The sequence below is a fragment of the Bartonella sp. TT121SHDZB genome, from assembly GCF_042193415.1.
Lineage (GTDB): Bacteria > Pseudomonadota > Alphaproteobacteria > Rhizobiales > Rhizobiaceae > Bartonella.
This window is the reverse complement of the sequence record NZ_JBHILR010000003.1, coordinates 57,672-173,014: the sequence shown is the minus strand read 5'-3', so window position 1 is coordinate 173,014 and position 115,343 is coordinate 57,672. Positions and strand designations below refer to the sequence as shown.

Below are 115,343 nucleotides of genomic sequence, written 5' to 3'. Positions count from 1 at the left end.
ACGGTGCCCAAAGCCCATGAGGCGGAAAGGATCATTTTTATCTTTTGCACGTGCAATAAATTCAGGAATTCTTTTAATAGAACCTATTTCTTGGAGCATTTTTAGACATGCTTCATTGGCACCACCATGTGCTGGTCCCCAAAGGCATGCAACACCTGCTGCAATACAGGCAAACGGATTAGCACCCGAGGATCCAGCAAGACGCACTGTAGATGTAGAAGCATTTTGTTCATGATCTGCATGAAGGATAAAGATTTGATCCATCGCCCGGGCAAGCACTGGGTTTATTTTATATTCTTCACAAGGAATAGCAAAGCACATATGGAGGAAATTTGCAGCATAACTAAGATCATTGCGTGGATAAACAAAGGCTTGTCCGATACTGTATTTATAGGCCATAGCAGCAAGCGTTGGAACTTTTGAGATAAGACGTACAGAAGCAATCATTCTCTGGTGAGGATCCGTAATATCAATAGAGTCGTGATAGAACGCAGACATAGCGCCAAGGCAGGCAACCATAACAGCCATAGGATGAGAGTCACGACGGAAGCCGTGAAAAAAACGTGAAAACTGTTCGTGGACCATGGTATGCTGCATAATACATCGATCAAAGTCATTTTTTTCTTGCTGTGTTGGGAGTTCACCATAAAGGAGAAGATAACAACTTTCGAGAAAATCTCCTTTTTCAGCCAATTGGTCGATAGGATAACCACGATAAAGCAATATACCTTTATCACCATCAATATAAGTAATTTTTGATTCACAAGAAGCTGTTGAAGTAAACCCCGGATCATAAGTAAAAATACCAGTTTTTTTGTAGAGAGAAGCAATTTCGATGACTTCGGGTCCACTTGTGCCTTTACGCAGGGGAAGTTCTACTTTTTTATCATTCACAATAATATGTGCGCTATTCTCAGACATTCGGTATTCCTTTCAGATCCTTCGCTTCTAAAAATTAAGACTCTGCTTCATCAGAGTAGGAGATATACAATAACTGAAGCTTTTCTTACTTATATTAAGGGTAGATTGCCTCTAAAAGTGAGTGCATGCAATCTAAAATATTTCCTTATTGATCATTATTACTCAATAGGAAATGTATTTCAATGATGTAACATAAAAAACTCTTTTAGATCGTGTTGAGATATCTGTATAGAGGCTCATTTGAGGAGATATACTCAGTACCCATTATGAGCATATTGTTGTGATAAGTTGGTCCTTGATGCGATAAAGGGATTCATCGCGTCCTAATAAAACAAGAATATCCAAAACACCTGGCGATGTTGCACATCCTGTAAGAGCTGCGCGAAGTGGTTGGGCGATAGATCCAAATTTGAGATTCTGTGTTTGTACATAAGAGCGAAGAATTTCATCTAGAACGTTCGTATCCCAAGAAGAGCAATCTTTCAGGGCAAGATAAAGATCGTTTAAAATGGTTCGTCCATTTTTATCTAAGAGCATTTTTGCTTTTTCATCAAGCTGTAAGGGTCGTTGCGTAAAAATGAAGGCGGCATTGTCAATTAGTTCACACAGTGTTTTTGAACGTTCTTTTAAATGTGGAATTGCTTTTAAAAATTGAACACGGCGTTTTTCATCAAGTCTTTCAATGATTTGTGTCCCCCTATCGGTTTCTGGTAGGATATCGAGAGCGTTATCAAAAAGTTCTTGATCATTGCTCATGCGTATATAGTGTCCGTTGATGGAATCGAGCTTTTTGAGATCAAAACGAGCAGCACCTTTGTTAATATCCTCAATATCAAACCAAGAAATCATATCTTCGAGTGACATAAGTTCATCATCACCATGACTCCAACCTAAACGGACAAGGTAATTGCGCAGAGCACCAGGCAGATATCCCATAGTTCGGTAGGCATCCACACCCAGCGCACCATGCCGCTTTGATAATTTTGCGCCGTTTTCACCATGGATAAGAGGGATATGTGCCATAACAGGAATGTCCCATCCCATTGCTTTAAAGATAATCGTTTGTCGGGCTGCGTTGGTAAGATGATCGTCACCACGTATGATATGTGTGATCCCCATATCATGATCATCAACGACAACGGCATGCATATAAGTAGGTGAACCATCAGAACGCAAAATAATAAAGTCATCTAAATCTTTATTAGGAAAACGAACATCACCTTGAACACGGTCATGTATGATCGTTTCTCCATCTTGAGGGGCTTTGATGCGAATAACAGGCTTAACACCTTTAGGAGCTTCAGAACGATCACGGTCGCGCCAGCGTCCATCATAACGTGGTGGGCGCCTTTCTGCACGGGCTTTTTCACGCATTTCAGCTAACTCCTCAGGTGAAGCATAACAATAATATGCTTTGCCATTCTTGACCAACTGTTCAGCGATTTGGCGGTGACGTTCTGCACGTTCGAATTGCGAAATAGGGGGGCCATCATAACTAAGACCCATCCAGTGCAAGCCATCTATAATGGCTTTTACAGCTGCTTCTGTTGAGCGCTCTCGGTCTGTATCTTCAATTCGTAGAAGCATTTTCCCACCGGTATGTTTTGCATAAAGCCAATTAAAAAGAGCTGTACGAGCACCACCAATATGAAGGAAACCAGTGGGTGAGGGGGCAAAACGAGTAATAACAGACACGAATATTTTCCTTTAAATTGAGATATTCCTTATGGAACTTTATAGAAAAGTCATGTTAGCATAAGTGATGGGGCGTGCAATAGCCGTATTGCAAGTTAAAGTGGGGGACTGATGTTTTATAAAAGTAAAGTTAAAGCGAGTTTATCCGAAAAATCTGTTACAGAAGAAAAAAAGCCATGTCAGATAGGGCAGAGTGTTTTTTCTAGATATGATGATGCAAAGAATGGTGGCTATAACCAACAAAAACTTTTTTTATGGACACTCTTAAAAGAAGTAATCATTTTTTTTCGCAAATGGTTAGAAGATTGTATCAATAAAGAAGTTTCTTTTGGTATCCTTTTTTCGCTGATTTTAGTCTTTTTTGCCCTAGGAATCATTTTCTATTTTCATTTAGAGTGGGAACCAACTTGGGGACAATTGGGGGCGTTGGTCAGTATTTTTCTCGCAATATTCTATGGTGCACGTTTTTATCGAAAAATATGGATTCCCGTGGGGTTTCTGTTTTGTATTATATTGGGTGCTTTAGCGGCAAAAATAGAAACGTGGCGTATTGCAACACCCATGCTAAGCAGTGACATTGTCACTACATTGACGGGAAGAATTGTTTCTATTGAGTCAGGTGCCAAAGGAGGATTTCGTTTAGTTTTGGATATTTTGAGTACAGAAAAGCCCGTATTACGCCATAGTCTTCTTCGTGTTCGTTTATCGGCAAGATATTTGCCATCTGGCTTAGCGATTGGTGATGGACTGCATGGAAAAGTGAGGATGCGTGCATTCTCTGGGCCGGTGCGTCCAGGAGGCTACGATTTTAGTTTTCATAATTATTTTAAAAGAATTGGAGCACAAGGCGTTTATTTAGGAAAACCAAGAAAAATATCCGTTTCGCAGCCTGATGGAATATTCGCTATCATTCTACAGAAAATTGAAAATTTACGCACGAAGATGACACAAAGAATCCGTATAGCCCTTGAAGGAGAAAAGGGGAGCGTTGCAGCTGCTCTCATAACAGGGCAGCGTGCTGGTATTTCAAATGAGACAAATGAAGCATTACGTACAGCTGGATTAGCCCATATTTTATCAATATCAGGTTTACATATGGCGTTGTTAAGCGGTATAGTTCTTTTGAGTATCCGTAGTTTTTTAGCATTTTTTCCAGTTTTTTCTTCCTATTATTCCAGTAAAAAATTTGCTGCTATCGTTGCGTTTATGATAACAGCTTTTTATTTATTATTGTCAGGCTTAGCAATATCAGCGCAAAGAAGTTTTGTGATGATTGCTGTTATGTTGGTTGCTATATTGTGTAATCGCTCTGCTATAACAATGCGTAATTTTTCCATTGCAGGGTTGATAACTCTGGCGATGACACCCCATGAAATATTAGGTCCTAGCTTTCAAATGTCCTTTTCTGCGACTGCTGCTTTGATTGCTTTTTTTGATTGGTGGAGTGGAAGATCATTTTTTCGTAAAAGAAAAACAACTCCCTCTTATGTTGGAGGGGGAGTGATAAATTTTATTTTCTTATCGATACTTTCAACGTGTGCTTCTTCCTTTGTTGCAGGGAGTGCAAGTGGAATTTATGCTGCTTATCATTTTTCTAATATGGCATCTTTGAGCATTATCAGTAATGCTTTCGCTTTACCTGTCATCTCAATTTTTGTCATTCCCTTTGGATTAATCGCAGTTCTTGCAATGTTAGGAGGATTCGAATGGCTTCCCCTTCAAATTATGGGGTTTGGAGTTGATCTTGTAATAAAGATTGCACATGCTATCAAGGCTATTTCTCCTGATTTAAATCCTGGTTTTATGCCGTTATCAGCGTTAGTTTTATTGAGTATAGGCTTGGTTGGACTGACTTTTTGCAAAACACCCATCCGGCTCTTTTTTAGTTTGTTTATTTTGGCAGGTATTTCTATTTGTATAATGCATTCTCCTGTACAACTGATTATAGCAGATAATATGCGTCTCGTGGGCGTTATCCATGATAAAAAATTATATATTGATCGTTACCATATTTCTAAGTTCACGACATCCATATGGGAAAAGTCATTTCGTGTGAATGAAACGATTAAACCAACAAAATATGGTCCTTCGTTGCACGGACAATTTATTTGTGATTATCATGTATGTACATCTTTATTGGATAATGGATTAAAAGTGATCGTTTTACAGAGAGAAACAGATCAATGTGTAGAGGCAGATATTCTCATTCAGACATTTGTAATGCATAATCCAACTTGTTACAAGAAGGCAAAAATAATATTTATGCCTCAGAAATTGTTATCACGAGGGAGCGTTATGATGACTAAAAGTGGGGATATTATTTGGTCTTCACTAGGGTTTCATAGACCATGGAATATACACAGACAGTATTCATAAAAAAACATATAATTTATCACATTTTTCTTCATATCTGGATAATGACAAAACAAAAAATAATAGAAGATTTTTCTGGTCATATTTTGCGTTTTTTCAATTGGTAAGTTTATCAACGTCATCTTGAATGAGAAAAATGCTAACAAATTTTCTTAAAGAAATAAAAAAGATAATTGTTGATTATTCTATTTTATTCTTATCATATATTTCTATAACGAGTAACATCTCTTCAAGCAAAAGATGACGGTAAATTTAAATAGATTGCGTCAAGAGGTTATCTTTTATTATCATTATTATCGGTGGTAATAGGGGGATAAATGTTGCTTACGGAAAAAGGCAAAATCATTCATGAATGTTCAGCAGTTAAAAAAAATGGCAGCTATTAAAGCGCTTGAGTTTGTTGAAGATGGTATGCGGCTTGGTATCGGATCTGGTTCGACAGTCAATGAATTTATTCGTCTTCTAGGTGAGCGTGTTGCGGATGGTTTGCGGGTGACTGGTGTTGCTACTTCAAAATATTCTGAACAACTCTGTCGTAAGTTTGGAGTGCCTGTTAGCACTTTAGAACAAATACCTGAGCTTGATCTTGATATTGACGGAGCAGATGAAATTGGTCCTCAGATGATGCTCATTAAAGGGGGTGGGGGAGCATTGTTGTATGAAAAAATTGTGGCATCGGCATCTCGTGCAATGCTTGTCATTGCTGATGAAACAAAGGTGGTAAAAAGACTTGGTGCTTTTGCACTACCAATTGAAGTTAATCCATTTGGTATCCACACAACATGCAAGGCCATCGAAAAAGTCGCTAATGATTTAGGACTTTCTGGAGAAATTACATTGCGAATGAATGGAAAAAGTCCTTTTGAAACGGATGGTGGACATTTTATTCTTGATGCATTTTGGGGCTGCATTTTGCAACCAAAACCATTATCGGATGCACTTCTTGCTATTCCTGGTGTTGTTGAGCATGGCCTTTTTTTGGGGGTGGCTTCACGTGCAATTGTCGCTATGGCTGATGGTCAAATAAAAGTTTTAGAACCATTGGATTTTTAGAAAAGACATTTACATGATGATATGTTAGCACAATAAAAATGGTATTAAAGATTTTGGGTAGAATAACGAATTTAAATTATAATTAGCTATCGGGGTAATCATTAAATGAGAATAATACTTTCTTTTCAACGTTTTGTTGCATATTTGGGTGTAATTACCATTTTTTTTGTGAATATTGGAATGGTTTATGCACAAGGTGTGAGTGACCAGCATTTAGATTCAGCGCGAAAGGCAATCAGAGCCATTCATGCAACGGATCAATTTGATAGTTTTTTACCAAATGCGGTTCATGATTTCAAAAATGAATTGATCAGCGATGATCCGAATTTGGCAACAGCTATTTCTGATATTGTTGATAAGCAGGCGCTTGCTTTAATTAAAAGGCGCTCTGATCTAGAAAAAGAGATTGCTCATGTGTACGCAAAATATTTTACTCAAAAAGAGCTTGATGCGATAACAACATTTTATAATTCTGATACCGGTAAAAAGTTTTTGACAGAAGTCCCCAATATTGCACGTGATTCCTTTTCTGCATTTGATGTATGGCGTTCTGCTCTTATGCGGGATCTTGTAGAAAATGTGAAAAAAGAGATGTCAGAAACACTTAATTTGAATAATTCTATTATGCCTACAAATATGCCAATAAAATCAGAATCTTCAGAAAATAAAAAATAGCTTGATCGATATCATGACAACAATGGGCAATTTCTGATTTTTTTAATAGCGGCGGTTTTCCCGCCGTTTTTAATATTTTAATGAGAGTAGGTCTTTTTAGAATACTGCTTTATAAAAAATGCTTCTTCAAAAGAAAAAAGACTTTCATTTGATAATAAAAGACCTTAGCCTACTCTTGCAGCTATATAAGAAGGAATAATTCGTGGGCTCTTTTGATTTTGATTTATTTGTTATTGGAAGTGGTTCTGGTGGAGTGCGTGCAGCACGGCTTGCTGGAGGTCTTGGCAAGCGGGTCGCTATAGCAGAGGAATATCGTATAGGGGGCACTTGTGTTATTCGTGGTTGCGTTCCTAAAAAACTTTATGTTTATGCATCACAATATGTAAAAGAATTTAAGAAAAGTGTTGGTTTTGGGTGGGAATATGCGGATCCAATTTTTAGCTGGGAAAAGTTGGTTGCAGCTAAAAATAAAGAAATATCAAGGTTAGAAGGGCTGTATCGTAAGGGATTAGAAAATAACAATGTGCATATTTATGAAAGTCGTGCTACTTTTATAGATGATCACACATTAGAGCTTTCTGCTACGGGTGAGCGGGTAAGTGCAGAAAAAATTTTGATTGCAACGGGAGCAAAATTTGCACAAAATACTCCCATAGAAGGTGGTGAATTTTGCCTTACTTCTAATGAGATTTTTGACCTTGATCAACTCCCAAAATCAATAGTCATTGTTGGTGGAGGGTATATTGGTGTTGAATTTGCTAATATTTTTCATGAATTAGGTGTAAAAACAACACTCCTCCATCGGAGTGATTTAATCCTTCGTAATTTTGATCATGATTTGCGGCAATTGCTCAGCGATGCAATGATTGAAAAAGGGATTTCTATTCTCTACGGAATAACAATTTCTAAAGTGCAGGCTGCAGAAAATTGTTATGAAGTTGTTTTATCCAATGGGAAAATAATCAGTGCCGATCAGATTATGTTGGCTACGGGGCGTGTACCAAATACAACGGGTTTAAGACTTGATAGGGCAGGTGTTCAAGTGGATGAATTTGGTGCAGTTGTTGTTGATGAGAAAATGACAACAAATATCCCCCATATTTGGGCTGTTGGTGATGTAACAGGTCATATTCAATTAACACCTGTTGCGATTCATGATGCAATGTGTTTTGTTAAGACAGCATTTGAGAATATTCCCACAAGACCTGATTATGATTTAATTACAACAGCAGTTTTTTCACAGCCAGAGATTGGAACGGTTGGTCTTTCAGAAGAAGAGGCGGTAAAGCGTTATAAGCGTCTTGAAATTTATCGTACAGTTTTTCGTCCTATGCGTAATGTTCTTTCTGGTAGTTCAGAGAAAATGCTTATGAAACTCATTGTTGATGGTGAAAGCCGTATTGTTGTGGGCGCTCATATTTTAGGGGAAAATGCTGGTGAGATGGCACAGCTTATAGGGATATCTCTCAAGGGTAAGCTGACGAAGGATATCTTTGACGAGACGATGGCAGTGCATCCAACAATGGCAGAAGAATTGGTAACAATGTATAAACCAAGTTATATATATGAAAATGGGAAGAAAATAGAAAGTTAAACAGCATATATTATGGTAAAAAGTTTTTGATATGCTAATCTTTAAGCTTAATCTTTAGAGAGAGTGTAATGATAAAAGAATGGGCGCCTGACTCTTGGAGAAAAAGGCCAATTAAACAAGTTCCGACTTATCCGGATAAGTCTATGTTAGAAAATGTTGAACGAAAACTGAGAAGCTATCCTCCTTTAGTTTTTGCCGGTGAAGCTCGTGATTTAAAAAATGAATTAGCAGCTGTTGCTAAAGGACAAGCTTTTTTATTGCAAGGTGGTGATTGTGCCGAAAGCTTTGCAGAACATGAAGCTGATAATATCCGAGATTTTTTTCGTGTGTTTTTGCAAATGGCGATTGTTTTAACCTTTGGTAGTTCTAAACCCGTTGTTAAAATTGGTCGTATTGCTGGTCAATTTGCAAAGCCACGCTCTTCTGATATTGAAAGCAAAGAAGGGATTGAGCTTCCTGTTTATCGGGGGGATATTATTAATGGCATTGAATTTGGCGCCGATTCTCGTATTCCGGATCCACAACGGATGTCCATGGCTTATCGCCAATCTGCGGCAACGCTTAATCTATTGCGTGCTTTTTCACAAGGTGGCTATGCTAATTTAGAAAATGTTCACACATGGATGTTGAGTTTTGTTTCTAACAGTCCGCAGGGGGAACGTTATGAATTATTGGCAGAGCGTATTTCTGAAGCAATTGATTTTATGCGTTCTATAGGGATTACATCCAAAACGCATTCTTCATTACGTGAAACATCTTTTTATACTAGTCATGAAGCGCTTTTACTTGGTTATGAAGAGGCTTTGACGCGGATTGATTCAACTTCAGGAAATTGGTATGCAACATCTGGCCATATGTTATGGATTGGTGACCGTACACGACAGATTGATCATGCTCACGTTGAGTATTGCCGTGGCATTGAAAACCCTATAGGATTAAAGTGTGGTCCTTCTATTGAACCTGATGAGCTTTTAAGATTAATTGATATTCTAAATCCTAAAAATGAGCCGGGGCGGCTTACACTTATTACGCGCTTTGGTTATGATAAGGTTGAAAGTTATTTGCCTAAACTCATCCGTGCCGTTGAACGCGAGAAGCGTGCGGTTATATGGTCATGTGATCCAATGCATGGCAATACAATTACTGCCAATGGTTATAAGACGCGTCCCTTTGATTATGTTTTAAAAGAAGTCGAGAATTTTTTTGCCGTGCATCATGGAGAGGGAACTTATCCAGGAGGCATACATATTGAGATGACAGGTCGTGATGTTACTGAATGTACAGGAGGGGCGCATGCCATTTCTGTGGACGATTTGTCTGATCGTTATCATACGCAATGTGATCCACGGTTAAATGCAGATCAAGCGTTAGAATTGGCTTTTCTTGTTGCTGAACTCCTTAAAAAAAATCGCGTGACTGACTCGTTAGCAATTGCTGCTGGGGGATAGGCAAAAATTTGCCTAATATTTTTTAGGTCATTATGGCAGAAAAGAATTTTAAAAAATGATATTTCCGATGATGAAAAATAAAGTTGTGGTTGCCAAACTGATGAAGTGATAAAAAGCGCTTATGAAAAATGATTTTCGGGTAGCAATTGCCCAATTAAATCCTATTGTTGGTGATATTGAGGGGAATTTTTCTTTAGCTGTTATGGCACATCAAAAGGCTAAAGAAGAGGGGGCTGATCTTGTTTTATTCTCGGAGCTTTTTATAAGCGCTTATCCGCCGGAAGATCTTGTTCTAAAACCTGCTTTTACAAAAACATGTGAAGAGGCCATTGAAAAATTAGCAAAAGTAACCGTAGGCGGACCAGGAATTGTCATCGGTCTTCCATTAAGACGCAATGGCAAAATTTATAATGGTGTCATGCTTCTTGATGAAGGGAGAGTCATTGCCGAAAGCTTAAAGTTTGATTTACCTAATTATGCCGAATTTGATGAAAAGCGTCTATTTTCTTCCGGTCCACGTCCTGAGCCTATTATTTATCATGGAATCAAATTGGGAATAGTCATTTGTGAGGATCTTTGGAATGATTTCTCTCTTAGTACAGAGCTTAAAGATAAAGGGGCTGAGATTATTCTCGTCCTTAACGGATCTCCTTATTATCGTAATAAAACATTAAAACGTATAGACGTTGTTCATACGCAGGCTCTACAATCTGGAGTGCCAATTATCTACGCTAATCAAGTAGGTGGTCAAGATGAGCTCGTTTTTGATGGTGGGTCTTTTGCCTTGAATGGACAAGGCAAAAAGATATTTCAAATGAAACACTTTGATAGCCATATTGCTTTAAGCCATTGGCAAAAAACAACGACGGGATGGCACTGTATTTCAGGTCCTAATGAAAGTTTTCTCAATGGATTAGCAGCTGATTATCAAGCTTGTGTTTTGGGGTTGAAAGATTACGTTAATAAAAATGGCTTTAAGGATGTTATTCTTGGTCTTTCAGGAGGAATTGATTCAGCCCTGTGTACGGCAATGGCGGTGGATGCTCTTGGTGCTGAGAGGGTTCGCACCATTATGATGCCCTATCATTATACTTCGCAAGAATCATTAAAAGATGCCAAAGAATGTGCTGATCTTTTGGGATGTCGTTATGAAATCATACCGATTGCACAACCTGTTGAGGCTTTTTTAAAGACAATGGCCCCTGTTTTTTCAGGGTTACCCTCTGACGTCACAGAAGAAAATCTTCAAAGTCGTATACGCGGTACACTTTTAATGGCGCTTTCAAATAAATTCGGCTCAATGGTGGTAACGACAGGCAATAAGTCAGAAATGGCTGTGGGATATGCAACACTGTATGGGGATATGAATGGCGGGTTTAATCCTCTTAAAGATATTTATAAAATGCAGGTTTATGCATTAGCGGAGTGGCGCAATAAAAATCACTTGCACAATTTGAGAGGACCAGAAGGAATGATCATTCCATCCAATATTATAGAAAAAGCACCCTCTGCAGAGCTGCGGGAAAATCAAAAAGATGAAGATTCTCTTCCGCCTTATCCTATTTTAGATGATATATTACAATCTCTTGTAGAAAATGACATGAGTATTTGTGATATTGTTAAACGTGGACATTCACGAGAAACTGTTGCGAAAGTTGAACAGCTTCTTTATGGTGCCGAATATAAAAGGCGTCAATCTGCGCCTGGTGTAAAAATCAGTTACAAGAATTTCGGACGCGATCGTCGCTATCCCATAGTCAATCATTTTCGCGATAAAAATTGAGTATTATTTTATGGTTAAAGTTCGTTTTGCTCCCTCTCCAACAGGTTATATTCATATTGGCAATATCCGTATTGCGCTTTTCAATTGGCTTTATGCGCAAGCGTATAAGGGAGAATTTGTTTTGCGCTATGATGATACAGATGTTGAACGTTCTAAACAAGAATATATCGATGCTATTGCTGTTGACCTTGAATGGCTCGGTATTCAACCAGATGCAATTTATTACCAATCCAAGCGATTTAATCGATATGATGAAGTGGCAGAAATTCTCAAACAACGTGGTCTTCTTTATCCTTGTTATGAGACAACAGAGGAATTAGAGCGGCGTCGTAAAATCCAGCTTTCACGCAAATTGCCTCCTATTTATGACCGTGCAGCATTGAAGTTGACAGAAGAAGACAAAAAAAACTTTGAATTACAAGGTCGTAAACCGCATTGGCGTTTTCTTCTTCCTAATTTTGAAAGTGATCCTTTGCAAACAAAGAGAACAGAAGTTTGCTGGAATGATGCCGTAAAGGGAAAGCAGACGATTGATTTGGCTTCTCTTTCAGATCCTGTCCTTATTCGTAAAGATGGAACCTATCTTTATACATTGCCGTCTGTTGTGGATGACGCAGATATGGCCATTACACATATTATTCGTGGGGATGATCATATTACAAATACAGGGGTTCAGATTGCTCTTTTTAAAGCTCTCAATGCAGAATTACCTGTTTTTGGTCATACCAATTTATTGGCAACAGTTTTAGGAAAAGGATTTTCAAAACGCAATAATGATCTTTCTATTCGTTCTCTACGAGAAGAAGGATTTGAATCTATAGCTGTTCAGTGTCTTGCTGTTTTGATTGGGACATCACAAAATGTACATCCCTATCCCCATCAAGCAGCACTTTTAGAGCATTTTAATTTACAAGATACATCAAAATCGGTTGCAAAATTTGATCTTGCTGATCTTTGTACTTTGAATAGTCATCTTGTTCATGAACTAAGTTATGAAAACGTTAACATGCGCCTTAAAAAACTTTCTATTGAAGGAGATAAGGCGGAATATTTCTGGAACGCGATAAGAAGCAATATTGATAAAGTCAATGATGCTGTCTTATGGTGGAAAATCATTCATGATGAACAGAATTTTGACACAGTAGCATTAGAGGATCATAAATTTGTGCGTCAATCACTCGATTTCTTACCTGAAGGTGCTTTGAATGAGGAAAGTTGGAAAATTTGGACAACCGCATTAAAAGGAAAAACAGGTCGGAAAGGAAAGTCTTTATTTATGCCATTACGTCAGGCACTGACAGGCATGAATCATGGACCTGAAATGGGAAAACTTTTACAGCTCTTAGGACGAGAAAAGGTAATAGAAAGATTATCTGGGAAATAAGAGCAGCTTTTTTAAGCATTATTTGTTTATTTTACTCTTAAGGAGAGTAACTTACGGGTTTATTTACGCGTTTTTATAAGCATGAATGCAGGAATATCATCACCAAATCCAAGGGGCGTGTAATTTTTATTTTTTCGTGGGCGCTGTTGTTCAGGTGGTTTTTCTTTATTATTCACGCTTTTGATATAATCTATTTTATTCTCTTTTGCAGATTTTTTAATGTGAGCAACAGGCTCTTTGGGAGCAGTTCTCTTTGAAGATTTTGAAGACCTTTTCTTTACAACAATATCTTCTGTTTGATCATCAGTTATTAAAGTCGAGAGATCTCCATTGAGCCATTCAATTTTTTCATTACTCATTTCCTCAATGGCATTGATATATTTTTGATCAGCTTTTGTGACAATTGTAAAAGCTTTTCCGCTGCGATTTGCACGCCCTGTACGACCAATTCGATGGATATAGTCTTCAGCATGTGTAGGAACATCATAGTTAAATACATGACTTACAGCTGGAATATCGAGTCCACGGGCAGCGACATCAGAAGCAACAAGAAGTGTAAGTTTATTATTTTTAAAATCGGCTAGGGTGCTCATGCGTGAATATTGGTCCATATCTCCATGCAATGCACCTACATTAAAGTTATGTTTAATGAGTGATCTAAAAAGTTCAGAGATATCTCTCTTGCGATTACAGAAAATAATAGCGTTTTGAAGATCAGCACCTTCATTTTGGATAAGTTCTCGTAGAACTGCTCTTTTATCCCATGATTTATTTCCAGATTTGACAAGCCGTTGTGTAATTGTGGTCGCTGTTGAGGAAGCTTTTGTAACTTCAACAGATACCGGGGAATGTAAAAACTGTTTCGTTAGTTTTGTAATTTCTGGTGCCATTGTTGCAGAAAAGAACAAAGTTTGACGCGTAAAAGGTGTTAGCTTACAGATGCGTTCAATATCAGGAATAAAGCCCATGTCCAACATGCGATCAGCTTCATCAATAACAAGGATCTCAACGCCCATCAGGAGCAATTTACCACGCTCGAAATGATCAAGAAGGCGCCCTGGTGTTGCTATAAGAACATCAGCTCCCCGTTCAAGTTTGCGATCTTGGAGTTCAAAAGAAACACCACCAATCAAAAGAGCAACATTTAAACGATGATTTATTCCGTATTTATCGAAATTTTCTTCAACTTGAGCTGCAATTTCCCGTGTTGGTTCTAAGATGAGCGTACGGGGCATTCGTGCTCTTGCACGACCTTTCTCAAGAAGAGTGAGCATAGGCAATACGAAAGAAGCAGTTTTACCTGTTCCCGTTTGAGCGATTCCTAGAACATCTTTTCTTTGAAGGACATGCGGAATTGTTTCACTTTGAATAGGTGTTGGAACGGTATATCCCGCTGATTTTACGGCATTAATAACCTTTGCGGAAAGACCTAAATCATCAAAACTGTTTAAAGATGGTATCATTTTTTTATCAATTGCTCTGTGATTTTAATTTCGCTATCTAAATGATGAGTATAACTAATATTCTCCATTCTTAAAGAGTGTTAAGATGCTTTCATAAAAAATCCAACTATAACAATCATATACACATAAAACGCATAATACAATCATTAATAGCGAAATTGTTCTGATAAAATGCGCTCATCCCATGAATGATTTGAGTCAAAAAGGATTGAAGCTGTTACTTCTGTTGCCATTGAAATAGTAACTGAATGGACAGATTTAACTTCAACATTATCAGCAGCAGCGTTGACAGGGCGTTTGTCAGGTTCAAGCATATCAAAGCGCACTGTCACTGTATTGGGAAGCAATGCTCCATGCCAACGCCGAGGGCGAAAGGGGCTCACGGGAGTGAGGGCCATAAGGGGGGCCATAAGGGGCAAAATAGGTCCTTGTGCTGATAAATTATAAGCGGTTGATCCTGCTGGTGTGGCAACAAGAACACCATCACAATTTAATTGCTCCATGCGTACGTTGTTATCAATGGTGATACGAATTTTTGCTGCTTGGTAAGATTGCCGAAAGAGGGATACTTCATTGATTGCAAGCGCCTCGATAGATCCTTGACATTTAGCTTTTGCAATCATGCGCAGGGGATGGATTTCTTTTCTATGAGCGACAGCAATACGATTAGGCAATTTTTTTTCATGAAATTCGTTCATAAGAAATCCTATAGAACCTTGATTCATGCCATAAATAGGTTTGCCTGTGTTCATGACTTCTCGTACGGTTTGTAACATTGTCCCATCACCACCGATTGCAACAACAATATCAGTTTCTTCCAGAGAAGAATGACCATAAACGGAAATTAATTTATGGGTAGCTTTGAGAGCTTCCTCAGTTTCTGCGGAAATAAAATGAAAGCGACTTGGTAATGTAGTCATTTAAAAATTATCCTGATACTTATAATTTATGTTATAACTTATTTTTGAGAGTTTTGAAGTTGTAATAAAAGCTCTTTTTATAATAAAAAGAGCATTGAATAAAGAGAAGTTATTTCAAGGTAAAGTATCATTAAAAAGTAAAAGGAGTGCGTCGTTAAATAAATTACAAACAAGTAATTTTTTATTGGAATGATAATTTAGCATTGAAGCTAAGAGTATGATTAGTTAAAAGACCATAACTGATTTTAATAATCAGTGTGAAGCACCCGTAGCTCAGCTGGATAGAGCGCTGCCCTCCGAAGGCAGAGGTCACAGATTCGAATTCTGTCGGGTGCACCAAATTCTTTAATTTCATATCATCCTAAATAACAATATTACCTAAAAAGAAGCCAATTTCCTCTTTTAGAGACGTGTTGAAAAATCCTATTCCCTTAACTTATTAAGGCATCCCCACTGTAAAAAACACTTGGGGAAACAATAAGTTATGTTGATATAAAATGCAATGGTGGGCGTGACAGGGATTGAACCTGTGACCCCTACGATGTCAACGTAGTGCTCTCCCGCTGAGCTACACGCCCATTCATTGATGTTGCATACATCATATAGAATGACAAACGTCAATGCCTAATTTCATTTTTTCTTTTATCAGACATGAATAATTTAAAAAATATCCTTTTAAGCAGCTATAAGAATCTTTTCAACCTCATTTACCAGATCACGTAAGTGAAATGGTTTAGAGAGTACTTTTGCATCAGGAGGGGCATCACTATTTGAATTGAGTGCAACCGCTGCAAAACCTGTAATAAACATTACGCGTAAATCAGGGTCAATTTCAGTAGCGCGTCGTGCGAGTTCGATGCCGTCCATCTCTGGCATCACAATGTCAGTAAGGAGAAGAGAAAAAGGCTCTTCTTGTAAACGTTCATATGCGCTAATGCCATTATCGAAGTCGGCGACTTCGTAGCCTGCACGTTCTAAGGCTTTGACTAGGAAGCGACGCATATCGTTATCATCTTCTGCGAGCAGGATTCGTTTCATGATTATGTTCCAATAGCTCCATTTGTCAGAGTTTTTGCCGCATCAATTATACAATATAGAGTATTTATAAAAAAGATGGTAAAATGCTCATAATTGAAATGAATGGCAAAATGGTTAATTTTTACATTCTTATTCAGAATACAGCATATTCGTTGTGAGTTGGTTAAATTCGAAATGTATGTACTTTAAAAAAGGAGGGACTTGCAAAATATTTTAAGATAATTCATTGTTATTTTTTCTTTTAATTTTTTTCATTCTTAACAGAACTCCATTAAAAAACTTATGAAAATCATTACTGTAGAGACTACCTATATTAGAAAATTAGAAGAATATTATGTTAATTTGTTGTTTTAAAAAATTTCTATTACAAAATATATTTTTTATAGTTATTTGTATTTTATAGATATTTTAAAATAAATATTATAAACAGCGTTTTTTTAGAGTATTTTATTTAAATGGATAAAAACTGTTGTTTTTATAGATATAATATAAAATAACAACTTAATAATAAATTAAAAACAGTATTTTGATGTTTTATTTATAAAGATGTATAATTTTTATTAAATACGTTTATTTTATTTATTTTTTATGTAAAATTATATTAATAATACAAAATATTTTTATTTATATAAGTAGATTTTTATATTAATTATTTTTTTATTTTAAAAATTATATTATTATTTAAATAATATCGTTTAATATAATGATATACTTTGTATATTAGGTATTTTTTATAGGATGTAATGAATATTTAGCTCATGGCTTGTATGTAGAGTCTATAAAACGAATCATGTGAGTTGTTAAAAGAGGCTATCTACTGTATCAAAGAAGTCTTTATAGATTGACGTTGCTCGTAGAAATTTTTGTTTTGATGGAGCAAGCGGAATTAAGGTTTAGTGTTATTTTACAGATACATTATCGGGAATAAATGCATCAAATGCAGCCCAAAATTGTTTTTTGTAATCTTCGTTAACCATAATTGTATCAAGTTCAGCGCCTGTAATAGTAATATTTTCTGTCAGACGTGTATATTGGCATAATTGCCGCACTTCAATATTGTTTGCAATATTTTTTTGATTGGCGAGAATAAAGAGTGTTGGGATTTGTAAATGCCCGTGAAGTAGATTTTTTTTCACAGAATCAATCGCATTAAATACCGATGCCATCCATAGGGATGTTGGGGGATTAATGGAAGGGAAGGGCACTTTTTGAGCGTGTTTTAATTGCATATTTTTTAGTTTTTTTTTATTTTTCGCTGGTATGAAGCCAAGACCTATATCAGAAAGAAATTGTGTTAATTTATGTTGAAAACCATTCGTTTTATTGCCGAATGGAGTAAAAAGGGGAGAAACACAGAGCAATTTATTAAACTGATGATTAATAAGATCTAATCCGCTCAGTGCTATCAATCCACCTATGCCATAGGCTAGCATAGAGTAAGGTGGCGGACAATTAGGATAAACAATATTTTTAAGAAATTCATATAAATCATTAATATCATTATTTATATCAAAATAATAATGTCGGCTTTGTTTTCTTGTTTTAAAGGATGTCTTTTCTTGATCAAACCAGTCAAATATTGCCGTATGAAAACCACGTTTAGAAATTTCATTTATTGGTAAAAAGTATTTTTCTAAAATATTTGCGTAGCTTTCGAGAATAACAATTGTTCCCTTAGATTTTTCTAATTCAGGATATGTTATCGCAAAACGAATTTCGCGATCTATTGCTATTTTAAAGGTGCTATGATGAATATTAGGAGGAGTAGATTCCCAGTCTATGCGATAAAGAGGTGTTTCCAATTGACATCCTTTACAGTAGTATTTCTGCAACTTAGTGCAACGTGAGATAATGAGATGACTTTGACTATTTATGTAATGAGGAAGAAGGATTAAGAAAGGGGTATGGTACTTTTTAGATAGTTTTTATCAATTCAGGTACAAAAGAGTTGAAATGAGGAAAAACAATTACCAGATAATATAGTGTGGTTGCCGTGAAGGGACCACGGGTTCACAAGCAAGTTTGCCATTTGGGAACTTTGTGAATTAATTATAAATTATAGTCGCTCTAGAGGAGGGCAATATTATGCGTCAAGTAGATTTTTCACCATTTTATCGTTCCACAGTAGGTTTTGATCATCTTTTTAACTGGTTTGATTCTAGAACACAACCAGACGAAGTTTCTTCTTATCCCCCTTATAATATCGAGCGTTTAACTGAAGATTCTTATAGAATTTCTATGGCTGTTGCTGGTTTTTCTCAAGATGAAATTGATATTGAAACGCATTGTAACCAGTTGATCGTTAAAGGAGACAGAAAGCCTGAAAATGATGATGAAGAACGAGAATTCCTTTATCGAGGTATTGCTTCGCGTGCTTTTGAACGGCGTTTTCATTTAGCTGATCATGTTAAGGTTATTGGGGCAGAGCTTGGAGATGGACTTCTTCATATTCAGCTTAAAAGGGAAATGCCAGCTGAATTAAAACCCAAAAAGATAACTGTACAGATGTCACCATCCATTACAAAAAATGATAACAGCGACATTATCGTGTAAAGAAAATTTAGAAAATATGAGATCGAATAATTATAAATTTTTCTGAAGAATAAAAAACGCGAGACAAAAGGTCTCGCGTTTCGTATGTGTTTTCCTAAGAACGAAGCGCATTTAAATAAAACAGCTTATCTCGAATTTATGATAAAATATCATTGCACATTATTCTTTGTTGAAGAAAAAGTTCATGTGTGTGCAATTGAAATACATAATAATTCACTTTTTAAGTAAGCTTATTTTATAGCTTTTTAAAAATGGTCGGAGCGGCGGGATTTGAACCCACGACCCCTTGACCCCCAGTCAAGTGCGCTACCAAGCTGCGCTACGCTCCGAGTTCGTGTAAAACGATTAAATGACTGTTTCTTTAAAGGCAAGAGAAAAAATAAACAGAATAAAATCTAAAATGCTCTTGCACTTAGAGCTTTTGAAAAAAATTTGGACATCAATATTTTGTTGTTAATTCAAGATAAGTAACGAATCTATAAAATTCTTTGTGATCATTAAATTTTTAGTTCTATAGTTAATAGATGTATGCATTTAATTACTTTTGCAGATTATAAGGGGATAAGATTAGTGACTTTAGGGGTATGCATTGGAAAAGGAGGGGAGAAAATGAATGTGGGAGGTATATTTTTTCCTTACCTAATCGTTACTTTATCTAAAAAGATAAAGACTTTCAAAGGAAGAGAAGTGAATGTATGGTTTTGAAAAGTTTTCGTTTTTTTAGAGTTTTTATAGATGAGGTATTTTGCATTTTATGTGGATAAAAAATTGTAAGTTTTGGATTGTATAATCACAAGTCTCATTTTACGGGTATGTATTTTTATCCAAACAAACAAGGTCACAATGCTTTAATTTATGTTTTGTTTTTTTTCTAAAAGATCAGATAAAATATTATAGAGGAAAAACTTTCAAAGTGTCTATTGAACTAAGAAAAGAGTAAAGGATGAGCCGTTTTTCGGTAATAAATTTGACGCAAGCAGCAGTGGATCGTGTTAAAGCGATTATGGATGCAAAAGATGCACAGGGTATTCTTGTTGGTATCAAAAAAGGTGGTTGTGCAGGGATGGAGTATACAATTACTCTTGTCAAAGAAAAGGGGATAGATGCGGACGTTGTTGAAGTGAATGGTGCCCGTGTTTTTGTAGCACATGATGCGGTATTGTTTTTATTAGGAACACAGATGGATTATGAAGAGACAACGCTTCGTTCTGGTTTTGTCTTTAAAAATCCTAATCAAGTTTCAGCATGTGGGTGTGGGGAATCGGTAGAACTTCGCCCTGCTAGACAAGATCAATGCAAAACAAATTAAGCTTATAGTGAACTTGTAATTGAGTAATTTTAGGAGATTTGTTTTCTTGGTACAAGAAACTTAATATTTTGATTGTTCATTTTTAGCTTGCTTCCAAAGTGCTTCCATTTCCTTCAAAGATGCATCAATGAGTGTTTTAGATTGAGTGGATAGCTTTTCTTCAATATAGGCAAAACGATTTCGGAATTTTGTATTTGTTTTTTTTAATGCTTTTTGTGAATCAATCGCTAAGTGGCGTGCCAAATTGAGGAGAATAAAGTAGAGGTCTCCAAACTCTGCTTCTATTTCTGAAATTTTCTTATTTTTGATGGCTTCTTTGAGCTCTTCGAGTTCTTCTTCTATTTTTGCAAAAACTTTATCACTCTCTTGCCAATCAAACCCCACTTTTGCCGCTGCTTCTTGTAAAGCAAGCGCTTCTTGGTTTGCTGGCTGGATTGGTTTTACTTTTGCGAGTATGCTTGTGGAGGAATTGTTGTTTTTTTCTTCACACATTCTTTTTTGTTCAACCTGTTCTCTTTTTTTTATATATTCCCACTCTTCTTTTATAAATCCTCGTTTTTTTTGCTCAGCATTTCCAAAAACATGAGGATGGCGTCGAATCATTTTTTCCGTGATTGCATAAACAACATCTTCAAAAGTAAAGCTGCCTTCTTCTTGTGCTATGGTAGCATGATAGACAACTTGTAAAAGAAGATCCCCAAGTTCTTCACAGAGATCCTTTCGATTTTTTCGTTCAATGGCATCGATGACTTCGTAAACTTCTTCGAGCATATAGGGTATGAGGGATTCAAAAGTTTGTTTTTTATGCCAGATACAACCATTATCAGAGTTTCGTAATGCAGTGATAATTGCAGTGAGATCTTTGATATCTTTTGAGGCTAACATTTTGCACTTCCTTTGTAAGCAATAGAGCTTATGTTAGATGTCCCAACGTCTATGTAACCACATCCATTGTCCAGGATATTCACGGACCCAAGATTCAACAATATCATTTAATTTTTGCGTAGAAGCAGCTATATCGATATCATTTTTTTCATCACGTGGAAGTTCTACATGTTCATATAACTCTAAACGATGACGTCCACTAGGCAAACGAATACAACGTGCTGGATAAATATCACAGTTATATTGTCGAGCAAGTTTTATAATTAAGGGGTTTGTTTTAAGAGGTCTGTTAAAAAAAGTCCCCATGACACCGCGGCGAAATTTTTGATCAACGAGCATACCAACATTTTCACCTTCTTCTAATTTGGCTGCTAATGCCCATGCTGCACCGGCCTTGGAGGGAACAAGATGTCCCATAGAAGTTTGTCGTGCTTTAAGGATTCGTTTGGCAACATAGGGATTATTGGGTGGTCTAAATAATACTGTAACATTAAGATCAAAACTTTGTGCGCAAATAGGCAGAAGTTCAAAATTTCCAGTATGTGCGGTGAAAAAAATATGTGGTTTTTTTTCATTTTTTAATCGCTCAAATATTTCAATGCCTTTAACCTCAATGAAACCTGGCTCGTCTGCATGAGGATCAAAATCAAAAATTTTATCAAGAAAAATATATTCGGCTAGGAAACGTCCTATATTTTCCCACATTTCTATTGCAATCACATGGAGTTCTTGCTCTGTTTTTTCTGGATATGCACTCCTAAGGTTTGCAAGTGTGATTTGATGACGATGTACAAGGGGACCAATTTTTTTTGCTAACCAAGCAAAAAAAGAAATTCCCATTTTGGCTGGAAAACATTTTAGAATAAATAAAGAACCAAAGAGCAGATATGCCCATAACAAGTAGGATATTTTTTTAGCTATAATTTTAATACGATATATGAGATTTTTAAGAGAAAGCTTCATCATGATTTAATCGATTTTAAGGATAATTTTACCAAAAACATCACGACTCTCCATTCGTTTTAAAGCTGTATCAATTTCATCCAGCCTAACAATTGTATCAATGACAGGGTGCACGGCTTTTTGTGCCATTTTTTGCATGGCATTTTTCATATTTTCCATACGGCAGCCAAATGAACCGAATATCTTAAGCTGTTGCTGGAATAATTGCATGAGATTTATTGGTGCTGAAACACCAGAGGTAGAACCGCAAGTCACTAAGCGTGCTCCTTTTTTCATACATAACAGAGAACCGTTCCATGTATCGACACCAACATGTTCAAAAACAACGTCAACACCTTTTTTTTGGGTTAATTTACGCACCACACCTTCAAAACGATCTTTACGATAATTAATCACATGATCTGCTCCAAGAGCGTGTGCTTTTGCAATTTTTTCATCTGAACCTACAGTGGTGATAACTGTACATCCCATGTGTTTTGCAAGTTGAATGGCTGCAGAGCCAATACCTGAACCACCAGCCTGTATCAGGATTGTTTCTCCTGCTTGTAGTTTTGCGTTATCGAAAAGCATATGTTCTACGGTACCAAAAGTAATTGGAGCAACAGCTGCTTGCAATTCATCACATTGGAGAGGGGCTGGAACTAATAAACGTGCTGGCAAATTGACAAGCTCACACGCAAATCCATCAAGGTGAAAACCGTAGACTCCCTTTACATTACTGCAAAGATTATCCCGTCCTTCATGACAAGCTTGGCATATTCCGCAGGTTTGTGCACCATAAATTGAGACAATTTGTCCAAGTTGGAGATGTTCAACGCCATCTCCTATTTGTATAACCTCACCAGAGGCTTCAGCACCAATGATGAGTGGCATTTTTCTTTTCGCAAAGGCCATGCCACGCCATCCCCATACATCAATGTGATTAAGGGCAACAGCTTTTATCCGTACCGTTACTTCACCTAGGCTCGGTGGAGATGGCGAGGGAATATTGGTGATTTCAAGCCGACGTTCATCGAAGAGTTGCAGTGCACGCATTATTATCCCCCTTAAATATATTATTGGTTAGCGTTATAAAATTTTATTATTAAAGGATTATCCTTTATATGCTGTGATAACAAGACTCGTATTTTGACCACCAAATCCAAAAGAGTTTGACAAAACCGCATTAACACAGGCTTTACGGCTATGATGAGGAACAACATCTAAAGGGATAGCAGGGTCAGGATTATCGTAATTTATTGTCGGTGGAAGTATCCCCGATTGAATGGTTAAAAGCGAAAAAACGGCTTCTATTGCACCAGCAGCAGTTAATGTATGCCCAATCATTGATTTATTAGAAGAGACTGGAATATGCTCTAACTGATCACCGAAGACTGTTGATAACGCAAGATATTCCATTTTCTCATTTTCAGGTGTTGAGGTTCCATGTGCATTAATATAGTCAATTTCATTGATGGTTATTTGTGCATCGTCTAAGGCTTTACGAACGGATTCAATTGCTGGTGATGCATCAGGTTTTGAACGTGTACGGTGAAAATCATCGGCTGTTTCTCCACAGCCAGCTAAAATTCCTAAAACTGTAGCGTTACGGTTTAATGCGCTTTGAAGAGATTCAAGAACAAGAGCGCCTGAGCCTTCTGCCATAACAAAACCATCTCGATCACGGCTAAAGGGTTTTGCTGCTTTTTCTGGAGGCTCATTCTGAGTTGAAAGAGCAGATAGTAGCGAAAAACGAATAAGAGATTCTGCTGAAACTGACCCATCTGTCGCAATTATGAGAGCACGATTTGTCTCTCCCCGTCGAATAGACTCAACACCTAATTGAATTGCTGTTGCACCAGATGCACAGGCAGTGGAAAGTGTAACAGGAAGTCCTTTTGTACCGAATGTTTTTTGAAGTTTTTCTGCAATTGCACCAAATTGTGTGGTTTCAAAAAGCGTTTCATGGAGTTTATGCTTACAGACTTTAAGAAGATGTGCATAAGAAGGCTCATTATTGAATTCTTCCTCTTGATCAAGACTAAAACGTGCTTTCCATTCAAGTTCAACAGGAGGAGCAGCTAGAAAGAGTGGTCCATTAAAATTTGTTTTATCAATAGCAGCTTGTTTTAAAGCTTCTTCAGCAGAAAGATGCGCAAGCTTTTCAGAGAGAGCTGAAGCACCAAGCGTACTTTCTTTGAGGAAATCAATTGTTCCAGCAATATATGTATTTAATCCCTCAACGGGAAAACGTGTTATTTTGTGGATACCGCTTACACCGTTTGTTAATTTTTGCCAATTCTCATGTTTCCCTTGTCCTAGTGATGTGACAATACCTGCCCCCGTTATTGCTACAAGTGGACGTCCAAAATGATCATAATATTTCACTATAGAAATTCCCCTTCAAACAGCTGTAAGACGTACGATACCTTCAGCTCTTTTTATACCAATAGTTGTCACAAATATTTCATGTACTTCTTTAAGAAAAGGTTTTTCATGAGGACTTAACGCTGGAAAACAGTGTTTTTTTTCAATTGCAAGTGCTGCAAGAGCAAGTGCTAGAGGAAATTGTGCTTCCCGCATATAGCCAAATAACGTTGTAATACCGCGATAAGATAGATTAGCATCATCAAGAGCATTTTGTTCTGCTTTTGTTGCTTCATGAGCACCAGAGGCTGCTGAAATGGCTAAGGCAGATTTAGTGCACACAGTTTTTAACATTGTTGCAATTGATTCTCTAAGTGAAGTTTTGGTTCTATCTATTTGGTCTGTAACAATTTGACTAATTTCAGCATAAGCACGTGCGTTACGTTTTTTCGCATGTTCTCCACTTTCAAGAACGAAGAAAATACCACCAGAACCGGTTATAATACCGCCGCCAGGGTAAACTTTACGACCCCACACTGGGCTCCACCCATTATGAGTTAAAAGACCACCAAGCTCATGTGCTAACAACATATCATAACTTTGTGCATTATAGGAACTTCCTACAAGAGCATGGGTACTTTGTCCCGATTTAATACGGGCTACAGCAACTTGAAGTGCAGAAAGTCCACTACCTTCTTCTCCCATAAATGTGCGAGATGATCCAGTGACTTTATGAACAATTGAAATGTTTCCTGCCAGAAGGTTTGAAAGTTGTGCCAAAAATAATGTTGGACGAAGTTCGGTTGCAAGAGCAACATTTAACATAGAGGCATGATCGACGACTGCGCGTGCTTTAGAAAGGATTTGTGTATCAACAGTAATATCACGCTCTCCTCCACTTGCTGCTACGATCATATCCATTGTTGAAGTGAATTGCTCATTATTTTTCATACCGGCGTCATCAAGAGCAAGACCAGCCGCATAAGTACCAAGACGTTGCCATGTTCCCATTTGCCGTTGATCACTTTTTTTAGGAATTTGTAAACTCCAATTAACTTCGGGCAATTTATGAACTGTGTAGGGCGAAAAAGTTGTATAATCTAGGTTTGGTTGACGGGCTGGATCATTTAAGAGATTCCAATGTTGATCAGTTCCTTCTCCCAGAGAGCTTATGAGTCCTATACCAGTGATGAATACAGATTGATCATGCATGATGAAAAAAATTACTCCGCCTGTTTTAAGGCAACGAGATCATCAATTTTTGCACAAAGGTTTTTAAGAACAAAGTATTCTTCCGTTGCAACTGTACCTTCGTTGACTTCTTGCGTCCATTGTTCTAGTGGAACTTTTATTCCGAAAGCTTTATCAATAGCGAAAACAATATCAAGAAAATCAAGACTATCAATTCCCAAATCGTCAATTGTATGACTTTCAGGTGTAATTATATTGCGATCAATTTCACTGATTTCTGCAATAATATCAGCAACTTTATCAAACGTAGCAGACAATACACGGATTCCTTATTATAGAGTTAGTAAATTCAAAATACATTTAATACTGTTCTTCTAGCCTTTTTTCTCTTTAAAAAAAAGCCTTAATCCAGAATATAACTGTCTTTTCTATAGAGAAAAGAGGTTTACAGTACATGAAATACTATATCTCAATATTTAAAAAACTTTGAAATTTTATTGCGCATTTATTTTACGAGACTATTTTTTCTATTGGCAGCAAGGACAGCAAGGGCTGTTATATTAACAACTCCCCGTGAAGTTACTGAAGGCGTTAAGATATGGGCGGGACGTGCTGCCCCGATTAGAATAGGACCAACATGGAGTGCATTTGTAAGGCTTTTAACAGTGTTGAGCGTGATATTGGCTGAATCAAGTGTTGGAAAGACAAGTAAATTAGCTTCACTTTTAAGACGAGAATCAGGGAAAACACGATCACGAAAAACTTTGGAAAGGGCAGCATCAGCATGCATTTCACCATCTGCTTCTAAATCAGGGTGTAATTTGGCAAGAATTTCTGTTGCACGTCGCATTTTACGCGCACTTTCTGTGTTTTTAGAACCAAAGTTTGAGTGTGATAATAAGGCTGCTTTTGGTGTTATTCCAAATGCTTCAACTTCTTGAGCTGCCAACACAGTCATTTCAGCGATTTCTTCTGCAGAAGGATTTTCATTGACGTAAGTATCTGTGAGGAAAAGAGTACGTTGTTGAGAGATAAGCAAACTCATAGCAGAAAAACGGTGAACATGAGGATCAAGACCGATAATTTGTTCAATCAATTCAAGTTGACGTTCAAAACGTCCTTCTAAGCCGCAAATCATCGCGTCTGCTTCTTCACGCATGACGGCGAGGGCAGCAATGGCCGTTGTTGATGTTCTTACTACTGTTTTTGCCATTTCAGGCGTAACACCACGTCTTCCTGTATAATGAAAAAATAAATTAACATAATCACGAAAACGTGGATCATCTTCAGGGTTTGTTAATTCAAAATCTATACCAGGACGAATTCTCAAACCAAAGCGTTTTAATCTTGCTTCTACGACATGTGGACGACCGATAAGGAGAGGTGTTGCCGTTTGTTCTTCAATGACAATTTGTGCTGCACGAAGGACGCGTTCATCTTCACCATTCGCATAAATGACGCGTTTACGTTTTGCTGTTTTTGCTGCAGCAAAAACAGGTTTCATTGTTAAACCAGAAAGAAAGACAAATCGATTGAGGATATCATAATAGGCTTCCATATCTTCAATGGGACGAACGGCGACACCTGTTGCCATTGCTGCTTTAGCAACAGCAGGAGCAATACGCAGTATTAAACGCGGATCAAAAGGAGAGGGGATCAAATAGTCTGGACCAAAACTCGGGGGTTCTTTTGAGTATGCGCGTGCCACAACATCTGAAGTTTCTTCACGTGCAAGGGCAGCAATCGCATGAACAGCAGCCATTTTCATTTCTTCATTAATTGCAGTAGCACCTACGTCTAATGCACCACGGAAGATATAGGGAAAACACAGTACATTATTAACTTGATTGGGATAATCAGAGCGCCCTGTACAGATCATTGCATCTGGCCGCACGGAGCGTGCTTCTTCGGGCATAATTTCTGGTACTGGATTAGCCAGCGCTAAAATGAGTGGATTTTGAGCCATTCTTTTAAGATATTCAGGCTTTAACACACCACCCGCAGATAAGCCCAGAAAAATATCTGTATTATCAATAATATCAGATAAAGTTCGTGCGTCTGTTTTTTGTGCGTAATTGTCTTTCCAACGATCCATAAGGGTCTTGCGACCTTCATAAACAACACCTTCTAAGTCACTAAGCCAAATATTTTCAACTTTTGCCCCAAGACGGACCAAAAGATTAATACAAGCTAGGGCCGCAGCGCCTGCACCTGAGGTAATTATTTTTGCATTTTCAATTTTTTTTCCTGAAAGATTTAAGGCATTTAATACAGCCGCAGAAACAATAATAGCAGTTCCATGTTGGTCATCATGAAAAACTGGAATATTCATCTTAGCGCGCAGTTTTTCTTCGATTTCAAAACATTCAGGAGCCTTGATGTCTTCAAGATTGATACCACCAAATGTAGGTTCTAAAGTCGATACCGTTTGTACCATTTGTTCTATATCGGATGCATCAATTTCAATATCAAAAACATCAATATTCGCAAATTTTTTGAATAAAACGGCTTTACCTTCCATAACTGGCTTTGAAGCAAGTGGGCCAATATTTCCTAAACCAAGAACAGCAGTTCCATTGGATATAACAGCAACTAAATTAGAACGGGAGGTATATTGAGCAGCAAGATTAGGATCTTCATGAATTGCAAGACATGGTGCAGCAACACCTGGAGAATAAGCAAGAGCTAAATCACGTTGGTTATCAAGAGGTTTTGTTGCTTGTATTTCCAATTTTCCAGGTTTAGGGTACTGGTGATAAAAAAGTGCGGCACTGTCAAGTTCAGCTTTTTGTGAACTGAAATTACTATTTCGTTCTCTAGACATTTTTATGATATCCAAGTTAGTGTATGTTTATACTGAGCGTTCCATCTACGATAAGGTTTTGTCTACTATAGATCCTCATTTCTCTGCATATCAAAATGCATGGGCATGAGTAAATTCTCCTGGATCGTAAAACCAATTTGATGCTTCTTTTTGTTTGTGCGCGTAAATAATTTTGTTGATAGCAGCACGTTTGTTTTTCTTTCCTTAATAAAACACGTAAAAATTAATTAGTTTACAAAAAAATGAAATATTTCTTAATGCTTACATTACCAAGTCATTATTTTTTTTGCAATGCTTACAAAATAAGGAAAACACAGAAGAGCTTTTCCTATTAATTTCATCCATTTTTTATAAAATATATATTTTATTTAAAATTCTATACGTAGGTAAAAGAAGTTTTAAACAACAATTTAAAAGTTATAAATTTTTTATTCAAATATTTTAAAGGTAGTTGAAACGTTAAGAAGAGAAATTGTGTTGTTTATTGTTCAATAGAATTTCTAATAGTGAAAGCTTTATTTTTTATATACTGATAAGTATATGTTTTAAGCAACGAAGATGTCGCAGAAATAGCTGTAATTGCGCATTCTATACATGAAGTTCATATATTCCATATAACGCTTTTCTTTATAATTTATAATGAATCATCTTGTATATTGGATGAGAAATTTGAATACAATAAAATCCATTCATTTCAAATTCACCTAATATAACAAAAATATTGACTTACATATTTCAAGGAAGAGCAATATGTGAGTAAAAAATCTTTAAGAAAGGAATAAAAATGTTTCTTATGAATTGTTTTCATAAAAACGCATGAAAAAACATTGAGAGGTAGCAAATAAAATAATATTGTTAGAGCTTTATGTTTTTATGAAACTATGAAAAAAAAGATTAAGAGAAGAATAAAGAAGTAGGAAATATGTTTTATTATTCTTAGAATGTTATGCTGTTTGATAAGTTATTATGCTTCTTTAGGATTATCGTCTAGGATATCAAAGAAAATCGCATGCCAATTATCCCAGCCTTTGAAAGCTACAGTTGAAAGCAAAGTACTCTATGATGAGCCATTAAAACAACTGGAGAGAGAAAGTGGAAAAAATATTTTTCTCCACTTTTCTTATTTGTTTATTGAATACGGCCACTTGCATGAGCAAGCATGGTATAAACTTTTCCGGTATCTGATATCAGGTATTTGCGCACTGAGTTGGAAGAACTAGAACTGCGCGATATATCACGTAAGAGCTTTTCGAAATCTGTAACATATTGATTCACTGAACGTTTAAACTCAAAATCGCTCATATATTTTTTCTTAATCATTTCAAATATTGTTTTTCCATTCAAGGTGTAAAGACGTTCTGTTACAATGTTTTTTTGTCCACGTTGATAATGATCCCATAGCTCAACAATGGCATTATGATTAATCGCTTGCACTATACCAGATGCTAATGAGTTAAGAGAGGTGTTTGCAGGACGTGGTTTTGTTTGCACAGACGTTAAAACAGCATCACTAGGGGCGTCATAAAATGTTTCTTCACGTGAAGCTCTTTCTAAGAGATTCGATACCCATTTATTTGGTCTTTTTTTGCTTTGATCTTGTTGCAAAACAGGTTTAGGTGGTACGATCTTTTTAATGGTTTCAGGGGAACTGTCACTTCTTTGATTAAACATTGATGATGTAGGAAATGCCGATATCAGCTGTTTTTGCAAATCCTTTTGATCATTTTGTATAACACTGACTAAATCTTGTAACGCTGTAATCTGTTCATTCAAAGCTGTGCGAATTGTTTGCGTTGTTTCTTTTGTTTTTTCTGGAAGTTTTTTTACATTTTCATTGATATCATTATTAATCTTTGAGAGCTCTAAACGAACTTCATCAGCGGAGCGACGTATATTTTCTGCTGCTTCTGAAAAACGCGTTGATGCTTCACTAACAAGTCCATTAAGTGATTGTTGGAATGAATTTGTGGAGTTACGCGCATTCTTATCAGAGCGTTCAAGTGCTAAGTTGAAGATTTTTTCATAATGCTCAATCATTTGATTAATTTCATGAGACTTTGAAACAAGTGCATCACTTAATACAGAAAGCGTATTATGTTTTTCTTCAAGTGTTGCACTAAGTGAATTTTCAGACTGTTCAAGAACGTAAATAGTTTGGGTGAGTGTTTTTGCATGTTCACCAAAACTGCTTGTTATATGATTAATTTGTTCAAAGGTATTCTTTGAGAGTCCTTGCAGAATTTCAACATTATTGTTGAGTGCTTGATTTGAGGCTGTTAAACGCTCTGCTACTTGGTTTGTATTACGGAAAAAATTATTCGTCGTTTCACTAAACTGACCATCAATATTTTGAACAGCTGATAATAAAACATTACTATTTTCGTGAAAATTGTAAATTGATTGATTCAACTGTTTTAAGATGGATGAGACATTATTAACAAGCTCTTCCTTCATAGCTGTTACTGTTTGAAGTGTTTCAGAGTTAGCTTTGGTCAAGCTATTCACTAAAGATTCATTATGTGCATAAATTCTTTGTTCAGCATCTTGTGTAGAGAGAGAGAGTTGTTCACCGATATGCTGTGTTAAAGAATCAATAGATTCTGTCGTATTTTGCGCTGCTTGATTTAAGTAATTTGTCAGCTCTGTTATTTTTCCAACATGTTCTGAAACTTGTGTCGCTGTTTGATTTCCAGCATCTTCCAGACGGCTCGTGACATCAGAAAGCTGATGTCCTAAATTATTTTTAAGATTTTGCATAGAGTGATGAAGAACATCACAGCGTTCATTAAGAACTTGTTCTATTGCTGTTGTTGATGTGTGAATAGTTTCATTCAATAATGCTTGTGCATTATGACTGGCTGTTGCGAAAGCTTCGACAGTATGCGCTGTTTGTTCAGACAGAACGGACAGAACTTTTTCACTGGTATCATAAACAGTTTTTTTGACATTTGATACAATGCGATTGCCTGATTCTGAGAGAATATTTTCTGCTTGGGCAGTAACATTTGTAACAGATGAAAGAATTTGTTCACTCGTAGAAGAAAGAATATCAGAAGCTTTTATAATCTTATTATGCAGGTTATCTGTAACTGTATTAACAGAGTCTTCTAAAGTTACACGCATATTGTCAACACTGCTTTCCAGCGCTTGTTGAATTATCTGACTTTGCTCATTATTAAGCATGAGAGACGTTTTTAACGTGTCAGAACGTTCCTCAATAACAGATGTTTGCATATCAATGGCTTCACAGATTTGGCTAAACTTTTCAGATAATGTTTCCTCTAGCGTTGTTGTCCGTTCAAAAATTTTGTGTGCACGATCTTCTAGATCTGTATCGAATGATTCCATACGTGTTTCAAGGGTTTCAAAGAAAACTCCACTCGATTGAGAGAGGGTATTCTTTAAAATTTCGGCATGGCTTTCAAGGTTTTTGATATGATCTTGAACCGTTTCAGTAATGTTTTTATTATTGGCAACAATTGCACTCTCAACTAAATCTATTTGTTGTTTCAATGCAACATCAACACGTATATCACTTTTTGCAATGAGGTTATGGATTGTTTCCATGCGTTGCTCAAGTGTGCGTGCTTGATCGGCAAGAACTTCATTGAGAGAAAAACTATTAATCGCTAAAGAATCGCGCAGAGCATCGGCACGGATATCAATATTTCTCGCTTGTGCTTCTAAAGCATCTTGGGTTGTATTACAGCTTTGTACAATGACGTCTTGTAGCTTTTCAGTGCATTGAATGATGTTTGTAATATGATTTTCAGCTTGTTTATCAACAACTTGAACATTATCAGCCAAAACTTTTTCAATATGAGAAGTATTTTGGGACAAAACATCAATTTGATTTCTTAATGTATCTGCAATTTTATTCTTCTCGTTATCGAGCATGTCTGCCATAAGAGCTCGTTGATCAGAAAGTTGTACTTTAAAATCTTGTGAACGTTCTTGTATGATATCAACAATGGCATTGTCGACATATTGAATTTCTTCTCTCAGACTTTCTTTACTTTTATCAATTGCAGAAAGAATAGCTTCACGTCCATTTGTAAATGCATGGGTAATGTCTGCTGTTTTTTCTTGGAGGTTTTCATTTATTTTCAAGACATGAGCTTCCAAGAAGTTACCAAGTTTTTCAGCATTATCCTCTAAAGCCTGACTGCGTTCTATAAAGGAATCAATAATGGAATCACTATGTTCTTTAAGAGAAAGATCAACAGTTGCTAAACGTTGTTCAAAGGCTCCAATTGCTTGCGAGGTTACGTTATCAAATTTAGAAGAGAGTTTAAGTGCTTGGTCGTCGAGCTTTAAGATCTTCTCATCAAAATTCTGTAGAGATTGATTATTACGATCAATAAGAGCTTTATCCAAGGCTTTAAACTTTTCATCGACAGCGTGCAAAGTTTGATCTGTTACTGCTTGTATATGTGTTGCAATTTTAGCAACATGTACTTCCGCTTTTTCAGCTGTTTCATTAAAGGTTTTTTCTATTTGTTTTTCATTATGATCAAATCGTTTTGCAAAACCATCGAAGTTTTTTCCTAATTCATGAAAGAATTCTGTGTTTTTCTGCTGAATTTGTGTTGTTGTTTTGTTAAATTTTTCAACAAGCTGATTTGTTACGCCATCACTGGCGTAGGAAAGTTTTTCAACAAGGTCTTCACCTTGTTTTTGTAAAGTTTGAGAAAGGGTTTGTGCAAGTTTTTCAACGTTGGTTACAATGTTAGAGGTAACCAAACCAAATTCATCACTCAGTTGTTCTTGGGTTCCTTTAATTGTTGATTGTACGCGATCTGCGTGATTCAAAATGGCGATGCGTTCATTACTCAATTCTTTGATTAATGTATGGATACGTGATTCATTCTCAGCATAGGCTTGTTCTAAATTGTGAACTTCACCTTGTATGATCGCTTCAAGTTCAACAGCACGTCCGAGGGTACGTTCAATACCTTCGTTCATTGCTGCTACTTCTTCACGAATGGTTTGCCCTATAGCAATAGCTTGTTTTTCAGATAGATGTTGTGGTTCACTAAGGCGCTGTGCAGCATTGGTCATAAGAAGAGCAATATTATGCAAGTCGTTTGAGCGTTTTGTTAATTGAGCAACGCCCCAAGATATAAGGATAGGAATTGCTGTTCCGACTGCTACAGCAAGGCCTGTTGGGGATGTAACAAAAGTGCTGATATTGGATAAGGAGCTGAGTCCGGTAGGTGCAAGCTTATGCGCAATAAAAGCTCCTCCAGTTGCCCATAAAGCACTAAGCGCTGTTGTATACCAGTAGACTCGAGAGGAAGAACGCTGCTTTAATGGTCCCAAATTTACAGGGGTTGTTATATCATCATTTGCAGGAAGAAGTTTTGTAGACAACAATGTATTATGAACAGTTCCACCTGAAATATCAGGTGAAGGTTTTGGAGAAAAAAGCTGTTCAACAACGGATTTATCAATAACAGCTTCATCATGAATATTAGAAACAAAAGTTGACGTACCGTTTTCAGCAAAAAATTCTTCTTCTGCCATTGCAATTTTTTGAATCAGATCATCGACATTAACAACATTTTCAGAATTATTGGATGATATTGTTTCAAATCCTGTGTTATCGAAATCAAAGTCCATAGCTTTTGTGAGGGCTTCTTCAACTTCAACTTCAAATGTTTGCAATTTTGTTCTGCGTGCCATACTCGCCTCGTACTCTTACAGACGGAAAAGGGATACGTCCTCTTCCACATAATTTCTACATACTAGCTGTTAATTATTTAGAAAGGAATATGCTTAGGGAAAAATTTTGAAAACTTATCAAGATAAAGTTAACGCAGTTTCTTATACCCTGTTTAAAAGTGCTATAAAATGTAACAAAAACAATTTACTATTTGACTCTAATAAAAACAAAAATACTGTTTACAACTTGTGTTTATAAAAAGCTTTATAAATCTATTATTTTTAAGATAAGATGATTTAATGGCGTATATATGGCATATATAATGTTAAAAAAACAGTGAGGTGCGAATGCCTCTTTATTAAATATCAATGATTATTAATAAATGCTGTTGTTTGCTTACTTTTATTGATTCGAAACAAAGGAGATTTATCATCACAGATATAGCCTGTAATAGCTTAGTATAAATTTTTGCTTTTTAATTGTAAGCTCATAAAAAAGTAAACGTGGAAAAATTTTTAATTTAATATAGCTTTTCGTAAGTTGTACTTTATTATTGCCTTAAAGAGCCGTTTTTTCTCTAATTTCAGTTGTTTGTTGCTGAATTTTGAAGCTTCTACGTTGACAATTGGATATTTTTCAGTCGATATGCATGCACAAATATTTTATGCAATCTAGATAAAGGTGTAAGAATAATGGCAGAGCGATCACAACACCTGCAAGATGTGTTTTTAAATACGGTGCGTAAGCAAAAAATTTCCCTTACAATTTTTCTTGTCAATGGCGTTAAACTCACGGGAATTGTAACTTCATTTGATAATTTTTGTGTTCTTTTGCGCCGTGATGGACACGCGCAATTGGTTTATAAGCATGCTATTTCTACGATTATGCCTGGACAACCTGTACAGATGTTTGAGGGTGAAAGTCCTGAGTAAACATATCATTTAAAGATAGACCTCTTATCCCATTTTAAAAGTACTTAGATTGCTATGATAAATGAAAATGAGAGATTAGGAGGGGTATTTTCGCAGAATACAGGACAAGTGCGTGCACTTGTTTTGATACCAATTTTTCAAGAAAATAGAAGTGAAAGCTCTTTGAGAGAGTGTTCTATATCTTCTCGTGTTAAAGAATCATTGGGGTTAGCGCGTGCTATAAGGTTGGAAGTTGTTAATTATGAAACGATTAATATTGCAACGCCTCGCTCTGCGACTTTCTTTGGAAAAGGTAAAATAGATGCGTTAACCTGTTATATAGATGAATATTCTATTGAGCTTGCAATTGTAGATCACTTTTTAACGCCAGTACAGCAGCGTAATTTAGAAAAGTTATGGAATTGCAAAGTTATCGATAGAACGGCTTTGATTCTTGAAATTTTTGGTGATCGTGCACGAACAAAAGAAGGGGTTTTGCAAGTAGAATTGGCGCATTTATCCTATCAAAAAGGGCGGCTTGTGCGTAGTTGGACGCACTTGGAAAGGCAACGGGGAGGGCGTGGCTTCCTAGGTGGACCTGGTGAAACTCAAATTGAAGCAGACAGGCGCCTTTTGCAAGGAAAAATTGTTCGTATTCGCCGCGAATTGGAAACGGTTATTAAAACACGTGCTCTTCATAGAGCAAAAAGAAAAAAAACATCTTATCCTGTTGTGGCACTGGTGGGATATACGAATACAGGAAAATCGACACTCTTTAACCGTTTAAGCGGTGCAGATGTTTTAGCAAAGAATATGTTATTTGCAACGCTTGATCCGACTTTGCGCAAAGTTGTGCTTCCCCATGGAAAAACTGTTCTTTTGTCTGATACTGTAGGGTTTATTTCTAACTTGCCAACGAATTTGATTGCAGCTTTTAGAGCAACCCTTGAAGAAGTAGTTGAAGCGGATCTCATTCTTCATGTAAGAGATATGTCAGATTTTGATCATCGTGTACATGCCCAAGATGTTTTAGAAGTGCTTTCAAGTCTTGATATCGATATTGATGATACGGAGCATATCATAGAAGTCTGGAATAAGATTGATATGTTGGATGAGCAAGCATTGAATGTTTTACAAGCAAGCGCAAAAACACGATTAAATCCTGCTCTCATGGTATCAGCACTTAAGGGGAATGGACTCGATCAATTATTAAGAGCCATTGAAAAGCGAATTTTTGGAGATGTGCAAAGCATTGAATATCTTTTACAACCTCATGAAATGTCGCTTATTGATTGGTTTTATGAAAACTCTGCGGAAATAGTGCAAGAAGGGCATGATGATGGGTCTATTACCATTAGAGCGGTTGTTACTTCTGAAGCAAAAAAACAACTAGAGAGCCTCAAAAAAAATATGGATTAAGTTCTTTAAAGCTATTGTTGAACATTTGTGCTTAAATTTTATATTTTTATTATCTCAAAATAATATGACAGCAAGTTAAGAGGATAGTTACTACTTTCTCTTAATAAAACAATATGAAGAAGTATTTTGCTGGTTAAAATAAAGATGAGTCTTACATGTAATAAAAGACTGTTCGTATGTACAGTATGGCGAAACATTTTGATTGTTTTGCTATTACAAATCCTGTGTGTATCTTTGATTTGGTTGTATTATTTTGTCCAGCCCCGTGGTTACCAAGCAACTTTAACATTTTCATTATCTGATTCTGTAGGAAAGCCATTACCAACTGAAAAGCAAGACAATGTTATCGGCTTTTTGTTTTCACAGCCTATATTCTCAAATGATTCGCATTTTTCTTTAAGCGCTTCCTATAAGAAAAAAAATCGGGAAAATATTCGTTTATTGCGTCATGGTGATCTTATCAATCTTACTTTTGAAGCTGAGACACTTGAAGCAGCTCAACATGGGTTGGAAACTTGGTTTTCCGCATTTTCACAAGCAATCATAAAACAGAAACAATCCTTATTAAGTGATAAATCAGAAGACCAACAATATGATGATACTGCGATCGTTAATATTGTACAGGGATTTCGTGCATCTGTTGATTCTTTTATTCAACATGGTGTAAAGCAAACAGAGCTTCATGATCTTTCGATGCAATTAACGCAAGCAACTTTAAAGCGTATTCATTTAACAAGTTTGAATTCAATGATTAACATGATGCGTGAAAGTGGGCAGTCTTTATTGTCTTTATCGTTTATTGCAGGCAATTCAGCAATTGTTTCTCTTGAATCTAAACGTGATCTTTTGGAAACGCAAAGAGCACATATGGCGGCGCAATTGGGGTGGACTCATCCTCAAATTAAGGCAATGACTGCGGAATTAGAGGCGGTTTCTCATCAATTAAAAAATAAAATTTTACAGATTGTTTATCAAGTTCATTCAGATGAGGTTATTGCAACGGAATTAGAAAAACAGCTTCAAAAAAGGGTGAGTTTTTTTGTAAAAGATCAATCCCAATCTTTGAATGAAATATTTAACGAGTTTGAAAATAAAATAAAAGCAGCAGTTGATGCCCAAAATGAAGCGATGAGCAAGTCTGCTCAACGAAGAGAAAAAATTGTTGATTCATATCCGAGATTGAGTGATGATCCTCTTCTCTTACAAAATACAAATATCCACGTGGTTATGCCAACAACGTTAGCACCAATTTCTTTTATGGCTCTTTATGGAAAAAATATTCTTGTGAGTGCATTGGCCAGCTTCCTTACTCTTTTGCTAGGAATATTGTTATTTTATCCGTGCTTTAGAAGCAAAAAAGACCAACTCTCAGAAGAGGGTTTGAGATCAAAAGAAAATGCTCTTAAGGAAACTGAGAGTATTTCAGTTTCTCAAGAAACAAAAGGTCTTGAAGCTTTTATTACAATAGAGGGATTATCTGATGTTTTGAAATGGCGTGCTTCAACCATTATTTCAATCATTGGACCAGAGGCAGCACGGACAGCGGCAAAACTTTCACTTCATCTCACAAAAGAGAACAAAACAATTTTGTTAGTCGATATTTCTGGTCAACAAATAGAGAAAGTCATTGGTCCACATCGTGGGCTGAGTGATGTTTTAACGGGCAATGCCCAGTTGCATGATGTTATTTACCGTGATTATGATACGGGGGTTGATATTCTCCCTCAGGGGTTAACAAGCGCTGTTTCTGCACAAGATTTTTCAAATGATATTTCTCATATATTACAAGAATTTAAAAAAGAATATGATTTTATCATCCTAGAGATGGCAAGTGAACCCAAATATGGATTTGAGCAATTTGCAGAGCTAACAGATTATTATATTTGTAATACTGTTCTTAATGAACAGGATTGGATGATGCGGATGGTAAGATGCTTTCCAAAGACTGTTTATCGCGTTGTTGCATCATAAGCTTCGTAAAAAAGAAATATGTATCACATGTTATAGTGGTACGCTTGTTTTTTGCTAAAGTTGTAGTACATACTAAAATAGATAACAGAGTTAATGTTTAAATTTTAAAATGCATTTTAGTTGGAGAGAAGCGTGGGGCAATCAGAGATGGCAGTAAAGGAATTAAACAATAGCATTTTAACGCCTGTGCAAAAGAAAAATAGAAAACAAATACAGATGTGGCTTTACTCTATTTTATTGCTTTGTTTAGCAATTGTCTTAGTGGGAGGCGCTACTCGTTTGACGGGATCAGGATTATCGATAACGGAATGGAAGCCAATACATGGCGTTATTCCACCGATTGGTGTGGATCAATGGCAAGAGGAATTTTTAAAATATCAACAGATAGCACAGTATAAGCTGCTTAATCCTGATATGACTTTAAGTGCTTTTAAGGTCATTTTTTGGTGGGAGTGGGCGCATCGTGTTCTTGGGCGTCTTGTTGGTCTTGTCGCTTTATTAGGGCTCATTTGGTTTTGGGCAACTAAACGTGTTGAAAAAAATATCTTACTCCCGATTATTGTTGTGCCTATTCTTATCGCCTTTCAAGGCTTTATTGGTTGGTGGATGGTTGCTTCAGGGATTGGACAAAGTAATTTAACAAGTGTGAGCCAATATCGTTTGGCATTTCATCTTATAACGGCATGTTTTGTGATTATTTTTGTTACTTATTTATCTCGAGGGCTTGCAGAATATTCAGAAAAACCAGCAAATAAAAAGGTGCAATATTTTGCGGCATGGCTCGTTATTCTCGTCTTGATAGAGATTTATTGGGGTGCTTTGGTTGCAGGGCTTCATGCTGGAAAAGTCTATAATACATGGCCCCTTATGGATGGTCAGATTATTCCTGATGGATTGTTACAGCATCGTCCTGTTTGGCTCAATTTATTCGAAAATCCCTTAACGGTTCAGTTTATTCATAGATTTTTTGCTTATTTTTTATTGATTGCCTCGGCTATTCATGCTTTCTATGTACAAAAAAATGTTCCCCGTTCAACCCACTCTCGTCGTGCATTTCTTATCTGTGTTATGATTATTATCCAAGCACTTTTAGGTATTTTGACACTATTACATGAGGTTCCGATAAGTTTGGGGCTCATTCATCAAAGTATGGCATTAGTCGTGTTGTGTTTTGTTGTTGCGCATTGGCGAGCAACAAAAGGGGCATATTGTGCTGTTGAATAAAAGCTTGTATCTAGATGGAGTTTAGTTGCTTGAAAGCATTAAATCAAGGTTTTGGACAGCAGCAGCTGATGCGCCTTTTCCTAAATTATCGAATATGGCGCTGAGATTAAAAATGCCTTCACGATCATTTCCAAATACGAACAGTTTCATACCATCTTTATTGGCTAAACATTCTGGATTAAGTCTTTGAAGTGAAGCAGTTTCTTCTTGTGATGCAACTAAAATGGTATTTTGTCCATCGTAATGGTTTGCGAGAATTTCGCGCAAATCAGAACAGTTTGCTGATTTTGTGAATAAATGGCGATGCAGAGGAAGATTCACAATCATTCCCTGAGGGAAACGGCCCACACTTGGTATAAAAACTGGGGTTTGATTGATTTGTCCATAGATCTTGATTTCTGGCACATGTTTGTGTTCAAGATTAAGACCATAGATAAAATAATTTTCCTGAATATTTTTTTGAGATTGATTTTCCATTTGTAAAATCAACTGTTTTCCACCTCCGGTATAGCCGGAGATTGCATTAATCGAGATGGGATAATAGGCGTCTAGCAGTCCTGCTTCACGGAGTGGGCGAATCAAACTAATGGCACCGGTAGGATAGCATCCGGGATTGGTTACATAATGTGCTGCTTGGATGCGCTTTCTTTGTCCTGCTGTCATTTCAGGAAATCCGTAAACCCAGTCTGGTGCAACACGGTGGGCTGTCGAGCTATCAATAATCCTAATGTTTTTATTTTTTTTAAGCCAATGAACTGTTTCGCGTGCAGCATTATCTGGAAGACACAAAATAGCAATATCGGCTTGATTAAGATAATCTTGTCGCAGATGAACATTATGGCGATCTTTATGAGCAAGGGAGAGTAGTTTTAAATCTGTACGTTTCTCTAAACGTTTTTGTATTTGTAGTCCGGTTGTCCCATGTTCACCATCAATAAAAACTTTGGTTGCCATTTTTACTTGCCTTGTATTAACCTTATCTACTGTATTTAGCTTTTTACATTATAAATTATTTTAAATTATTACCAACTTAAATAATAATCATTAACTTATTGAATTTCTTTATATTATAGACCTTTTTTTGAAAAAGGTGTAAATAAATTAAGAGTGTAAAAGAAGAAATGTAATCTTATTTTTTACCATTCTTGAGAGGAAAGTTTTTCGCTGTTTTTATAACAAAGAATAAGATAAATATTTGCCTCATTATTTTTGAGTGGAAGTAGTTTAAAATGTTTGGTTTGCATGGTTTGCTGTGTTATCGTTCAGTGACTTTATTTTTTTATGTTAGGAATGTGTTTTATGACTCAGCAAGAAAATGACGCACAAAAGCGCTTTTTTAATGATAATTTACAAACTGTTGATGGTGCAATTTTTGACGCAATTAGAGGGGAGTTTGAGCGTCAACAACGTGAAATTGAGCTGATTGCTTCAGAGAATATTGTTTCAAGAGCGGTTCTTGAAGCGCAGGGGTCTGTTTTAACCAATAAATATGCAGAAGGTTATCCAAGAAAGCGCTACTATGGTGGGTGTCAATTTGTTGATGTCGTTGAGGATTTAGCTATTGAAAGGGCAAAACAGCTTTTCGGTGCTGCGTTTGCGAATGTACAGCCTAATTCTGGTAGCCAAATGAATCAAGCTGTCTTTTTAGCTTTACTTCAGCCTGGTGATATATTTATGGGATTAGATTTAAATGCTGGTGGTCACCTTACGCATGGTTCATCTGTTAATATGTCAGGAAAATGGTTTAATGTTGTTTCCTATGGTGTCCGTAAAGAAGATCAGATTATTGATATGGATGAAGTTGAGCAGCTTGCAAAAGAACATAAGCCAAAACTTATTATAGCAGGGGGCTCATCTTATCCTCGCTTCTGGGATTGGGAAGGATTCCGTGAAATTGCAGATGAAATCGGTGCTCATCTACTCGTTGATATGTCTCATATTGCTGGTCTTGTTGCTGGCGGCGTGCATCCTTCACCTGTTCCACATGCGCATATTGTAACGACAACAACACATAAATCGCTTCGAGGTCCTCGGGGTGGTTTGATATTGACAAATGATGAGGCTTTATCCAAAAAAATTAATTCTGCTATTTTTCCTGGTCTTCAAGGGGGGCCTTTAATGCATGTGATTGCCGCAAAGGCTGTTGCATTTGAGGAGGCTTTGCGTCCCTCTTTCAAGAGTTACAGTGCGAATGTTGTTGCTAATGCGAAAACTTTAGCAAAAACATTACAGAGTAATGGTTTTGATATTGTTTCTGGCGGTACAGATAATCATTTATTGTTGATTGATTTACGTTCCAAAAATTTAACAGGAAATCGCGCCGAATTGGCTTTAGGACGCGCTCATATTACCTGCAATAAAAATGCTATCCCTTTTGATCCTGAAACACCATCTATAACATCGGGAATTCGTTTGGGGTCACCTGCTGCCACAACGCGTGGTTTTTCAGAAAAAGAATTTATTCAAGTTGGTCATTTGATTTCAGAAGTTCTTGATGGTCTTCGGGATGCAAAAAGTGATGAAGATAATCATGCTGTTGAAATAGCTGTTAAGAAAAAGGTGGAAGATATAACGAATCAATTTCCTCTTTACTCTTGTCTTAGCACTTGTTAAGGATGCAAAAAAGATGCGCTGTCCTTACTGTCAATATGAGGATACACAGGTTAAAGACTCACGTCCAGCAGAAGAGGGGGCGGTGATTCGACGCCGCCGTGTGTGTTCCGTTTGTGGTGGTCGTTTTACAACTTTTGAGCGTGTTCAGTTGCGTGAGCTTTTGGTTGCTAAAAAAAGTGGGCGATGTGAGCCATTCGATCGTGACAAGTTAATGCGATCGGTTGATGTGGCTGTACGTAAGCGCAATATTGATCCTGATCATATTGAACGAGCAATTTCTGGCATTGTGCGTCAGCTTGAAAGTTTGGGGGAATCAGAGATTGCTTCAGAAAAAATTGGACATCTTGTGATGGAAGCATTGAAGAGAATTGATGATATTGCTTATATTCGTTTTGCTTCTGTGTATCGAGATTTTCGTAATGCAAGCGATTTTCACGATGTTATAGATGAATTGTCAAAGGGTATCGCGGATACAGAATCTCGTTTTGATGAATAAAAAAGTGCAAGATGAACGGTTTATGGCTGCAGCTATTCGTTTAGCAGAACGTCATGTCGGTCTTACAGGTGGGAATCCTTCCGTTGGTACGTTAATTGTGCAAAACGATAATGGTGCGGGGGCTTTTATTGTTGGCTATGGCGTAACAGCTATTCATGGGAGTCCTCATGCAGAAGTGCAAGCTTTACACATGGCAGGTTCTTTGGCTCAAGGAGCGACTGCTTATGTTACTTTAGAACCTTGTGCGCATTATGGAAAAACTTCGCCGTGTGTGAATGCACTTATTGATTCAGGTGTTTCTCGAGTTGTTGTTGCGCTGACTGATTGTGACAAGCGTGTTGATGGTCATGGTATTGCTCTTTTGCGAGCGGCAGGTATTGAAGTGGTTGAAGGCATTTTAGCTGAAGAGGCTTTTGAATCCTTATGGACGCATTGGTGCATAAGAAAGATGCAACGCTGTGCTGTCACTTTTAAAATGGCAATTTCTGCCGATAATGGTGTGGGAAAAAGGGAGAAGGGTGGAATAAAAATTAGTGGAACGCTTTCTCACACTCATACCCATATTCTACGCGCTCAAAATAATGCTATCATGGTTGGTATTGGCACTATATTAGCAGATGATCCGCAATTAAATTGCCGCTTACCTGGGCTGGAGATGCGTTCACCTATACGTATTATTTTGGATACAGATTTATCTATCCCACTTGATGCAAAGGTTGTTCAAACGGCAACAACAATTCCTACTTGGGTTATTTGTGATGCGAATCTTTCAAAGAAAAATAAAAAAAGCGCGCTGGAACAGTATGGTGTATCTGTGTATTCGGTAAAAATGAGTAATGATTACATGCAGCCACTTGCTATTTTACAGCTGCTTTATCAACATGGAATCAATAGCGTTTTGCTTGAGGGAGGCGCAAAAACAGGGGAAACGTTTTTAAATGCTGGTTGTGTGGATCGTCTGATATGTTTTTATGCACCCGTTATTTTAGGCGAAGGACGTGTTGAAGCCCCTCATTTTGGAAATTATCTTTCGCAATTTCATAAAGTTGAGGCAAGAATGTTTGGAAATGACCGTTTCTATAAATGGAGGCGTAAGGCACTATGTTTACAGGAATTATAACAGATATCGGTTGTGTTGAAGATGTTCAACCTTTAAAGCAGGGGGTGCGTTTAAAGATTTCTACACATTATGCTATAGAAAGTTTAGCAATTGGTGCATCAATTGCGTGTTCAGGAATTTGTCTGACAATTGTAGAGCGAGGATTAAAACAAGAAGATTCCAATTGGTTTGTTGTTGAGGCGTGGGAAGAAACATTGCGTTTAACAAATCTTGCACAATGGACAAAAGGAACTTTTGTTAATTTAGAACGTTCGCTTCGATTGGGTGATGAAATGGGAGGGCATTTGGTTTTTGGTCATATTGATGGTTCGGCTGAAATTATTGATCAAAAAAATGAAGGGGATGCGATTCGTTTTTATCTAAAAGCTTCAAGTCAAGTTATGCCTTTCATAGTCAATAAGGGATCTCTTGCACTTAATGGGACATCTTTGACTGTTAATGGTGTTGAGGATTGTATTTTTGATGTTCTTATTATTCGCTATACACTTGAAATGACAACTTGGGGAAAAGCTAAAATTGGAGATAAAGTTAATTTAGAAATTGATCAACTTGCTCGTTATGTTGCTAAGCTTTTTGCTTTAAAAATGAAAGATGAATAAGCCAAAACTCTATTGATCATTTTTAGAATTTCATACTTTATAATTTCAAATTTTTTGATTCATTTTTGGGGAATCTCATTATGGTGAAAGAGATACGTAAAAAGCCTCATGTATTGATTGTTGAAGCACGTTTTTATGAGGAGATTTCTGATGCGCTTTTGAAAGGTGCTGTGACTGCTTTGCAAAAAGCTGAAGCAAGTTATGATATTGTAACGGTTCCCGGAGCATTAGAAATACCAAGTGCAATAGCTTTTGCTGAACAAAATAAGACATCTTATGATGGTTATGTTGCACTTGGGTGTGTTATTCGGGGTGAAACATACCACTTTGAAATTGTTGCCAATGATTCTTGTCGTGCATTGATGGATTTAACTGTTCATCAGCACTTGGCTATTGGAAATGGCATTTTGACTGTTGAAAACGAAGAACAAGCATGGGTGCGTGCAACACAAGATAATAAAAATAAAGGTGGTTTTGCAGCTGAAGCTGCTTTATGTATGATCGCTCTAAAAAAGAGATTTGGAGATAATCGTTAAATATGGCTGATATAAAAAGCAGACATTTTCCGCGTTCAGCCAATAAACGTGGAGCAGCAAGACTCGCTGCAGTTCAAGCACTCTATCAAATGGATATCGTGGGTTCGGGGGTGATGGAAACGGCAGCTGAATATGAGGCTTATCGTCTGGGAAAAGATCTTGATGGAGACCAGTATCTTGAAGCTGATTTCCAATGGTTTTTGGCTATTATAACAGGTGTTGTAAGAGATCAAAAGCAGCTTGATCCTCTGCTTCATCAACAGCTTTCTGCAGAATGGTCTCTTTCACGTCTTGATTCTATCTTGCGAGCAATTTTACGAGCAGGGCTATGGGAGTTGATCAACCGTAAAGATGTCCCTATTGCAGTTGTTATGAATGAATATGTTGATATAGCAAAAGCATTTTTTGAAGGTGATGAGCCCAAACTTGTTAATGCTGTTCTCGACAGTATGGCAAAAAAAGTTCGCCTCTAAGAGTTATAATTTCTCATATTACTAGGCCTGATAACATCAGACCTAATAATATTGAAACGATATGTAGTCTATATAATTTAGTCATGAGTTGGTAGATTCGCAGGACCTTTTATAATTTGAATTAAGAAAGGGTGTTCTTTTGTTATCGTTGGTGTTGTTTGCGCAATAAAATCAAATACTTGGCCGTCTTGTAGACCGTAGTTAGCAACTTTTGCAACCTGATTATTTTTATTAAAGTAAATGGCTAAAACTTTGCGATCAATAATCTTTGTTTTCATAAATTGCATCCCACGATAGCGTGTCTGTGAGATGTAATAAAAAACTTCATTATCATATTTTGTTTTTAATGAAGGGGTTCCTAAAGTTAAAAGAACTTGCTCTTGACTTGAGCCAATAGAAATAGAGCTTAGAGCATTTTTATCAAGAATATAGCCCTCTCTATAAATTTGGCTTGAACCTGAAGAATCAAGAAGGCTACAACCGGTAAGTGCTACTATATTTGCTATTGATAGACCAACCAATAACTTACGCTTGATTAAGTCCATTATGTGAGGCATTTGAAACAATGATATCTCCTTTTTATACTGAAATGTACGACAAGAAAGCAACCTCAAGTTTTTTCTAATTTTAGCTTAATCTACCGTAGCTTACATTGAGTTTCCCTGTTATAAAGCAAATTATGCCATATAGAATTTCTTTAGAAAAGAAAAAAATGAATGAAATATACTTGAGATAAGTAAAAACACTGTGCTTTATATGTTTTTGTAGTTAGGAGTTGTCAATGAGTGTTCAAAATGTTTCTCAAATGACATTTGCTTTGGCTTATCCAATATCTGTACGTTCTTTACCTGCTAAGGGTATAAGAGTTCATCTTTATGCAAACAAAAAAGAATGTACACATTTAGCTCAGAACCATGATTTAATTGAAGTAAAATCTTGTGAGGGAAAATTCCATATTTTCCCTTGGAAAAAACGTGGAGTGCGGATAAAAGGTTTTTTGCAAGCACGTATACTACAGTTATGTGTTGTTACATTAGAACCATTAGAAAATATTCTCCGTGAAAATATTGAGGTTGTTTTTGTTCCTGAGGATTCAAATTTGATAAAGCCCGAAATATCAGAGGATACAGGAGAATTGTTTTTAGATGTGGAGGGGCTTGATACTCCAGAAGTGTTTTATGATGATAAAATTGATATTGGTGCAATCATGGAAGAGTTTTTTGAGTTGTCTATTAATCATTATCCACGTAAGGAGGGGATAAAGATACATGTGGTTGAAAATTTAGAAGAAGCAGAGCAAAAACTCTCGCCATTTTCTGTTTTAAAAAATTGGAAGTGATTGCAAAAACATAAAAAAATTATCTATTGTGTACTATGATAAAAACGGTATTTCTTTGCTGAGCTATTTTCGTAAGATGTGCTTTGTGAGTGTTCAGGAGCTGGAAATCATAATATGCTTTTGAAGATGTAAATGAGAAGATGTGGGATATGTAAGTGTGATTAAAATTTCTGTGGATGTTATGGGTGGTGATTACGGTCCAGAAGCAACTATTGCGGGAGCAGCAATTATACAAAAGTATTTGTCAAATATTTATTTTTTGTTTTATGGGACAGAGGAGGCTGTTCGTCCGGTTTTAAAAAAATATCCCTGTTTGGATTCTGTGTCGTGCTTTTATCCTACAGAAAGTTATACACGCATGGATGAAAAGCCAAGCCAAGCACTTCGCAATGGACGTGGTAAATCATCAATGTGGTATGCCATTGAAGCGGTAAAAAATGGCGAAGCAGATGCTTGTGTTTCTGCTGGTAATACAGGGGCACTCATGGCCATGTCTTATTTTTGTTTAAAAATGCTAGCAGAGGCTGAACGTCCTGGTATTGCGGGTATTTGGCCAACACTTCGCAGTGAGAGTATCGTTTTAGATATTGGAGCAACGATTGGTGCATCTGCTAGTCAATTGGTTGATTTGGCGGTTATGGGAGCGGGTATGTTTCGCGCTTTATATCACACTGAAAAACCAAGTGTTGGGCTTTTAAATGTGGGGGTGGAAGAGGTAAAAGGGCTTTATGAAATAAAAAAAGCAGGAATGATATTACGTGAAGTGCAGTTAGAAGGATTAGAATATAAAGGATTTGTTGAAGGCAATGACATTGGAAAAGGAACAGTAGATGTTGTTGTAACAGAAGGGTTTTCTGGTAATATTGCTTTAAAAACTGCAGAAGGGACTGCACGACAGATAGGAGAGATTTTAAACTCTGCACTGCGCAGTTCTTTTTTAACATCTCTTGGTTATTTTTTATCGCGGAGTGCTTTTCGTACACTAAAACATAAAATGGATCCCGATAGGGTGAATGGAGGAGTCCTTTTAGGTTTGAATGGTGTTGTCATAAAAAGTCATGGCAGTGCTAATGCTAATGGTTTTGCTTCTGCTATCCGCGTTGGTTATGAGATGGTTAATAATGGACTTTTACAAAAAATAACGGCTGATTTACGGCGATTTCATGAGAATAAAGAAACACTTTTTGATCAGGAAGATGAGGCGATAATAAATGGAGAGTCCTTATGATGAGCTCTTATAATAGAAATGAAAAATCTGAAGAAAAGGTAAGAGCTGAATGATTCGGTCAATTATACGTGGTGTAGGAAGTGCTTTGCCGAAAAAAATTTTATCAAATGATGAGATTGCAAAGTTTGTTGAAACATCAGATTCATGGATTGTTCAGCGTACAGGAATACATCAACGTTATATTGCCAATGAAAATGAAACAACGGTTTCTTTAGGAATTGAAGCTGCGCAAGCAGCTCTTATAAATGCTGGTCTTACAGTAAAGGATATTGATTGTATTATTTTAGCGACCTCGACACCAAATCGTACTTTTCCTGCTTCTGCTGTTGAAATTCAGTATGCTCTGGGAATGAGCCATGGATTTGCTTTTGATATTCAGGCTGTTTGCTCTGGTTTTATTTTTGCTTTAATAACAGGAGATTCTTATTTACGGTGTGGAGCAGCTAAAAGGATTTTAGTTATTGGTTCTGATACATTTTCTCGAATTTTAGATTGGGAAGATCGTACGACATGTGTTTTGTTTGGTGATGGTGCGGGTGCTGTTATTTTGGAAGCACAAGAAATTGAGAGGGGAATTACTTTGGAGCGTGGTATATTATCTGCGAAACTGCGTTCTGATGGTGCTTATATAGATAAGCTGTATGTTGATGGTGGACCTTCAACAACACAAACGACAGGCTATTTACGTATGGAGGGACGAGAAGTTTTTAAATATGCTGTTGGTATGATAACGGATGTGGTGGATGATTGTTTTGCAGCTGCAGGTATCGATTCTTCACAACTAGATTGGTTTGTACCTCATCAGGCTAATAAGCGCATTATTGAAGCATCTGCTAAAAAACTGGGAATTTCATCAGATAAAGTTGTGATTACCGTTAATCAACATGGTAATACGTCTGCAGCATCAGTTCCGTTGGCATTAACAACAGCTATTTGTGATGGAAGGATAAAAAAAGGAGATCTTATCATGTTAGAAGCTATGGGAGGTGGATTTACATGGGGAGCAATTCTTATTCGTTGGTAAATTATGGTTACTTGACCATATTTGAATAAAACGTATAAGTCATTTTTTAATTTTTAATATTTTAATAGGTGGTTATAATGACAAGTAAGACAGTAACGCGTGCAGATTTAGCGAGCGTAGTTTGTAAAAGAGTGGGCTTGTCACATACTGAATCAGCAGCTTTGGTCGAATTGGTTTTGGATGAGATTTGCAACTCACTTGCAAGAGGTGAAGCTGTTAAACTTTCCTCTTTTGCAACTTTTCAAGTTCGCAGTAAAAATGAACGTGTTGGGCGTAATCCCAAAACAGGTGTTGAAGCACCTATTCCGCCACGACGTGTTGTAACATTTAAGGCTGCAAATGTCCTTAAACAGAGAATTTTAGATTCGCATCGAGCAAGGCAGAAAAGTGATATCTCATAATTAAATGCGTAATAATGTTTGGTATTTATTAAAAAAATGTATAAAATATAAATTAAAGTCCTGTGTTTTTTAGAAAAACTGTTTGGTAAGTAGTCAATTTAGTCCTATTTTTGACTAATCTTGTTGGGAAATTGAGGCATAATGAATCGTTGTCAAATCATTTGTTGTGTTTTAGATAAGGTGTTGCAAAATGGATAAAAGCTCTGATGCTTTTCGCACAATTAGCGAAGTAGCCGAGTTGTTGGAGCTTCCGCAGCATGTCTTGAGATTCTGGGAAACACGTTTTAGGCAGATTAAACCAATGAAACGTGGAGGAGGAAGGCGCTATTATCGTCCGATTGATGTTAATTTGCTCAGTGGTATTAAGCAGTTATTGTATGATCAAGGTTATACAATAAAAGGTGTACAGCGTCTTTTGAAAGAAAATGGTGTTGCTTTTGTGACTGCATTTGGTAATGGCGATCTTGATGCCATGAATGTTGTCATAGAGAAAAAACACGCAGAACAAACGTTTGAAAATGCTAGCAATAAACCTAAGAAATCTTCTTTTGGGCTTTTGAGTTTCATAAGGAATGAGGGAGAAGCCTCTGTTGGTTCTGTGAATCTTTATAAAGATAAAACTGATAAAGCATTGTTGCAAGAAATATTGTTTGAACTCATTGAATGTAAACGAGTTCTTGATAGAGCACGATGACAATAATATTTTTTTATTTTATTTTTTAGCAAAATATGTGTTTTAAAAGTCTTATTGTAAATCAACATAGTGTTTAGCGCGATAATGTGTTTCGTAAATATTGAGATGTTTTATAAGTAGGCTCCGAGCTTTATATGTTAAGCGAGTAACTAACGTACTATGTGTATATTTGACTAGTTTTTTAATAAGAGTTTTTAATTTGATAAAATATAAAGAGGGGAAAGAATTAACGCCAAATTTTGCCATTTTCCTTTAATTCAGCTTTATAATTTTCAGGGAAATTAAAGCGATATTTGGTCAGTGAAAATTGCGGGATGTAGAGTGCTATTGGGGTGCCAATTCATGTGCTGGTTTTTAAAAGATATTTCTTAAAGACCCTAAAATCATTTTGTAACGGTACCTATGAATAATATAATGGTAAATCTATCGAGCATCACCATTTTTACGCCTGTGAAGGAGCAAGTCGGCATTACCATTATATTGTCTACTCGCCTCCAATGTTTGCGACAATTCTTGGCACTTGAGACGATTCATAAGAAGTATTTTTTAGTGATTTTTTAATAGTTTTTATCTACACACTCATTCCGCTTGTCATGTGCAAGCGAATGATTTTGATTGATTCAACATAAACAGATTTGAAATGAGAGAATTCTATGATATCCAAGATTCTTATTTAATATGAGTAATGGTAGATTATCGTTTAACTAAGTTACATATTATTTTCATAAATATAATCTTGTTTTTAGTTTTTTCTTGATGTTACGATAATTATCGTAATGATCTATCCGTGATAGTAGCACCATCTTCCTATTATAAAGATAAGAGATTAATGCTATCAATTGGTATTTAATTAATATTCAAAATTGTCTAAGATTTTTGTAACAGTTCTTACATTGAACTTTTTACCAATCTGCCTTGAGAGTGTGATCCTTTCTGGTGATAGGTAATCATGTATTCCCCCAAAAATACTACAGTATCAAATCGTTTGATTTTATATAAAAATTGATGATTTATAGTGAAAAATTAATATTTTACCATTTTCTGTGATGTTACGCATTTATTATACGCTGTAAATCTGGAGGTGTTGCCTCATTTGAGAGTTGCTTAATCACATCTTCTACAGATAAAGAGGTTTGATTCGTACTTCCTAAGCGGCGTATATTTACGCTGTTTGTTTCAGCCTCACGTTTGCCGCATACCAAAATTACGGGGACTTTTTGTAAAGAATGTTCTCGTATTTTATAGTTAATTTTTTCATTGCGGAGATCTGTTGTTGCGGAAAGCCCAACAGCTTTAAGTTTTGCTGTTATTTTTTGGGCATATTCATTTGCTTCGGATGTAATTGTTGCAACAACAATTTGTTCAGGAGCAAGCCAAAGTGGCATATGTCCAGCAAAGTTTTCGATTAATATACCAAGAAAACGCTCCATAGATCCCAAAATAGCACGGTGGATCATAACAGGTTGACGTTTTTCTGAATCTTTATCAATATAGAATGCACCAAAACGTTCAGGGAGATTAAAGTCTATTTGTGTTGTTCCACATTGCCATTCACGACCGATAGCATCCTTTAATGTATATTCAAATTTTGGACCATAAAATGCTCCTTCACCTGGAAGGATGCTTGTTTTGATTTGTCCTGCAAATTTTGTTTCAATCGTTTTAAGGACAGATTCCATGATACTTTCTGCATGATCCCATAATGCATCAGATCCAACTCGTTTTTCTGGACGTGTTGAAAGCTTAAGACTAATTTCTTTAAAACCAAAATCAGCATAAGTTGATAAAATAAGATCATTAATACTGAGACATTCATCGGCTAATTGTTCATCAGTACAAAAAATATGCGCATCATCTTGTGTAAAACCACGCACACGCATAAGACCATGTAAAGAGCCTGAAGGCTCATAACGATGAACAAGTCCAAATTCAGCAAGTCTAATAGGCAAATCACGATAAGATTTTAAACCATGTTTAAAAATTTGCACATGACCAGGGCAATTCATTGGTTTAAGGGCATAAACATTCCCATGATCTGAATCTTCTGCTGCTGAAATTACTTTGAACATATTCTCCTTATACCAACCCCAATGGCCAGATATTTCCCAGAGTGATCTATCGAGAACTTGTGGAGCATTAACTTCAGCATATTGATGATCATCAAGGCGTCTACGCATATAGCCGATCAAATTTTGGAACATTTTCCAACCTTTTTTGTGCCAAAAAATCATTCCTGGCCCTTCTTCTTGAAAATGAAATAAGTCCATTTCACGTCCCAAGCGGCGATGATCACGTTTTTCAGCTTCTTCTAGCATATGGAGATAGGCTTTTAAGTCATTTTCATTTGCAAATGCTGTTCCATAAATTCTTGTGAGCATTGGATTATTGGCATCGCCACGCCAATAAGCTCCTGCAACTTTCATTAATTTGAAAGCATTCCCAATTTGCCCTGTAGATTGCATATGTGGTCCGCGGCAAAGATCAAACCACTCCCCTTGATAATAAACTTTTAAATCTTGATTTTCAGGAATGCTATCAATAAGTTCAACTTTATAAAATTCCTTTTTCTCAGAAAAAACTCTTCTCGCTTTTTCACGAGACCAAATTTCTTTTCTAAAAGGTTTATTGCGTTGGATAATTTCACGCATTTTCTTTTCAATGACGGTGAGATCATCTAATGTAAAAGGTTGTTGGCGAGCAAAATCATAATAGAATCCATTCTCAATAACAGGACCTATTGTTACTTGCGTTTCAGGAAAGAGCTCTTGCACTGCTTCAGCAAGGACATGAGCGCAATCATGCCTTATGAGCTCAAGAGCGCGTGAATCTTCTCGTGTAATAATCTCTACTTGACCAGATTGTCCCAATGGATCCGATAAGTCCCGCATGATACCATCAAGACTATAGGCGACTGCTTTTTTTGCAAGTGATTTAGAAATGGATTCTGCCAATTCCAAGCCTGTCATTTCGGCGGGGTAATTACGTTTTGAACCATCGGGAAAAAAAAGAGAAATAGAGCAAGACATAAAAACACCCTTTTAATCCAATTCCGCTAACGATTGCGGATGGTTTTGTGAAAATTGAGTAAAAAGCTTATAGACTGATTTTTTTATCAATACATATGAAAAAAGGAAAGGATTATTTGTTGTGTTTGTCAGAAATTTTCCAATAACGCCAAGGTTTATAAAAACAGCAAGAATTTCCAAGCGATGGAGGGACTGGATCAAAGCCATCTGTTCCAAAGGGCCCACAACGCATGATACGAAAGAGTCCCATCCATGCACCAGCCCAAAGCCCATGGCGTGCAATCGCTTCATATGTATATTCTGAACAAGTCGGGGCATGGCGACATTGATTGCCTATAAGACTCGAAAGTGTTATTTGATAGAAACGTATTAAGAAAATACCCAATAATCGTCCGGGTGTTTTTTGCCAAGTGCCTGTGTAATTTCGAGTCAATTTTTTTTGTCTAGATTGTGATTTGAACATTTATTTTTCTTCAATTTTTTGAATGCAGTCTATCGTTGCATCAAAGGGTAGTAGTGTTGCTGCATGGCGCACTTTATAGTCTTTAATGGGCTGTAAGCAAGAAAAATCCTCAAATGGAGCTTGAGGAGAAGGACCATTTTGCGTTAGCATTTGGTAGATAACTTCACGCAATATTTTAAGATCTTGTGTTGTTTGTCCGATGATATGAGATGCTAAAAGTGAAGCCGAAGCTTGCCCTAGCACACATGCATGTATTTCGTGGGCAAAATCCGTAATGATACCATTTTCCACTTTTAAATCTACAGTGATTGTCGAACCACAAAGCTGTGCATGTTTTCTTGATGTTGCATCAGGATTATTAAGACGCCCAATTTTGCTTATATGTGCAGCATATTTAAGTATTTTATCGTTATAGATATTATCAATCATGCGCTATTGCCTGAAATTTTGAGAGTCGTGATTGTTTAAACTTTTAATTCGCTTATATAGAGATTATACAAAATGAGATAGGTATGGAGCAAATGCTTTGTATAGAGTAAACTTGGAGTTTTTGAATGCGTAATGTTGTTAAAGAAGACGCAAATTTATCTGAAGAAAAGCGTCCGAGTATTGAAGAGGTGGAAGAAGCGATTCGTACATTACTCTTATGGATAGGGGAAAATCCAAATAGAGAAGGGCTTTTAGATACTCCAAAACGTATAGCCAAGGCATATCGCGAGCTTTTCGATGGTTATAGTCAATCGGTTAAAGAAACCTTAGGTACAGTTTTTGAAGAGGTTTCAGGATACAATGAAGCCGTAATCGTAAAGAATATACCTTTTTATTCACATTGTGAGCATCATATGATCCCAATTATTGGGAAAGCACATATAGCATATCTTCCTAATGCAAAAATTGTTGGGCTTTCAAAAATTGTACGTGTTGTAGATATTTTTTCTCGTCGTTTACAAACTCAAGAAGCTATGACAGCGCAAGTGGCTCACGCGTTAAAAACGTATCTGAAGCCTCATGGTGTCGCAGTATTGATTGAGGCTGAGCACATGTGTATGGCTATGAGAGGAATCCAAAAACAGGGCTCTACAACAATTACAAAAAACTTTCATGGTTATTATGAAAAAGATCAAGCGGCACAAGCACATTTTATGATGATGGTTCAAAGGTCATAGTAGAGCCCATATTTTTCATAATCTCTATTAAGTTATAAGTCGTCTGAATAAAATAAATTATGAGAAAAAGAAAATTGGCTTGTACCTTTCTTGATGATTTGTTAAAGGCTTAAAAACCAAGTTTTTTTCTTTACACGTGCGGTCGTGGCGGAATTGGTAGACGCGCAGCGTTGAGGTCGCTGTGGGGCAACCCGTGGAAGTTCGAGTCTTCTCGACCGCACCAGTTAGCAATTAATCTCTCAATAACGAGAGAAAATTGTGTGAAGAGAGGGATGCGCATTATAGAAAAATCTTTCTTTGTATGTTATTTATTTGGTGTATCCTCAATAATGTTTCATTTTTTATTACTTTAATCTGTGCATTTGAAATGTTATATTTTGATACGGGGTGGGTGGAGTTGCAGTGAGAAGTATGGTGGTTTTAAAGTATTTAATATTTCTTATTTGTATTTCTTTATTATCAGCATGTAGCGATTCTCGTGCTGTGCTTTGGCATGGGATACATGCAACTCCTTCTATGATTGCAGTAGAAAGAGAAGTTGTAGGAAAACCAGTTTCTCCAAAAGCCATCATTCCAGTGTATGTTGCAACAAGTCGTATGATGCAAAATAATTACGCTCAACCTTATGGTGCAGAGCGATCAAATAAAGTACATTATAATCGCGTTGACGTAGGAATTCCTCAGCAACATGTAAAGGGTGTTGTTGAAATAAATGCGTATAAACCTACACATGATAAGTATTTTGCAGCAGTAGCGTTGCAAAAATACGATAATAAAGAACAGTTTAAACAGCAGTTAAATGCTGCTTTAGCAAAAAAGCCAAAAGGAAAAAGAGAAATTTTTCTTTTTATCCATGGATATAATAATAATTTTGCAGATGGTACATTTCGTACAGCACAGTTTACACACGATTATTCTTTAAATGTTGTCGCTGTGCATTATTCTTGGCCTTCCGCTGGATCTGTTCCTCTTTATATTTATGATCGAGACAGTGCTAATTTTGCTCGTGATGGATTAATAGAGCTTTTGATACTTATGAGCGAAACCAATGCTGATCAGATTTCGGTTATTGCGCATTCTATGGGCAATTTTGTTCTAATGGAGGCATTTAGAACTTTAGCTTTACAGAGAAAATATAAGCCTATTCGTCGTATTACAAGTTTATTAATGGCAGCACCAGACATTGATGTTGATGTATTTGAGCGTCAACTTAATGATATTAAAAAACTCCCACAGCCAACAGCTATTTTAGTATCCAGAGCGGATAAAGCTCTCGCTGTTTCAGGACGTCTTACGGGTGGACATCATCGTGTGGGCGATGGCTCAGATATTGAGATGTTGCGTAAAAATGGAATAGCTGTTCTTGATTTCTCTCATGTAGATGGGGGAGCACACAGTGTCTTTGCGTCTTCACCAACGTTGATGGCTCTTTCTCGAGAAGGTTCTTTGGCTTCAACAATTATGCAAGGTACAGAATTGTCACCTAGTCAAGCCCTGCTTGCTGATGGTAGTAGTGTGTTGGAGAAAACAACACATCTTATCCTTTATACACCTGTACGTTTTCTCTCTCCACGGATTCTGCGTTGATAATGAAAAGAGAGAAGGGGTTCCATCGAATAATACATTGGGGGTAATATTTTTTAGCACTTTCTTTAGAATGGCGTTGTAAAATGAAAAATGAATAGCGGAATGAATGTAAAAAAACAGTCATTAGGTGAGTTTGTGATGATTGCATGGAAACGCTATGTCAATATACCTACAGTTGTTGATTATTTATCTCATTCCGCAATTAAGTTGTTAGACATTCATGCTATGCTAGTGAAGGTGAGAAAAGGTGATATGGGGGAAAAACCAAATTTATTACGTCAAATTGATTCTACAAAACAACAATTAGATGAGATAAGCCATGCTCTTATTCTAGAATATCGTAAACGCCAAGAAAATGAGCGCTTTTTAAAACAAATTCTGTTATCCATTTCTGATCAACTTTTTTCACTTAATAACGGTTTTAAGGAAACTGGACGTCTCTTCTTTCAAGAAGTTAGAATGCTTCAATCTCAGATGCAATGTTTATATGAGGGGAAAGAGAGGCTGCATTTGTTGAATAGCCAAGAATCTTTTTGTTCTCCATCAAAAATTGATGAAGTCATTAAACAGTTACAAAAAGCGCGAGAAAAGCTTATTATTGAAAGTCCACATCTCTTTGAGAAAAAAACAAAAAATAAACAATAAAAATTCTTTTAGTTGAGCAGAAGGTTATAGTTTTTTTAAGAAAAGAATTTGTATTTTAATAAACCTCCAAGATCTGAGAAAAAGCCAATAATCAGTGCGTTCCTTGAGAATTATCTTAATTGTCTCATAGAAAATAAGATCAAAACTTTATGTGATGTTCGTAAAAATCTAATAAGTAGAAAATACGGATTTTCAAAAGATAATTAGAGTTAGCTCTCACTCAATGCCTGATTGGAAATATGAAATTAAATACATTTAAAAAATAAACTTGCAGATTTTTTAAAATTGGAGTGCTCCACATGCCTCCTAGCACTTCCGTCCATTTAATTAATATAAAAAAGAGAAAGGTAATGAGATGATATTTGATGATAGCGATAGATATGTAGCAACACATGAATGCGCACAGCTTTTTAGTGTATTCACAACAACGATTCGTAATTGGGTGCTTCAAGGGGGTGTTTCCAGAGCCATATAAGCTAGGGAGAGCAGTGAGATGGAGAAAAAAAGAGATCTTAGACTTCACTCCAAAGAAAAATAAGGAGCAAATAAGAACAAATTAGGTAAAATTATATAAGCTGTAGAAGGTAGTCTAAAAGGTGGTCTGAAAATGGCTATTTAAAGAAAAAATCTATATATTTCAGTATGTTAAAAACAAAAAAGTGGTGCCCCCAGAGAGACTCGAACTCCCGACCCCCTGATTACAAATCAGGTGCTCTACCAACTGAGCTATAAGGGCGTAACCATATAAAAGCTAGCACAAAGTCACAAAAAGGAAAACAGAAAATTATCAATTTTTGTGCATATTAAAAGAAAACTATATAACAAATAAAAAATAATCAGCTTATTTCTTTTTTAATACTTTTTACAGTAATGTTGGAATTATCCTTATGTTGACATCTTATAGAATCTCTACTGATAATTCACTATTTGAATTACGAATCTAAAGACATTGATTGATGCTCAAGGTATTTTTCTAGCCAGTGAATATTATAATTACCATCAGCAATATCTTGATTATTAATAAGATCACGAAAGAGAGGTAGTGTAGTTTTTATCCCATCGACGACAAATTCACCTAAAGCACGCCGTAAACGCATCATACATTCTAAACGGGTACGTCCATGAACAATCAGCTTTCCAATCATGCTGTCATAATAAGAAGGGATACGATAACCTGAATAAGCACCTGAATCAACGCGAATTCCCAACCCCCCTGGTGTATGAAAATGTGTAATGATTCCAGGTGATGGCGTAAAGTTAATAGGATCTTCTGCATTAATACGGCATTCAATGGCATGACCAGAAAAACAGACATCATTCTGTGTCATTGAAAGCTTGCATCCTGATGCAATATGAATTTGCTCATGGACTAAATCTATACCTGTAATTGCTTCAGTTACAGGATGCTCGACTTGTAAACGCGTATTCATTTCAATAAAATAAAATTCGCCATTTTCATAGAGAAATTCAATAGTACCAGCTCCACGGTATCCAAGTTGGGCACAGGCATTTGCAACAATACTACCAATTTTTTTCCGTTCAGTTTCATTAAGTGCAGGTGACGTAGCTTCTTCCCATATTTTTTGATGCCGTCGTTGAAGTGAACAATCGCGTTCTCCTAAATGAATAGCATTGCCCGCACCATCACCTATAACTTGAATTTCAATATGCCGGGGTTTTTCTAAATATTTCTCTATATAAACAGCATCATCACCAAAAGCTGCTTTTGCTTCTGAACGCGTTGTTTTGAGAGCTATAGAAAATTCTTGTTCAGAATGAACGACTTTCATACCACGTCCTCCACCACCGGCAGAAGCTTTGATAATAACTGGATAACCAATTTCACGAGCAGTGCGCAAAGCATCTGATTCTTCAGTGACAGCTCCATCTGAACCTGGAACGACAGGAATACCAAGTTTTTTGGCAGTTTTTTTGGCTTCGATTTTATCGCCCATGATCCGAATATGAGCCGCCGTTGGACCGATGAATGTAATATTATGGGCTTCTAGAACATCTGCAAATTTTGCATTTTCAGAAAGAAAGCCATAACCTGGATGAACAGCATCAGCTCCTGTAATTTCACAAGCAGCAATAATTTGCTGAATACTCAAATAAGAATCGCGAGCAGGAGGAGGGCCAATACAGACACTTTCGTCAGCAAGACGAACATGCATTGCGTCTGCATCAGCAGTAGAGTGAACAGCGACAGTTTTTATGCCAAGTTCTTTACATGCACGTAAAACACGAAGAGCAATTTCGCCCCGATTAGCAATGAGGATTTTTCGAATCATGGTTGCCCCTCGCTTTATTCAACAATAATAAGTGGTTCACCAAATTCAACAGGTTGTCCATCTTTGACAAGAACAGTAGTTACCGTGCCTGAGCGTGGTGATGAAATTTGATTCATTGTTTTCATGGCTTCAATAATAAGTAATGTCTCCCCTTCAGAAACATTTTGTCCTACTTCTACAAAAGGTTGCGCGCCTGGTGAAGGTGCAAGATAAGCTGTTCCAACCATTGGAGAGGTTATAGTGTTTTTTGATTTATCTTCTTGAATAGGTTGTAGAGGAGATTCGGTTGTTGCAACTGGAGAAGATGTTACAGAAAAAGTGGGAGTAGAAAAAGGAGCATAGATTGCTTGCTCGGAAGAAGTTGAGGTGTTTTGGCGTGAGACACAAATACGAAGCTCTCCTTGTTCAACTTCAATGTTCGTTAAATTTGTATCATTCAAAATTTCAGCAAGATCACGAATAATTTTCGTATCAATTGCGGTATATTTAGCCGAATCCATTTTTTTTGTTGCCATTTTATTTCCAACTCCTTGATCAATAAAGAGCGTCATTATCTCATTTTATGATCGAATATTTCTAGATTAGGGATCATATCTTTTGAGGCTTTAAAGATATTTATTTCCTTTAAGTCATTATATTTTGCAATTTTGAACTCGTATCCGCTTTACGCAAAATTGCACTTATAAGCCTGTTGTCAAAAAAGAGAAAGCATAAAATTACCTCATTTACAGTATTCTGCCTAAAATTGATCAGGCATTTACTGTGTATTATCTATCGCTTGTTTTAAAATATCTTGTCTGACTGCGCCGATGAATATTTTATTACCAATGATGTAAGAAGGTGTTCCCGTAATATGAAGTGTAGAGGCAATTTGAATATTTTTTTTAAAAGTGTTTTGCAGATTAGGATCTTTTATTGCATTACGGAGTTTTTTTTCATCAGCTCCTAATGAAACAGCTATTTTTATAGCTTTAGCTTCATTTGCGCGCCCTTGATGCATTAAAAGTGTTTTGTGAAACTGAGGATATTTTTCTGGGAATTGTTTTCGAAATGCGTAGGCAACGATATGGGTAGCCATAGAATCAGATCCCAAAATTGGTAAATCTTTGATAATAACCCGTAGATCTGGGGATTCTTTTATCAAGTCTTCTATATATGAAGAGGAACTTTTACAAAACTTACAATTGTAATCAAAAAACTCAACAAGTGCTTTTTTACCATTTGGATTCCCCAAAACAGCGTCATGAGGAGAATGAAAAATTTCCTTTTCTAATAAATGAATAATTGAGCTTTGACTTTCATCTTCATTCTGTCTTCCCAGCTTATCTTGAAGGATAAGCTGCATTTCAATCAAAATTTCTGGATGAGTAAGAAGATACTCTCTGACAATTTGTTGAATATGCTGAGAATCAGTATGCGGAGCCATTGTTTCTTTAAGCTTAGATAAAAAGCTAGAATCTTCTAAAAGTTGTGCTTTAAGTTTTTCTAAGCTTAAATGATTGGTTACTTTTTGCTGTGATGTTGCGTTTGATAAAGAAGGTGAAAAGGTTAAAATACTCAACATAACTGGGACTAAAATTTTTGAAATAACTGTTATTTTCGAGTTTTGAGGTTGATGAGTCATCTGTATACCTTTACATTTTTTATTGTGTCATTGAGTGAACTATATGAAAAGCGTTCTCTATGTGCAATAAAGCATTTAGCTATAGTGTGTATTCTCAAATGAGAAAAAACATTAATTTTTCTCTAAAAAGCTTTCATATGATGTACATTTGCAAAGATTATGTTGCCTAGAGGATGAAAAATCATCTCTTTAATTTGTCAAATGTTTTTTTGATGTATAAGGGTATCAAAAGCTTTTTGTGCGTGTTTATTTTAGGAAAAAGTACGTTGATAATACAACGAAGAACACTTGTATTGTTTTTTATTGTTGCTTTATTGAGGACTGTGAAACAAAATTGAATAATGAAAAGTGAAATTATGAAAACCACAATGCATTATGAGCTGTTTATCATTGGGGGAGGGATAAACGGGTGTGGATTGGCAAGAGATGCAGCTGGACGCGGTTTTAAAGTGGGATTAGCTGAAATGAAAGATCTTGCATCAGGGACTTCAAGTGCATCAACAAAACTTATTCATGGTGGTCTTCGTTATCTTGAACATTATGAGTTCAAACTTGTTCGTGAGGCACTCAAAGAACGCGAGATCATTTTACGCATAGCGCCACATATTGTACGCCCTTTGCGTTTTCTTCTTCCTTATCATAAAGAATTGCGCCCTGCTTGGATGTTGCGTTTTGGACTTTTTATTTATGATTATTTAGGGAGCTGGAATCAGAAATTGTGGCGCAGTAAAACGATTAATTTTTCAAAAAAGTTTTGCGCTACACTAAAAAAAGAATATCAGAGAGGTTTTGAATATTCTGATGCAAGAGTAGATGATGCGCGTTTAGTCATTGCCAATGCTCGTGATGCAGAAAAGTGGGGAGCTGATATAAAAGTACGGACAAAAGTTCTCTCTTTAAAAAGAGAAGACAAAAAATGGCGTGTCTTTCTTCAAGACAAATTAAACGGTAAAAAATATAATGTCACAGCTTCTTATGTCGCGAATATGACAGGTCCTTGGATTGATCGTGTTTTGTCAAGCGTATTAGATTGTAAAGAACACACACCAATACGGCTTGTTAGAGGTTCTCATATTTTGGTTCCCAAGCTTTATACGCATGATCGTGCTTATATTTTTCAAAATGGTGATGGGCGTATTATATTTGCTATTCCGTATGAAGAAGAGTTTACCTTGCTTGGAACAACAGATTGTAACTATCAGGGAGATCCAGCTGATGCTCATATTACTGATACAGAAATAAACTATATCTGCGCAGCAGCCAGTGAATATTTCATACAACCAGTATTACCTGAAACGATTGTCTGGTCTTACTCTGGAGTTCGTCCACTCTATGATGATGGAGCTTCAAAAGCACAAGAAATTACGCGCGATTATGTTTTAAGAGAAATGGGAACAGGAAGTGCACCAAAGATTCTTAATCTTTATGGTGGAAAGATTACAACTTATCGTAAGTTGGCTGAAGATGCGATGAAATTTGTTGAAAAAGCACTTGGTAAAAAGGGAGCGTCATGGACAGCTAATGCACCCCTTCCAGGGGGGGATTTTCACTATAATAAATTAGATGTAATTGAAAATAAAATTGCTTTTTTAATGCCAGATTTAGATGCCTTTACACACCACAGACTTGCACGCTCCTACGGCACAGAAGCCTTAGTGATATTTGCAAATGGTAAGGCGGACAGAGGAAAAGATTTTGGACATGGGCTTTATGAAATAGAAGTAAAATGGTTGATGGAAAAAGAATGGGCTAAAGCATGTGAAGATGTGTTATGGCGTCGTTCAAAACTTGGACTTCTCTTTAATGAGCAAGAGGTTGATACTCTTTCTTCCTATATGCAGAGCCAAAAAGAGATTGAACAACATTTATAATCATTTAATTTTACAGATTTTATTTGCAATATTGTAGAATATTTTTCTCCAAGAGATATTGATATAAGGTACATTCACACATGTTAAAAAATAATGCTCGTCTGTGCCCTCATCTTAGTTTTTTGTTTGCAACAACCATACAATGGCAAAATTAGGTTGAATATTTAGGGTAAAATTTGTCTATCCTATGAAGTGAAATCTAATAAAGAACGCGTTGAGAGAAAATGTTTTATAATTAGATTCATATAAATAAGAAGTTTTGTTCTTTTCTTAAGGAGGAGATAAAAATACTTTCTATCGTGTTTTTTGCACAATAAGTTGGAAAATTCTAAAGAAAATTAAGCCTATCATAAAAAATTGTATAATGTTTTAATTTATCATTTATTGTCTTAAACGCTGTGCTAAATCATGTAAAAATAGAGGCGTAATGGGGATTTTAAGAAGGACTTGTAAATAAGTTTTTTATGTTACAGTGAAAATCTTCTTCTTTCATGTTCATATATCTGAACATGATTCTATAAGAAGTGCGATATTGTATTTTATTATGATTGATTGTAATAAACTTTTCTATCAATTGAAGGAAACAATTGATAGAAAGAGGCTGTTATTATACGCGTGATCGTATAAAAGAATAACACTTTCTGTAAAATAAAAGTAAGTATTTTTCTATGTATAAAGAGAGAGCTATGGGGATATGAGAGTAGTCGCCTCATGATATTTTACAATCTTCCATCACCTGTAAAATTTGCAGTCGCACCAATGTTGGACTGGACAGACCGACATTGTAGGTTTTTTTATCGTCTTTTAACGAAAAAAGCTCTTCTTTATACGGAAATGATGGTCGCAGATGCTGTCATTCATGGTGTTCGAGATCAATTGTTGGCTTTTAGCCATAAAGAATGTCCAGTTGCATTACAATTAGGGGGAGCAGATCCGAAAAAGTTGGCAGAAGCTGCACGGATTGCTGAAGATTTTGGCTATAATGAAATAAATCTCAATGTCGGTTGCCCATCAAATCGTGTTCAAGCAGGTGTATTTGGAGCTTGTTTGATGTTACATCCAGACATTGTGGCAAATGCTGTGGAAGCGATGAAACGAGAGGTTACGATACCCGTAACTATCAAATGTCGGATCGGAGTGGACGAACAAGATGAAGAATTAGCATTAGATCTTTTGGCTAATCAGGTTTGGAATGCTGGATGCGATGCGCTCTGGATACATGCACGCAAGGCATGGCTAAAAGGATTGAGTCCAAAAGAAAACCGTAATATTCCGCCCCTTAATTATGAAAGGGTTTATAAATTGAAACGTAAATACCCTCATAAATTCATTGGGATAAATGGTGGAATTAAATGGATTGATGAGATCAAAGAGCATTTGATTTTCTGTGATGCTGTTATGGTTGGTCGCCAAGTTTATCATGATCCAACTTTGTTAAAACATATTGATTTTGAACTTTATGGTGAGGCGCAAAATAATCTGAGTGAAAGTGATCTTATTGAGGTTATGTGTGATTATGCGGCTCGACATATTGCATCGGGAGGGCGGCTTTCTCACGTGACACGTCACATGATTGGTTTATTTCATGGGCGAGAGGGGGCACGTCGATGGCGACAAATATTATCAAATGATGCAACAAAACAAAATGCAGATATATCTATTTTGAAAGAAGCTTTTCATGCTCTCATTTAATAACAGCCTGACAATTAACCTATGTTAAAGTTAAGATTTTTTGCGCTTTGTTTTCTTTACGATGATTTTGATGACTTCAATTGTATAAGTTTTTAAAAACTTATAACTTTTGTTATAGAAAGAACATTAGGATTCATATATTACACAACACGCTTATTTCTCCTATTTAATAGGAGAATAGGTTAGGGGTGATGTGTAAAGATAGTAATAAGATATTGATAATATTTTGCATGTTCGTTATTTGATGAGAAAATAGAATATAAAAATTATTGCTTTCATAATATTTAACGTTTTTAAAGCACTGTTTAAAAAAGCAATAAATTATTCATATCCTGTATATATGACGTGATTTTCATTAAACATTGTAGATTTTAAAAGGTATTCTCATGACCGTTAGTCCATTTGATGATTTTCGTGCTTTGCTTACGAATTTACCTGTTGCTGATGAGTTTTCTATGATTTTGGCAAAGAAAAGGCAAAAAAACTTAACAAAAGCGCAAGGAGCATTAGGGAAACTGGGAGATCTTGCTGTTTGGTATGCGGGATGGAAGGGTACAGAAAAACCTATCGTAACGCGACCTTTGGTCGCTATTTTTTCTGGAAATCATGGTATTGTAGAAGAGAATGTTACACCATTTCCACAATCTATGACACAAAGGATGGTACAAAATTTTGCATCTGGTGGTGCTGCTATCAACCAAATTTGTATAGCTTATGATCTTGGATTAAAGATATTTGATTTAGCATTGGAATATCCAACAATGAATATTACGAAAGATGCTGCAATGGATGAGCGAAGTGCGGCTGCTACAATGGCATTTGGAATGGAATCCATTGCTGGCGGAACAGATCTTTTATGTATTGGTGAAATGGGGATTGGAAACACAACAATAGCTTCAGCTTTATGTTTAGCATTGTTTGGTGGAGAAGTTGAAGAGTGGACAGGAAATGGTATGGGATCGGAGGGTGATTTTTATCAGCGTAAAATAGCAGCGGTTAAGACAGCAGTCTCTTTGCATAAGGAGCATTTTAATGATCCTTTTGAAATTATGCGTCGCTTAGGAGGACGTGAAATTGCAGCTATGGTTGGTGCTATTTTAGCAGCAAGAATGGAAAAAATACCAGTCATTTTAGATGGTTTTGTGGCAACTGCAGCAGCAGCGATCCTTTATAAAATGCATCCAAAAGCTCTTGATCATACCCTTGTTGGACATGTTTCTTCTGAGAAAGCCCATCGTAAACTCTTAAAAAAAATCGGTAAAGAACCACTTCTAGATTTTGGAATGCGTCTTGGTGAAGGGACAGGAGCAGCTATGGCAGCTGGTATCGTCAAAGCCGCTGTTTTAACACATGCACAAATGGCAGTTTTGGAACAAGAAAGTTTGAACGCCTAAAAGATAATGAGATAGATATAAAAAAGCCTTAAGAGTTTTGCTCATTTACCTTTTCATGTAATTTGATATAATTCAACGGAAGTTCCGTTGTATACTTAATCTGTTCCATTGCGAAAGAAGATGAGACATCACGGATATCAATTTTAGAAATTAATTTTTTATAAAAAAGATCATAAGCTTCAATATTGGGAACAACAACACGCAATAAATAGTCAATATCTCCACTCATTCGGTAAAATTCAATGACTTCACGGAATTCTTGTACAATTTTTGAAAAACGCTTAAACCATTCATGACTATGGGTATTTGTGCGAATAGAAACAAAAACAGTGACATGCGCATTTACTTTTTCTGGAGAAAGAACGGCAACGCGACGCTGAATAACACCATCTTCTTCAAGTTTTTGAATTCTACGCCAGCAAGGCGTGGTCGAAAGTCCAACTTTTTTAGCAATATCAGCGACAGAAAGTGTTGCATTTTCTTGCAAAAGATGTAGAATTTTTCGATCAAGACGGTCCATAATTTATTCTCAATATCTTTAATTTATAAAAATTTACGCACTAAACAACGTAAATGTACAATAAGCTCATCATTAAACCATGGATTTTTCTGTAACCAAGAAGTATTTCGCCATGATGGATGAGGCAAAGGCATAACATTATAGCCTCGAGGTTGAGAAATGGAAAGGATATTTCTCCAATCACCAACAGTCGCAGAAACGGTTTTATGTTTTAATTCTGTAATGTGCCACTTTTGCGCATAACGGCCAATAGCAAGAACAAGCTTTATTTGAGGCATAGCTTGAAATATCTTTTCATGCCATATTTCTTGACATTCACGTCTTGGTGGTAAATCAGCTTTATTTTTGTCATAACCTGGAAAACAAAATCCCATAGGAACAATAGCAAAGAGAGATTTATTATAAAATTCTTCTTTCGTAACACCCAGCCAATTACGCAATTTTTCACCAGAACGATCATTAAAAGGGATAGAAGTTTTATGAACACGCAATCCTGGTGCTTGTCCTGCAATTGCAATCAAAGCCGTATTGGATAAATAAACGACGGGATTTGGTTCATGAGGAAGAGGAGGAAAATAATGGGGTTGTTGGATACAAACACGACAGGAATAGATCTTTTGTTCAAGTTTGATAATTGGGCTACATTGTTTCATTGGTAAATAAAATTAAAGAGTATTTTTCTTATTCTGTGCGCGGATTTGCTTTGCGCCATTCTTTTGGTCGTTGAAAACTTGATGCCCATATTCCTTTCTTTTTCCTTCTAGCTTCTTGCTCTTCTTTGGGGTATTCATAATAACTTACAGCCCAACCATTATGTACAAGCGTTGCGTTAATATTGCTAACTTGTTTTGTTTTACATGTTGCAAGGATACGGCGATATTTATCTGTTTTATGCCAGAGACATGTAACTGTTTGATTTTTTAGTAGTTGTTCTAAATATTTTTTTGCTTCAATCCCACAAGGGTAGCGTGCCTCCTTTTTTCCACAAAATTGGTGAAGTTCAGGAGCATCAATTCCAGCCAGTCGAATCTTAATTGAAGAAATCATGATGGTATCGCCATCAATGATTAATGCACTTCCTTCCACAGAGCTTTGAGAAGAAATTTTTTCTTTTTGAGATAACGATTGAGTCTGCTTAAAATAAGTTGACATAATCATAAGAATACTAGCAGAAACAAAAATACTGAAACCGATAACTTTTAGATTAAAGCCTCTTAGATTAAAATAAGAAAAAAAATTTTTCATGAAATAAAAAACTGCTATTTTTTATTTAACGCATTTTATTTAGTATTGCTTATAATCTTTTCAAGAAATTTTTATTCATATCACGAAACACTATCTCGTTTTAACGACAAAATTTTTGTTAAATACCACGACAATCAAATACTCATGCAGGATATATGTAAGCAACTTAAATAATAAATCAACTTATCCAAATTGGGACAAAACATACAAATTCAAGGTCATATAAATTTCAAAATAAACTTTTAAAGAAATAAAAAAACGACCCTCAGACAATAACCCCGAAGGCAATACTTCCACATTTCTCTTGGACTATAAAACTTATCAATTCAATGATAAATTCATTTATTTAATTTTTGTTTCTTTAAATTCAACGTGCTTTTTTACAACTGGATCATATTTACGCTTGCTCATTTTATCTGTCATGGTACGGCTGTTTTTCTTTGTAACATAGAAAAAACCAGTATCTGCAGTTGATAAAAGCTTGATCTTAATGGTTGCTGCTTTAGCCATAATGTAAGAACCTTATTTATACTGAAAAAATATTATCTTGCTATCAAAACCTATTTCTGAAGTCATCAGATTTTCCAGCAACAGTACGGATGTTCTCGAAAAAGTCAAGAGCTGATTAATTTTCTCATAAGTTGGACAAACACCAAAATGACATATAAACCGAAAAAAACAGCCATAGCTATTGAAAAACCGAAGGGTTTAAAGATATCCATGGATTTTCCGATAAAGGTCGGTCCGATGAGCATACCAATTCCATAACAAAAAATAAAAGCAGAATTAGCAGCTGCAAGTTCTTGCCCTTTGAGACGGGCTCCTAAATGTGCAAGACCAATTGTATAAAGGCTCGCTGATACACCACCTAGAAAAAACAAATCAAGCATCAAAACCCATGGATATTGAAGAATCCATGGTACTATAAAAGTTCCTATAAAACCTAGAACAGCGCAACTCATCAGTGGGTAGCGTCGATCTTTGGCGTAGTCGCTTATAATGCTGATAGGAATTAAGAGGAAAATATTCCCAAGTGCAAGGGTTGCCATAAAATGTGCTGCTTCATTCTCATTATAACCAATGGATAAACTAAAGGGGATTATAAGAGTTAATACGCCCATTTGAATGGCCCCGTAAACAAGGACCGCCATCATTGCACTTGGAACGTGAAAAAGATAACGAAAAAATGGCATATATTGATTTTTTTGAAATTCTGGACTTAGTTTCCAAGCGGCAAGAATTGGTATAGTAGCAAGTATAATAAGGCTATATCCAACAGCAAAAGGAATAAATCCTTGTGTTCCCACTTTTGCTAGCAGCGTTAGACCTATTATAAACCCTAATCCTAAGACAATAGCATAAATAGAAAGGATCAAACCGCGTTTTTTTGGGGGAGCATAACTGTTGATCCAAAACTCTGACAGGATAAACATAACTGTCATGCTGAAATGTAATATAAACTTTAAAATAAACCAAACCCATATGGAATCAAAAAAATAGAATCCTAAAAAACTTAAAGATCCTATCACCATCATAAGCAATATTGTTTGAGCGATGCCTAAGCATGAGGCAATTCGAGACGTAAAAATAGCTGCAATAATTGTGGCTATTCCACTAACTGTTCCACTATAACCAATCGTACTGTTGGAAAGTCCTTTTTCTGCCATAAGAAAAGAGACAAGTTGTGTTCCCATTCCCAATGCTGTTCCAACAGTGCCAATGGTTGCAATAGCTGCAATAATGGCACGCAAAGAATTATTTTGAGAGTCAAAAGCTTTTTTTTTCATGAGAATGACTTAAGATACTTTATGTTTATTCGAATAATAAAAAGATGTGCTGAAATGAAAAAAGCCCAAGCTTCCTTTTGCAGATTTTCTCACCTCTTGAGTATAAAAAGCCTGCAAGATTTTTATATAGTTATTATAGATATAACAATAAAATTTAACCTCTTGTATACTAAAGAAAGAAGATTGTATATATAAAATAATATAAGTCATTTCTTAACTTGAATTCATTATTCATATTCTATTTAATGGAGGATAAGAAGCTTAATATTTTCTTTTTCCATAAAAAAGATGCTTTTGTTTTTTTAATTTGTTTTTATAGTAGGATGTCGGTGAAAATTTTATTGGACGAGGTTTTGTTAAGAGCTCAAAGCATAAAGCACCAGCAAAAGGTTGTACCGTTATAAGTTTTACTTCTACAACATCACTGAGCTGATAGCCTTTATGGCTACGCTGTCCTACAAGAACATGTTGTGCTTCATCAAAATGATAATAATCATTTTTAAGCGTAGAAATATGGACAAAACCATCTGTATTGAGTTTATCAAGTGAGATAAAAAGGCCAGCTTTTGTAACTCCGGAGATGCGACCTGTAAAAATACGTCCAATTTTATTTGTTAAATAGTGAGCAACAAGTCGATCAATCGTTTCTCTTTCAGCCATCATTGCACGGCGCTCGTATAAAGAAATTTGCGTAGCAATTTCTGCAAGATTTTGTTCTTGTGTATCTGTTAATTGATCATTTCCTAATTTGAGAGCTTTAATGAGTGCTCGATGAATAATAAGATCAGCATAACGACGGATTGGTGATGTAAAATGTGTATAATTCTGCAGATTTAAACCAAAATGGCCGCTATTTTTAGGGTTGTATTCTGCTTGTGATTGTGAACGCAAAATAACTTGATTGACGAGTTCTTGTTGTTGAGTATGAGCAACCTTTTCTAAAATTCTATTCAGACGTGCTGATGTCAGTTCTGCACTTCGGGCGAGTGATATCCCTAAACTTTGAAGAAAATTCCGTAATATTTCTTGTTTGGCAAGAGAGGGTTTATCATGAATACGATAGATGAAAGGTTGATGATGTTCTTTTAATGTTTCAGAAGCTGCAATATTGGCTTGTATCATAAACTCTTCAATTAAACGATGTGCTTCTAGATGTTCTTCACTCACAACATCTTTTATGCATCCATTTTGATCAAGAATAATCTTTTTTTCTGTTATTTCTAATTCTAGTGGTTGGCGACGATTTCGCGCAGCTTTAAGGCATGCATAGGCTTCCCATAAGGGGTGTAAGATATTCTCAAGCAGGAGCGCACTTTTTTCATTGAGATGTTCTTTTTTTGCTAATTGCATTTCTTGATAAGAGAGTTTGGCTCTCACCCGCATCATAATACGATGAAAACTATGTTTTCGTTTATTACCGTTTGCATCAAAAACCATACGAACGGCTAAAGCCGGTCGTTCTTTTCCTTCACGCAGAGAGCACAAATCATGAGAAAGGCGTTCAGGCAACATTGGCACAACAGTATCAGGAAAATAGATAGAATTTCCACGTTTCAATGCTTCTTTATCTAAAGCACTTCCTGTTTTGATATAGTAAGAAACATCTGCAATAGCCACAACAATAATCCAGCCACCATTATTTGCAGAGTTCTTATCTTTGGTTGCATAAACTGCATCATCATGGTCTTTTGCATCTGGTGGATCAATTGTAATAAATGGTAATTGTCGCCAATCTTCGCGATTATCCATATTAGCAGCTTTGATATGTTTGACTTGCTCAAGAACGCTTTCGGGAAAAATATAAGGAATTCCTTTTGAGAGAAGAGCAATCATTGAGAGTGTTTTCTCACTCTTAATATGCCCTAAAACACTTTTTATTTGTGCACTTTTTAATCCATAACCAGTATTTTTTTTTATTTCAACTTCAACCAGATCACCAATTTCAATCTTCATTTCTGAAGACATTTCAACAATGAGTTCATTGGTTTTGCGGTCTATAGGATCAAGGCGCCATTGATTATTTTCTAATTTTCGTACAATAGCAAATACGCTTTTGGGAGATACATCAACTTTACGAATAATTCGTCCCGTATAAGAGGGGTTTGAGCTTTCAGAATTTTTATTTCGAAAAACTTTTACAAGAATATGATCTCCAACACCAATGCTACTTCCTTTTATGTGATGAAAAGAGTGTATTTCAATATTAGGCTTTGGAGAATCTTCCCATTCAAGAGGTTGTGCAATAAAACTTCCATCTTTATCACGTCCGCTAATTTTGACTAAAGCAACAGGGGGTAATTTTCCTTTGTTTATTTTCTTTTTGTGCTGTTTAGATATAAGATTTTGATCTTTTAACTCACGTAATATATCTCTCATCCAAACTCGAGAATCGCCTTTTAAGTTAAAGGCTTTGGCGATTTCTCGTTTACTTGAGTGGTTAGGATTCTCATTTATAAAGGAAAGGATTTCTTCCTTATTGGGAAAATTTTTTTCCTTGAATGAAGAGAGAGAGTTTATGTTTTTTTCACCTTTAGCCAAAATTTATGTCTCTTTTATTTTTGCTTTTGTTTTAGAAGAAGCTCTTTTTGAAGTTGTTTTTTTACTCGATGCTTTAGCCGATATAAGTTCTAGTGCCTCTGGAAATGTTACACTAATGGGATCTTTATCTTTTGGCAATGTTGCATTAATTTTACCCCAATTGACATAGGGACCATAACGCCCGTTGCGCACGGTAATGGTTCCTCCTTCCGGATGCTCTCCTAATGTTGCCAATGCTTCAGGTGTTGTTCTGCTTTGCTTGGTTTTGTTTTCTTGTTGTTCTGCCAATACTGTAACAGCGCGATTGATACCAATATCAAAAACTTCATCTGCATGAAGAAGGCGCGCAGATTTTCCGTTATGACTAAGATAGGGACCATATCGTCCAATTGTAGCCGTGATTGTTTTTCCAGTTTCAGGATGAATGCCAATTTCACGGGGAAGAGATAGTAAAGCCAAGGCTTTATCAAAAGTTACATTTTCTGCCTGCCATTCTTTTGGTAGTCCTGCACGCTTAACTTCTTTGCTTTCACCAAGTTGAATATAGGGACCAAACCGGCCATTGCGAAGAGAGATGTCTTTTCCTGTTACAGGGTCAATACCAAGTATAACAGGTTCATCATTGCGCACAAATTCATTCTCTTTTCCAATATCTGTACCAAGTTGGTGTGTGTATTTACATTCGGGATAATTAGAACAGCCAACAAAAGCGCCATAACGGCTGAGTTTTAATGATAATTGACCATTTTTACAAAGAGGACATGAACGCACATCACTTCCATCTTCGCGTTCAGGAAAGGCGAGAGGTGCTAATGTTACATTTAAAACATCAAGGACATTGGTTATACGGAGTTCTTGGATATTGCTAATAGATGCATTAAATCCATCCCAAAAATCTCTTAAGACGTCTTTCCAAGAAAGTTTGCCGTCAGAGATAAGATCCAGCTTTTCTTCAAGATCTGCTGTGAAACCATATTCTACATAGCGATTAAAGAAATTTTCAAGAAAGGCCGTAACAATACGTCCTTTAGCATCAGGAATAAGTTTCCGTTTATCAATGACAATATATCCACGGTCACATAATGTCGCTAATGTGGAGGCATAAGTTGAAGGACGACCAATTCCTAACTCCTCAAGCTTTTTAATTAATGAAGCTTCAGAATAACGAGAAGGGGGCTCTGTGGTATGTTGTACAGATTCAACTTTTTCTTTTGTAAGTGCTTCACCAGTATTTATTTGTGGTAAACGTGTTGTTTCATTTTCTTCATTATTTTCTTCGTCTCGTTGATCCGTGTAGACGGAAATAAAGCCATCAAAACGAACAACAGATCCTGTTGCCCGTAGATTTGCACGCTCTTCTCCTTGCTGTGCTTCAATTTCAACAGTTGTACGTTCAATTTCAGCAGAGCGCATTTGGCTGGCAATGGCACGCTTCCATATCAGCTCATAGAGCTTTGCTTGATCGCTATCGAGAAAATTACGGACTTGACTAGGATTGCGTTGAAAATCTGTTGGGCGGATCGCTTCATGTGCTTCCTGTGCATTTTTTGCCTTTGTTGAATAAAAACGTGGCTTTTCAGGAATATAGTCTTTTCCGAAAGTTTCATGAATAACTTTTCTTGCTGAATCAATAGCCTCTGGTGCTATCTGCACACCATCGGTACGCATATAAGTAATAAGCCCTGCCGTTTCACCATTAATTTCAATGCCTTCATAAAGCTTTTGGGCAATTTGCATAGTGCGAGAAGCTGAAAATCCTAATTTTGAAGAAGCTGCTTGTTGTAGTGTAGAGGTTGTAAATGGAGGAAAAGGATTTCTTTTTGTAGGTTTTGCTTCAACACTGAGTGTATGATATTGCGCTTTCTCCAACATAAAGCGAATTTGATCTGCTTGTTCTTGAGATTGAATATCAAGCTTGCCAATCTTCCTTTGATTAAACATCGTCAATCTTGCTTGGAAACTATCATTTCGGATGGTTTTTAACTGTGTTGTAATAGACCAATAATCTTCTTTGATAAAATGTTCTATTTCTGATTCCCGGTCACAAATAATACGCAAAGCAACCGATTGAACGCGACCAGCCGAACGTGCACCAGGGAGTTTACGCCATAAAACAGGTGAAAGTGTAAAACCAACGAGATAATCGAGAGCACGACGTGCAAGATAAGCATCGACAAGGGATGTATCAATATCACGTGGATTATTCATAGCATCAAGCACAGATTTTTTGGTGATGGCATTGAAGACAACTCTTTTAATAGGTTTATCTTTTAAAACTTTTTTTTGATGAAGAACATCCAGAATATGCCATGAAATAGCTTCCCCTTCACGATCAGGGTCTGTTGCTAATATAAGGCTATCAGCTTCTTTAACGGCTTTTGCTATTTCATTTAAACGTTTAGCGGCAGCAGAATCTATATCCCATTTCATAGAAAAATCTTGATCCGGTAAAACAGAACCGTCTTTTGCAGGTAAATCACGAACATGTCCAAATGATGCGACAACTTTGTATTGAGACCCAAGATATTTATTAATTGTTTTTGCTTTTGCTGGAGATTCAACGATAACGATATTCATAATTTTACCCAAATATTGAAATAAAAATTTTTTTATAAACGCCTTTTACGCGAATAGCTAATGCCAATTGCTTAAGAGCACATAAAAAAATATTAGCCATATAAAAAACATGAATATTGTACAACTTATGATTGTCATTATTAGAGTACACCCTATATAGAATTACACGATTTATTTTCCACTGTTATTACAAAAACATACGGCGAAATACTAAGATAACGTCTATTGAGAGGTAGGAGGGGAAATGCTCAAGGATAGAGGATTATGTTTATAAATCATTTAAAAGTTATCCAATATATTACAGACATGTCAAAGCAAATGAATCAGATGGCGCGTCAGGCGCATAGTCCGCTTTTAGCATTGCTTTTGGATATGGTTGCCAAAGAAGGGCAAAGCATTATTAATAGTGCTGAGGCTCTTGGGGAAGATCAAGATTCGACAATGACACACAACCACCAGAGTGTCGAATAAGCTTTCCAGCAAGCTCGAGTTCTACCAACAAGAGGTAGAGAGTTGGGAGTGAAACACCTGAGTGGATACTGAGTGTGTCTAAGTCGATTGGCGTTGTTGAAAGAGCGGAGAGAACTGCCGCACGTGCTGCATCATCATCATCTGCTAAAGAGAGACTGCTGTTTTTTTCATCTGCTAAATTAAAATTCTCCTTTTCAAGTTGTAAAGAGGATGGTTCCTCAAAAAAATTGAGTTGGGAATTTGGAATCGGTGAAATTAGTGGCGTAAGTGTTTCTATAATGTCAGAAGGATGTGTGGTGAGTAGAGCACCGTCTTTGATAAGATTGTTTGTACCAACAGATCTTGGATCAAGTGGAGAACCGGGAATGGCAAAAATTAACCGTCCCATTTCAGCTGCTTGACGTGCGGTAATTAAGGACCCTGAGCGCAGGGCGGCCTCTACAACCAAGAGACCAAGTGATAGAGCTGCAATAATACGGTTTCTTCTTGGAAAATCGATAGCACGCGGCTTCCAAGAAATGGGCATTTCGCTGATGATGGCTCCACCGTTGGCGATAATATCTTCATGCAACTTTTTATTTTCAGGAGGATAGATATGATCAATTCCTCCAGCCATGACTGCAACAGTTCCTGTTTTTAAACTTGCTTGATGTACAATGCTATCAATTCCACGAGCGAGCCCAGAAATTGTTACAAAATCAGCTTCTCCAAGAAAATGCGCAAATTGAGCCGCAAGCTTTTTGCCAGCGGCTGAGGCATTTCGGGATCCTATGATTCCAATGGAAGTTTTTTGAAAAACCGAAACATTGCCTTTGATAGCAATAAGCGGCGGGGATGCTTCTGTAACCTTAAGAAAGGCTGGGTAATCTGGTTCTCCCATACCGATAAACCGAATACCTAATCTTTCAGCTTCTTGCAGTTCTTTTTCAGCGTCTTCTAAGCTTGCTATTTTAATAGATGCAGAACCATCGCCTTTTCTACTCAGCTCAGGAAGCTCTGCCAAAGCATTTTCTGCTGTTTTATAATGGTCAATGAGATTGCGAAAACTGACAGCTCCAATATTTTCACTGCGCAATAACCGTAACCAGCTTAGACGTTGACGATCAGTAAGTAGGATTCCTTTATTTATCTCCGCTTTGCGTACCAATCTTACTTTCTTCCCCAATTAATAATCTACCGATATTTGTATAATGTTTTATGAACACAAATATACTCATCGCAATCAGCATACAACAGAAATAAGAATCGGAAAAATAAAAAACAAATATCGGCGTGATCGTAACAGCAACGAGTGCGGATAATGAAGAATAGCGTGTGAGGAGAAAAATCGCACTCCATACAATAATAAAAATGATTGCTGCGGGCCAGTAGGTCCCTAAGCAAACACCTAGATAGGTAGCAACACCTTTGCCACCTTTAAATTTAAGCCATACGGGAAAAAGATGTCCTAAGAAAGCAAAAAAACCTGCTAGAGAAACAAGGATACTATTGTCTAGCGGATCATTAAAAAACTTTATAACGAAAATAACAACAGCCCCTTTCAATATATCACAAAGAAGTGTCAGAGCAGCAACTTTTTTATTTCCTGTTCGTAAAACATTTGTCGCTCCAATATTGCCGGAACCGATAGTTCTTACATCTCCAAGTTTGGCTAATCTCGTAAAAAGAAGACCAAATGGGATTGAGCCAATGAGATAAGATATGAGGAAAATAAACCATGGAGTGGACTGAAAAAATATTTCTGCTTCATTCATTAAAAATCTCATTAAGTTTGTTGATCAAGTTTAAAAATGTTTTTCCCTTTCACAAAAGTCTGGAGCACGCGTCCTTGAAAACGTGCATTCTCAAAAGGGGTATTTTTTGAACGTGAATAGAGCTTCTCTTTCGAAACAACCCATGGTTCTTCAAGATCAACCACAATAAGGTCTGCATGAGCACCTTTTTTGAGTGTTCCTGCATTGAGTCCAAAGAGCTTTGCAGGTGCCGTTGACAAAAGTTCCGTTATCCGTAGAAGAGATAGGCTCTCATCATGATAAAGGCGTAAAGCTGCGCTCAATAAGGTCTCCATACCAATAGCGCCAACTGCCGCGTCATTAAATGGTAAATGTTTTTTGTCGATACTCTGAGGATCATGAGAAGAGACAATAACATCTATAGTCCCATCCTTTATTGCTTCAATCATTGCTATACGGTCTTCTTCTGTACGCAATGGGGGCATTAAGCGAAAAGAGGTGCGATATTGTCCAATGTCATTTTCATTGAAAGATAAATGATTAATAGATACACCCGCTGAAATCTTCTCACTGCGTTTTTTACCTAAACGGAGTGCATCAACAGAGAGTGCTGTTGATATTTGAGCGGCGTGATAACGTGTTTGCGTTAATACTGCTAATCGCAGATCTTTTTCAAGTGGGATAACTTCTGCTTCGCGAGGGATGCCAGAAAGACCAAGCCAACTGGCAAGCAGTCCTTCATTCATCACACCTTGCCCTGTAAGATCTTTATCTTGCGTTTCATGTATCAATGGAACATCAAAATCACGTGCATAAGTCATTGCACGCCGTATAACAGATGAATTTTGAAGTGTTTTTTTTCCTTCACTAAAAGCAACGGCTCCTGCATCTTTGAGCAAACCAAATTCGGTTATTTCTTGTCCGTTGAAACCTTGTGTGATTGAAGCAACGGGATAAATATTAACCGATGATATTTCCTGTGCTGTATGCGTAATAAATTTAACGAGTGCTACATTATCAATAACTGGATGCGTGTTTGGCATCATAAGAAAAGAAGTAATACCACCTGCTGCGGCCGCGTAACTTTCTGATGCAATTGTTTCACAATGTTCATTCCCTAATTCTCCAACAAAAACGCGTGCATCAACAAGACCAGGGAGAATTGCTTTGTTTTGTGCGTTAATAATTTCTGCTTCTTCAGGAGCTCCCTGATTCAGAGCTTCTTTTCCAGCGGCTATAATTCGTCCATTTTTAACAATAACTGTACCAATTTCATCGATTGCGCGCGAAGGATCAATAATACGAGCATTCTGAAAAACAATTGGTTTTATCATTTTTTTTCTCCACTGATCTTTGCGCGTGAATCTAATAAAGCCTCCATGACAGCCATACGCACTGCAATTCCCATTTCTACTTGTGTCTGAATCATACTTTGTGGTCCATCTGCTATATCGGATGCAATCTCTACGCCACGGTTTATTGGTCCAGGGTGCAGAATAATAGAATCATTTTTGGCATAGGCTAAATTTTCTTTATGTAAGCCAAAATAATGGAAATATTCACGCGTAGAAGGAATAAAAGAGCCTGTCATCCGTTCATGCTGTAAGCGCAACATCATGATAACGTCAGCATTTTTAAGACCCTCTTTCATCGTGTTAAAAACCTCAACACTCATATGAGCGATTTCTGCGGGTAAGAGTGTTGAGGGAGCAACAGCACGAACACGAGCACCCAAAGCATTGAGACACAGGATATTGGAACGGGCAACACGTGAGTGTAAGATATCTCCGCAAATCGCAACAGTTAATCCTTCAATACGACCTTTTGCCCTTTTAATGGTTAGAGCATCTAATAAAGCTTGGGTTGGATGTTCATGAGCACCATCACCTGCATTAATAACACAACAATCAACTTTTTGTGCTAATAAAGCCGCTGCTCCCGCACTGTTATGGCGAAAAACCAGTATATCTGGCTTCATCGCATTGAGAGTTATAGCTGTATCAAGTAATGTTTCTCCTTTTTTTACAGATGAGTTGCCGATCGCAAGACTCATCACGTGTGCACCTAGCCTTTTACCTGCTAATTCAAAAGAAGATTGTGTTCGCGTAGAGGCTTCAAAAAAGAGATTAATTTGAGTCCGTCCATGCAAAGTAGATTTTATTTTATCAATTTTGTTAGAAAGGATAACATTTGCTTCTGCACGATCAAGCAATGTATTAAGATCTTGTACACTTAGATCTTTAATAGCTAAAAGATGTTGATGAGGGAAAAGTGGAAAAAAATTATCTTGCATCATAGCATTCTTCTTTATCTCTCTCTAAACAGGTTAAACAAGCATTTGTTTGAATATGATAAATGTTTCTTAACTCTAAAAAGACAAATAGTCTATGATATGAATGATTTGAATGTAGGAATATACCTATGAGTGCTGTATCTGCGCAAAATACTCGTCGAAAAAATACATTTCTTAGCGATACGCTTATGTTTCGTATTGCTTCTACTTTGCCTAAGTTTTTGTTAGCAAGTTTTGAAGAAATAGGGGATTTTGCCGCGAGTCGAGAAGCATGGAAACTTTCTTGCTTAGCGAATCATTATAAGCCTTTACTATGCTATAATGATGAATGGGGGCAACCAACAGAAAGATTAGAGATCCATTCTTCCTATCAAGCTCTTCAACAATATTCTAGACAAGCAGGTTTGGTTACCTCGCTTTGGGAAAATACGAGCTCAGAAAATGGAGTACGCTATCAAGCGCGTGCGATTCGTTTAGCTTTATCTGCTGGTTTAGAAACAGGACATTTGAATGAAGTTATCATAACGAGTGCAGCTATTGCTGTTTTAATTAGTGATATTGAGCTCTTCAAAAAATGGCAAAATGTACTTTTATCACGCCAATATGATTCCTCATCACAGCCTATTCATCATAAAAAGGCTGCTTCTCTAACTTGTGCATTTGACGATATTGAAAAATACGCTTTCAATTTTCCAAGTGTTAAGAAAATTTCTTTCGATGAAAGTATGGAACGTGATCTATATCGTTTAAATGTTGTAAAAACCAACGTTATTAATCCTACCGCTGACGGATATCTTGTTAGTGCAGATTTAGATGGTCATTTAAGTTGTTTTTTTATTCCACGCATACAAGAAAATGGCGCATTAAATGGATCTATATCGATTCGTCATTTAATTCAGCGTTCTGGAGAACTGTTAACGCCAGAAGGGGTTGTTGATTTTCAAGGCAGTTATGGCTGGCTTTTGGGAAATGCTGGAGAAGGGCTTAAAGTTATTAAAGATATCGAGACAATGATGCGTTTTGATCAATCTGTCATATCGGCAGGTGTTTTGCGAGCGGCTCTTCAATTTGGTATGGATTTTTTCCGGAAAAAAATGCCCAATCAGCCTTTACCACCACTGACAGAACGTATTTTTGCAGATATTGCATTAGATATAGCTGCCTCACAAGCATTGGTTTTGCGTTTAGCAAGAGCATTTGACAATGCAGCAAATGACCGTTCTGAAGCAGCTTTTGCCCGCATTATGACACCTATTATTGCTTATCATGTAAGTCAATTGGTTGTGCCTATTATTGGTGAAATTATTGCACAACTTGGTATTGAAAGTTTTATAGAGAATAATCCATTATCACAAATGTTGCATAATGGGCCTGCGCGGATTGTGAGAAATAGTTTTGCTAATCAGTTGGTAAAGGATGCCATTCTTATTGCTGAAAAAGCTCCGGGATTGTTTCAGAAATTGTTGGAAAAAATTGCTCTTGATATTGGACCAGCAGGACCCCGAGCAATTGAAATTATTAAGTCAGCAGGTGATATGGCATCAGCAAATGAGGGAGCAGGAAGGTTTTTTGTTGAACAGGTAGCCTATGCAGCAGCTGCAGCAGCATTACGTTCTACAGACATAGAACATGTTGCAAATGCCTATATGGAAAGCCGCCTTGGAGGGCAATGGAGATCTTCCTACGGGATGCTTATTGCACGATATAATGCAGGGCATTTGCTCAATGTCCTCTATCCTTCCATGTGATTAAAGTTTTGAATTCTATTGAGAGCACCTTGCAATATAAAAGCGGCGGCTGCCGAATCAATACGGCTTGCTCTTTTAGCACGCGATACATTCATTTCTAAAAGAGACCGTTCTGCCGCAATTGTTGATAAACGTTCGTCCCAAAAAACAAATGGAATTTTTGTATAAGCTTTCATATTGCTCACAAAAGCTCTGGTTGCTTGAACACGAGAGCCACTGCTTCCATTCATGTTAAGAGGTAAGCCAATGATAATAACGCCTACATTTTCACGGTCAAAAATTTTAATAAGTGTGTAAGCATCTTCTGTAAATTTTTTTCGCTGTAGTACAGAACGCGGATTCGAGACAGTCAATCCCATATCAGAAATTGCAATTCCGATCGTTTTTGTCCCTAAATCTAAGCCTGCTATTGTTTGTCCAGGCAAAAGATATGTCATAACTTCGTTTATATTAATAACAGTCATAAGGGTATAATACGTTTTTTAATGTTTCAGATTTAATGGTTATATTCTTTATTCATGTTATCTAATATTCTTGCACTTGCAAGATCAGCCTTGTATAGCCAGAATAAAGATCAATAAAAAACAAAGAAGCAGAAAGGCGTAAAGAGTATGTCTGTTGATCAAGAGACCGTCAAGCGGATCACACATTTAGCGCGGATTGCCCTCCACGATGATGAGATAGAATCTGTGACAAAAAAATTTAATGCTATTTTAGGTTTTGTAGAGCAATTGAATGAAGTTGACGTCAGTGGAGTTGAGCCATTAACATCTGTGATGCCGATGACTCTACGAATGCGTGAAGATAGTGTGACAGATGGCGATAAAGCAGCAGATATTGTAGCCAATGCTCCTGTTACAGAAGAAAATTTTTTTCTTGTCTCAAAAATTGTTGAGTAACTTTTTATATTTTTGAAATTTGAGAACCAATATGACTGATTTAACAACTCTCACAATTGCGCAAGCTCGTGATGCTCTAACAAAGAAAAATCTCAAAGCAACAGAATTAACGGAAGCTTATTTACAAGCAATAGAGTTGGCGAATCCAACTTTGAATGCTTATGTAACAATAACAGCAGAACAGGCAAGAAAAATGGCTGCTGAATCAGATGGACGTTTGGCGAAAGGGCAGGGGAGGCTTTTAGAAGGAATTCCTTTGGGGATTAAAGATCTTTTTGCAACCTATGGTGTTCATACGCAAGCCTGTTCACATATCCTTGATGGTTTTAAACCGCACTATGAATCAACTGTCACGGCTAATTTATGGCAAGATGGTGCAGTGATGTTAGGAAAACTTAATATGGATGAATTTGCTATGGGCTCATCCAACGAAACATCATATTATGGCCCTGTTATTAGCCCATGGAGAAAAAAAGGCTCGGAGAAAAAACTCGTACCCGGTGGTTCTTCGGGAGGATCTGCTGCCGCTGTTGCTGCACAAATTTGTGCTGGTGCAACTGCAACCGATACAGGTGGCTCAATACGTCAACCAGCAGCTTTTACTGGCACTGTAGGAATAAAGCCAACTTATGGACGTTGTTCGCGGTGGGGCATTGTTGCATTTGCTTCATCCCTTGATCAAGCTGGACCTATTGCCAGAGATGTTCGTGATTGTGCTATCTTACTCAGATCAATGGCCTCTTTTGATGAAAAAGATTCTACTTCCGTGAATTTACCAGTTCCTGATTATGAAAGTTATCTTGGTCAATCAATCAAAGGAATAAAAATCGGTATTCCAAAAGAATATCATATGGATGGAATGTCTCTAGAAATTATTGAGCTTTGGCAAAAAGGAATAAATTGGTTAAGAGAAGCAGGTGCTGAGATTAAGGATATTTCTTTGCCCCATACAAAATATGCTCTACCTTCTTATTACATTATAGCTCCTGCAGAAGCCTCTTCTAATTTAGCGCGTTATGATGGTGTGCGTTTTGGTTTACGCGTGCCTGGAAAAGACATCATTGAGATGTATGAAAATACGCGTTCTGTTGGTTTTGGTAATGAAGTTAAGCGGCGTATTTTGGTTGGGACTTATGTCCTTTCATCTGGTTATTATGATGCCTGTTATTTAAGAGCTCAAAAAATAAGAACACTCGTAAAACGTGATTTTGATCAATGTTTTGCTTCAGGCATTGATGCGATTTTGACACCAGCAACACCAACACCTGCTTTTGGTATTGGTGATGAAAAAATAAAAAATGATGCTGTAGCAATGTATCTTAATGATATTTTTACGGTACCAGTTAATATGGCTGGGTTACCAGGAATTTCTGTTCCTGCTGGTCTATCATCAAATGGTTTACCGCTAGGATTGCAATTGATTGGTAAACCTTTTTCTGAAGAAGTGATTTTTCAGATAGCACACATTATTGAACAAGAAGCAGGAATATTCAGTGCAGAAAAATGGTGGATGTAATAGTCAAAATTCACAAAAAAGAAGTTCTCATTAAGTAGAGAGATGCTTAAAAAAAGAGGATGGGAGAACTCTATTTTCTGAATTTGTAACCTTTATCCACCAAGATAGGCTTCTTTAACACGCGGATCAGAAAGCATAGTTTTGCCTTCACCGTGAAATAAAATATGCCCTACCTCTAAAATATAAGCATAGTCAGCGATGGAAAGTGCAGCAAATGCATTTTGTTCAATAAGAAGAACAGTTTTTCCCATATCATTAATTTTTCGAATAATCGAAAAAATTTCCCGAACAAGAAGTGGTGCTAACCCCAACGAGGGTTCATCTAATATGACCATATCAGGATTGCTCATAAGTGCACGGCCCACAGCAACCATCTGCTGTTCACCACCTGACATTGTTCCTCCCAACTGTTTTGCTCTTTCACGAAGGCGTGGAAAAAGATCAAATATCCATTCAATATCGCGGGAAATTCCCTGCTTATCGTGACGAATATAAGCGCCTAGATGAAGATTCTCTAAAACAGTGAGATGGGGCATGATACGTCGTCCTTCAGGACTTAGAGCAATCCCTAATCGCAAAATCTCTTCTGGTGATTTTTTAATAATAGATTTTCCATTATAGGTAATTTCTCCATAAACAGAGCGATTAAGTCCTGTAATAGAACGTACAATACTGCTTTTTCCCGCACCATTGGCTCCAATTAAAGTAACAATACTGCCCCGCTTTATGGACATAGAGAGATTTTGGACAGCTTTAATGGCGCCATAATGAACGTAAAGATTTTTTATTTTAAGAATATCCATAAACATCTCCGCCAAGATAAGCTTCAATAACTTTAGGGTTATTACGAATTTCATCTGGTGTACCATTGGCAATACAACAGCCATATTCCATAACCAAAATACGTTGGCAAAGCCCCATAACCACTTTCATATCGTGCTCAATAAGAAGAATTGTAAGATCAAAGTCTTTTTGCACTTTTGCTATGAATTTTCTAAGATCTTCACTTTCTTGTGGATTCATGCCAGCAACAGGTTCATCAAGAAGAAGCAATTTGGGCTTTGTAGCTAACGCGCGTGCAATTTCTAGACGCCGTTGCACACCATAAGGCAAAGCTGTTGCCGATTGATTGGCAAGGTGATCAAGTTGTAGCTGTTCAAGGAGCTCCAAGGAATTTTTATAAACTTCCTTCTTTTCTTTCATTGCTTTTGAAAAAAATAGAGCTGAAGAAAACCAAGGATATTTTTGTCGAACATGCGCTCCTACCATAACATTCTGCAAAACCGTTAACCCTGAAAAAAGACGAATATTTTGAAATGTTCTGGCAATATGGCGTCTACAGATGATATAAGGAGACGCTCCAGAGATTTTTTGCTCATCAAAAAGAATGCTGCCGCTTGTAGGAGCATAAAAACCAGAAATCATATTGAAAACTGTTGTTTTTCCAGCACCATTAGGACCAATTAATCCAGTAATACTCCCTCGTTTAATTGCCATATTAACATTATTTACAGCAACTAATCCGCCAAAACGCATTACAACATTATTGAGTGAAAGGATGGTGTCGTTCATAGCTTTCCCTCAGTATTAGAAAGCTTTTTGCGTGCCAAAAAGCTATAAATTCCATTCCATGAGAATTCTCGTTGTCCCATCAATCCTTTTCTCCAAAACAAGATAATTACCAGCAATAAAAGAGAAAAAACAACCATACGAAGTCCTGGGGTTTCTGGAATATGTATAAAACCTAAGTCAAATGGACTTTCAATAATACGAAGCCATTCAAGCATGACTGTAATAATAATACTGCCAATAATGCTCCCTGTAATTGACCCCAGACCACCAGCAACAACAATCATCAAAATATTAAAAGTCAAAAGAAAATTAAACATTTTTGGATCAATGGTTGAAATAAGAGCCGCCATTAATGCGCCACCTATACCTGCAAAAAACGCTCCAACAGTAAAAGAAAAACTACGATAGAAAAAAGCGTTAATTCCCATAGTTTTCGCAGCTATTTCATCATCACGAATAGCCCGTAATACGTTACCAGTATTGCTTTGCAGTAAGAGGACAATAAAGAGAACTGTAAATGCTAGCCAACCATAGTTCCACCATAATGTTGCATTTTGAGGTATTCCTTTGATTCCCAAAGAGCCATTTGTGAGCGATGTGGCGTTCGTAATGACAATGCGAATAATTTCCGCAAAACCTAATGTTGCAATTCCAAGATAATCGCCACCAAGACGCAATATTGGTAAGGCAATCAATAAACCTACAACAGCAGCACACAAACCACTTACAACAACAGCGATAAAAAAAGGTAACTGTAAATGATATAATGGTTCAGCAATAGGCTCAAGAATCCACATCATTTCTTTTTGTTCAGGGGAAAGAAGTAAAATTGCGCAAACATAAGCACCAATAGCCATAAATCCAGCATGTCCAAGAGAAAACATACCTGTGAAACCATAAATCAAATTAAGCGAAATTGCCAATATCGCATTAATAGCAATCAGATTGATGATACGAAGCGTATAGTCATTAAAATGGCTATCAGCATAAAATAAAAAACCTATGAGAACTAAAACACTTATACACGATAAAACAGTTGTCGCTGACTTTGCCATTAGATTTTCTCCTGATTTCTTTTACCCATTAATCCTGTGGGCAATATTAATAGAATCAGAATTAATAAAATGAAAGCGAAGGCATCTCGATATCCAGATAGCGCGGGAAAAAATGCAATAATCATAATTTCAATAAACCCTAATAATAATCCTCCCAACATTGCTCCTGGTATCGAACCAATACCTCCGATAACAGCAGCGATAAATGCTTTGAGACCAGGAAGAACACCCATATAAGGCTGAATTTGAGGATAACGTAAAGACCACATAATGCCCGCTATGGCGGCAAGAGCTGAGCCTATTCCAAATGTAAACGAAATAACTTTATTGACAGATACCCCCATCAAACGTGTTGTTTCAATATCATGGGAGATTGCACGCATAGCAAGCCCCGGTTTTGTTTTATGGATAATCCATAATAGTAATAAAATAAGAATTAATGACACAAAGGGAACGATCAAAGACATGGGAGCAATTCTGATGATACCATCTGCTCCTGATCCTAGATGCCATAAAAATGGTGTTACAAGAAAATCTGGCTGTTGTACACCTTTCGGAACACCACTAAAGAGTACAGTAGCAAGATTTTCAATAAAAAAAGAAACACCGATTGCACCGATAAGTGCCGAAATACGCGGAGCATGGCGTAGAGGTTTATAAGCAAATTGATCAACAGCAACACCCACAGCACTTGTAATAAAAATGGAAAAACAAAGAGCTAAAACCCAAATCGGTGTAAAATCTTGTGGGGAAATTTTAAAATAATAAACAAATCCTAGCGCAAGAATTAAAAAAGCAGCAATCCAATAAATTGGAGGACGCCTTTTAAAGCCTATAAAGACCGAATAATAAACAAGAGCAGCAAGGAACAAAAGAAGAAAAGCTGCCCAAGCAGGCATAAAGCCAATTGTGGAAAAGAAAACAAAATATGCTCCCAGCATAAAGATATCACCGTGAGCAAAATTAATGAGTCTCAATATACCGTAGACCATGGTGTAGCCAATAGCAATAAGCCCATAAAGAGATCCCAATGCCAGTGCATTAAAAAAGTACTGGATGAACATTTCAGTGCTCATCTCTCATCCTTCCACATTTGTTAATTTACATAGGACAATAAGAAATTTCTAAGTTTTTGGTTGAGAAAAAGATCCTCAACCAATTCTTGCATTTTAATAAGTACAACTTTTTAATTAAAAAGCAGGTTTAACTTCTTCTAAATAAACACGTTTTCCATCCTGTATTTTAATGATACCAATAGGAATTTTAGGATTATGATTTTCATCCATTGACATATCCCCAAAGGGGGTAGGAAAATCTTTTAATTGGCTAAGTGCGATAGTAATTTTTTCACGATCAGCGCTACCAGCATTTTCAATAGCCTTCATGAACATCATATAACTCGTGTATCCCAAAACAGAATTGATATTTGGCTCTTTGTCAGGGTATGCTTTTTTCCATTCTTTTGTGAATTCTTGCGCAGCTACTGACATATTTGGCATATCCTCACTATAGGGAAGTGTTGTATGTAAGAAACCTTCTGCTGCTTTTCCTGCAATCGTAATGGTTTCTGGATTATCCATAGCATCTCCACCCATAATTTGAAACTTCGCTCCTAATTCTCGTGCTTGTTTCATGATGATAGCACCTTCAGAAAAGTAAGATGGAATGAATAAAATATCAGGTTTTTGTGCAATAATTTGCGTAAGAACAGCTGAAAAGTCTTGATCTCCGGAATTATAATTTAGATTTGAGATAACTTCACCACCTAATTTTTTGAAAGCACGCGTAAAATAACTTGCAAGACCAATGGCATAATCGCTTGAAATATCTTTAAGGATAGCGGCTTTTTTTGCGTGTAAAGTTTGGCTTACATAAGTTGCGATTCCGACTCCTTGATAGGAATCAATAAAGCAAGCGCGAAAGTAATATTTTTTACCCTGTGTAACAAGAGGACTTGTTGAGGACGTTGCAATAGTTGGAGTCTTTGCTTTTTCAGATATTTCACCACCTGCTAACGAGAGCGAAGAACCATAGCTCCCAATGATTCCAGCCACTTTTTCACTTGCTGTTAAACGCATAACAGCATTAGCTGCTTCTACTTTATCAGACTTATTATCAATAATAACAAGTTCCACTTTACGTCCTAAAATTTCTGGAACTTTTTTATGGGCTAATTCTATACCTCTAATTTCAAGCTGACCTCCAAATGCATTTTGACCACTTAATGGGAGATAAACACCAATTTTGATAGGTTCACTTGCATAAACATTTGCTGTAAATGCCATAAATGCTGTGATTGTCGTAAGGATTTTCTTCAATTGCATTGCGCATTTTCCTTAATTAAATTGTCGTTTTTTCACCTTATATTGAACTTCTTCATCATGCAAGTTACACATTAATGAAAATATCATTATGTAAAAAAACTTTTATATGATCTCTTTTGTAGGGCACACCTTGTAAGATATGTAAAGCGTACAATCAAATAGTTTTATAAATATTCATATTGATATTCGCTGACGTTAACATAGAAGATACGACAATATGGGGAAATCTTATCTTGGGGCTTGCGTGTTGATACAAGAGCAATGTTTACTTAAACCTAGAGAATCAATATCGTACAATATTATAAGCTACAGGATCACGTTATTATGACGAGTAAGGATGCATTAAAGGATTGTTCCCCATCTGAGGATAGTATAGGTGCTTGTGGGGAGATTATCGAAATCAGTGGTGTCATTAAGTGGTTTGATGGTAGTAAGGGGTATGGATTTATTGTACCTGATTTACCTCATTTCCCCGATATATTATTGCATGTTACAGTAATGCGAAGGGATGGTTTTCAAACAGCTTTGGAGGGAGCTAAAGTCATTTGTGCTGTGGAAAAAACTGAACGAGGGTTAAAGTGCGTTCAGGTGAAATCTATAGATTGTTCTTCCGCGATTCATCCATCAGAAATTCCAGCTCGTACTCATATTGTTGTTACTCCAGAAAGTGGGCTGGAACGTGCAATTGTTAAATGGTTTAATCGTGACAAAGGTTTTGGTTTTCTTAGCCGTGGGCAAGGAACAGAAGATATTTTTATTCATATGGAAACGTTGCGCCGTTTTGGTTTAGCAGAGCTTCGTTCGGGCCAAGTTGTTCTTATACGTTTTGGTAAAGGGGAAAAAGGTTTAATGACAGCAGAAATTTATCCGGATATAGGTATTCCTTTTTCTACGCATTAAATTGCTATGTAGTGAATTTTATTCGTGAAATCAGTGTATTCTCTTTATTCCTTAAGGCAGTTATTACATAAATAGTGATAGAGGTGGGTGCTTTCAAAAAAATATGGCTCTCGTGAATCTATAAAGCAAATAAGGAAATTGCACATATTGCATTGAAAGAAAAGAGAGGAAAACAAGGAAACAGCTTTCCTTTTTTGGTTTTGTAGTACTTTTTATTTTAGGAATAAAATTTAAAATTTTTCTGTATTGGAGACAAAAATGTTAAAGCCTTTTAAAAAAGGGCATATTGTTTTATTGGTGATATTTTTTATGTTAGAAGTACATGCTGTTGTAGCAAAGAAGCCTATAGAGATTCCTGTTCATCCAATTCCTTTAGAAATACATACAAAGCAAGGTACAGTTTCTTATAAGGTAGAGATTGCTTTTACACCTTCTCAGGCAGCAGCTGGTTTAATGTATAGGACTGATTTTCCGTGCGATCGTGCAATGCTCTTTAAGCAGCCCAAAAGTTATCAATCAGGAGATGAGCAGAAGTTTTTTATGTGGATGGCAAATACGCCGTTACCCTTAGATATGATTTTTTTAAATTCTGAGGGAATTATTGTATCGATTATTGAAAATACTTCTCCATTTTCAACAAGCACCATTTCATCTGGAGTTCCTGCAGCTTTTGCACTTGAAATTAACGCTGGTGAAGTTTCTAAAAAAAAGATACAAAAAGGGCAACGTGTTATTCATCCTGTACTTTGTGGAAAGTGCAATAAAAAATGACCGCTGAAGATATTCGTTTTTTTGAATATAATGGTTTGCGATTTGCTTATCGAGAAGAAGGGCAGGGCGCGCCTATTTTGTTGATCCATGGTTTTGGATCTTCTGCACGGGTGAATTGGTATGCAACGGGTTGGTTTCGTATTCTCACTGAAGCAGGATATCGTGTTATTGCTCTTGATAATCGCGGTCACGGAGATTCAGTTAAAAGTTATGATCCTGTCTTTTATACACCTCAAGCTATGGCTGGCGACGCAGTAAAGTTACTGCAGCATTTAGAGTTATCTAAAGCCCATGTTATGGGATATTCTATGGGGGCTCGTATTAGTGCTTTCATGGCTCTTTTGCATCCAACATATGTACACAGCGTTATTTTTGGTGGTTTAGGTATTGGTATGGTAACAGGAGCGGGAAATTGGGAGCCTGTTGCTGAGGCCCTTTTAGCGGAAGATATTTCTACCATTACCAATACACGTGGTTTAATGTTCCGTAAATTTGCAGATCAAACGAAAAGCGATAGACATGCTTTGGCTGCGTGTATTATCACATCAAAACAGGAGCTAACGGCATCTGAAGTTTACAAAATCAAACAACCAGCACTTGTTGCCGTTGGTTCATTAGATGAAATTGGCGGCGCTGCAGAGCCATTGGCAGCCTTGCTGCCTTGTGGTGAAGCTTTATCAATTCCTGGTCGAGATCATATGCTTACGGTAGGCGATAAAGTTTATAAAAAAGGCGTTATCGATTTTCTTTCTCGTTATCCTATAAAATAAGAATTCTTCATAGCTTTTAGAATTTACAAAAATACCCAATATTTTTATCTTGTATAAACTGAAAGCTCATTTAAAATATTTCCTATTATAACATAAATTTTTATAAAAAAAACGAAGAGATAAATAAACTCTTATTAGCTTATTGTGTATATTTTTTAGAGGTGTAATTCTTCTAAGGTTAGATAATTATATTTTATAAAGTCGTTAAAGAGAATTATTTTAAATGATGTAATAATATTTTTTATTAAAAATTGTAATTTTAAATAAAAAAACATTGTTATTTATATTTTTTATAAAAGGAACAAAATTACAAATTATTGATCAATTTATTCTTACGAATATGCGTTCTAAATACAGATGCTAAAATTGGAGATAAAGTAAAATTATTCAAAATATACAGTTTTTTTGCCATTTTTTAATCTATACGGGTATATTTAATAATGATAGACTCTTTTTGTAAACGTTCTTTATGAATTTATAAAGAACGTTGTAAATATATGTAACATTAAGTAAATATTCAGATTATGCTTTTTTACTGACTTTACAGAATCATAAGAGTGTCTTATTTGCGCGACACGCAATTATTTTAATCGTTTCAAAAAACAGGAGAGCATAGTGAATGCTGATGAAATAAAAAAACTTGATAATTATTTTAAAAATATATTCCAAAACTCAGCATTGCAAGTCAGAGCACGGCCTAAAAAGAGTGATTCTTGTGAGGTTTATATGGGAGATGAGTTTTTAGGCATTATCTATCGAGATGAAGATGAAAATGAGCTATCCTATAATTTCTCAATGGCTATATTAGATATTGATTTAGAAAATTGATTCGTTATTTATCATTGAATAAAGTCTTTTTTATCCCATAAGATTTATATAAGTTTTAACGCTTTAAAGCTTGTATGGTTATTTCGTGCAATAATAAGGTGGTCATGGATAATAATGCCTAATGCATTTGCTGCATCTTTTAATCTATATGTCATTGTTATATCTGCATCAGAGGGGGTGGAATCGCCAGAAGGGTGATTGTGGACTAAGATAAGTCCTGAGGCGGATAACTCTAAAGCTCGAGAAATAACTTCACGAGGATAAACAGGGGTATGATCAATGGTTCCAGTTTGTTGCACCTCATCAGCAAGCAAGCCGTTTTTCTTATCAAGAAATAAAATACGAAATTGTTCACGTGTTTCGTGAGCCATAACAGCTTTACAATAAGCTAAAACTTTATCCCATGATGAAAAAATATCGCGTTTAAACAATTGCGCACGAGCAAGACGTCCAGCAACATCTGAAATAATTTTTAAATCAATTGCAGTGGCGGGACCACATCCTGGAATTTCTTGAAGTCGGTGAATATCCGCTCCCAATACATCAGCTAATGAACCAAAACGCGCTATCAAATTTTTAGCTATGGGTTTTGTGTTTGCACGGGGTATTGTGCGAAAAAGCAATAATTCAAGATATTCATAATCTTCAATTGCATTTCCTTTTGACTTTAAATAGCGCTTCCGAAGACGTTCACGATGTCCTTGATAATGTTTATGAAGCTGTGCGTTTTTCTGAGGCTCTTCATTTTTTCTTTCTGATATTGGGGTGAGTGGAGAACTCGATGTTAATGCAAAGTGATTACTTTGAGTATCTTCCTTTTGATTTAATTTTTTAGCCATAAAGTCTCTACAGTGCGTTAGGTATGCGAATTTGAAATATAAAAAATATTTTTAGGAGATTGTGTAAATATTTCATACCCTTCATTTGTAACACCGATCGTATGTTCATATTGTGCGGTCAGAGAGCGATCACGGGTAACGGCAGTCCAACCATCAGATAAAATCTTAACTTGTGGTTTACCAAGGTTAATCATAGGCTCAATTGTAAACATCATACCTTGTTTTAATTCGACTCCTTCTCCAGGGTTTCCATAATGGAGGATATTGGGAGCATCATGAAAAAGCTGGCCTATACCATGTCCGCAAAAGTCTCTCACAATTGAACAGCGTTCAGATTCTGCATACTGTTGAATGGCTGCACCAATATCGCCCGTCGTTGCTCCAGGCTTAACGACAGCGATACCTTTCATAAGACTTTCATAGGTTATTTTTAGCAAGCGTTCTGCGGCACGTCTAATTTTTCCAACAGGATACATTCGACTTGAATCTCCATGCCAACCATCAAGGATAAAGGTTACATCAACATTTACAATATCACCTTCTTGCAAAGGTCTTTTATTGGGAATGCCATGGCAGACAACGTGATTGATAGATGTACAGCATGAATGGCTGTATCCATGATAATTGAGATCAGCAGGAAGTGCTCCTCGCTTAGCACCAAAAATAAATACAAAATCATCTATTTCTTGCGTAGTAACGCCCGGCTTAATAATATCTGTAAGCGCATCAAGGCATTCTGCAGCAATACGACCAACTTCACGCATTTTAGCAAAAGCATAATCATCGAAAATGCGGATTTTTCCATTAAATTTTAAAGGGATTTTATTATATTCGATATACTCAGTCATTGTTTCTTCTATTTTCTATTTGTACTCTCTGAATCGGAAAAATGCCTTCTACACTTACATGACACTTTACAGCATAACATTCTACCCCTGATTTTAATGCTAAATCAAACTTACGTCCATAGAGTGGATCAAGATCATGACAGATTGTAAAAGCGGCGCAATCTTCTCTTTGAATAATATAAAGCATCGCAGCTCGTTTTCCTTGTTGTACGACTCCTATGAGTTCTTCAAGATGACGTGCACCACGTTTTGTCACGGTATCAGGAAATTCTGCTAATCCTTTTTGACGAATAAAATGAACATTTTTAACTTCTAGGTAACAATCAGGAAGAATGTTATCACGTAAAAGAAAGTCAATTCGTGATTGTATCCCATAGCGTTGTTCTTTTAAGATTGTTTTATACCCACTTAATTCTGGTAGTAATCCATTTTGAATTGCTTCTAGTGCAAGTTTATTGGGTACAGCGGTATTAATGCCAACCAAAGTATTATCGGCTTCAACAATTTCTAATTGATAGGCATATTTTCGTTTGATGTTGTTATGATAAGAAAGCCAAATATTAGAGTTGGAAGCTGTTAATCCAAGCATTGATCCTGTATTAGGTACAGACACGGTGAGGACATGCTGATCATCTTGTTGAACATCCGCAAGGAAACGTTTATAACGACGGATAAGCTTTGCAGGAAAAAGTTTGGGAATAAAGTGCATATCCCTTTTTTAGGATTTATGATTTCATAATTCAACTGAGATTATGATTTATAGTGGCTGTTCCCTATTAAAAAAGATACAATTGATGTAAAAAACACTACGATATCTTATATAAATTGTTATAAATTCCATCGTTCACTTTAATGGCTTTTAAAATTTATTATTAGGTTTAGAAGCGATTATTTTTGAATAAAAAGATAACATTGTCTATAATTTATTATTAAACAAGCATTAGGGTATTGTGAAAAAGGTTTCGTAAAAATAGTGGAGAGGGAGATAGTTTAAGTGAAACTAGGTAAAATTGATGGCTGGAACGAATAGGAATCGTGAAAATTTAACAAATGGTCCCATTATTATTTTAGTTGAACCGCAGCTTCCTGAAAACATTGGTATGGTCGCAAGGGCAATGGCGAATTTTGGGCTTTCTAAGCTTCGATTAGTTAATCCTCGAGAAATGTTTCCAAATGAAAAAGCTAGAGCTGCTGCAAGTAAAGCTGATCATGTCATTAACAACGCTGTGATTTTTAACACATTGCGTGATTCAATCGCAGATTTACACTATGTTTTTGCCACAACAGCACGTGAAAGATGTGGTTTCAAAACTGTAAAAAGTGCTGTCGAAGCAGCAAGCGTATTACGTCAGCGTGAAAGTATCGGACATAAAACAGGTATTGTCTTTGGAAGAGAGAGATGGGGACTAGAAAATGATGAAATCAGCCTTGTTGATGAAATTATTACTTTTCCAGTTAATCCTGCTTTTGCGTCACTTAATATTGCGCAAGCGGTTCTTTTAATGTCTTACGAATGGATGAAAACAGGTCTAGAAAATGTCAGCGATACGGCATTTCGTGCCGCAGAGATGGAACCTGCAAATAAAACAATATTTCATGGTTTTTTATCTCAGTTAGAAGAGGCTTTGAATATCCGTGGGTATTTTAGACCCCCAGAACGCAAAGAAGTAATGCTTGCAAATTTGCGCTCTGTTTTTACGCGCGCTAACTTTAGTGAACCTGAGGTTCGTTTATTGCGAGGCATTATATCTTCTTTAGATCATTTTTCGCCACAATATCCACGGGGGAGTAGAGCACCTGAAGAACGTGATCGTAAAAAAATTAAAAACAAGTGTGAAAACTAATGGATGAACGGCCTGTTCTTTTTTTTGATAGTGGTATTGGTGGTTTAACTGTTTTAAGGGAAGTGCGTGTCCTTATCCCTGAAAAGCAATTTATTTACGTGGCTGATGATGCGGGATTCCCTTATGGCAATTGGGAAGAAAATGTTTTGAAAGACCATATTTTAAAGATTTTTACAAATCTTTTAACACGTTATAATCCCGCCTTATGTGTCATTGCTTGCAACACTGTTTCTACACTAATGATGGCAAATTTACGTCAAAATTTTCCTCATGTTCTTTTTGTAGGGACGGTTCCTGCAATTAAATCAGCTGCTGAACAGACGAAATCTGGTTTTATTTCCGTATTAGCAACTCCTGGAACAGTTAAACGTGCTTACACAAATGAATTAATCAACTCTTTTGCTGGACAGTGTCATGTTCAGCTTGTGGGAAGTGAAAAGCTTGCTGGATTTGCTGAAGATTATTTACGGGGAAAATCTATCGATGCGGAAGAGATAAAGAAAGAAATCTTGCCATGTTTTGTAGAAAAAAATGGCAAATATACTGATATTATTGTTTTAGCCTGCACACATTATCCTTTTTTGATTAACTTCTTTCGTGAACAAGCTTTATGGTCCGTTAAATGGATTAATCCAGCAAAAGCTATCGCTAAACATACCAGATCATTATTGCCATTGTCGGAAAAAATACATCAGCAATCTGTAAAGAAATATCAAGATTTTGTGTTGCTAACATCAAAAAATGTCACTTCTTCAACGGAGCGTTTGTTAAAAGGATTTGGCTTAAAAATCATGAAAAGAGTTGACTTTGGGATACAAGATCAATAAAGCTATTTCAGCTTTTTCTTTCAAGAAAATGGCATTAATTGACGTGTCCCGTGGATAACTTCGCATATTGATATGTTAAGGTATTCTGTCAGTCTTTAGTGTTTAAAGGCAGAGGAGGGCGCGTTTCCTTGGGATCTCAAGATCTCGTGTTTTATTTTAAAGGAAATGCGATGAGTAAACGCGAAACAACAAAGTATAAAATTGACCGTCGTATGGGAGAAAATATTTGGGGTCGTCCAAAATCTCCCGTCAATCGTCGTGATTATGGTCCAGGTCAACATGGACAGCGTCGTAAAGGAAAACTTTCTGACTATGGGGTGCAGTTGCGCGCTAAACAAAAGCTGAAAGGGTTTTATGGAGATATTTCAGAAAAACAATTTCATAAAACTTATGAAGAAGCTGCTCGTCGACGGGGTGATACTGGTGAAAATCTTATTGGTCTGTTAGAGTCACGTTTGGATGCTATTGTCTATCGTGCAAAATTTGTACCTACGATTTTCGCTTCTCGCCAATTTATCAATCACGGTCATGTTAACGTAAATGGGCGGCGCACAAATATTCAATCTTATCGTTGTAAGCCCGGTGATGTCATTGAGGTTCGGGAAAAATCAAAACAACTTGTTTTAGTTTTAGAATCTGTACAATTGGCAGAACGTGATGTCCCTGATTATATTGAAGCAGATCATAAACAGATGAAAGCAACCTTTACACGTATTCCTGCTTTTGCAGATGTTCCTTATGCTGTGCAAATGGAACCTAATTTGGTTGTTGAATTTTATTCTCGATAATTTTTTTATGAGAAAAATTGTTTCTCTCTTCATATGGTTATAACTTAAAATATTGTGTTTTTTATAATCTTTGGAGTTAACAAGTATTTTTTGTGAATGGTTCTATATTAAGTTTATTGCTATGTTTTATAGCGATAAACTTATATAGTTCCATTTCTTTTTTATGTATCTAATTTTTATAAATTCAAAAAACATAACTGTAAGTTTACTTTATATTTGTTTCTGTCTTTGCAAAACGAGCTATTACTTGTGCAGGATATGGTATTATGAATGATGTTTCAGTTGAATATCAGACAATAGAGGAAAACAAAGAGAGAGATGATCTTTTGGAAAGAGAAGCAGATGATTGTCATCCAATATTTCGGGTTGCTCCTTCAAGCGTAGAATTTAATAAATTGCGCAAACGGCTTTTGCGTCATATGCGGCAGGCTTTGGATGATTTTTCTATGCTCTCTACGGGAAAAAAATGGCTTGTCGCTTTATCGGGCGGAAAAGACTCTTATGGTTTATTAGCGCTTCTTTTAGATTTAAAGTGGCGTGGTCTTTTATCCGTTGAAATTCTTGCCTGTAATCTTGATCAAGGGCAACCAGGATTTCCTAAACATATTCTGCCAGAATTTTTAAGCTCTTATAAAGTTCCATATCGTATTGAATATCAGGATACTTATTCCATTGTTACAGATAAATTGGCAGAGTCGCAGACATATTGTTCACTTTGTTCTCGATTACGACGTGGTAATCTCTATCGTATTGCCCGTGAAGAGGGATGTTCTGCATTAGTTTTAGGTCATCATCGTGATGATGTTTTGGAAACGTTTTTCATGAATTTGTTTCATGGTGGACGATTAGCCGCTATGCCTGGTAAACTTAAAAATGATGAAGGTGATCTTTTTGTATTACGTCCTCTTGTCTATGCTGCTGAAGAAGATATGGAAAAATTTTCTCAAGCAATGAAATTCCCAATTATTCCTTGTAATCTTTGCGGTAGTCAAGATGGCTTACAACGTAATGCAATGAAAGAAATGCTGAAAAACATTGAAAGACAAATGCCAGGACGTAAAGATACGATGATTCGCGCTTTAACAAATGTACGCCCAAGTCATTTGCTTGATAAGAAATTCTTTGACTTTAAAGCGTGTTAATAAAAATTAGATACTCTAAAAATAAGTTCAAAGATTTTAAAATAAGATGCTTCCTTAAAGAGACATCTCTCAAAGAGCACCCAAGCCCACTTCATGATGGCATCTGTGAAGGGGATACCATGAAATCCATTAAGCCCTCCATCTTTACGTTTATTAAGGAGTAAGCCAGCATCATCAACACACTTTGCCAGCTCGTGGGTTACTACAGCCCTTGGCACTTAAGACGATTCATAAAAACCATTTTTAGTTCTTTCTTTAATAATTTTTATCCACACATTCATCCCGCTTGTAACGTACAAACGAATGATTTTGATTGATTCAATGTAAACAGGTCTGAAATGAGAGAATCTTACGATATTCGGGACTCTCATTCAACATGCAAAAAAGCAAATTATTCTTATAAATCAATATATTTATTTATAAGAATAATCGGGAATTGCATTGCTTGAGAAAAATTTTCCATATCTTCCTCAGCAGCATAGATAATACGATAATTTATTGTTTTGCAATTTAGCTATAAAATTATTTTATTTCAAATTCTCTTATATTACATCCATAAACATTCCCTTGCATATAACAAGTGGAATTCTTGTGTGTAGAAAACACAATTGAAAAAAGCCTTTTTTGACGAACCAATGACTATCGAAATATTAAAAACGGAAAAATAGTGTGACTATCCGGTTTATTCTTTAATTAAAGACGAAGAGAGCCGTATGAATGTTATCTTATCCTGTTGTACCATAAAACACTATCATTTAGAGTAGTATACTAAGAGAATATATAAATTTTACTACATTTTTAGAATGTATAGCGAATATTCAGGGTAAGGACTTCCGGTAAATTCTCATGAAGTGAGTTACATAAGTGATCGGGCTTTATTGTGAGAAGTCACTTTTTTATAAACCGACTCTGATAGGAGTCTTCGTCATTTAGAACCTAGAAGGGGTTAAGTTTTTAAACGGCGATACCATAAAGGTCATAAGCATCCGATTGTTCGATTTTAACGGTGACAAATTCACCCACACGCAGTGGACGTCGTGATGATATATGGACAACACCATCTATTTCTGGAGCATCGTATTGACTACGCCCTTTAGCAATTTTTCCTTGACTTTCATCGATAAGCACTTGGAGTCTTTTTCCAATTTTTTTCTTTAAAAGATGCGTAGAAATTTGTTGTTGTTTTGCCATAAAACGATGCCAGCGGTTTTCTTTTACGTCTTCAGGAATATTTTCTAATCCCAAATTATTTGCAACGGCTCCTTTTACTTCTTCATATTTAAAGCACCCAGCTCGTTCAATTTTTGCTTCTTCTAGCCATTCTAGGAGTATATTAAAATCTTCATTCGTTTCACCAGGAAAACCAACAATAAACGTTGATCGCAAAGTAAGATCTGGACATATTTTCCGCCATTTTTCAATTCTTCTGTTTGTTTTTTCCATAAGTGCGGGACGCTTCATATGACGCAAAACAGTTGGTGATGCATGCTGAAAAGGTATATCCAGATAAGGGAGAATTTTTTTTACAGCCATAAGCTCGATAACTTCATCAACATGGGGATAAGGATAAACGTAATGCATACGTACCCAAATTCCCATATCGCCCAGTTCGCGACAAAGGTCAAAAAATTTCGTTTTGATTGTGCGATCTTTCCAAGAATTCTCGAGATATTTAAGATCAATGCCATAAGCACTCGTATCTTGTGAAATAACCAAAAGTTCTTTTACACCTGCTTGTACAAGTTTTTCAGCTTCGCGAAGAACATCGCTGATGGGGCGTGAAGTGAGATCACCACGCAGTGTAGGGATGATACAAAAACTACACCGGTTAGAGCATCCTTCAGAAATCTTTAAGTAGGCGTAATGGCGAGGTGTTAAACGAATACCTTGGGGAGGAACTAAATCAAGAAAAGGATCATGAACAGGAGGAATTGCCGTATGAACAGCTTCTATAACAGTTTCATAAGCTTGTGGTCCTGTAATGGCCAATACATTAGGGTATGCTTGGCGAATAACATCAGGATCAGCACCAAGACACCCTGTTACAATAACTTTTCCATTTTTTTTGAGAGCTTCATCAATATTAGCAAGTGATTCTTTTCTGGCAGAGTCAAGAAAACCACAGGTATTCACAATAACGACATCAGCCCCTTGATGTTGACGCGAAATTTCATACCCTTCAGAGCGAAGGCTTGTAATAATTCGCTCAGAATCAACGAGTGCTTTTGGGCATCCGAGGGAGACAAAACTAATACGAGGTGCGACCATGATGATCCTACAATTACTATCAATGATTGAGTTACGCTTTTACTAACTTAAAAATAATGTTCTTTATTTTTATACCTATGCAATACAATCTGTTACAAAGTTATTTGATTTTTTTCTACAAAATTTTATGTGTTTTTATGCATGCATACAATTTTTTCCTATTATATCGTAAAACTCTGTCATTGAGGAGGAGGATATAAGGCTGCTTCCTTCACAGCATTCAAGTTCTTTTACAAAGTACGTGGTGAATATTTTAAAGCTTACTTGTCAAGCCTGGCGTAAATGAAGGACATGGAGGGAAGGGAAAGTGAAGCCCGCTCGATAAGGATCTGGATTGTTTATAAACCGAATTGGGGGTCTTCTTTGGCTGTGGAGAAGAAGTCAATTGCATGTGGCACAATAAAAAAATACTCAACAGTTTCTTAAGCTTCTTATTGCGATATCTATCGCGTACTATAAGGTTTATTTTTTAATATTTGCGAATAAGTCCGGTAAGTTTGCCTTGTATTTCTACACGGTCGGATTCGTATGTTCGTACTTCATAATGAGGATTTGCGGCTTCTAATGCAATAGAAGCTCCTTTGCGTCGATAACGTTTTAATGTGGCTTCTTTTTTATCAATAAACGCAACAATGATTTCACCTGTTATTGCTGTATTTTGACGTTTCACAATGATCGTATCTTTATCAAGGATACCAGCCTCCATCATAGAATCATCTTTCACTTCTAATGCGTAGTGCTCACCTGTATTAACCATATCGAGTGGGAGAGAAAGGCTGTTTATTTGTTGCAGTATAGCAGAGGCGGGTACGCTCGCAGAAATACGTCCCATAATAGGAATGGTGATATTTTTTTTTTCTTCTTCATCAAAGTGACTCAAACTTTTTGATATTTCTCTTTTATTTTTTTCTATCATACTGGGAGAAATTTTACGTGCTAAAGAAAGACTAAATGTTATTTTCTCGGGAAGCCGAATCACCTCCATTGCACGAGCCCGATTGGGCAAACGACGTATAAAACCTCGTTGTTCTAAGGCTATAATAAGCTTATGAATACCAGACTTTGAAGAAAGTTCTAATGCATTTTTCATTTCTTCAAAAGAAGGAGGAACACCGGTTTCTTTTATATGATTGTGAATAAACAAGAGTAATTCATATTGTTTACATGTCAACATTCAATGTTCCAATCAAAATAATAAAAAAGGATTACATTAAAAAATACGTGTATATATAATAATTCTATAAGTTTTTTTCGCTAAATAAAAACTATTTTCTTTATTTTTGATCTTATAAGTGAATTTATTAAGGTAATATATTTATTTATATTTAATGCACTATAAATGCAAAATTTTACTTTAATAACATTATTAAAATATTGTTTTTAAATTATATATAAAAATATTTTACATCTCTACTAAGCTAAATGATCAGACAATAAATTTTATGAGCATTGTTATCTTACTCTTTTAAAAATATATCTACGCATCTTGTAATTTCTGGTATAAAAAGCTAATTAGAAGGTATTTCATCAATAGCATGGTTGATTACTCGATGTGTATTTAGAATCAATTTGCATATTATTTTTGCTTTTTTATTCTTAGTAAAATTATCTACAGATATAGTATTGAACATACTCTATATCCATTTGGAATATTTTCAATAAAAATAAATTTTTTCTTTATATCTGCTTTATTCTATAGAATAATTTAGCTCTTGTGATATAGTTATTGTGCATGAATAAAAGTTATATTTCCAGAATGCTATTGTTGCTTATTGGTACATAAAAAAATGATATCTCTTTGTGTGCTTGCTTTCATCAAGATTTTGTCATGAATAATATAAAATCTATTGGGTTGCCGCATTTCTATATCAAACGCACTGACATTATCATACTATTTTGCTATCCCCTTAATATTTCGATAATTTTTAGTTATTGAAAAAAGACATAAGAATCATTTTCATTTCTTTTTTGTATAGTTTTATTCTCTCACTTTTATTAGTCGAGCAAATGATTTTGATTGTTTCAATATAAAGGGATTTGAAATGATAAAATCTCTAAGGTATTCAGATCTCTTATTCAATACATAAAACGATAAATTATTATAGATCAATATTCTGTATTATAAATACGATATTCATATTTGAAAATTAGAAAAGAAAATAGGACGATATAAAAATGATATACTCTCTGTAGCGAGAGGTATTTTTTCTGTTCTACTCAAAATACTCAAAAATCCGTATATGTGGGGAAAAGTTTTTGATTTTTCATAATTTTAGCGTTTCAAATCTATGGAATATTTTATAGTTAGATTACCCCTTTATTGAGACTTCAAAAAAAGATTCGAAGAATATCTATAAAATGATAGGGTAGGGAGGAAAGAGAAAATTATTGATAACTGAAGAAAATAATAATATTTTTTTTCAAAAGGTGTTGACCAAATGAAAAGTCAACCGTATGTTCCTTTCACTTTCTGCAAACTAGATAGCTTGTATGGGAGCGCGTAGCTCAGCTGGTAGAGCAACTGACTTTTAATCAGTAGGTCCAGGGTTCGAATCCCTGCGCGCTCACCAATTTTAAATAAAATTAATCGTTATACAAAAGTCCACAGATTGTGATTTCTTTGATTGGTTCTATTGCCGATCTTTTTACCGGCTGTTTTGGTATTAGAGTGATGCCATGCAGTTTCCTGTCCAACCCAAAAGTGCTTTATGCTTATGATATGTGGCTGCTAATTTTGCAATTCATGGACTGCTTTTAAATACCTATTTCATTGCATGATTCACAAAATAAGCTGCTAAAATCAGCATACTTATTCACAGTTTATATTATGAGATGATTTTTCAGTAAGATTTTGATTTATTTATTTTTATTCTTTTAAATTTCTATTATAGGGCATTTATTTCTTATAAAGATCACGAAATAAGGTTAACAATATATTAATTCTTTGATAAAAGGACCAAATTCAAAGAAGGTATATGCGCGAGGGAAATCATTAAAATATGAATTTTCCTATCACGTACAGAAAGCGTGACGTGACTTTTACAGCAATACTTAACAGAATAAGTGGACTGAATAGATGCTTTTAAATAGAAAAAAGAAATTTACTTCTATTATTAAATCGATACTTCAATTATTTTCTATGATAGTCATTTCTCAGTCATTGGTGTCTTGTTGCGCAAGCCAAATTATGCAGTTTTCAATAAAAGATTCCTATTATAATAAACCAATTGTCGTAAATACTTCTGTTTTGCCTAAACAAGTATCCAATAAGAAAAAACAGTCGGAAGAAAAAAAGCGTGGGCGGATCGTTGTTGGTAAACCTTATCAAATAAAAGGAAAGTGGTATTATCCTCAAACTGATCCGACTTATAAACGTGTTGGTGAAGCCTCATGGTATGGTTCAGACTTTCATGGGCGTTTAACTGCCAATGGTGAAATTTATGACATGAATCTTTTGACTGCCGCTCATCCTACAATGCCTTTACCTAGCTATGCTCGTGTTACTAATTTGAAAAATGGGTCTTCAATCATTGTTAGAGTGAATGATCGCGGACCTTTTATGAAAGACCGAATTATTGATTTATCAAGGCAAGCTGCAACAATACTTGGTTATGTCGATAGGGGGGTTGCAGATGTTAAAGTAGAATATATTGCTGAAGCACCTGTTGGCTATTATGATGGTGCATATTTAATGGCCTCTTACACTCCAGGAAATGCTGCGTCATATTCATTAGCGTCGGAGAATGTTTCGAAAAAAAGAGAAACTGTTTTATTAAAAGAGCAGCGCAATACAGAAAACAAAAAAGAATTAGCTAAAGCAGCTGCTATTGAACAGGAACAACGCAATAAAACTGTTGCAGTGAAATTGCCAGAAGTTGGTCCTATCATGGTTGATAAGCCGGTACCATTCGATCAAGTTGCTTCTATAAATAAACTAAACAAGAAGACAAAAGCAAATTGGCTACAACTGTTTTAAGAAAAAATGCATTGGTTTTTAATCAATATAATTTTCAAATAAAAAATGATAAAAAGTTCGGATTTATTGTAAAGCTTTTATCTTAAAGCGAACAGCTATACAATTTAATTTGGGAAGAAATAAAAAGCTTAAAAAGTTAAAGAATATTTCCTTTTGATTCGGTTTTACAGCTTTCTAAAACACATACCGCAATATCTTATGATAGAGATTATGCATGGTCTCATGCTTTTGTTTATCACGTTCTTTAATGGGGTTAAAGTGCCTCACGTAAAGTAGAGCGCTTCAAAAAAAATACACTTGCATTGCCCATTCAAGCACTTATTTTAAGGAGATATATCCTCAATACTCTTAAGTTTATTTTACAACAATGCCCATGAATGGTGTAATTATAAAGCCTTTAGGTATCACTATCTTTACACTTATGAAGATATAAACCGACACCAACATACACTTTGCCCCCAATGTTTTGCGATAATCCTTAACACTTGAGAGGTTTATAAGAAATATTTTACTCTCTTCTTTAATAATTTTTACCCATATACCAACCTTTCTTATGACGCGTAAGCAAGCGATTTTTAATGAATTCAATATGAGAGGAGGAGATGAGAGAATCTTACAGTATTTTGAGTTAGCTTCAATTTTAAAATGATAATTTATCATAACAAATCAAAATACTATCAATAAAAATAGGAGAAAATCTTTTGTCTTTCGTACTTTAAAATGTTAAACTGAACCTACAAGGAAGATAAAAAACGTGTCATATTATTTTTTCTAACGCTAAATGAAAATAAAATCTTTTTATGAGTTGTAAATAATTCCTCAATTTTCAGAAATCAAAAAGTTTTTTCCTATATAATAGTTTTTTTAAGCTGATCTTTAGATGGGAGGAGCGGCTATGTATACAACATTAAGGATCTTATTGATATTATGGGGAGTATTGGCATTTGATACGTGGGGGAGAGCACAAGATTTTCAAACTCCCGCATCCCAATTGTTATTACTCGATGATGATACAGAGACAGTACTCTATGAAAAACAAAGTGCTATTCCTTTTTTTCCTGCTTCATTAGTAAAATTGATGACAGCAGAAGTTGTATTTTATCAATTAAAAAAAGGATTATTAAAAAGTACGCAGAAATTTAAGGTCAGTGAAAATGCTTGGCGCAAGGGTGGAGCACCTTCTGGTACAACCACTATGTTTGCAAAGATAAAAACAGAAATCAGTGTTTCTGATCTGTTGCGTGGTTTAATTATTGTCAATGGAAATGATGCTGCTATTATTCTTGCTGAAGGCATATCAGGAGATGAAGCTCATTTCGCAAAGTTGATGAATCAGCGCGCTAAAATGATTGGACTATCTCAGAGTCATTTTGTTAATGCAACAGGGCTTCCCGAAGAGGGGCAATTTGTAACAGTGCATGATATGATTATATTAGCACGTTACATTACTCAGGAATATCCAGATTATTATGCACTTTATCGTGAACCTCATTTTACGTGGAATAATATTTTTCAACGTAACAAAAACCCTCTTATTTCTAAGGAAATTGGTGTAGAAGGATTTGGTTTTGGCTACAGTAAAAAAGAAGGTTTTTCAATGGTTGCTACCATTTCTAAAAATCATCGACGTCTTTTTTTAGCAATTAATGGTTTGCAAGATGGAAAAAAATATACAAAAGAAATAGAACGCATTCTTCAATGGGGAATGACGGCATTTGATCTTAAAACGATTTTCACAAAAGAAGAAACGGTTGGTCGTGCTTCTGTTTATGGTGGTAAGCAAAATTTTGTTCCACTCATTGTTAAAACACCAATAAGTTTTATGCTTTCAAATGAAAAAAAAGTAAATGTTAAAGCAAAAATTAAATATCATGGTCCATTGAAAGCCCCCATCATTTCTGGGCAATCAGTTGGCGTTATTCAAATTTTAGAAGATAAAAAGGTTCTTCTGGAAAAACCAGTTTTTGCCGGAATGAATGTTCAGGAAGGAAGCTTCTTTGCAAAAGTAAAAAATGCATTCTATGAAATAACAATTGGATGGTTACGGAAATATTTATAGTTACGCGCTAATAAGGTTAAGGTCATACGTGTCAGGTTATTTTATTACATTCGAAGGAGGGGAGGGAGTAGGAAAAACAGTACAGATTTCTTTGCTTGCTGAGTATCTCTCTCACAAAGGTTATGATGTTGTTACAACACGAGAACCAGGAGGAACGGCAGGAGCAGAAGCAATCCGACATATTTTATTGTCAGGGAAGATACAACAGTATGGACCATTGATTGAAGCTGTTTTGTTTACAGCGGCACGCGCTGACCATTTTCATGAAGTTATCGCACCTTCTTTGCAAAAAGGTAAAATCGTTTTATGTGACCGCTTTATTGATTCTACACGCGTTTATCAAGGACTCAATAATAGAGTCAGTTCTTCTGTTCTTTCTGTTTTAGAGTATGTTGCGCTCAATGATATCATGCCTCATTTAACATTTTTATTAGATATGCCAGCAATATGGGGTATGAAGCGTGCAAATTTGCGAAGAAAAAAAACAGAAGAAATTGATTATTTTGAAAAAGATCAGTTGGAAATTCAAGAACAAAGGCGTCAAGCTTTTCTTCAACTGGCCAAACAAGAACCCCATAGATTTCGAATCATTGATGCCACTGGCTCAGTGGAAGCTATTGCTCATCAAATAAAAAATATTTGTCATCAGGTATTGTTGGATCAGCTTTCATGAGTAACGTAAATATCTTACACCAATATGATGATATTGATACAATTTTATCACCATCCCAGAACAATGTTATCTTTGGTCATGAGGATATTCGTCATTTTTTGACACAAATGCTTAAAGAAAAGCGTTTGCATCATGCATTATTATTTGAAGGAGAATATGGGATTGGAAAGGCTACATTAGCCTTTCATCTTGCTTGGAATATTTTAAGTTTTCAACAGAGTTCTTTCTTGAAACCCGATCCTTATTCTACCTCATGGCGCCAAATTACACAAGGAAGTCACCCTGGTCTTTTGTATATTTCACGTCGATTTGATGTAAAAACGCAAAAGTTTAAAACAGGAATACTCGTTGATGATATCCGTGATATTATGCATTTTTTAAGCCGAACATCGCAAGACAATGGATGGCGTATTGTTATTATTGATTCTGCAGATGATATGAATAGAAATGCAGCAAATGCAATTCTCAAAATACTTGAAGAACCCCCTACAAAAACGTTATTTATTATTATCGCGCACTCTTCAGGAAAATTGCTTCCAACAATCCATTCACGATGTCAAAAAATTTCTTTTCGTCCATTGAATAACGATGAAATGAAAAAAGTCATTACACATATTTTCGCCCATCAGGATTTACCTGATGAGAAAACTATGAAAACGATTATTAAAAAATCCAAAGGCAGTCCTCGAAAAGCTGCTTTACTTATTTGCCACGGCGGTCTTGAAATTATTAAAACGATAGATGCTCTCTTAGAAAAACCTGTTTGTGATGCAACGATTGTACACACTCTTGCACAAACATTTTCATCTGCTTCTTCCATATTCCAATTTCAACAATTTTGTAATGAAATTCTTGATAAAATTCAAAAAAAAGCTATCATGCTCATTGAAAAAGGAGATTTATTTCTCTCAAAAAAATATGCGCAAAAGTGGCAAGAGATTCATCAAGAAATAGAGGAAGTGCAAGTGTTTAATCTCGATAAGAAGCAGTTTGTGATTAACGTGCTTTTTAGAGTTCATAAGATCATTCACGAGGATTAGTTTTTCCGTGACAATGTGATGAACAGACGTTATGTCATTGTATCTTTTATTTATGGCGTTTTACAATGAGTATGACATGCATGACACATATTACATAACAACTCCTATTTTTTATCCTAATGGTGCTCCACATATTGGGCATGCCTATAGTGCCATTGCAAGTGATGTTTTAGCCCGCTTTCAACGATTAAACGGAAAAAATGTATTTTTTCTTTCTGGTACAGATGAACATGGTCTAAAGATGCAACAAACGGCAGCAGCATTGGGCATGACACCTCAGCAACTTGCAGATCGTAATAGTGCTGTGTTTCAAAAAATGCTTGCAGTATTAAATTGTTCTAACGATGATTTTATCCGTACGACAGAAGAGCGCCATTATCAAGCTTGTCAAGAAATTTGGAAAAAGATGGAGACAAATGGCGATATTTATCTCGACCGTTATACGGGTTGGTATTCGGTTCGCCAAGAAGCGTATTATGAAGAGAAAGATACAGAAGTTGGAGCAGACAACATCCGTCGCGAGAAGGAATTAGGCTCTCCAGTTGAATGGAATGAAGAAGAAAGTTATTTTTTTAGACTTTCTCGTTATGAAAAGGCTCTTCTTGAATATTATGAAAAATATCCTGATTTTATTTTGCCACTTGAGCGGCGTAATGAAATTATAAGTTTTATCAAATCGGGATTAAAAGATATCTCTATTTCACGCACAAGTTTTAATTGGGGCATTGCTGTTCCCGATAATCCAAAGCACGTAATGTATGTCTGGGTTGATGCGCTTACGAATTATTTATCAGCAATTGGTTTTTTCAATGAAAATTCAACAAAACGTGATTTTTGGCCTGCTAATACGCATATTATTGGTAAGGATATTATTCGTTTTCATGCAGTCTATTGGCCGGCATTTTTAATGTCTGCTGGGATTGACTTGCCTCAGAATATTTTTGCCCATGGTTTTTTACTTAATCGTGGTGCAAAAATGTCAAAATCTGTTGGAAATGTCGTTGATCCTTTTGAAATGGTTGATCATTATGGTCTTGATCAGGTCCGTTATTTTCTTCTCCGTGAAGTACCATTTGGACAAGATGGTAGTTATAGCCATGAAAGTCTTGTGAACCGTATTAATGCTGATCTTGCTAATGATCTTGGTAATTTAGCACAGCGCTCTTTATCTATGATTGCCAAAAATTGTGATGCAAAAGTTCCGCTACCAGCTTCATTTTTAGTTCAAGATAAACAGCTTTTAGAACAATCTCTTCAAGTGCTTGAAACTATACATCAAGCAATGTCTTCTTATAGTATGCATTTAGCACTTTCAGCTATTTTTTCAATTGTAGCAGATGCCAATCGCTATTTTGCCAATGAACAACCTTGGAGTTTACGTAAGAATGATCCAGAGCGATTTTCTACAGTTCTTTATATAACTGTAGAAATCTTGCGGCGAATAGGAATAATGCTTTTGCCTTTCATACCCCAATCAGCAGCAAAACTTCTTGATAGCCTTGCGATTGCTGAAGATGATCGGTTGTTGTATCATATAAGCCATTCAAAAATTCAAGAAGGACTTGATCTTCCACCACCAGAACCGATTTTTCCTCGTTATATCTTGAAGAAAGAAGATACTCATCATGTTGATTGATACGCATTGTCATCTTGATTTTGAAGATTTTTCACAGGATTTAGATAATGTTATCCAGCGAGCTTTAGATGCTGACGTTAAACGTATGATAACAATTTCAACCCATGTTCATAAATTAGATAAGCTGTTAGCCATTGCGCAAAATTATGATCAAGTCTTTTGTTCTGTTGGTACACACCCCAATCATGCGCATGAAGAGCAAAATATTACAGCCAAAGAGCTTATACAGCTTTCGAGTCACCCTAAAATTGTTGCATTTGGGGAGGGGGGACTTGATTATCATTATGATTATTCTACACCAGAAGAGCAAAAGAAAATTTTTCAAGAACATATCATTGCTGCTCGAGAAACACAGATTCCTCTTGTTATCCATTCACGCAATGCAGATGATGATATGGAGAAAATATTACGTGAACAGATAAAAGAAGGAGCTTTTCCCTTTATCCTTCATTGTTATTCGTCTGGAATGCAACTTGCTCGTGCAGGAATTGAACTTGGTGGTTATATTTCTTTTTCAGGTATTCTTACTTTTAAAAACGCACTTGAAATCCGTGAAATAGCAAAAATTGTACCCCATGAGCATTTGTTAGTGGAAACAGATGCTCCATTCTTAGCACCTAGTCCCCATCGGGGCAAAACAAATGAACCATCTTTTGTATGCTATACGGCAGCTGTTTTGGCTGAAATAATTGGCTTAAGTATTGAAGAAACAGCCCAAATAACAACCCGTAACGCTTTTCGTTTATTTAGTAAAATGAAATAAGGCAAAAGATATGTGTGATCAGTACCGATTTACAATATTAGGCTGTGGTCCCTCTCCAGGAGTGCCCCGCCCCAATGGTGATTGGGGAACATGTGATCCGAATAACCCTAAAAATAAACGCTACAGAAGTTCTTTATTAGTTGAACGTATTAAACCATCAGGAGACAAAACAACGATCGTTATTGATACGGGTCCAGATTTTCGCTCACAAATGATCGATGCGCATGTGAACCATCTTGATGCTGCTCTTTACACGCATTCTCATGCTGACCATATCCACGGTATTGATGATTTACGCAGCTATGCACTTGCACAAAAATGTTTAATAGATATCTATGCCGACAGATTTACACTAGAACATCTCAAAAACGCTTTCGGATATTGTTTTCAAACACCAAAAGATTCATCTTATTCTCCCATTTTAAAAGAGCATCTTATCAATGAAGATAGCCAATTTATTATTCAAGGGCAGGGTGGAGCAATAAGCATCAATACACATTTACAACACCACGGAAACATTCATTCCTTAGGTTTTCGGATTGGGAATGTTGCCTATTGTACAGATGTTAGTGAATTTCCTGAACAAACATTATCCAAACTAATGGATTTAGATGTTCTTATCATTGAAGCTCTTCAATTTAAACCTCATCCGAGTCATTTTTCTGTTGATCAAGCATTACAATGGATAGAATATTTAAAGCCAAAACAAGCGATACTCACACATATGGATAGATCGCTGGATTACAATGCGGTCGTAAATTACGTCCCATCCTATGTAAAACCTGCATATCAAGGTCTTACTTTTGAAACAAACGCATAAATCCATTAACGCAATATTTTGTGTTAAATAAAGCCTTTTTAAAATTCGCCTTTATTTTGTTTTATTTTTGACATAAATATTACTTTTTTTATGTTTAAAATGAGGTTTTTATGTATAAGAATTTTAAGCGGGGTGTATGTATTGTTGTTTTAGCGATTTCCTTGACAGCATGTGGGGGGCGTTTAGAAAAAAATATTGCAACGACAACATTACATGATGGATCAATGAGTTGCACCGATATTCAACGGGAGTTTTTTGCTAATAAACGTCAGATTAATGATACAATTGCAGAGCGTTCTAAAGCAAGAAATAAAAACGTGGCTTTAGCAGCGGCAAGTGTTGTATTTGTACCTGCTTTGTTTTTTATGGATACTAAATCCAGTGAAAGTAATGAAATTTCGGCTTTAAACAATCGTAATGCTGTTTTGAGTGATCTTGCACGTATGAAACGTTGTAAAATTATGCAATAATTTTCCTTATTTTATTATACGTAATTTCGTTATCACTATTTTTGGTCTTTAAGGAATATTCCTTAAAGACCAAATTTTATTTTAAAAGCAAATTGTATCATATAAATATTATGATGATGTTTTAAAGTAGGGTTTTCTTTTGGATAAAGGATTTATCTTCTGCATCATATTATCGCATAATATATATTATGGAACTTTTTAGAAAGAGTAGAAGTTTGGCAATTGAAGTGAATATCTTTTACTTATTACTTAAAAAACTTTTTGATGACTTTTTAAGATTGAAAAATCTTTTTCAAAAATTTTAATCATAATGGTTTTTTATTTTTTACTCTTTTAAAAAAAATCATCATAATTTGTAAGATAATAAAAGCTAAAAATAATATTCCATGAAATAATGGTACAAAAGACTGATAAATAAAATCGGAATAATATATTGCTATTGTTTCAATCAATGCGGCAACACACCATAAAAGAATGCCCCATAGTGAATACATCCAAAGACCAATTAAAGCAATAGGATAGAGAATAGCCAATATAGCTGATGCAAATTGCCACTGCCAAGGCATAAGGTCAAAACGCCATAAAATACCTGGAAAGACCCCCACAAGGCGTATCCAATAAAAAATACCTAGGACTAAGCAAATAAGTGCCAAAAACCGTAAGTAACAGTTATAGATTAAATTGATTTTTGAAATCTGTTTGTGTGAATTATTTTTCACAATAATAACTCTTGTTCAACAGGTTGGAAGTAAGAATCTACCATTTCATCTGTCACATTTGAAAGCTTATCTGGCAGCCATTGAGGTCTTTTATCTTTATCGATTAACATAGCACGTATACCTTCATAAAAATCATGTGAATGAATCATATGATGCGCTATGCGGTTTTCAATTTTCATACAATTTTCCAACGTTTGAGATGAATTTTGTTTCATTTGTTTCCAGATAACTTTTAAACTTGTCGGAGAACGTGACTGCAAAATATCATAACATTCTTTAGCAAATAAAACATCTTCATTGCTTTTTTTATGTAGCAACTCAAGACATTCTTCTAAGCTGTGGGCACTAAAACAACTGTTAATAATATAACGTATTTCATGACTCGTTTCATAGTCTTTTGTAATTGCTTGCTCGTTTAAAGCTAAAGTGGGGTCTCCTTGCTCAATAACAGCTTTTCTAATCATATCGAATTCAATTTCAGGAACGGCATGTGTTGCTAATCCTAAATTTAAACAATCTCCCCACTTTATGCGTGCGCCCGTTAATGCAAGATAGATGCCAAAATGATTGGGAAGAGATGGTAAGAAAAAACTTGCACCTACATCTGGGAAAAAGCCAATCGCACCTTCTGGCATAGCAAAAACTGTATTTTCTGTAACAATTCGATGCGAACCATAGAGAGAAATACCTACCCCTCCTCCCATCCAAATACCGTTTAAGAAAGAAATGTAGGGCTTTGAAAAATGTTTGATATAAGCATTCAAGCTATATTCCTCCCTAAAGTATTGACAAGCAGAGGCACTTTTCCCCATATGATAGATTTCTACAACATCTCCACCAGCACAAAAAGCACGTCCCTCCCCTTCAATTAAGACACAAGAAACATTATCATCTGTTTCCCATGTTCTGAGAGCTTTTTTTAAAGCTGAAACCATTCGTTGATTAAGAGCGTTTAATGCTGAAGGACGCGTGAGCTTTATAATACCAGCACATCCTTCTTTCGTAAAAGAAATATCATCACCTGCTCCAAAGTCAATTTGCATCTTACACCCTTTTAAAAACAACTATTTTATTGTTTTTTAATATTTTTTGCCCCAAGTTGAGGAAATATTTGCATGATTGCGCCAATACAATATATATAAATTCCTGTTACCGAGATTCCTATTTTAACCCAATCTGGAGCTTCTAGTTGATAAAAGAAGGCAGAAACACCAAAAACACACCATAAGAGAAAAATGGGAAAATTAACTCTACGTAAACGAAGAACTCTTACTGGATGGATAAAATAAATTGGTAAAAAAGATATAATCGCCGATAAAACAATAATGATAAAAGTAATCCACTCTCCTGGTCTGACGACAAAAAGCGTAAAAACCATCATATTCCAAACAACAGGAAATCCTTTAAAAAAGTTTTCTTTGGTTTTCATACTAGTATCTGCATAATAAATAGCAGATGAAATAACAATAATTGCACTCAATGAAAATGATAACCCTACCCCCATGAAACCACTTTGATAGAGTGCAAAGGCAGGAATTAAGACATAAGTCACGTAATCAATAATATTATCTAACAGCTCTCCAGACCATGTTGGAAGAACGTATTTAACATCAAGTTTGCGTGCAATTGGTCCATCTATACCATCAACGAGAAGGGCAAGCCCAAGCCAACAGAACATAGCTGTCCATTCTTTTTGAGAGGCTGATATAAGAGAAAGAAACGCTAAAAATGATCCCGAAGCTGTTAGTAAATGAACGGAAAAGGCCTTTGCTTGTGGCATTGTTACTTTTTTATGGCGTAATAATTTAGCATTTGTTTTGATTTTCTTTGTTAGTTTACGTTTCAAGGTTTTCTTATCCTCATTTTTAAAGTCTTCATCCATCTATTAATACGCCATTTTTTACCGATGATATGATCCGGCATAAAAAATCATAAAAAGGTTACTTTTTTATATCGCATAATTTATTACATACTATAATAATAGAAGAGCTTCATATAATAAAAAGAGAGTGATCATTTGGAAATATTAAAATATTTTATCAATGGAGAAAGGTTCAAACAGTTGTGATCTTTGAAAAGAACGAGCATAAAGATATTGCTGTTATTGGTGCAGGTCCTGTCGGAATGTTAGCTGCGCTGAATCTTGCACATGAGGGGCTTTCTGTTTTTCTTGTTGGGCCCCCTGCTCATACAGATGAGTTACGAACAACTGCTCTTATGATGCCTGCAATACGCATGCTTCAAAAACTCAATATTTGGGATAATCTTCAAAAACATGCAGCTGCTTTATCGTCCATGAGAATTATAGATGTAACTTCTAGAATTGTGCATGCTCCTACGGTATATTTTTCTTCTGCTGAAATTGGTGAAAAAGCTTTTGGCTATAATATACCTAACGTAAAATTAAACAGTGCTTTAGTCGATGCTGTTACACATACGCCTAATATTACAAGATTTGTTTCTGCAGCCAAATCTGTTCATCATACAAAAAACCATGTATGTATTACTCTTGCTGATTGTAGAGTCATTCAAGCACCACTTGTTGTTGCAGCTGATGGACGTCACTCTCTTACACGTGCCGCAGCAGGAATAAGTGTCAAACAGTGGAATTATCCACAAAAAGCACTTGTTCTCAACTTTTCTCATGAGTTTTCTCATCAAAATACATCAACTGAATTTCATACAGAACACGGTCCATTTACACAGGTTCCACTACCAGGACGAAGATCTAGTCTTGTATGGGTTGTTCATCCTTCCCGTGCTGAAGAATTATTGAATATAGAACCAAAAAAAATTGCAAAAATGATTGAAAATAAAATGCAATCAATGCTTGGAAAGCTAAGCTTAGAAACATCAATTCAAGCATGGCCGCTTTTCGGACTTCTTTCTCATCATTTTGCTGCTAACCGAACAATTTTAGTCGGTGAAGCCGCTCATGTTTTTCCCCCTATTGGAGCACAGGGATTGAATTTAGGATTCCGTGATGTCCAAACTTTAATTGATATTTTACCCAATAAAATATCCAATTCTAACTCTGAAATGATTGTTGCACATTATAACAAATGCCGCAAACCAGATATATTAATCCGAAGTGGAGCTGTTCATACACTGAACTCTGCTCTACTTTCTCATATGTTGCCTGTTCATATCATACGAAGCATTGGGCTTGGTTTGTTACATAGTTTCCCGCCATT

The 115,343-nt window shown here is 36.2% G+C and carries 97 protein-coding genes, 6 tRNA genes and 2 pseudogenes (2 of these 105 cut by a window edge); 55 read left to right on the top strand and 50 right to left on the bottom strand.

The genetic code is table 11. The annotated features are described in order from the left end of the window. Nucleotides 1–921: the 5' portion of a citrate synthase gene (gltA, locus tag ACFIKI_RS03210; RefSeq protein WP_375665646.1), read on the bottom strand. Its footprint begins 375 nt before the window's first position; only the first 921 of its 1,296 coding nucleotides appear in the window; it begins with the start codon at nucleotides 919–921; its stop codon lies beyond the left edge, outside the window. A 264-nt stretch (nucleotides 922–1,185) separates the two neighbouring features. Further along, the gene (gene gltX, locus ACFIKI_RS03205) at nucleotides 1,186–2,616 is read right to left on the bottom strand and encodes a glutamate--tRNA ligase (RefSeq protein WP_375665645.1); all 1,431 of its coding nucleotides are present in this window, start codon (nucleotides 2,614–2,616) and stop codon (nucleotides 1,186–1,188) included. Nucleotides 2,617–2,727: 111 nt separating this feature from the next. Here gltX (ACFIKI_RS03205) and ACFIKI_RS03200 point away from each other — a divergent pair, with 111 nt between their 5' ends. The 7 genes from ACFIKI_RS03200 to gltX (ACFIKI_RS03170) all read left to right on the top strand — a co-directional run bounded on the left by ACFIKI_RS03200 (nucleotide 2,728) and on the right by gltX (ACFIKI_RS03170) (nucleotide 12,926). Then, a complete protein-coding gene (locus tag ACFIKI_RS03200; protein WP_375665643.1) occupies nucleotides 2,728–4,992 on the top strand; it encodes a ComEC/Rec2 family competence protein in 2,265 nt (754 codons plus the stop codon). A gap of 345 nt (nucleotides 4,993–5,337) precedes the next feature. Next, complete coding sequence (gene rpiA, locus ACFIKI_RS03195) at nucleotides 5,338–6,042, top strand: ribose-5-phosphate isomerase RpiA (protein WP_375665642.1); 705 nt, start codon at nucleotides 5,338–5,340, stop codon at nucleotides 6,040–6,042. A gap of 105 nt (nucleotides 6,043–6,147) precedes the next feature. Beyond that, nucleotides 6,148–6,717 carry a DUF2059 domain-containing protein gene (locus ACFIKI_RS03190; protein ID WP_375665641.1) on the top strand — a complete coding sequence of 190 codons (570 nt, stop codon included), beginning with the start codon at nucleotides 6,148–6,150 and terminating at the stop codon, nucleotides 6,715–6,717. 202 nt (nucleotides 6,718–6,919) lie between these two features. Next, the gene (gene gor, locus ACFIKI_RS03185) at nucleotides 6,920–8,311 is read left to right on the top strand and encodes a glutathione-disulfide reductase (RefSeq protein WP_375665640.1); all 1,392 of its coding nucleotides are present in this window, start codon (nucleotides 6,920–6,922) and stop codon (nucleotides 8,309–8,311) included. A gap of 68 nt (nucleotides 8,312–8,379) precedes the next feature. Continuing rightward, nucleotides 8,380–9,759, top strand: coding sequence for a class II 3-deoxy-7-phosphoheptulonate synthase (locus ACFIKI_RS03180; protein ID WP_375665639.1), 1,380 nt, complete (start codon nucleotides 8,380–8,382; stop codon nucleotides 9,757–9,759). Nucleotides 9,760–9,880: 121 nt separating this feature from the next. Continuing rightward, nucleotides 9,881–11,542, top strand: a complete 1,662-nt coding sequence (locus tag ACFIKI_RS03175; protein WP_375665638.1) for an NAD+ synthase — start codon at nucleotides 9,881–9,883, stop codon at nucleotides 11,540–11,542. A gap of 10 nt (nucleotides 11,543–11,552) precedes the next feature. Further along, nucleotides 11,553–12,926 (top strand): glutamate--tRNA ligase, encoded by a 1,374-nt coding sequence (gene gltX, locus ACFIKI_RS03170; RefSeq protein ID WP_375665637.1) that lies wholly within the window; start codon nucleotides 11,553–11,555, stop codon nucleotides 12,924–12,926. A gap of 59 nt (nucleotides 12,927–12,985) precedes the next feature. On the opposite strand, the gene ACFIKI_RS03165 is transcribed toward gltX (ACFIKI_RS03170), so the two are convergent. Next, the gene (locus tag ACFIKI_RS03165) at nucleotides 12,986–14,389 is read right to left on the bottom strand and encodes a DEAD/DEAH box helicase (RefSeq protein WP_375665635.1); all 1,404 of its coding nucleotides are present in this window, start codon (nucleotides 14,387–14,389) and stop codon (nucleotides 12,986–12,988) included. 146 nt (nucleotides 14,390–14,535) lie between these two features. Then, nucleotides 14,536–15,309, bottom strand: coding sequence for an NAD kinase (locus ACFIKI_RS03160; RefSeq protein WP_375665634.1), 774 nt, complete (start codon nucleotides 15,307–15,309; stop codon nucleotides 14,536–14,538). Nucleotides 15,310–15,571: 262 nt separating this feature from the next. Here ACFIKI_RS03160 and ACFIKI_RS03155 point away from each other — a divergent pair. Then, nucleotides 15,572–15,648: transfer RNA gene (locus ACFIKI_RS03155), tRNA-Arg, on the top strand. A 164-nt stretch (nucleotides 15,649–15,812) separates the two neighbouring features. Here ACFIKI_RS03155 and ACFIKI_RS03150 read toward each other — a convergent pair. From ACFIKI_RS03150 to ACFIKI_RS03140, 3 genes are all read right to left on the bottom strand, one after another. Next, a tRNA-Val gene (locus ACFIKI_RS03150) sits at nucleotides 15,813–15,887 on the bottom strand. Between the two features lie 97 nt (nucleotides 15,888–15,984). Beyond that, entirely contained in the window at nucleotides 15,985–16,347 is a 363-nt protein-coding gene (gene cpdR, locus ACFIKI_RS03145) for a cell cycle two-component system response regulator CpdR (protein WP_375622424.1), read from the bottom strand. Between the two features lie 899 nt (nucleotides 16,348–17,246). Continuing rightward, a complete protein-coding gene (locus ACFIKI_RS03140; RefSeq protein ID WP_375665633.1) occupies nucleotides 17,247–18,149 on the bottom strand; it encodes a serine aminopeptidase domain-containing protein in 903 nt (300 codons plus the stop codon). Nucleotides 18,150–18,432: 283 nt separating this feature from the next. Between ACFIKI_RS03140 and ACFIKI_RS03135 the strand changes: the two genes are divergently transcribed. Beyond that, nucleotides 18,433–18,900, top strand: coding sequence for an Hsp20 family protein (locus ACFIKI_RS03135; protein ID WP_375665632.1), 468 nt, complete (start codon nucleotides 18,433–18,435; stop codon nucleotides 18,898–18,900). Between the two features lie 252 nt (nucleotides 18,901–19,152). Here the strand turns inward: ACFIKI_RS03135 and ACFIKI_RS03130 are convergent. Further along, nucleotides 19,153–19,229: transfer RNA gene (locus ACFIKI_RS03130), tRNA-Pro, on the bottom strand. Between the two features lie 614 nt (nucleotides 19,230–19,843). Between ACFIKI_RS03130 and ACFIKI_RS03125 the strand changes: the two genes are divergently transcribed. Further along, a complete protein-coding gene (locus tag ACFIKI_RS03125; RefSeq protein ID WP_375645858.1) occupies nucleotides 19,844–20,209 on the top strand; it encodes an iron-sulfur cluster assembly accessory protein in 366 nt (121 codons plus the stop codon). A 60-nt stretch (nucleotides 20,210–20,269) separates the two neighbouring features. Here the strand turns inward: ACFIKI_RS03125 and mazG are convergent, their stop codons facing one another. From mazG to ACFIKI_RS03085, 8 genes are all read right to left on the bottom strand, one after another. Next, nucleotides 20,270–21,094, bottom strand: a complete 825-nt coding sequence (gene mazG, locus ACFIKI_RS03120; protein ID WP_375645859.1) for a nucleoside triphosphate pyrophosphohydrolase — start codon at nucleotides 21,092–21,094, stop codon at nucleotides 20,270–20,272. A gap of 33 nt (nucleotides 21,095–21,127) precedes the next feature. After that, nucleotides 21,128–22,057: a lipid A biosynthesis lauroyl acyltransferase gene (locus ACFIKI_RS03115; protein WP_375645872.1), complete on the bottom strand. Its 930-nt coding sequence runs from the start codon at nucleotides 22,055–22,057 to the stop codon at nucleotides 21,128–21,130. Between the two features lie 6 nt (nucleotides 22,058–22,063). Further along, complete coding sequence (locus tag ACFIKI_RS03110) at nucleotides 22,064–23,092, bottom strand: zinc-binding dehydrogenase (protein ID WP_375665631.1); 1,029 nt, start codon at nucleotides 23,090–23,092, stop codon at nucleotides 22,064–22,066. 57 nt (nucleotides 23,093–23,149) lie between these two features. Next, the gene (locus ACFIKI_RS03105) at nucleotides 23,150–24,424 is read right to left on the bottom strand and encodes a beta-ketoacyl-ACP synthase (RefSeq protein ID WP_375665630.1); all 1,275 of its coding nucleotides are present in this window, start codon (nucleotides 24,422–24,424) and stop codon (nucleotides 23,150–23,152) included. 15 nt (nucleotides 24,425–24,439) lie between these two features. Continuing rightward, nucleotides 24,440–25,615, bottom strand: a complete 1,176-nt coding sequence (locus ACFIKI_RS03100) for a beta-ketoacyl-ACP synthase (protein WP_375665628.1) — start codon at nucleotides 25,613–25,615, stop codon at nucleotides 24,440–24,442. Between the two features lie 11 nt (nucleotides 25,616–25,626). Continuing rightward, nucleotides 25,627–25,911 (bottom strand): acyl carrier protein, encoded by a 285-nt coding sequence (locus ACFIKI_RS03095; RefSeq protein WP_375613069.1) that lies wholly within the window; start codon nucleotides 25,909–25,911, stop codon nucleotides 25,627–25,629. 188 nt (nucleotides 25,912–26,099) lie between these two features. After that, on the bottom strand, nucleotides 26,100–28,418 hold the full coding sequence (locus tag ACFIKI_RS03090) for an NADP-dependent malic enzyme (RefSeq protein WP_375622431.1): 2,319 nt from the start codon (nucleotides 28,416–28,418) through the stop codon (nucleotides 26,100–26,102). Between the two features lie 1,128 nt (nucleotides 28,419–29,546). Continuing rightward, on the bottom strand, nucleotides 29,547–34,103 hold the full coding sequence (locus ACFIKI_RS03085; protein WP_375665627.1) for a hypothetical protein: 4,557 nt from the start codon (nucleotides 34,101–34,103) through the stop codon (nucleotides 29,547–29,549). A 672-nt stretch (nucleotides 34,104–34,775) separates the two neighbouring features. Here ACFIKI_RS03085 and hfq point away from each other — a divergent pair. From hfq to ACFIKI_RS03065, 4 genes are all read left to right on the top strand, one after another. Continuing rightward, complete coding sequence (gene hfq, locus ACFIKI_RS03080; RefSeq protein WP_005773461.1) at nucleotides 34,776–35,015, top strand: RNA chaperone Hfq; 240 nt, start codon at nucleotides 34,776–34,778, stop codon at nucleotides 35,013–35,015. A gap of 54 nt (nucleotides 35,016–35,069) precedes the next feature. Next, nucleotides 35,070–36,413: a GTPase HflX gene (gene hflX, locus ACFIKI_RS03075; RefSeq protein WP_375665626.1), complete on the top strand. Its 1,344-nt coding sequence runs from the start codon at nucleotides 35,070–35,072 to the stop codon at nucleotides 36,411–36,413. Between the two features lie 144 nt (nucleotides 36,414–36,557). After that, on the top strand, nucleotides 36,558–38,384 hold the full coding sequence (locus tag ACFIKI_RS03070; protein ID WP_375665625.1) for a hypothetical protein: 1,827 nt from the start codon (nucleotides 36,558–36,560) through the stop codon (nucleotides 38,382–38,384). A gap of 132 nt (nucleotides 38,385–38,516) precedes the next feature. Next, entirely contained in the window at nucleotides 38,517–39,608 is a 1,092-nt protein-coding gene (locus ACFIKI_RS03065) for a COX15/CtaA family protein (protein ID WP_375611567.1), read from the top strand. Between the two features lie 21 nt (nucleotides 39,609–39,629). On the opposite strand, the gene argC is transcribed toward ACFIKI_RS03065, so the two are convergent. Further along, on the bottom strand, nucleotides 39,630–40,562 hold the full coding sequence (gene argC, locus ACFIKI_RS03060) for an N-acetyl-gamma-glutamyl-phosphate reductase (protein ID WP_375665624.1): 933 nt from the start codon (nucleotides 40,560–40,562) through the stop codon (nucleotides 39,630–39,632). A gap of 345 nt (nucleotides 40,563–40,907) precedes the next feature. Here argC and glyA point away from each other — a divergent pair, with 345 nt between their 5' ends. The 6 genes from glyA (at nucleotide 40,908) to nusB (ending at nucleotide 45,445) form a co-directional block, all read left to right on the top strand. Continuing rightward, complete coding sequence (glyA, locus tag ACFIKI_RS03055) at nucleotides 40,908–42,221, top strand: serine hydroxymethyltransferase (protein ID WP_375665623.1); 1,314 nt, start codon at nucleotides 40,908–40,910, stop codon at nucleotides 42,219–42,221. 13 nt (nucleotides 42,222–42,234) lie between these two features. Further along, a complete protein-coding gene (gene nrdR / locus ACFIKI_RS03050; RefSeq protein WP_375665622.1) occupies nucleotides 42,235–42,717 on the top strand; it encodes a transcriptional regulator NrdR in 483 nt (160 codons plus the stop codon). After that, nucleotides 42,710–43,837: a bifunctional diaminohydroxyphosphoribosylaminopyrimidine deaminase/5-amino-6-(5-phosphoribosylamino)uracil reductase RibD gene (gene ribD / locus ACFIKI_RS03045; protein WP_375665621.1), complete on the top strand. Its 1,128-nt coding sequence runs from the start codon at nucleotides 42,710–42,712 to the stop codon at nucleotides 43,835–43,837. The genes nrdR and ribD overlap by 8 nt, the downstream gene beginning before the upstream one ends. Beyond that, nucleotides 43,819–44,436 carry a riboflavin synthase gene (locus tag ACFIKI_RS03040; RefSeq protein ID WP_375665619.1) on the top strand — a complete coding sequence of 206 codons (618 nt, stop codon included), beginning with the start codon at nucleotides 43,819–43,821 and terminating at the stop codon, nucleotides 44,434–44,436. The genes ribD and ACFIKI_RS03040 overlap by 19 nt, the downstream gene beginning before the upstream one ends. An 80-nt stretch (nucleotides 44,437–44,516) precedes the next feature. Beyond that, entirely contained in the window at nucleotides 44,517–44,972 is a 456-nt protein-coding gene (locus ACFIKI_RS03035; RefSeq protein ID WP_375665618.1) for a 6,7-dimethyl-8-ribityllumazine synthase, read from the top strand. 2 nt (nucleotides 44,973–44,974) lie between these two features. After that, entirely contained in the window at nucleotides 44,975–45,445 is a 471-nt protein-coding gene (gene nusB / locus ACFIKI_RS03030; protein ID WP_375665616.1) for a transcription antitermination factor NusB, read from the top strand. A gap of 77 nt (nucleotides 45,446–45,522) precedes the next feature. On the opposite strand, the gene ACFIKI_RS03025 is transcribed toward nusB, so the two are convergent. Continuing rightward, nucleotides 45,523–46,002, bottom strand: coding sequence for an outer membrane protein assembly factor BamE (locus ACFIKI_RS03025; protein WP_375665679.1), 480 nt, complete (start codon nucleotides 46,000–46,002; stop codon nucleotides 45,523–45,525). Between the two features lie 224 nt (nucleotides 46,003–46,226). On the opposite strand from ACFIKI_RS03025, the gene ACFIKI_RS03020 reads away from it, so the two are divergent. From ACFIKI_RS03020 to ACFIKI_RS03000, 5 genes are all read left to right on the top strand, one after another. Further along, the gene (locus tag ACFIKI_RS03020; RefSeq protein ID WP_375665615.1) at nucleotides 46,227–46,784 is read left to right on the top strand and encodes a DUF177 domain-containing protein; all 558 of its coding nucleotides are present in this window, start codon (nucleotides 46,227–46,229) and stop codon (nucleotides 46,782–46,784) included. 157 nt (nucleotides 46,785–46,941) lie between these two features. After that, nucleotides 46,942–48,012, top strand: coding sequence for a phosphate acyltransferase PlsX (gene plsX, locus ACFIKI_RS03015; protein WP_375665613.1), 1,071 nt, complete (start codon nucleotides 46,942–46,944; stop codon nucleotides 48,010–48,012). Between the two features lie 49 nt (nucleotides 48,013–48,061). Beyond that, the gene (locus ACFIKI_RS03010; protein ID WP_375665611.1) at nucleotides 48,062–49,036 is read left to right on the top strand and encodes a beta-ketoacyl-ACP synthase III; all 975 of its coding nucleotides are present in this window, start codon (nucleotides 48,062–48,064) and stop codon (nucleotides 49,034–49,036) included. Nucleotides 49,037–49,113: 77 nt separating this feature from the next. Next, nucleotides 49,114–49,437, top strand: a complete 324-nt coding sequence (locus ACFIKI_RS03005; protein WP_375665610.1) for an integration host factor subunit alpha — start codon at nucleotides 49,114–49,116, stop codon at nucleotides 49,435–49,437. Nucleotides 49,438–49,627: 190 nt separating this feature from the next. After that, a complete protein-coding gene (locus tag ACFIKI_RS03000; RefSeq protein ID WP_375665609.1) occupies nucleotides 49,628–50,131 on the top strand; it encodes a MerR family transcriptional regulator in 504 nt (167 codons plus the stop codon). Nucleotides 50,132–51,180: 1,049 nt separating this feature from the next. Here ACFIKI_RS03000 and thrS read toward each other — a convergent pair. The 3 genes from thrS to ACFIKI_RS02985 form a co-directional block, all read right to left on the bottom strand. Beyond that, nucleotides 51,181–53,157, bottom strand: a complete 1,977-nt coding sequence (thrS, locus tag ACFIKI_RS02995) for a threonine--tRNA ligase (RefSeq protein ID WP_375665608.1) — start codon at nucleotides 53,155–53,157, stop codon at nucleotides 51,181–51,183. A 112-nt stretch (nucleotides 53,158–53,269) separates the two neighbouring features. Continuing rightward, nucleotides 53,270–53,620, bottom strand: a complete 351-nt coding sequence (gene yidD, locus ACFIKI_RS02990; RefSeq protein ID WP_375607118.1) for a membrane protein insertion efficiency factor YidD — start codon at nucleotides 53,618–53,620, stop codon at nucleotides 53,270–53,272. After that, nucleotides 53,621–54,049, bottom strand: coding sequence for an iron-sulfur cluster assembly scaffold protein (locus ACFIKI_RS02985; protein ID WP_375622461.1), 429 nt, complete (start codon nucleotides 54,047–54,049; stop codon nucleotides 53,621–53,623). It abuts the gene before it with no gap. Nucleotides 54,050–54,174: 125 nt separating this feature from the next. Here ACFIKI_RS02985 and folE point away from each other — a divergent pair, with 125 nt between their 5' ends. From folE to ACFIKI_RS02960, 5 genes and pseudogenes are all read left to right on the top strand, one after another. Beyond that, nucleotides 54,175–54,786 (top strand): GTP cyclohydrolase I FolE, encoded by a 612-nt coding sequence (gene folE, locus ACFIKI_RS02980; RefSeq protein WP_375665607.1) that lies wholly within the window; start codon nucleotides 54,175–54,177, stop codon nucleotides 54,784–54,786. A gap of 138 nt (nucleotides 54,787–54,924) precedes the next feature. Beyond that, nucleotides 54,925–55,009, top strand: a tRNA-Leu gene (locus tag ACFIKI_RS02975). A gap of 179 nt (nucleotides 55,010–55,188) precedes the next feature. After that, complete coding sequence (locus ACFIKI_RS02970; protein WP_375665606.1) at nucleotides 55,189–56,373, top strand: alpha/beta hydrolase; 1,185 nt, start codon at nucleotides 55,189–55,191, stop codon at nucleotides 56,371–56,373. A 138-nt stretch (nucleotides 56,374–56,511) separates the two neighbouring features. Continuing rightward, the gene (locus tag ACFIKI_RS02965; RefSeq protein ID WP_375665677.1) at nucleotides 56,512–57,018 is read left to right on the top strand and encodes a hypothetical protein; all 507 of its coding nucleotides are present in this window, start codon (nucleotides 56,512–56,514) and stop codon (nucleotides 57,016–57,018) included. A gap of 355 nt (nucleotides 57,019–57,373) precedes the next feature. Beyond that, nucleotides 57,374–57,578 (top strand): annotated as a pseudogene (locus ACFIKI_RS02960) (helix-turn-helix transcriptional regulator). Between the two features lie 100 nt (nucleotides 57,579–57,678). On the opposite strand, the gene ACFIKI_RS02955 reads toward ACFIKI_RS02960, so the two are convergent. The 4 genes from ACFIKI_RS02955 to ACFIKI_RS02940 form a co-directional block, all read right to left on the bottom strand. After that, nucleotides 57,679–57,754, bottom strand: a tRNA-Thr gene (locus tag ACFIKI_RS02955). 196 nt (nucleotides 57,755–57,950) lie between these two features. Then, nucleotides 57,951–59,309 carry an acetyl-CoA carboxylase biotin carboxylase subunit gene (gene accC / locus ACFIKI_RS02950; protein WP_375665604.1) on the bottom strand — a complete coding sequence of 453 codons (1,359 nt, stop codon included), beginning with the start codon at nucleotides 59,307–59,309 and terminating at the stop codon, nucleotides 57,951–57,953. A gap of 14 nt (nucleotides 59,310–59,323) precedes the next feature. After that, nucleotides 59,324–59,824, bottom strand: a complete 501-nt coding sequence (accB, locus tag ACFIKI_RS02945) for an acetyl-CoA carboxylase biotin carboxyl carrier protein (protein WP_375665603.1) — start codon at nucleotides 59,822–59,824, stop codon at nucleotides 59,324–59,326. 242 nt (nucleotides 59,825–60,066) lie between these two features. Continuing rightward, a complete protein-coding gene (locus ACFIKI_RS02940; RefSeq protein ID WP_375665602.1) occupies nucleotides 60,067–60,933 on the bottom strand; it encodes a DsbA family protein in 867 nt (288 codons plus the stop codon). 341 nt (nucleotides 60,934–61,274) lie between these two features. Here ACFIKI_RS02940 and glpD point away from each other — a divergent pair, with 341 nt between their 5' ends. The 3 genes from glpD (at nucleotide 61,275) to cobT (ending at nucleotide 65,890) form a co-directional block, all read left to right on the top strand. Further along, on the top strand, nucleotides 61,275–62,804 hold the full coding sequence (glpD, locus tag ACFIKI_RS02935) for a glycerol-3-phosphate dehydrogenase (protein WP_375665601.1): 1,530 nt from the start codon (nucleotides 61,275–61,277) through the stop codon (nucleotides 62,802–62,804). Nucleotides 62,805–63,515: 711 nt separating this feature from the next. Beyond that, a complete protein-coding gene (dusA, locus tag ACFIKI_RS02930) occupies nucleotides 63,516–64,496 on the top strand; it encodes a tRNA dihydrouridine(20/20a) synthase DusA (protein ID WP_375665600.1) in 981 nt (326 codons plus the stop codon). Nucleotides 64,497–64,882: 386 nt separating this feature from the next. Beyond that, nucleotides 64,883–65,890, top strand: coding sequence for a nicotinate-nucleotide--dimethylbenzimidazole phosphoribosyltransferase (cobT, locus tag ACFIKI_RS02925; RefSeq protein ID WP_375665599.1), 1,008 nt, complete (start codon nucleotides 64,883–64,885; stop codon nucleotides 65,888–65,890). 28 nt (nucleotides 65,891–65,918) lie between these two features. Here the strand turns inward: cobT and ACFIKI_RS02920 are convergent, their stop codons facing one another. From ACFIKI_RS02920 to topA, 7 genes are all read right to left on the bottom strand, one after another. Next, nucleotides 65,919–66,410, bottom strand: a complete 492-nt coding sequence (locus tag ACFIKI_RS02920; RefSeq protein ID WP_375665598.1) for an Lrp/AsnC family transcriptional regulator — start codon at nucleotides 66,408–66,410, stop codon at nucleotides 65,919–65,921. 23 nt (nucleotides 66,411–66,433) lie between these two features. Continuing rightward, nucleotides 66,434–67,063 carry a uracil-DNA glycosylase family protein gene (locus tag ACFIKI_RS02915; RefSeq protein ID WP_375665597.1) on the bottom strand — a complete coding sequence of 210 codons (630 nt, stop codon included), beginning with the start codon at nucleotides 67,061–67,063 and terminating at the stop codon, nucleotides 66,434–66,436. Nucleotides 67,064–67,091: 28 nt separating this feature from the next. Further along, nucleotides 67,092–67,655 carry a thermonuclease family protein gene (locus tag ACFIKI_RS02910; RefSeq protein ID WP_375665596.1) on the bottom strand — a complete coding sequence of 188 codons (564 nt, stop codon included), beginning with the start codon at nucleotides 67,653–67,655 and terminating at the stop codon, nucleotides 67,092–67,094. 342 nt (nucleotides 67,656–67,997) lie between these two features. Beyond that, nucleotides 67,998–68,165 carry a 50S ribosomal protein L33 gene (gene rpmG, locus ACFIKI_RS02905; protein ID WP_004864083.1) on the bottom strand — a complete coding sequence of 56 codons (168 nt, stop codon included), beginning with the start codon at nucleotides 68,163–68,165 and terminating at the stop codon, nucleotides 67,998–68,000. Between the two features lie 104 nt (nucleotides 68,166–68,269). Continuing rightward, entirely contained in the window at nucleotides 68,270–69,442 is a 1,173-nt protein-coding gene (locus ACFIKI_RS02900; protein ID WP_375665595.1) for an MFS transporter, read from the bottom strand. Between the two features lie 261 nt (nucleotides 69,443–69,703). After that, nucleotides 69,704–71,980, bottom strand: coding sequence for a ribonuclease R (gene rnr / locus ACFIKI_RS02895; RefSeq protein ID WP_375665593.1), 2,277 nt, complete (start codon nucleotides 71,978–71,980; stop codon nucleotides 69,704–69,706). Between the two features lie 3 nt (nucleotides 71,981–71,983). Continuing rightward, nucleotides 71,984–74,557: a type I DNA topoisomerase gene (topA, locus tag ACFIKI_RS02890; RefSeq protein ID WP_375665592.1), complete on the bottom strand. Its 2,574-nt coding sequence runs from the start codon at nucleotides 74,555–74,557 to the stop codon at nucleotides 71,984–71,986. Between the two features lie 264 nt (nucleotides 74,558–74,821). Here topA and ACFIKI_RS02885 point away from each other — a divergent pair, with 264 nt between their 5' ends. Then, on the top strand, nucleotides 74,822–75,028 hold the full coding sequence (locus ACFIKI_RS02885; RefSeq protein ID WP_005773510.1) for a hypothetical protein: 207 nt from the start codon (nucleotides 74,822–74,824) through the stop codon (nucleotides 75,026–75,028). Here the strand turns inward: ACFIKI_RS02885 and dprA are convergent. The 4 genes from dprA to ACFIKI_RS02865 are packed head-to-tail and all read right to left on the bottom strand — an operon-like array spanning nucleotide 74,958 to nucleotide 79,057. Then, nucleotides 74,958–76,193, bottom strand: coding sequence for a DNA-processing protein DprA (dprA, locus tag ACFIKI_RS02880; protein ID WP_375665591.1), 1,236 nt, complete (start codon nucleotides 76,191–76,193; stop codon nucleotides 74,958–74,960). The two genes, ACFIKI_RS02885 and dprA, sit on opposite strands and share 71 nt — an antisense overlap. Further along, on the bottom strand, nucleotides 76,150–76,782 hold the full coding sequence (plsY, locus tag ACFIKI_RS02875; protein ID WP_375665590.1) for a glycerol-3-phosphate 1-O-acyltransferase PlsY: 633 nt from the start codon (nucleotides 76,780–76,782) through the stop codon (nucleotides 76,150–76,152). Before plsY ends, dprA begins: the two co-directional genes overlap by 44 nt. Before the next feature lie 11 nt (nucleotides 76,783–76,793). Beyond that, nucleotides 76,794–78,095, bottom strand: coding sequence for a dihydroorotase (locus ACFIKI_RS02870; protein ID WP_375665589.1), 1,302 nt, complete (start codon nucleotides 78,093–78,095; stop codon nucleotides 76,794–76,796). Further along, a complete protein-coding gene (locus ACFIKI_RS02865) occupies nucleotides 78,092–79,057 on the bottom strand; it encodes an aspartate carbamoyltransferase catalytic subunit (protein ID WP_375623149.1) in 966 nt (321 codons plus the stop codon). Before ACFIKI_RS02865 ends, ACFIKI_RS02870 begins: the two co-directional genes overlap by 4 nt. Before the next feature lie 125 nt (nucleotides 79,058–79,182). Between ACFIKI_RS02865 and ACFIKI_RS02860 the strand changes: the two genes are divergently transcribed. Further along, the gene (locus ACFIKI_RS02860) at nucleotides 79,183–80,802 is read left to right on the top strand and encodes an acyl-CoA dehydrogenase family protein (protein ID WP_375646639.1); all 1,620 of its coding nucleotides are present in this window, start codon (nucleotides 79,183–79,185) and stop codon (nucleotides 80,800–80,802) included. On the opposite strand, the gene ruvX is transcribed toward ACFIKI_RS02860, so the two are convergent. Then, nucleotides 80,787–81,266 (bottom strand): Holliday junction resolvase RuvX, encoded by a 480-nt coding sequence (gene ruvX, locus ACFIKI_RS02855; RefSeq protein ID WP_375665588.1) that lies wholly within the window; start codon nucleotides 81,264–81,266, stop codon nucleotides 80,787–80,789. The genes ACFIKI_RS02860 and ruvX overlap by 16 nt on opposite strands. A gap of 147 nt (nucleotides 81,267–81,413) precedes the next feature. Between ruvX and gatC the strand changes: the two genes are divergently transcribed. Beyond that, nucleotides 81,414–81,701, top strand: a complete 288-nt coding sequence (gatC, locus tag ACFIKI_RS02850) for an Asp-tRNA(Asn)/Glu-tRNA(Gln) amidotransferase subunit GatC (RefSeq protein ID WP_375623154.1) — start codon at nucleotides 81,414–81,416, stop codon at nucleotides 81,699–81,701. Nucleotides 81,702–81,732: 31 nt separating this feature from the next. After that, nucleotides 81,733–83,217: an Asp-tRNA(Asn)/Glu-tRNA(Gln) amidotransferase subunit GatA gene (gatA, locus tag ACFIKI_RS02845; RefSeq protein WP_375665587.1), complete on the top strand. Its 1,485-nt coding sequence runs from the start codon at nucleotides 81,733–81,735 to the stop codon at nucleotides 83,215–83,217. Between the two features lie 92 nt (nucleotides 83,218–83,309). Here gatA and ACFIKI_RS02840 read toward each other — a convergent pair whose 3' ends face one another. The 5 genes from ACFIKI_RS02840 to ACFIKI_RS02820 form a co-directional block, all read right to left on the bottom strand. Further along, on the bottom strand, nucleotides 83,310–84,020 hold the full coding sequence (locus ACFIKI_RS02840) for an ABC transporter ATP-binding protein (RefSeq protein ID WP_375623160.1): 711 nt from the start codon (nucleotides 84,018–84,020) through the stop codon (nucleotides 83,310–83,312). Next, complete coding sequence (locus ACFIKI_RS02835) at nucleotides 84,007–84,789, bottom strand: ABC transporter ATP-binding protein (RefSeq protein WP_375623162.1); 783 nt, start codon at nucleotides 84,787–84,789, stop codon at nucleotides 84,007–84,009. Before ACFIKI_RS02835 ends, ACFIKI_RS02840 begins: the two co-directional genes overlap by 14 nt. Continuing rightward, nucleotides 84,786–85,844, bottom strand: a complete 1,059-nt coding sequence (locus tag ACFIKI_RS02830) for a branched-chain amino acid ABC transporter permease (RefSeq protein WP_375665586.1) — start codon at nucleotides 85,842–85,844, stop codon at nucleotides 84,786–84,788. Before ACFIKI_RS02830 ends, ACFIKI_RS02835 begins: the two co-directional genes overlap by 4 nt. After that, complete coding sequence (locus tag ACFIKI_RS02825) at nucleotides 85,844–86,920, bottom strand: branched-chain amino acid ABC transporter permease (RefSeq protein ID WP_375665585.1); 1,077 nt, start codon at nucleotides 86,918–86,920, stop codon at nucleotides 85,844–85,846. The genes ACFIKI_RS02830 and ACFIKI_RS02825 overlap by 1 nt, the downstream gene beginning before the upstream one ends. 114 nt (nucleotides 86,921–87,034) lie before the next feature. Further along, on the bottom strand, nucleotides 87,035–88,168 hold the full coding sequence (locus ACFIKI_RS02820) for an ABC transporter substrate-binding protein (protein WP_375665584.1): 1,134 nt from the start codon (nucleotides 88,166–88,168) through the stop codon (nucleotides 87,035–87,037). Nucleotides 88,169–88,492: 324 nt separating this feature from the next. Between ACFIKI_RS02820 and ACFIKI_RS02815 the strand changes: the two genes are divergently transcribed. The 4 genes from ACFIKI_RS02815 (at nucleotide 88,493) to ACFIKI_RS02800 (ending at nucleotide 91,437) form a co-directional block, all read left to right on the top strand. Further along, nucleotides 88,493–89,068: a cold-shock protein gene (locus ACFIKI_RS02815; RefSeq protein WP_375665583.1), complete on the top strand. Its 576-nt coding sequence runs from the start codon at nucleotides 88,493–88,495 to the stop codon at nucleotides 89,066–89,068. Between the two features lie 258 nt (nucleotides 89,069–89,326). Beyond that, nucleotides 89,327–89,839 carry a DUF192 domain-containing protein gene (locus ACFIKI_RS02810; RefSeq protein ID WP_375665582.1) on the top strand — a complete coding sequence of 171 codons (513 nt, stop codon included), beginning with the start codon at nucleotides 89,327–89,329 and terminating at the stop codon, nucleotides 89,837–89,839. Beyond that, nucleotides 89,836–90,609 (top strand): alpha/beta fold hydrolase, encoded by a 774-nt coding sequence (locus tag ACFIKI_RS02805; protein ID WP_375665581.1) that lies wholly within the window; start codon nucleotides 89,836–89,838, stop codon nucleotides 90,607–90,609. Before ACFIKI_RS02810 ends, ACFIKI_RS02805 begins: the two co-directional genes overlap by 4 nt. A gap of 615 nt (nucleotides 90,610–91,224) precedes the next feature. Further along, the gene (locus ACFIKI_RS02800) at nucleotides 91,225–91,437 is read left to right on the top strand and encodes a DUF3126 family protein (RefSeq protein WP_375623175.1); all 213 of its coding nucleotides are present in this window, start codon (nucleotides 91,225–91,227) and stop codon (nucleotides 91,435–91,437) included. Between the two features lie 44 nt (nucleotides 91,438–91,481). On the opposite strand, the gene radC is transcribed toward ACFIKI_RS02800, so the two are convergent. Genes radC through sfsA form a run of 3 tightly spaced genes read right to left on the bottom strand, consistent with a single transcriptional unit; the run spans nucleotide 91,482 to nucleotide 93,833 of the window. After that, nucleotides 91,482–92,276 carry a DNA repair protein RadC gene (gene radC, locus ACFIKI_RS02795; protein ID WP_375665580.1) on the bottom strand — a complete coding sequence of 265 codons (795 nt, stop codon included), beginning with the start codon at nucleotides 92,274–92,276 and terminating at the stop codon, nucleotides 91,482–91,484. 17 nt (nucleotides 92,277–92,293) lie between these two features. Continuing rightward, nucleotides 92,294–93,124: a type I methionyl aminopeptidase gene (gene map / locus ACFIKI_RS02790; RefSeq protein WP_375665579.1), complete on the bottom strand. Its 831-nt coding sequence runs from the start codon at nucleotides 93,122–93,124 to the stop codon at nucleotides 92,294–92,296. Then, nucleotides 93,117–93,833: a DNA/RNA nuclease SfsA gene (sfsA, locus tag ACFIKI_RS02785; protein WP_375623181.1), complete on the bottom strand. Its 717-nt coding sequence runs from the start codon at nucleotides 93,831–93,833 to the stop codon at nucleotides 93,117–93,119. Before sfsA ends, map begins: the two co-directional genes overlap by 8 nt. 304 nt (nucleotides 93,834–94,137) lie before the next feature. Here sfsA and ACFIKI_RS02780 point away from each other — a divergent pair. The 4 genes and pseudogenes from ACFIKI_RS02780 (at nucleotide 94,138) to ttcA (ending at nucleotide 97,725) form a co-directional block, all read left to right on the top strand. Next, a pseudogene (locus tag ACFIKI_RS02780) lies at nucleotides 94,138–94,975 on the top strand (RNA methyltransferase). Further along, nucleotides 94,968–95,795 (top strand): glutamate racemase, encoded by an 828-nt coding sequence (gene murI / locus ACFIKI_RS02775; protein ID WP_375665578.1) that lies wholly within the window; start codon nucleotides 94,968–94,970, stop codon nucleotides 95,793–95,795. The pseudogene ACFIKI_RS02780 and the gene murI overlap by 8 nt, the downstream one beginning before the upstream one ends. A 170-nt stretch (nucleotides 95,796–95,965) precedes the next feature. Then, entirely contained in the window at nucleotides 95,966–96,583 is a 618-nt protein-coding gene (gene rpsD / locus ACFIKI_RS02770; protein ID WP_375665577.1) for a 30S ribosomal protein S4, read from the top strand. A gap of 266 nt (nucleotides 96,584–96,849) precedes the next feature. After that, a complete protein-coding gene (ttcA, locus tag ACFIKI_RS02765; RefSeq protein ID WP_375665576.1) occupies nucleotides 96,850–97,725 on the top strand; it encodes a tRNA 2-thiocytidine(32) synthetase TtcA in 876 nt (291 codons plus the stop codon). Nucleotides 97,726–98,679: 954 nt separating this feature from the next. Here the strand turns inward: ttcA and rimO are convergent. Both rimO and lexA read right to left on the bottom strand, forming a co-directional pair. Continuing rightward, nucleotides 98,680–99,993, bottom strand: coding sequence for a 30S ribosomal protein S12 methylthiotransferase RimO (gene rimO / locus ACFIKI_RS02760; RefSeq protein WP_375665575.1), 1,314 nt, complete (start codon nucleotides 99,991–99,993; stop codon nucleotides 98,680–98,682). 469 nt (nucleotides 99,994–100,462) lie between these two features. Beyond that, nucleotides 100,463–101,167, bottom strand: a complete 705-nt coding sequence (lexA, locus tag ACFIKI_RS02755) for a transcriptional repressor LexA (protein ID WP_375623192.1) — start codon at nucleotides 101,165–101,167, stop codon at nucleotides 100,463–100,465. 1,320 nt (nucleotides 101,168–102,487) lie between these two features. On the opposite strand from lexA, the gene ACFIKI_RS02750 reads away from it, so the two are divergent. The 9 genes from ACFIKI_RS02750 to ACFIKI_RS02710 all read left to right on the top strand — a co-directional run bounded on the left by ACFIKI_RS02750 (nucleotide 102,488) and on the right by ACFIKI_RS02710 (nucleotide 111,430). Beyond that, nucleotides 102,488–102,563 (top strand) — tRNA-Lys (locus ACFIKI_RS02750). A gap of 506 nt (nucleotides 102,564–103,069) precedes the next feature. Beyond that, entirely contained in the window at nucleotides 103,070–103,969 is a 900-nt protein-coding gene (locus ACFIKI_RS02745) for a septal ring lytic transglycosylase RlpA family protein (RefSeq protein ID WP_375665574.1), read from the top strand. Between the two features lie 895 nt (nucleotides 103,970–104,864). Next, nucleotides 104,865–106,028 carry a D-alanyl-D-alanine carboxypeptidase family protein gene (locus tag ACFIKI_RS02740; protein ID WP_375665573.1) on the top strand — a complete coding sequence of 388 codons (1,164 nt, stop codon included), beginning with the start codon at nucleotides 104,865–104,867 and terminating at the stop codon, nucleotides 106,026–106,028. Between the two features lie 28 nt (nucleotides 106,029–106,056). Beyond that, complete coding sequence (gene tmk / locus ACFIKI_RS02735) at nucleotides 106,057–106,701, top strand: dTMP kinase (protein WP_375665572.1); 645 nt, start codon at nucleotides 106,057–106,059, stop codon at nucleotides 106,699–106,701. Further along, nucleotides 106,698–107,741 (top strand): DNA polymerase III subunit delta', encoded by a 1,044-nt coding sequence (locus ACFIKI_RS02730; RefSeq protein WP_375665571.1) that lies wholly within the window; start codon nucleotides 106,698–106,700, stop codon nucleotides 107,739–107,741. Before tmk ends, ACFIKI_RS02730 begins: the two co-directional genes overlap by 4 nt. A 76-nt stretch (nucleotides 107,742–107,817) precedes the next feature. After that, nucleotides 107,818–109,377, top strand: a complete 1,560-nt coding sequence (metG, locus tag ACFIKI_RS02725; protein ID WP_375665570.1) for a methionine--tRNA ligase — start codon at nucleotides 107,818–107,820, stop codon at nucleotides 109,375–109,377. Next, nucleotides 109,367–110,140, top strand: a complete 774-nt coding sequence (locus ACFIKI_RS02720) for a TatD family hydrolase (protein WP_375665569.1) — start codon at nucleotides 109,367–109,369, stop codon at nucleotides 110,138–110,140. The genes metG and ACFIKI_RS02720 overlap by 11 nt, the downstream gene beginning before the upstream one ends. A gap of 10 nt (nucleotides 110,141–110,150) precedes the next feature. Next, nucleotides 110,151–110,960 carry an MBL fold metallo-hydrolase gene (locus tag ACFIKI_RS02715; protein WP_375665568.1) on the top strand — a complete coding sequence of 270 codons (810 nt, stop codon included), beginning with the start codon at nucleotides 110,151–110,153 and terminating at the stop codon, nucleotides 110,958–110,960. Between the two features lie 110 nt (nucleotides 110,961–111,070). After that, the gene (locus tag ACFIKI_RS02710; RefSeq protein ID WP_375665567.1) at nucleotides 111,071–111,430 is read left to right on the top strand and encodes a hypothetical protein; all 360 of its coding nucleotides are present in this window, start codon (nucleotides 111,071–111,073) and stop codon (nucleotides 111,428–111,430) included. Nucleotides 111,431–111,735: 305 nt separating this feature from the next. Here the strand turns inward: ACFIKI_RS02710 and ACFIKI_RS02705 are convergent, their stop codons facing one another. From ACFIKI_RS02705 to pcsA, 3 genes are read right to left on the bottom strand one after another with little or no spacing between them, the layout of a single operon-like run. Continuing rightward, nucleotides 111,736–112,149 (bottom strand): DUF6163 family protein, encoded by a 414-nt coding sequence (locus tag ACFIKI_RS02705; RefSeq protein ID WP_375665566.1) that lies wholly within the window; start codon nucleotides 112,147–112,149, stop codon nucleotides 111,736–111,738. Then, entirely contained in the window at nucleotides 112,146–113,192 is a 1,047-nt protein-coding gene (locus ACFIKI_RS02700; RefSeq protein WP_375665565.1) for an enoyl-CoA hydratase/isomerase family protein, read from the bottom strand. Before ACFIKI_RS02700 ends, ACFIKI_RS02705 begins: the two co-directional genes overlap by 4 nt. A gap of 26 nt (nucleotides 113,193–113,218) precedes the next feature. Next, entirely contained in the window at nucleotides 113,219–114,031 is an 813-nt protein-coding gene (pcsA, locus tag ACFIKI_RS02695; RefSeq protein ID WP_375623213.1) for a phosphatidylcholine synthase, read from the bottom strand. Nucleotides 114,032–114,213: 182 nt separating this feature from the next. On the opposite strand from pcsA, the gene ACFIKI_RS02690 reads away from it, so the two are divergent. Then, on the top strand, nucleotides 114,214–115,343 hold the 5' portion of the coding sequence (locus tag ACFIKI_RS02690) for a UbiH/UbiF family hydroxylase (RefSeq protein ID WP_375665564.1). The gene runs 97 nt beyond the window's last position; 1,130 of the gene's 1,227 nt are visible here — the first part of the coding sequence; the start codon lies at nucleotides 114,214–114,216; its stop codon lies off the right edge, out of view.

Coding starts and splice junctions, on each gene's coding strand:
- nrdR (WP_375665622.1), top strand. CDS start 42,235: ATGCGCTGTCCTTACTGTCAATATGAGGATACACAGGTTAAAGACTCA.
- topA (WP_375665592.1), bottom strand. CDS start 74,557: ATGAATATCGTTATCGTTGAATCTCCAGCAAAAGCAAAAACAATTAAT.
- ACFIKI_RS03125 (WP_375645858.1), top strand. CDS start 19,844: ATGAGCCGTTTTTCGGTAATAAATTTGACGCAAGCAGCAGTGGATCGT.
- ACFIKI_RS02810 (WP_375665582.1), top strand. CDS start 89,327: ATGTTAAAGCCTTTTAAAAAAGGGCATATTGTTTTATTGGTGATATTT.
- ACFIKI_RS02820 (WP_375665584.1), bottom strand. CDS start 88,168: ATGCAATTGAAGAAAATCCTTACGACAATCACAGCATTTATGGCATTT.
- cobT (WP_375665599.1), top strand. CDS start 64,883: ATGACCGTTAGTCCATTTGATGATTTTCGTGCTTTGCTTACGAATTTA.
- ACFIKI_RS02815 (WP_375665583.1), top strand. CDS start 88,493: ATGACGAGTAAGGATGCATTAAAGGATTGTTCCCCATCTGAGGATAGT.
- glyA (WP_375665623.1), top strand. CDS start 40,908: ATGACTCAGCAAGAAAATGACGCACAAAAGCGCTTTTTTAATGATAAT.
- ACFIKI_RS02920 (WP_375665598.1), bottom strand. CDS start 66,410: ATGGACCGTCTTGATCGAAAAATTCTACATCTTTTGCAAGAAAATGCA.
- gltX (WP_375665637.1), top strand. CDS start 11,553: ATGGTTAAAGTTCGTTTTGCTCCCTCTCCAACAGGTTATATTCATATT.
- ACFIKI_RS02940 (WP_375665602.1), bottom strand. CDS start 60,933: ATGACTCATCAACCTCAAAACTCGAAAATAACAGTTATTTCAAAAATT.
- mazG (WP_375645859.1), bottom strand. CDS start 21,094: ATGTTAGCCTCAAAAGATATCAAAGATCTCACTGCAATTATCACTGCA.
- ACFIKI_RS02720 (WP_375665569.1), top strand. CDS start 109,367: ATGTTGATTGATACGCATTGTCATCTTGATTTTGAAGATTTTTCACAG.
- sfsA (WP_375623181.1), bottom strand. CDS start 93,833: ATGCACTTTATTCCCAAACTTTTTCCTGCAAAGCTTATCCGTCGTTAT.
- ACFIKI_RS02730 (WP_375665571.1), top strand. CDS start 106,698: ATGAGTAACGTAAATATCTTACACCAATATGATGATATTGATACAATT.
- ACFIKI_RS02910 (WP_375665596.1), bottom strand. CDS start 67,655: ATGAAAAATTTTTTTTCTTATTTTAATCTAAGAGGCTTTAATCTAAAA.
- radC (WP_375665580.1), bottom strand. CDS start 92,276: ATGGCTAAAAAATTAAATCAAAAGGAAGATACTCAAAGTAATCACTTT.
- ACFIKI_RS03070 (WP_375665625.1), top strand. CDS start 36,558: ATGAGTCTTACATGTAATAAAAGACTGTTCGTATGTACAGTATGGCGA.
- ACFIKI_RS03090 (WP_375622431.1), bottom strand. CDS start 28,418: ATGTCTAGAGAACGAAATAGTAATTTCAGTTCACAAAAAGCTGAACTT.
- ACFIKI_RS03160 (WP_375665634.1), bottom strand. CDS start 15,309: ATGACTACATTACCAAGTCGCTTTCATTTTATTTCCGCAGAAACTGAG.
- ACFIKI_RS02840 (WP_375623160.1), bottom strand. CDS start 84,020: ATGGATATTCTTAAAATAAAAAATCTTTACGTTCATTATGGCGCCATT.
- ribD (WP_375665621.1), top strand. CDS start 42,710: ATGAATAAAAAAGTGCAAGATGAACGGTTTATGGCTGCAGCTATTCGT.
- ACFIKI_RS03200 (WP_375665643.1), top strand. CDS start 2,728: ATGTTTTATAAAAGTAAAGTTAAAGCGAGTTTATCCGAAAAATCTGTT.
- ACFIKI_RS03175 (WP_375665638.1), top strand. CDS start 9,881: ATGAAAAATGATTTTCGGGTAGCAATTGCCCAATTAAATCCTATTGTT.
- ACFIKI_RS03165 (WP_375665635.1), bottom strand. CDS start 14,389: ATGATACCATCTTTAAACAGTTTTGATGATTTAGGTCTTTCCGCAAAG.
- ACFIKI_RS02985 (WP_375622461.1), bottom strand. CDS start 54,049: ATGATTGATAATATCTATAACGATAAAATACTTAAATATGCTGCACAT.
- gatA (WP_375665587.1), top strand. CDS start 81,733: ATGACTGATTTAACAACTCTCACAATTGCGCAAGCTCGTGATGCTCTA.
- pcsA (WP_375623213.1), bottom strand. CDS start 114,031: ATGGATGAAGACTTTAAAAATGAGGATAAGAAAACCTTGAAACGTAAA.
- ACFIKI_RS02830 (WP_375665586.1), bottom strand. CDS start 85,844: ATGGCAAAGTCAGCGACAACTGTTTTATCGTGTATAAGTGTTTTAGTT.
- ACFIKI_RS03025 (WP_375665679.1), bottom strand. CDS start 46,002: ATGCCTCACATAATGGACTTAATCAAGCGTAAGTTATTGGTTGGTCTA.
- accC (WP_375665604.1), bottom strand. CDS start 59,309: ATGATTCGAAAAATCCTCATTGCTAATCGGGGCGAAATTGCTCTTCGT.
- ACFIKI_RS03100 (WP_375665628.1), bottom strand. CDS start 25,615: ATGCATGATCAATCTGTATTCATCACTGGTATAGGACTCATAAGCTCT.
- ACFIKI_RS02865 (WP_375623149.1), bottom strand. CDS start 79,057: ATGATGCAAGATAATTTTTTTCCACTTTTCCCTCATCAACATCTTTTA.
- dusA (WP_375665600.1), top strand. CDS start 63,516: ATGATATTTTACAATCTTCCATCACCTGTAAAATTTGCAGTCGCACCA.
- argC (WP_375665624.1), bottom strand. CDS start 40,562: ATGGCAACCAAAGTTTTTATTGATGGTGAACATGGGACAACCGGACTA.
- nusB (WP_375665616.1), top strand. CDS start 44,975: ATGGCTGATATAAAAAGCAGACATTTTCCGCGTTCAGCCAATAAACGT.
- metG (WP_375665570.1), top strand. CDS start 107,818: ATGCATGACACATATTACATAACAACTCCTATTTTTTATCCTAATGGT.
- cpdR (WP_375622424.1), bottom strand. CDS start 16,347: ATGAAACGAATCCTGCTCGCAGAAGATGATAACGATATGCGTCGCTTC.
- ACFIKI_RS02745 (WP_375665574.1), top strand. CDS start 103,070: ATGCTTTTAAATAGAAAAAAGAAATTTACTTCTATTATTAAATCGATA.
- ACFIKI_RS03040 (WP_375665619.1), top strand. CDS start 43,819: ATGTTTACAGGAATTATAACAGATATCGGTTGTGTTGAAGATGTTCAA.
- ACFIKI_RS03135 (WP_375665632.1), top strand. CDS start 18,433: ATGCGTCAAGTAGATTTTTCACCATTTTATCGTTCCACAGTAGGTTTT.
- ttcA (WP_375665576.1), top strand. CDS start 96,850: ATGAATGATGTTTCAGTTGAATATCAGACAATAGAGGAAAACAAAGAG.
- ACFIKI_RS03020 (WP_375665615.1), top strand. CDS start 46,227: ATGAGTGTTCAAAATGTTTCTCAAATGACATTTGCTTTGGCTTATCCA.
- hfq (WP_005773461.1), top strand. CDS start 34,776: ATGGCAGAGCGATCACAACACCTGCAAGATGTGTTTTTAAATACGGTG.
- ACFIKI_RS02700 (WP_375665565.1), bottom strand. CDS start 113,192: ATGCAAATTGACTTTGGAGCAGGTGATGATATTTCTTTTACGAAAGAA.
- yidD (WP_375607118.1), bottom strand. CDS start 53,620: ATGTTCAAATCACAATCTAGACAAAAAAAATTGACTCGAAATTACACA.
- ACFIKI_RS03180 (WP_375665639.1), top strand. CDS start 8,380: ATGATAAAAGAATGGGCGCCTGACTCTTGGAGAAAAAGGCCAATTAAA.
- ACFIKI_RS02805 (WP_375665581.1), top strand. CDS start 89,836: ATGACCGCTGAAGATATTCGTTTTTTTGAATATAATGGTTTGCGATTT.
- ACFIKI_RS02710 (WP_375665567.1), top strand. CDS start 111,071: ATGTATAAGAATTTTAAGCGGGGTGTATGTATTGTTGTTTTAGCGATT.
- ACFIKI_RS02860 (WP_375646639.1), top strand. CDS start 79,183: ATGAGTGCTGTATCTGCGCAAAATACTCGTCGAAAAAATACATTTCTT.
- ACFIKI_RS02870 (WP_375665589.1), bottom strand. CDS start 78,095: ATGATAAAACCAATTGTTTTTCAGAATGCTCGTATTATTGATCCTTCG.
- ruvX (WP_375665588.1), bottom strand. CDS start 81,266: ATGACTGTTATTAATATAAACGAAGTTATGACATATCTTTTGCCTGGA.
- ACFIKI_RS02915 (WP_375665597.1), bottom strand. CDS start 67,063: ATGAAACAATGTAGCCCAATTATCAAACTTGAACAAAAGATCTATTCC.
- ACFIKI_RS02835 (WP_375623162.1), bottom strand. CDS start 84,789: ATGAACGACACCATCCTTTCACTCAATAATGTTGTAATGCGTTTTGGC.
- thrS (WP_375665608.1), bottom strand. CDS start 53,157: ATGTCTTGCTCTATTTCTCTTTTTTTTCCCGATGGTTCAAAACGTAAT.
- ACFIKI_RS02715 (WP_375665568.1), top strand. CDS start 110,151: ATGTGTGATCAGTACCGATTTACAATATTAGGCTGTGGTCCCTCTCCA.
- gatC (WP_375623154.1), top strand. CDS start 81,414: ATGTCTGTTGATCAAGAGACCGTCAAGCGGATCACACATTTAGCGCGG.
- hflX (WP_375665626.1), top strand. CDS start 35,070: ATGATAAATGAAAATGAGAGATTAGGAGGGGTATTTTCGCAGAATACA.
- ACFIKI_RS02900 (WP_375665595.1), bottom strand. CDS start 69,442: ATGAAAAAAAAAGCTTTTGACTCTCAAAATAATTCTTTGCGTGCCATT.
- ACFIKI_RS02740 (WP_375665573.1), top strand. CDS start 104,865: ATGTATACAACATTAAGGATCTTATTGATATTATGGGGAGTATTGGCA.
- glpD (WP_375665601.1), top strand. CDS start 61,275: ATGAAAAGTGAAATTATGAAAACCACAATGCATTATGAGCTGTTTATC.
- plsY (WP_375665590.1), bottom strand. CDS start 76,782: ATGAATGAAGCAGAAATATTTTTTCAGTCCACTCCATGGTTTATTTTC.
- ACFIKI_RS03005 (WP_375665610.1), top strand. CDS start 49,114: ATGACAAGTAAGACAGTAACGCGTGCAGATTTAGCGAGCGTAGTTTGT.
- ACFIKI_RS03010 (WP_375665611.1), top strand. CDS start 48,062: ATGATTCGGTCAATTATACGTGGTGTAGGAAGTGCTTTGCCGAAAAAA.
- rpsD (WP_375665577.1), top strand. CDS start 95,966: ATGAGTAAACGCGAAACAACAAAGTATAAAATTGACCGTCGTATGGGA.
- map (WP_375665579.1), bottom strand. CDS start 93,124: ATGACTGAGTATATCGAATATAATAAAATCCCTTTAAAATTTAATGGA.
- accB (WP_375665603.1), bottom strand. CDS start 59,824: ATGGCAACAAAAAAAATGGATTCGGCTAAATATACCGCAATTGATACG.
- ACFIKI_RS03115 (WP_375645872.1), bottom strand. CDS start 22,057: ATGAAGCTTTCTCTTAAAAATCTCATATATCGTATTAAAATTATAGCT.
- ACFIKI_RS03000 (WP_375665609.1), top strand. CDS start 49,628: ATGGATAAAAGCTCTGATGCTTTTCGCACAATTAGCGAAGTAGCCGAG.
- folE (WP_375665607.1), top strand. CDS start 54,175: ATGCGTAATGTTGTTAAAGAAGACGCAAATTTATCTGAAGAAAAGCGT.
- ACFIKI_RS03190 (WP_375665641.1), top strand. CDS start 6,148: ATGAGAATAATACTTTCTTTTCAACGTTTTGTTGCATATTTGGGTGTA.
- ACFIKI_RS03110 (WP_375665631.1), bottom strand. CDS start 23,092: ATGCGTGCACTGCAACTCTTCGATGAACGTCGGCTTGAAATCACCAAT.
- ACFIKI_RS02965 (WP_375665677.1), top strand. CDS start 56,512: ATGATTGCATGGAAACGCTATGTCAATATACCTACAGTTGTTGATTAT.
- ACFIKI_RS02885 (WP_005773510.1), top strand. CDS start 74,822: ATGTTTATAAATCATTTAAAAGTTATCCAATATATTACAGACATGTCA.
- ACFIKI_RS03085 (WP_375665627.1), bottom strand. CDS start 34,103: ATGGCACGCAGAACAAAATTGCAAACATTTGAAGTTGAAGTTGAAGAA.
- lexA (WP_375623192.1), bottom strand. CDS start 101,167: ATGTTGACATGTAAACAATATGAATTACTCTTGTTTATTCACAATCAT.
- rpiA (WP_375665642.1), top strand. CDS start 5,338: ATGAATGTTCAGCAGTTAAAAAAAATGGCAGCTATTAAAGCGCTTGAG.
- murI (WP_375665578.1), top strand. CDS start 94,968: ATGGATGAACGGCCTGTTCTTTTTTTTGATAGTGGTATTGGTGGTTTA.
- rpmG (WP_004864083.1), bottom strand. CDS start 68,165: ATGGCTAAAGCAGCAACCATTAAGATCAAGCTTTTATCAACTGCAGAT.
- rimO (WP_375665575.1), bottom strand. CDS start 99,993: ATGGTCGCACCTCGTATTAGTTTTGTCTCCCTCGGATGCCCAAAAGCA.
- ACFIKI_RS02825 (WP_375665585.1), bottom strand. CDS start 86,920: ATGAGCACTGAAATGTTCATCCAGTACTTTTTTAATGCACTGGCATTG.
- ACFIKI_RS03035 (WP_375665618.1), top strand. CDS start 44,517: ATGGTGAAAGAGATACGTAAAAAGCCTCATGTATTGATTGTTGAAGCA.